A 115343-nucleotide genomic window follows, 5' to 3' on the forward strand; every position below is an offset into this window, starting at 1 on the left:
TTTTTAGTAATTTTAAGTGTACGTCATCCGTTTTTAGTGATTTTTTGTCTAATCATTTGAGCAACTTTTTTGGGATTTTCTGCTTCTGTCAGTAAAGAAATAACCGCAAGTCCGTCAAGTCCAATTGCTGACAATTCTGTCAGTGAATCTTGCGTGATTCCACCGATTCCTACAATTGGTAATTGATTTTCTAGAAGCATCAGTCTTAAGTCTTTAATGCCAATTGGCTTTGCCGCATCATTTTTACTGTTTGTTGGGTAAATTGGCCCAATTCCTAAATAATCAGCCCCACTGCTTTGTGCCATTTTTAATTCGTCAGCCTTAGTGACAGAAAGGCCCAACCACATTTCCTGCCCAACCTTCTCACGAACTTTACTGACCGGCTCATCTGTTTGTCCAATATGAATTCCATCAGCATTTAATTCACGCGCCAACTCCACATCATCATTGACAATAAAAGAAACGCCTGCTTCTTCGGACACTTTTTGTAATTTTTGAGCAATTGACAGACGCTGCTTCTGCTCTTTATAAATGGTTCCCTTATCTCGAAATTGATAAACAGTGACACCACTTTTTATAATTAAAGCAATCTTTTGCGTTGCTTCATCTAGTGAACATTCTGGAAAATTTTGTGGTCCGGCAATAAAATAAACACTTAAATCTAAAGTTTTCTTAGTCATTAATATTCACCCAATGATTCAATGGCCCATGACCATGCCCCACCATAATCGTTTTAGAAATTGCCTCACTAATAAAAGCTTTCGCATTAGGCATGATTTCTCTCAGACTTTCTCCCATTGCTAAATGAGCAATAATATAGGAAGAAAGTGTATCTCCAGTTCCATGTGTTCTTTCTGTCAGTAATCTTTTAGAGTCATAAGTACTGACAGAACCATCCGTCAGTAATAAATAATCTCTGACAAGTTCTCCTTGACCATGTCCACCCTTAATAAGAACATTTTTTGCTCCTAATTTTTGAATATCATGAAGCGAATTTAAAAGCGAATTTTCGTCAGTAATTTGATAGCCGGTCATGACCTCTGCTTCCTCCAAATTAGGAGTAACTAACTCTGCTAAGGGAAGTAACTCATCTTTTATCAAGTCAATCGCTTCCTTCGTTAAAAGAATAGCCCCACCTTTAGCCACCATTACTGGGTCAACCACCAAATGTTTTGGTTTGTATTTTTTTAATCCTTGAATCACCCCTTCAACTTGAGCAGTATCAAAAAGCGCTCCTGTTTTGGCTGCCGAAATTTCCAAATCAGAAAATACCGAGTCAAATTGAGCTAAAATAAAATCTTTATTTGTCGGTAAAATTTCTTGTACGCCATAAGTATTTTGTGCCGTCAATCCTGTTACAATCGTTGCTGAATAAACTTTTTGATTATGAAAAGTTTTCATGTCCGCATTAATTCCGGCACCACCAGAAGAATCAATTCCAGCAATTGTCACAACCTGTGGAATAGTAATCATTATAATACTCCTTTATTTTATTTCTTGTGTCGCTTGATAAAGTGTGTCCAGAAGACTATTGACAAAATTACCCGGTAAATTTTGCACTTGTTTGGTCGCTATCATTCCAGCTTCCCCGAAAAATTTTGTCGCTTCATAAGCAGCTGTAAACAAATCATCGGAAACAGCTGCAAAGGTGCCAACCACTGCTGTCAGCATGTCCCCACAACCAACATTAATTTTAAAGAGTGGGCTGTCAGTGTCAACATACATCTCTTCATGACCGTTAGAAATAATATCCACTTTACCTGTTTCTATAATCACTGCACCTGTTTTTTTAGCTGCAAGTCGCGCGTGTTCATTATCTATATTTGACTCAAGTGCATCAATTCCTTTATTTAAACTTTTTTTATCAGCAAACCAAGCAATTTCAGCCGAATTTCCGCGAATAATATTAAACTTTACTTCTTGACTCAACCTTTTAACTATGGATGCTCTGAAAGGAACATTGACCGCAACTGGGTCCAAAATTAATGGTTTTGCTTTTTGATTTGCCAAGCGACAAGCTTCTAAAAAGAGAGGATAAGTCGATTCTGATATTGTGCCAATATTGACTACCACAGCATCTGAAATTTCAACTAATGACTCGAGCTCAGCAATTTCTGACGTCATTAAAGGTGAGGCACCAATAAAACTGATAACGTCCGCGACTCTTTGAGGAGTTACAAAATTCGCCAAGTTCAAAATAAGCGGTTGTGTTCTTTGAATCTTACCTAAAATAGACATAAAAAAACTCCTTTATTTACACAAGGAGGGCTCAAGCATGACAAGAAAGTGAGAATTACAATTTTCTCAAAAGAAAATATGATAAAAACTCGGACACATTCTTACGCAGGTCTTAACCTGTTCAAGTTTGATGGTCTTTCTCAACCGATAATTTAAAATTATCAGTACCCATTGTGTATTAGATTTATTTTTGAAACTACAACCAGTTTAGCATATTTATAGCAAAAAAACTGATTTAATAAATTTAAGAAGAAAAAACCCACCGAAACGTTAGGGTTTTTACATTATTTTTTGTCTTCATTCAAATTTTTATCAATACTTTCCTCTTGACGATTTGTTTTCACCCAGTCATTTTTAGAGTTGAAAAACCGAATCGCTGACTGCGGATAGATTTGAGTCAAAATCAATAAGAATTTAGTTAAATTAGCCGTATCTTTCAGGACATCCCAAGCCTTCATTTTTTCATTGTTTTTCCCTCTATTATAAAGCAGAGCCCAAACAAAGTTGACAATGATAATGTAAATAGACATCACAATAAAAAGGATAACAACAATTTTAAGTGATTGAGTAATTCCCGTTAAAATCGCAGAATTGATAATCATAATCATAGTATAAATTACAATGATATACTCAATTCCCATTAACCAAGGTTTAAATAAAGTCATCAGTATCTCAAATTTTTGTTTCCAAACCAGATTTTTCGAACGAATCGTTGGTAAAATATATTTTGATGATTGAATATTACCCTGAGCCCAACGGACTCGTTGCTTGACCAAAGCTTCATTATCATTGATAATTCCCGTTTGTTCAATATAAATATCATCATATTGTGCATTTTTCACTTCAATATCTGAAAGAAAAAGACGTGTTGATAAATCAAAATCCTCCACAAGTGAATCCGTCCACAGGTCTTCATTTAAAGCTTGAAGAGTGCTCAATTTACAAAACTGCCCGTTCCCACCAAAAGCAACTGTATTAGTCAAAGTTCGAAACATTTGAGTGGCATTAATAATCTCGGAAAATTCAAGGTCTTGCGACGAATCCTTTAATAAATTGGCGACACGAACTTTTGATTGAAGACCAGTGAGCTTATCATCATAATTAAAAGCACGATTGACTTTTTCAAAATAATCAGTTTCAAGTTTTGTATCAGCATCAATAATTGCTATCAATACTTCCTCAGGAGCAATTCCTTTCGCTTGAATCTGTTCACTAATTTGATAATAGGCCCAATTAAGCGCGGTTCCTTTTCCTTTTTGCGCATTTGGTTTAATTCTCCTTAAAACATTTAAACGAGAATCATTAATTTCTGATATCTTTTCTAAACTTCGATCATCACTTGCATCATCAATAACTGTGACAACTAAATTTTTATAATTATTTTTCAAAATACTTCTTAAAGTTGTTTGAATGACCAACTCTTCATTCAGACATGGAATCAGGACATAAATGTGAAATTGCTTTTGAATCCCATCAGTTCGTAAGTCCAAAGCATTGACCCTTTGTCTTTTATTGTAAGAATACCATAGAATGATAACTTCTACTGTATAGTATAGGAAAACAAAAACCGAAAAGATAAAGAAAATGTAATTGATTCGGTCAAATATATCAATCACCAAATAACTCTGTTTCCAATAGTGATATCTTACAATATATAAATAAAGAAAAGGAAGACTTGAACCGATATATAACAATATTTTTGTTCGAGGTCTGATAAACTTTTTCAATCCAGTATAGATTGTCAAAAGCATAATGACACCAACTTCAAATACTTGCAATGCAAAATAGCTATTAAAGATTTTTTCATTAAATTGGATAAAATTACTTGGAGCATTGAGTAGAAAGATATAGGCATAAACTCCAAGTGCAACCAAGATCAAAACATAGATTGGTTTTAAAGAGAATATTTTTCTCTTTGATTTCTCCCCTTTATAGCCGATGACCAAAGCAAAAGCTATAATCGGTAGAACAAACTGAGAAACTACTGTTAAACCCTCTATCCAATGAGCTAGAAAAACACTATAGTTAAGTTCAATACTATTAAAGAAACCTTCTTGAGCAAAATTAAAAGTAATATTTATCTGAGTTCCCGAATAGACAACCAGAGCTACCAAATAAATTACCAAGAGAACATAGACGGTAGACTTGATATTTTTTCCTAATTGTTTGACATCAATTCCCGTAAATTTACAAAAACTTAAATACATAATCGGCATAAATGGAACAATCAAATAACGAATATCCATATTACTGACGATACTGAAATCAAAGCCTTGATGTTCAATTAATAATTTAAAGAGAAATTGAAAAATGATAATAGGGAGCGTAACAAACCACAAGGAAGCAATCAGTGTGGCTAGATTATAGATTAATCTTTTTTTGGTTGAAACATAATAAGCCAATCCACAACAAAGCAAAGTGAATAAGGCAATTAAAAAGCGAAAAGGAAAAAGTTGAGGAACAGCAAATTCTCCACCAATTAAATAAGTTAAAGATACGATTAACCGATTTGAGCCATAAATTAAGAAGCCAAAAACACCAATAATACTCAAATTTCTAACGGAATTTGATATCTTTTCACTGTCCGTGATGATGAAAAATGAGCTGAGCATTAATGGAGCCACAAAAAAGAAAATTGTGAAAAATTTTTCTCTTGATGTGAAATTTGAAAGTCGAAAGATAAACTCAAAGTTAAAAAGAAAGATAAAAATGAGACAGACGGATTGAAAGGATTTAAGTGAAATTTTTCTATTTTTCATTTAGGATATTAATAATCTGTAAGGAAGTGGTCCCATCACCATAAGGATTTTTACTTCCTGACATCCTTTCATATTTAGTCTTGTCTGTTAGTAAATCCCGAGTCTCATTTACAATATTTTCTTTTGAAGTCCCTACAAGTTTTAATGTTCCTGCCAACACTCCCTCTGGTCTTTCTGTTGTATCACGTAAAACAAGAACTGGAATTCCTAAGAAAGCAGCTTCTTCTTGAATCCCACCCGAATCCGTGAGAATTAGCTCTGCATGCCGCATCACATTATGAAAATTGATTGTATCCAATGGGTCGATAATTTTGATATTACTATGTTTTAATAATTTTTGTGCCTTTTGACGAATAATCGGATTCATATGTATTGGATAAATAATTTTATGAGTTTCTTTGAACTCATCAGCGATTTCGGAAATTCCATCAAAAATTTCTTCTAAATCATTCAAATTTTCTCGACGATGTGCCGTGACTAAAATCATCTTTTTATCCGCTTGCCAAGTCAAGGCTTCATTTTCATAATTATCTTTCAAAGTGTATTGAAACATATCAATGGCACTATTTCCAACAACAAACACTTGTTCTCTGTTTTTTCCCTCTTTTAAGAGATTGTCTCTTGTCATCTCAGTTGGGGTAAAATGATAATCTGCCAGTAATCCAACAATCTGCCGATTCATTTCTTCTGGAAATGGCGAAAACTTATTATAAGTTCTTAATCCAGCCTCAATATGCGCAAGCTTTATTTGATTAAAATAGGCGACCAAAGCTCCAGCCAATGTAGCAGCTGTATCTCCATGAACAAGAATAACATCTGGTTTTTCCTGTTTGACAATCGGTTCAAGACCGCTAAGTGTTCCTGATACGATTTCTGATAAACCGGAATAAGAATCCATAATCTTCAAGTCATAATCAACTTCAACTGAAAATTCATCAAGAAGTTCATTTAACATCTCCTTGTGTTGACCCGTATTAACCAAAACAATTGGATCCCCTTGCTTTTTGGCCTCTTGAATTACCGGATAAACTTTGATAAATTCTGGTCTTGTCCCAAAAATAAAGAGTAATTTTTTCATCTTCACCTCATTCTTATATTTTAAATAATAATTGTGCTTGCTATAAACAACTCCTTTAATAAATCAAAAACTTATTTACACATCTGCTATAGATTACATTTATTATGATTTTTAAAAATAAATACCAAATTTAGGTATTATAAAAGCATGGTACAACAGGATACCACACAATTATACAACGTAATCTTTTACGGACATTTCTTAATTTCATTCTAGCATAAGACCAGCTACTTAGTCAAAGTATTTGAATGCAATTTTTGGTTAAAAACAACAACTTTTTTATGGATTTCCCTCTCAAATAAATTACCTATCTTGTCCATATAAAAGCTACAAAAAAATAAGATATTTTTGACTTTGAATGCATGCTTGATTAAACAAATCCATTCTCAACTAATCAAAAAAAAGCGAACCGAAGTTCACTTTTTGGTGTCTAATTTCAACTCATTTTCAGGAGTGACCTTTATAGAGCAAACTGAATTTTTTACTAAAACCTTATTTTTAATAAGTTTAATCCTTGATTCCAAGTAACGTCTTCATTTGCGAAACCATGAGTTTTGCATAAGCATCTGGATTAGACGTTTTCAGCGCTGCCATTTGAGCTTGCTTTTTTTGTGCTGCTGCTGCAATCGCTTGTTTTTCTTGTGGCGTTTTTGCCGCTGCAATTTCAGCTTCTAATTGCGCTTTTTGTTTTGCTTCAAACTCAGGAGCTAATTTTTGCAATTGCTGTGCTTGTTCTGGTGTGAGGACAAGCCATGTTTCTTTTGGTACTTTTGCAGTAATCTCTTTTTGGATTAACTCGCCAGATTCCCCACCAATGCCAAACAAGAATTTCGCAAAATTGTTATCCCATTGATACGTTGTCGTTTTAGTGACTAATTTTGCATTTTTAGCATTCTCCACCAACTGATAATTGGCTTTCTTTTTTGATGATTCTACAACATTTTTTGACATTTCATCAGAAATCCAAGTTTTCATCATGCTTGTTGCAGCTTTATCTGATGTATTCATCATTTTGACGTTGCCAATAAAATTGACGGTTGTTTTACTGTCATCCGCTTGTGCTTTATACATTAAGATATAGTTTCCAGAATTAGTTCCAAAAGCTTGTGTCAATAACATTCCAAAAGGTTGAGTGCTCCCGGCAGCAGAATAAATCGTCGTTTGCGTCGTTTTAGTCACTTCTTTCATACCCCAGTGATTATTATCATGATAAATCAAACCAAACATGGACAAAAGTAAAAGAAGGGTAGCAATTCCGCCAAGGATATTTCCTGTGGAACCTTTGATGTAGAAGAAACCCACAATCATCAAAATAACAACTAATATAATAATGAAAAGTATCATGAATTTTGACCTCCATCTTCTATCACTTCTTGTTTATTAGCTTCTCGTACAGGAGCTGGTGCGACCTTTCCTTTATGCAAAAAGAGTGCTACGAAGATTCCTAATACAGCAAAGCCAAATGCGATTCCAAATGAAACATGAAATCCATTGAGTGATGCTTGAATCATCTTATCCGCATATTGAAGCGGATTCGTCGTTGACAGATGATGTGCGGGTTTCGTACTATTGATGACATTAGTTGTAACTGAAGCCAATATCGCAACAACAACAGAGGACGCGATCATCCGTACCGTATTGTTTGAAGCAGAACCCTGTGCTGATTTTTCAACTGGCAAAGCATTCATACCTGAAGTAATTAAAGGCATCATGATTAAACCAATCGCAACAAAACGCACCCAATAAGTAATGGTAATAAAAGCCTCTGGTGTTGTTGCCGTCAAGAAGAGATAAGGCAAAGTTCCGATGGCTAAGAGAATAAAACCAATAAAACTTAGTTTCTTTGCGCCAAATTTATCATAAATCCCCCCCGCGATAGGCGACATTAACGCCATCATGACCGAACCAGGTAAAAGTAATAATCCAGATTGTAAAGCAGTTAATCCGTGAACATTTTGGATGTAAGTTGGTAGCATCATCTCAACGCCCATCATTGCCATTGTATTAATCGCTGCTGCGATTGTAGTAACCGTAAATTGTTTGATTTTAAAGACGGACAAATCAAGGAAAGGATCCGTCATGTGAAGTTGACGACGAATAAAGAAAGCAATAATGACTAATCCAATAATAATTGGAGCAATAACGCTCTGAGCGTCTCCCCAGCCATCATTTCCGACATTAGTGAAACCGTATAAAAATAATCCAAATCCAAGTAGCGATTCTAGTAATGAAATAAAATCAAGTTTCATATTTCGATTAGGCAGGACATCCGCCATTAAAAATGGGGTCAAAACGGTCACAATAATCAGTAAAACAAAGGGAGCAAGAAAAAGTGTGCGCCAATCACCCAATTGTAAAATTCCTAAAAACTTTGTATTTCCAGATAAAATCCAGCCCCCATAAGTAGGACCAATCGCAGGAGCAAGTCCAATCACAAGTCCTCCCATTCCCATTGGAACTCCGATTTTTTCAGGTGGAAAGATGTTTGTGATAACAGTCATCATCAGTGGTAATGAAATTCCAGCGCCCATCGCCATCACTACACGACCTAAAAGGAAAATATTGTAGTTGGAAGTGGGTGCAATCATAGCAATCAACGTTCCAGCAGCTGTAAAGCCGTAGGCAATCATGAATAACCAACGAGTCGGAATTTTGGTCGTCAGATAAGCTGATACTGGAACCATAATTCCATTAGCAAGCAAGTACCATGTCGTTGCCCCTTGCGCTGTGGAGAGGCTGATGTTAAATTTGTCCATCAAGGTTGGGTAAGCTGTAGATAAAAACGTTTGTCCTAACATTCCAGCAAAGGTCCCAATCAAAATCATTGCAAACATGACATTTCTAAAATAATGATTGCCATGAATATCTTTTGAATAGTCTTTTCCCATTAGTTCAGGCATTTATTGTTCCTCCTTTTCTTGTTCTAAGATTGACATGCTCGTTTGTATAAAGAGCGCCCAAGCTTCAATGAAGTGTTGAGTCCTCTCTTCTCCCATCGCTTCAAAAACATTTGAGATGCGAGTAATGGTACGCGTACGCCGTTCTTTTGTTTCTTTTCGTCCTTTATCCGTCAGAAAAACTAATATTTTTCTACGATCTTCTCTTGAAATTTCTCTTGAAATCATTCCTTTTTCCTCAAGATTATTAAGAATATTTGCAACTCGTGCGGTGCTAGCTCCAATATATCTCGCAATGTCACTCGGGACAATTAAAGTGCCAGCATTTTTATAAAGATAAACCAAAACCAGAGGCTCGCCTTGAGCGTTCTCATTGAGTTTCAGCAAAACTTTTTTTGCGTTTTTTTGCTTCATACATGAGAAAAAGTCTTCTGCTGCTTTTGTATAATCCATACGTTTCCTTTCTGAAAAAAATCTTTTTTTGCTAACTATACTTCATTGCTAACGATATTAACATTTATAGGATATTCTTTTATTTGAAGATTGTCAATTATTTTATTTAATTTACTTATGTTTTATTTGTGTGTAATTTATAAATCTTTTATAACGCCAATTGTTTTTTTGGAATATCATAACGGTTCCTACTCTAAGAACGACTTTCTAAATTCCAAAGGGCTTTTCACTACGGCTAAACGAGAATGCCCAACTTAGAACAAAACATTTCAAGACCCTGATTTATCTTTTAAGCCTAATGGCCACGAACAACACGGTATTTACTAAGCGTCAGTTAAATGGATAAAATTTATGAATTTAAACTCTAAGAACATTTCATCAAAATATTACACAAACTGAATAGAATAAATTAAGAAGCAAATCTTACAAAAATAACCCCCAGTATTTCATAATACTGAGGGTTATTTTATTAAAAAAAAACAAAAAAACCACCAAATAACTTTGGCAGTTTTTTCAAATTGATAACAATTCTTATTTAAGAGTGATTGAAGCACCAGCTGCTTCAAGTTTTTCTTTGATTTCGTTAGCTTCTGATTCAGAAAGACCTTCTTTAACAACTGTTGGTGCACCATCAACGAGTTCTTTAGCTTCTTTAAGTCCAAGACCAGTGATTCCACGTACTTCTTTGATAACTGCAACTTTTTTGTCGCCAGCTGCTGTCAATTCAACGTCGAATGAATCTTTAGCTGCTGCTGCTTCACCAGCACCTGCTGCTGCTGCAACTGGAGCTGCTGCTGTTACGTCAAATTTTTCTTCGATTGCTTTTACAAGTTCAGAAAGTTCAAGGATTGTTGCGTTTTCAAGTTCAGCAACGATGTTTTCAATGTTCAATGCCATTTTAATATTCTCCTATTAATTTTTTAGTTTATTGCGTAAATCCGCCGATATAAGTGATGTTGCTTATAATTAAGCAGCTGATTCTTCTTTTTCTGCAACAGCTTTGACTGCAAGAGCCACGTTGCGGATAGGTGCTTGAAGCACTGAAAGAAGCATAGAAAGAAGTCCATCGCGGCTTGGAAGAGACGCAATAGCTTGGATTTCTTCTTTAGAAGAAACTTTACCTTCGATGACACCAGCTTTGATTTCAAGATTTTCAGCATCTTTTGCGAAATCAGCCAAAACTTTTGCAGGTGCTACAACATCTTCGTTAGAAAATGCTACTGCTGATGGGCCAGAGAAAGCTTCTGATAAACCTTCAAGACCAGCTTTTTCAGCTGCACGACGCAAGATTGAGTTTTTAACCACTTTAAATTCAACGCCTGCTTCACGAAGTTGTTTACGAAGTTGAGTATCTTCATCAACTGATAAACCACGTGAATCTGCAACAACGATAGATGCTGCTTCAGTCATTTTTTGTGCGTAAACATCAACCAATTCTGCTTTCTTAGCAATTGTTGCTTCATTTACTTTGTAATCGCTCATTTTTTTACCTCCATTTTATTTTGGTTGTAGAAACAAAAAATCTCTACACACAAAAGACATAGAGAGTTCAATTATCATTTTGATATTTGTCCTCGGTAGGAAGTTTATGACTTTCGTCCCCTACTGTCTTCGGTCAGTTCTTTTAGAACCGTAAATAAGTATATCAAAGTTTTTTTAGAAATGCAAGGATAAACTTACTTTGAAATCTATTTATCTTTTATTAATCTATATCTACTGAAAAATATCTTCTATATTTATTGCTTTCCTTTTGAGATTCTAGTATAAGCAAGACCGAAATAAAAAATAGAAAAGAATAAAGTCATCATGTCCAGCAGTAACCAAGGAACTGCCTGTGTAATCCAATTTCCAACTATCAACAAGATAAATGGATAAAAGCTAACGATATCAAAAGGCTTCCCAAAAAATGAGTCTCTGGTATGTTTGGCAAATTAAATGTAACTATCAATAGGAAGAAAATAGCAAATAACCATTGCCCTAATAATCCTAGACGAATAGTATTCTTACTCTTTGTCATGAAATTATATCCTTAAAATATTTTCTTCCTAAATCACATAATTTAATATTCCTAATGGATTTATTTTTAAAATATCTCAGCATACTTCAATGAATATTTTGCATTAAAAAACTATACCAAGTTATTTATAAAATCCACTATTATCTTTCATAAAAGCATTCAAAAAGATTATACCACTTTAATATTTATTTCAAAAGAAAAAGCCGAACCATTTCGACTTTTATTTTATTTTATTTTTTATCTCAGTTCATGCAATATTCTTCTGATTTTTTGAACCGTGAAAAAATTTCACGTTAATGATCTTTTTTTCCTTTTTTTCTTTCACTTTGTCGTCATTTTCTATCAATTTTTGTGAAAGCAATAGGACAAGTTCATAAACAACTACAAAGATTAATCCAATCCCCAGTATTGGCATAATTTCTCTTATCCAATTCATTTTAAGCCCTCATTTAATCTATAATTTGTGATTCTTCAATCTCTTCAAAATTATCAACCACTGGCCCAATAATGCGGAAATTATCTTCCTGTCCTAGATAAAAGTCCTTGTATTGTGGGTCTGGATTGAGTGAATGAATTCGGAAATTTCCGTCTTCTTCTTCAAATACTTGTTTAATATATAAGCGTTCTTCTCCCAAATCTCCTTCAGCAATGGCATAGACATCTCCACTCCGTCCAAAACCTGTGTGTAAGAATGTTGCAATAGAAAAATTTGGAAAATCTGGTTCCATGGATTCACCTTTAACTCTGGCAGCGCCATCATATCGTCCAAGATTTTCTGTTGTATATGCTCTATAATGTCCGCCTGTATTATTAGCTGTTTGACCAAAACCTGCTGAAAGCGCTTCGTCTTCAACAACAGCATACTGTAATGAAGAACGTCTATAAGTTTTCAAATCAATGAGATCTGCTTTATTCTGTTCTATGAGAAAATCAGTGAAATTAATGACAGATTCCTGTTGTTCTCCTGTCAGCGAACGATAATTTTCAATTAATTGTTTTTCTGCACCATTATCAGGATTCTTGATTAATTCTTGAATGGGTAAATCATATATATCTGCTAGCTTTTCTAATAATTCTAAAGTTGGATTAGTTGCCTTTTGTTCCCAAAGGACGTAAGCATTTTGTTTCATTCCTAGTTTATCTGCTAATTGACTTTGCGTAAGTTTAGCTTCTTTTCTGAGTTTTTTTAAATTCTGACCAAAATTCATAACTTCTCCTTTTCTATCACTTTATCAAACTTTCTTATATTATATCTCTTATTTCATTTTTTGTCAATCTTTTTATCAGATAAACTGATAAAAAGATAAAAACCACTGATAACAGTGGTTTCAAAGTTCTTTTTGTAATGTTTGAATTCGATACATGTCAGCATAGTATCCATTAAGCTCTAAGAGTTCATCATGATTTCCTCGTTCAATAATTTCTCCCTTATTTAAGACTAAAATCTGGTCAGCATCTTTGATTGTTGATAGGCGATGAGCAATCGCCATTGTCGTTCGATTTTGACGCATATTTGTCAACCCGTCTTGGATAAGCGCTTCTGTTTCAGTATCAATATTAGCCGTTGCTTCATCTAATAAGAGTATCTTTGGATTTCGGACGATTGTCCGAGCAAAGTTAATTAACTGACGCTCACCAGCTGAAAAAGCAGCCCCACCTTCAATCACTTTTGTTTCATAACCATTTTCTAAATCCTTGATGAAATGGTCAGCTTGAACAAATCTCGCAGCTTCTTTCGCAGCTTCGTCAGTAATGTGAGAATTCATCATTTTAATATTGTCAGTCACAGAGGCCACAAACATAAAGGAATCCTGTAAAACTAAACCAATTTTATGGCGAAGTTCTTCTTTAGTAAAGGTCCGAATATCTTGGTCATCAATCAAAACTTGGCCCTCTATAAATTCATAAAAACGCATAAAGACATTGATAATACTTGATTTACCAGAACCAGTGTGTCCGACAAAAGCAAGCGTCTCTCCAGGATTTACAATGAAAGAAATATTTTTCAAAACTTGATGTTCTCCGTCATAAGAAAAACTGACATTTCGAAATTCAATTTTTCCTTGCTCAATCAGTGGAGCTTGGCTGACAGAACTTTCATTTCCTTGTTTTGGGGCAAATTCCTGTTCTTCCATAATTGTTTTAATTCGACTAGAAGCCACTAAACCATTTGAAAAGTTTGACAAAGAATCCATTAGTCCTGAAATAGGATTAAAGTAAATTTGAACATTACTGATAAAGGCGTAAATTAATCCTGCTTCAACCACTGCATGTAAACTCCGATTAGAATACATCAGTAAGACTACTACAATAGAAATTGCCATCAAGAAGTTTACCAGAGGACTCAGCAAAATACCATTAATTTGAATGACTTTTTTTCTATAACCATAGTATTCATCATTTGTTTTTTCAAATTCATTTCCCAAACGACTTTCTTGACGAAACTGTTGAATGATCCTCATACCAGAAATGTATTCATTTAATTTCGTGTTTAACTCTGAACGTTTAGCAAGCATGGCTTGGTAAACTTTTGTACTCACTTTTTGATAAATGATAACTGCCAAAATCAATAATGGCAAAATCAACAACATTACCAGAGCAATTTTGTGGTCAATAACAAACAAAGCAACAAATGCAATGACAATCGAAAGAACACTTGTCAATGCATTAAATAAAGTCTGCCAGAAATCAAATAAATCAGTATCATTTGTAATTCTGGTTATCAGCCAGCCTGTTGGCTTCTGATCAAAATATCTCATACCTAGCTGATGAATTTTTCCATAAACTTTCTTACGAATGTATTGATTGACAAAAATTGAACCATTCTGAAGATAATTCCATTTGAAAAAGAAAGCAATTGAATTAATTATTGCTAGAAGCAGATAAAGTCCTGCAAAATAGAAAATAATCTGGTCATTTGCCTTCATTGGAGTCAAATAAGAATCCATAAAAACTGATAAAACAAAAGGCATCAGTGAAGCCAGAGCTGTTGTAATCACACTAAAAACAAAAGCCCAAATAAAATACCTTTTGAAAGGAAGTAAGAATTTAAAAATAAATTTAAAAACTTGCCAACTTTCTCTGACAGACATTTTGTCAGTAGATTTCTCCATTTTCTTCTCCTTCCCGATTTACTGACGAACCTGTCAGTAAATTTTCATCTTTATCAGTGGCTGTTAAATGACTTTCAATTTGTTGCATTTGCCACATTTGAGCATACCAGCCCCCTGTTTTCACCAAATCTTCATGCAGACCACGCTCAATAATTTTTCCTTCGTCTAAAACAAGAATTTCATTAGCTTCCATTACTGATGACAATCTGTGGCTGACAACCAGTGTTGAACTCTCATGACGCAGAGCCTTCAAGTTTGACAAAATCAACTGTTCGGTCTTGGCGTCAACCGCTGATAATGCATCATCTAAAATCAATAATTTAGGCTGAATAAGCAGTGCCCTCGCAATAGATAATCTTTGTTTTTGTCCACCAGAAAGCGAAACCCCACGCTCACCGACCAAAGTGTCATATCCTTCAGGAAAAGTAATAATATCATCATGAATTCCAGCCGTTTTGGCTGCAATTTCAACTTCTTCTTGACTCGCTGATATCTTGGCAAAGCGAATATTGTCTCTGACAGACATCGAAAATAGAAAATGTTCTTGTGGAACATAACCAATTGCTGGCAAATACTCATCTAACTGATAATTCTTTATATCCTGATCAGCAAAGGTGATTTGTCCTTTGTAATGGTCAAACTCTCGCATTAAAAGTTTAATGATTGTTGATTTACCTGCACCAGTCCGCCCAACCAAACCTAAAACTTGACCTTCTTTTAAATTAAATTGAACTTTCTCCAGATTTCGTCCTTCATTTTCATTCGGATAAGTAAAACTTTCAATATCAAAAGATAAATCACCTTCTTTGGGCATTTTTAAAGTCCCCTCAGAAATCTTAGATTCTGCTTTTTGAGCTAATAATTTATCTACTCGACTATAGGAAGCTCGTCCACGTTCAATAACATTAAAGAGGACACCAATTGCAAACATCGGCCAAACTAAATTTCCAATATAAGTCACAAAAGCAACCAGTTGACCAAGGGTTAAGACATGATGAACAACATAATATCCCCCTAAAAGAATTGTCAGAGTGTAAGATAATCCGACAATCAGAGTAATTAGAGGGTCATACATTGAATCAATCCAATTGACCCGAACAAAGGCTTTATCAATATTATCCAATTTATCTTGAAAATCAGCCATATCTTGTTCTTCTTCGCCAAAAGATTTGATTGCTTTCATTCCTGTGATTGATTCTTGAACTTTATCATTCATTTCCGAAAATGTTTCTTGAGCGTGTTCAAAACTCACATGAATTTTGTCTCCCAAAATTTTAGATACTAACGCTAACAAAGGTAAAGGAAGGACAGCAATAATCGTCAAACGCCAGTCGATAAATAAAAGCATGGCGATGATTGTCATCCCGCCCGTCATTAAAGAATCCGCCCAAGTCAAAACCCCAAGTCCAGCAACACTCTGTATCGCTTGCAAGTCATTCGTCGCATGGGCCATCAAATCGCCCGTTCGATTTCTTTGATAAAAAAGGGTGTCCATTCGCAAGAAATGTCTAAAAAGACGACTACGGATAATTTTTTCTAGTTTAAAAGCTTCGCCCCAAATATTTGTTGACCAAAGAAAACGAAAGCCATATTCAACAAAAGCCGTCAACAGTAAAATACCAGAAAAACTCAGAATTAAAGATAAAGTCAAGTTTCGCTTAACAATATGGTCAATGATTTTTCCAATAATTAAAGGTGGAATCAAGTGTGTCAAAGAGACAATAAAAAGGGCCAATAGACCAACGCCATAACCTTTTCTCTCTGCCTTAAAAAACCACCACAAATCTTTAAAAATTTTCATACAGTTTATTCCAATTTATTATATAATATTCTAAATATTAGTATACCATAAAGAAAGCGATTAAAACAGACTATTTAAACCATTATTGCCCATATTTTTAATAAAAAAAAGAAGTTTCAACAAAAAGTGAGACTTCTTTTTATAAGCTATTTACGCATTATAGAACTTAACTACTTTATTTTTTTTGAATACAGTAACAATCAAGCCGAAAACAAGGGCAAAAATGATATATTGCAAGGCATTGAAAGGTAAAACAACTGTTAAGAGGTAAGTTGGATTTAAAGTAACTGATAGCGAACCCATGTTAAAGAGATGTGTTGCTCCAGCAAAAATTTTGTCAACATCAAATCCTGCAGCCAGGCGATATAATGGTAGAGCATAGAAAACATTCAATACCATCATTACAAGGACTGAAGCAATAGTCGCTAAGACAATCCCAACTGTATAATTTTTAATTGAAAACTTCTTCTTTGTAAAGAACCAAACGATGGCCATGAAAATTCCTAGAGCAACAAAGTTCATTGGAACTCCAATCCATGTTGATGGGCCTTGATTAAATAGAAGATACCATAAGACAGAGCGAATAAAGAGGATAATAAATCCATCACCCAATCCTAAAGTAAAGACTCCTATAAGTACAGGAATGATTGAAAGTTCCACTTTCATAAAATCAATTCCAGGCAATAACGGAAACTGCAAAATTGGCAACAATAAAATTGTTGATAATGCAGCAAGCATGGCAATTAATACCATCCGACGTGTTTTAGACATAAAAAAACCTCCAAATATGAGAAAATAATTCTTCAAATTTCGAGGAAGTTGATAGACATTTTTGGTTTAGCTAAAAACAGTAAGCCGACCAAGGTCGATTACTCTGCAAAAATTGTTCATCTTCTTCCATCCAGACTTTACTGTCGCTAGCAGAGTTTCACTGCTTCAATCGCCGTAGCGAATCGCGGAGTCATAAGGTCAAAGCCTTATTTACCGCCGGTCCCGAATTACACGGTGCCCTGAAGATAATCTCATTATAGCACAAAAATAGTTTGCTTATCAAGAATAAGATTTGCTTAAGAAATAAAAAAACAACTCTTTACCAGAATTGTCTTTTATAATAATCAGCTTAATTTCCTTGCGCAGCATTAATCAATTGAGAAACTTCTTTTTTACTCAAACGACGGAATTGTCCTGTAGGCAGTCCATCCAATGTAAGTGTTCCATATTGAATACGACTTAATTTTTGTACTGGAAGTCCAGCAGCAGCAAACATCTTCTTAACTTGATGATTTTGACCTTCATGAATCGTCAAGCTAACAATTGAATGGTTTTTTGTTTTTTCTTGTTTGATAATTTCATAACGAGCCGGGCTAACTTTCTTACCTTCAATCGTCATTCCAAGTGTTAAGGGACGCAAGTTTTCTTTGTTCGCTTGTCCTTCAACCTTGGCCACATAAACTTTATCAACACCGTGACTTGGGTGAGTCATCATATTTGTGAATTCCCCATCGTTCGTGAGTAAAAGTAAGCCACTAGTATCCCAGTCCAAACGCCCTACTGGATAGATACGTTCTTTAACTTGAGGCATTAAATCCATCACCGTTTGACGTCCTTTATCATCACTGACAGAAGAAATATAACCTCTTGGTTTGTTCAATAGATAATAAACAGGTTCTTCATTATAAACTGCCACTCCATTAACTTCGACGACATCTCCAGTTGAAACTTGATAACCTAAATTTGTCATCGGGACATTATTAACTGTCACTTTTCCCGCCAAAATTAGTTCTTCTGCTTTACGTCTGCTTGCCACTCCTGCATGGGCCAAATATTTATTGATTCTCATTTTCTTCACTTTCGTTAAATAGGGTTTGTTGTTCTGCCACATATCTTGACTCATCAATTTCAGGTAATTCTTCTAAATTATTGATACCAATATAATCTAGGAAAAATTCAGTAGTCGCATAAAGGCTAGGACGTCCCGGTGCTTCAACTTGCCCTACTTTTTCAACTAAATCAAAAGCACGAAGCGTAGATAAAACACCTGACGAGTTAACTCCGCGTAATTGATCAATCTCAATACGCGTTAATGGTTGTTTGTAAGCAATTATTGAAAGAACTTCAAGAGCAGATTTTGACAAAGATTGGTTAAGTGGAGTTTTCGCATAATTTTTAAGAATCTCTGAAAAGTCTTCTTTTGTGGCCATACGATATTTTCCAGCCGTTTCAATAATTGTCAAAGCTGATTCTCTATCAGAATGATATTTTTCTTTCAAATAATCAATTTGTTGCTGACAAGCTTGTTTAGACATTTCTGTCAGTGATGACAACTCTGTCAATGTTAAACCAGCTTCTCCAGATACAAAAAGTAAAAGTTCACATGTCGCTGTCTTATTCACTAATTTCTTTTCTTTCTAAAATAATTTCTCCAAAGAGCTCTCCTTGAGAAAAAGAAACTTGCTGATTTTTAATCAATTCTAGAAGAGCCATAAATGTTGTGACGAGTTCATCTTTATTGGTTTTATCTGAAAATAAATCTGTAAATTTACATATTTTTTGTTCTGTAAATTTTTGATTTAATTCAAAAATTTTATCCGCAATCGTAAATTTTTCAGCTGCAATCATTGTATTATCATCTTCAATTTGTTGCCTTTGTAATTCCAAAATTTTACTAAAGGCTAAGAACAAATCCAATGCCGTTTTATCTTGCAATAAGACTGTCTCATCTGTGATGATTTCAGTTTTCGATTTAGAATAATAATGACTACGTTCTTGATGCAATTCGTCCAAATCCTCTGAAAGCATTTTATACTTCCGATATTCGTCGATTTGAGCTAATAAATCATATTCAAGCTGCTCGGTATCTTCTATAAAAGTTTCGGTCACCGTTGGCAAAAGTCTTCTTGATTTTATCAACATCAACTGACTTGCCATCAGCATATATTCACCAGCCAACTCCAACTCAAGTTCTTTCATCGTTTGGATATAGATAAGGTACTGTTCAATCACCGGTACTAAAGGGACTTCAAAGATGTCCATTTCGTACTGACTAACTAAATGTAAGAGAAGATCAAGCGGACCCTCAAAGTTTTTAATTTTTATATTGATTTCTTTGATCATAATTTACATAATTAAAATAGTGTAAAAATCCTATCTATAATATTTTTCTAAGGTAGTAATTGTACTTAAGCCAAGTAAGTTAGCCAACTCATATATTGTTTTTCCCGCTTTTACCTGATGCAAAATATACTGTTCCCTAATCTCTTTAGAAGAATAATTAGTGAATTTCTTTAATTCTGTATATAGGAATTGGCGAGATTTTGCAAATAATTCATCGGCATTTTTTATGGCCTTAACTCTGATGGCAAATTTTTCTCGAATGGGTAAGACTCGTTTTATTCCAGCTTTTTCGATTGTGAGATATTTAAAATTCCAATTAAAATTTTCCCATTTTAATTTTTGAATCTCTGCAAAATTAAGACCAAATTCTAATATCAATAAAGCTAAAAATTGCCCTGGACAACTTAGAGGTCCATAAAATTCTGGAAATTCTTTTATCATAGGATGATAACTCTCAGAACTTTGAGTTTTTTTCTGAACAACTTGCTTAATTTTGAAAAACTGGTTTATTTTTTTATTTTCATATAAAAATAGAAAATATTGGTTGGCACTCGAAATTTTTCGACGTTGTGCCGCGGGAGAGAGTTTACTAAGCTGGTGTTTGTAAAGCTCTAGTGCTTCTTCTGTGACAGACTTATCTTCAAAAAAAGCCTGCAAATAGACTAAGTCATAATAATAATTTGAGCGAGTATTTTCAGAAAAGTTTCTACTTACTAAATACTCCTCAATCTCGTTTGGTAATTTCATAATATTTTGTAAAGTCGTGAGCGAAGGCACTAAAAGCCTTCAATATTTCTTGACGAACTACGATTCCCATAAATTCCTGCCTTTTGACAACTGGTAGAAAGGGCTCCTTAATTAATTTGTGCATCATTTCTTCCAAAGTTACTGTGGGACCAACCGTTTGGACCTCTTTGTTAACAATTTCAGAAATAGATGTATTGTGTAACTTTTCAAAAAAGAAATTTTGTTCCATTTCAAATTCAACAATTTCTGTTAAACCTAAAACTCCCACATATTCTTTTCTTTCATTCAAAACTGGAACTCGTGAATATTTGTACTGGCTAAGCATAAGTTTCGCATGTGCGATATTATGCTCTGCGTAAAGTACAGCGACATTTGAGGCTGGAATCATAAAGGTTTCACTTTGATTCAAAATAAAATCCTCAATTTTTTTATCAATCATGTAAGTTACTCCTTAAAGAGCTTTGTAGACTCAGAGTCTAAATTGTAGTTCAGGAATAGGTTCATGTTGGAGATTTCGATAAGAAACTATATATTCATCTCCGTCAATTTCAATTATAGCATACATTTTGATATCATACTTCCCTCTAGGTTGTGCAACCGAACCGGGATTTACATAAAGAATATTATTTATTTTTTGCGCTACTGGTTGATGAATATGACCAAATAGGGCAATATCAGCCCCTTGTTCTTCAGCAAAATAAGAATACCGTTCTAGGCCCAAACCAACATAATAGAGATGACCATGTGTAATTAATACCTTTTTTCCCTCAACCGTTTGAGTAAGAAAATCATGATAGCCATCATCATAATCACAGTTCCCCGCAACAACAGTTATTCCATTCCAAATTTCATCAGAGCTCGGAAGTTCTGAATCCCCACAGTGAAATATTGCTGTTGCTTCGTTCAAATACTTAGATTTTATAGATTCAACCACTTCACGATCATAGTGTGAATCAGACATTACTACAAACATAAGCACCTCTCTTTTACATAATTAATTTTATGTTAATTTTATTTCTCTAACCATTCTGGAAGTTCTTGCATTAATTTTCTTAGTGCTTGACCTCGATGTGAAAGTTGATTTTTTTCTTTTTCTGATAATTCTGCAGCGGTTCTGAAAGCATCAACCATAAAAACAGGATCATAACCAAAGCCATTTTCCCCTTTAGGAGCAAGGGCGATATAGCCATTCCAATCAGCTTCAACAACCAAGCTGTCGTGATTAGGTCTTGCCGCTACTAAAGTAGTATGGAAATGAGCGCTTCTACGTTCTGGTGTAATTGCTGTCGGAGCAAGTTCATGCAAAAGTTTGGCAATATTTTTCTCATCAGTAGGGTCTGGTGCTGAAAAACGGTGTGACCAAATGCCTGGCAAACCACCTAGTACATCAACACATAGTCCTGAATCGTCTCCAATAACTACTTGTCCAGTCAACTCAGCAATTTGTTCTGCTTTTAAGCGAGCATTTTCTTCAAAAGTACTTCCTGTTTCTTCAATTTCAGGAAGTTCTGGGTAGTCTGATAAGTCTTTAATTTCATAACCAAAGTCAGCAAACAATTTTTTAAATTCTTTTGTTTTACCAGGATTTCTAGTCGCAATAATAAGTGTATTTTCCATTTATTTTTCCTTATTGAAATTCTCTATTTCGGCATGTTCAATATGAAGATGTCCTATATTTAACCATTTTTCTGCAATTTCTCGAAAAGAATTGACCCCTGCTGTTGTATAAAAACAGTGCTGAAATTCCTTGCGCTCATGAGCATTGATTTCGAAATAGTTCAACAAAACTGAAATATCTCGTACTGCTTCCGCACCTGAATCAATCAAACGAACTTCTTTCCCCATTGTTTCTTGAATCAAGGGCCGTAAAAGTGGGTAGTGTGTGCAGCCTAGAATTAATGTATCTATTTTTCCAACCAGTGGAGCCAAACTTTCTGAGACCACTCTTTTAGCAATTTCAGATTCCATTTCATTTGATTCAACAATTGAAACAAACTTAGGGCAGGCAAGACTTAAGACTTCAATAGCTGACGATTTGCGAGCAATTGTTTTATGATATTCATCTGAACGGATGGATGCTTGTGTGGCAATCACTCCAATTTTGTTTGTTTTTGTTTTTTGAATGGCTGAGCTTGCCCCAGGTAAGATAACCCCAATCACTGGAATATCCAATTCTTCTTTGACGATTTCCAAAGCCATCGCCGTAGCTGTATTACAGGCCATGACGATCATTTTTACATTTTTTGAAAGTAAAAAATTGACCATATCCCAAGTAAACGCAATGATTTGTTCACGACTGCGTGGGCCATAAGGAGCCCTTCTTGTATCTCCAATATAGACAATTTCTTCATTTGGGAGTTGCCTAAGGAGTTCGCGAGCAACAGTCAGTCCACCAACACCAGAATCCAAGAGGCCGATTGGTCGATTGTCCATTTTTCTTCTCCTTTTAAAATATCTAATTCAAAATTTTGAAATATCCAAAATCATTTTGGACTTTTTAATTTTCAAGCCAAGTCTTTTTTGGATAATTTTTTTACGATGATAAAAGCAAACGCTGAGAGAGTTTAGAACTTTGTTCTACTGCTTCGCTCAGCGTATTATAATAGCTTATTTTTTGTTTGTGTCTGATTGCTTTGCAGCAGCACGAATTTGACGAAGAACTTGTTGCACTTGAACTTCACTTGGTTTACGTCCCATTGATCCCATCATAAGACGAACGGCATCTTCGTTAAGGGGTGGGTTGTCCATAAGTAATTTTTTTGTTTGGCGTTGTGAGAACCATGTTCCCAAGAAAAAACCTGCCAAAAGGCATACAACCATAAGCAAAATAGCTAAGATTAAATTCATTTTGAATCTCCTAAATTTGGCGAAACGCTTTCGCCATTGATGACATCTTATTATATCAAATTTTAGTCTTTTTGTCAGCTCTTTATATTAGTGACAAAAGGACTGAGAAAAAGATAATTTACTGACAGAATCATCAGTAACTTTTATAAATCAATTGTTGAAATCAAATCCATCTAATGTCTCAAAATAATCAGCTGGCTTTTCTGCTCGACGAATCAAACGTGTTTTTCCATCTTCTTGAAGTAAAATTTCAGCACTTCTTAGCTTCGCATTATACTGATAACCCATCGAAAATCCATGTGCTCCTGTATCATGAATGACCAACAAATCTCCTACTTTGATTTCTGGAAAAGCACGTTCTTTAGCAAACTTATCATTATTTTCACACAAAGAACCCGTAATATCATAGGTTACAGTCGCCTCTTGCTTTTCCTTGCCAGCGACTGTGATGTGATGGTAAGCATCATAAAAAGCTGGTCGCATCAAGTTAACTGCTGATGCGTCAACCCCAACATATTTCCGGTAAGTTTCTTTTAAATGCAGGACTTTTGTAATCAAGTGACCATGAGGCGCAAGCATAAAACGACCTAATTCAGTGTAAATTTTTAGATTTTCAATGCCATTAGCAGTCAATACTTCTTCATAAGCCTTATGAACACCTTGGCCAATTTTTGCGATATCATTGGCTTCTTCATCAGGACGATAGTTTACACCGATTCCACCTGATAAATTAATAAAATCAAGGGTAATTCCTGTTTCTTGACGAATTTCTAATGCAAGTTCAAAGAGTTTGCGGGCGAGTTCTGGATAATAATCATTGGTCACAGTATTTGAAGCCAGAAAGCTGTGCATTCCAAATTCTTTGACTCCTAGTTTTTGTAAGTCTTTAATTCCTTGAATGAGTTGTGCTTTGGTCATACCAAATTTTGATTCTTCTGGATTGTCCATGATTTTTGTACCCATCGCAAAAACTCCACCTGGATTGTATCTCAAGCTCATTGTCTTTGGAAAGACAAAATCTGGCAGATTTTTCAAAAACTCAATGTGTTCATAGGCATCAAGATTGATTGTCGCGCCCAATTGATTAGCAAATTGAAACTCTTCTGCTGGAGTGTCATTGGATGAAAACATCATTTCAGTGCCATCAAAACCACATTTTTCTGAAAGCAATAGTTCGACATAAGAAGCACAATCGACTCCACAACCTTCTTCATGTAGTATCTTTAATATTGCTGGGGTTGGTGTAGCTTTAACAGCAAAGAATTCTTTAAATCCTTTATTCCAAGCAAAAGCTTTGTGAAGATCACGCGCTTTCTGACGAATTCCTTTCTCATCATAAAGATGAAAAGGAGTGGGGTATTCAGCTGTAATTTGTTCGAGTTGTTCTTTTGTTACGAATGGTGTTTTCATTTTTTCACCTCATTTTTAGATTATTTATAAGTATAGCATATCGTCAAAAACTTAAACACAAAAAAGTTCCCATCATTTTACTGACAGAAACTTTTTTACTGACAGAGTTATAAATTATGCCGTGGCTACTTTCAGTAGCTCTTCGTCAACAATTTCAGCGGTTTTACGGCCTTCTCTAATCGCCCAAATGACTAAAGAAGGACCGCGTCTAGCATCACCCGCGACAAGTACTTTATCATTGTTTGTTCGATAATCATCATAAATTTCTTGAACACCAAATTTATCAAGCAGGCCTGTGTCCGTACCCACAAATCCCATCGCAAGCAAGACTAAATCTGCTTCAATCAATTGCTCACTACCTTCAATTGCTCTGAAATCTGGACCGACTTTTGCCACTTGTAAGCCTTTTAGATGACCATTTTCATCAGCTTTAAAAGCTGTGGCTGTCATCTGATAAGTCGTCAAATCTGAATTTCCTACAAATTGAGCTTCTTGTTGCCCATAACCCTCTCTCAAGGTCATTGGCCATTCAGGCCAGGGATTGTTTTCTAAGCGATTAGTTGGTAGACTCGGTGTAATTTCAAGTTGTTGAACCGATTCGGCACCCAAGCGTACTGCCGTCCCAATACAGTCATTTCCTGTATCTCCACCTCCAATGACCACAACTTTTTTTCCTTTAAGAGATTGGGCAATATTTTTTTCGCCATGCTCCAACACTTTTTTAGTTGTCTCTGTCAAAAAATCCATCGCAAAACGAATACCTGACAATTCACGACCTGAAATTTTTAAATCACGAGGAATTCCTGCGCCAATCGCCAGAATAATTCGATCAAAATTTACTGACAGCTCTTCATAGCTGATTGTTTTTCCAATTTCACTATTTGTGACAAAAGTCACGCCAAGTTCTTTCATCAAATCAATCCGTTTTTGGACTACTTTTTTATCCAATTTCATATTTGGAATGCCGTACATCAATAAGCCACCCAAACGATCTGATTTTTCAAAAACAGTAACGCTATGTCCCAACTGATTAAGCCGCCAAGCAGCTGACAGACCCGCAGGTCCAGACCCAATAATCGCTACTTTATAGCCTGTTGGTTTTGCCGCTTTGCCAATCTCAGCAACCCAGCCTTCATCATTACCCAAATCACCTAAGAATCGCTCATTATCTTTAATGGTTACTCCTGCACCGTTTAAGGCCTCAGCACAGGATTTTTCACAAGGAGCCGGACAGACTCGTCCAGTGAATTCTGGAAATGGATTGGTTAAAATCAAGCGTTCATAAGCTTTTCTTTGCAGACCGCGATAAATCAAATCATTCCACTCTGGAATATGATTATCATTTGGACAGCCTGAGACAGCTCGTTTGCCCCCATAAAATATCCCTTGATGACAAAAAGGAACATCACAATGCATACAACGTGCCGCTTGTTTTTGTCGTTCTTCAGTAGATAAGGGAACTTGCAATTCAGCAAAATCTTTTATCCGCTCCGCTAATTCACGGTAAGGATTATCATTTCTTGGATAATTTAAAAATCCATTTGGATCAGCCATTAGCTCACCTCCGTTACTTTTTTAAAGGTTGTCATTGTAAGTGCTTCGCCTGACAATCCTGTTTTAGCCAAATCTTCTTCAATATTTTTAATGTGATGATACTCACTCGGGTAAACTTTAACAAATTTTTCACGTTCACTTTGCCAATGTTCTAAAATGTATTCGGCTTTAGCTGAATCGGTGTAAATCAGATGTTTTTTTAGTAATTCTTCTAATACTTCATCGCCTGATGTTTCATCTAAACGATAAAGATCAACCATTTCTCGATTGACTTTAGAAGCAAATGTACCATCGGCGTCATAAACATAAGCAAGACCCCCAGACATCCCAGCAGCAAAGTTACGCCCAGTTTTACCAAGAATAACTGCAAGACCACCAGTCATATATTCACAACCATGGTCCCCAACACCCTCAACGACAAAATGTGCCCCTGAATTTCTGACACCGCAACGCTCCCCAGCACGACCGCGGAAGTATGCTTCTCCACCAATCGCTCCAAATAAGGATACATTGCCCACAATTGAGGTATTTTCAATATCATAAGCCGCATCAAGAGGTGGCTTCACAATCAAGCGTCCACCTGATAAAGATTTACCAATATAGTCGTTGGCTTCACCAATCAAAGTGACTTCCATTCCGGCAGTTGCGTAAGAACCAAAGGATTGACCCGCAACCCCTTCGTATTCATAGGCAACCGAAGCATCTTTTAAGCCAAAATTGCCATAACGTTCAGCAATCCAACCAGCCATTCGGGCTGTCGTTGTCCGATTAGTATTTTGAATCTTGCCATGAACAGTGACTTGAGCACCATTGTCCAAAGTTGCTTGGGTAAATTGGTCTAGCTCTTGCCAAGCACGCGGATTAGCAAATGGATCACTATGTCGTGTGGCGATTGGTAAAGCATGACCGATGATACGACTAAAATCTAAACCACGCATTTTATCTGGCAAATCGTCTTTAGCTTGCAAAAGCTCCGCATGTCCAACGAGTTCATTAATGGTTCTAAAACCAAGTTCAGCCAGAAGTTCTCGAACTTCCTCAGCCATAAATTCCATTAAACGCACAATGTGTTCGGGTTTCCCAGCAAAATTGGCTCTTAATTTAGGATTTTGTGTGGCAATACCAACTGGGCAAGTGTTCAAATGACAATTTCTTGTCATGATACAACCAATCGCAACTAAGGCTAAACTTCCAAATGAATATTCTTCGGCTCCAAGCATTGCAGCAATAGCAACATCTCTTCCTGTCACGACTTTCCCATCAGTTTCCAAAATCATACGATCCCGCAATTTATTTAAACTAAGGGTTTGATGCGCTTCTGCTAAGCCCATTTCCCAAGGCAGTCCCGCGTCTCTCGTTGAATTTCGTGGACTTGCGCCCGTTCCACCATCATAACCAGAAATGACGACCTTGTCAGCGCCCGCTTTAACACAGCCTGTCGCAATTGTTCCAACGCCTGTTGAAGAAACCAATTTGACATTGATTTTTGCATAAGGATTGATTTGTTTCAAATCAAATATGAGCTGTGATAAATCTTCGATTGAATAAATATCATGATGAGGTGGTGGTGAAATTAAGCTCACCCCAGGAGTTGAATTTCTTACCTCAGCTACCCAAGGGAAAGCTTTCTTACCTGGCAATTGTCCACCTTCTCCCGGTTTAGCTCCCTGTGAAATCTTGATTTGGATTTCTTCAGCCGACATCAGATAAGCCGCTGACACACCAAATCGACCAGAGGCGACTTGTTTGATTTTCGAATTATTGATTGTGCCATAGCGTTTCGCATTTTCACCCCCTTCGCCAGAATTTGATTTTGCACCAATTGAATTCATCGCTTGTGCGATACATTCATGAGCTTCTTGGGAAAGTGAACCAAATGACATGGCGCCAATTTTAAAACGTTTGACGATTTCACTGACTGGTTCGACCTCACTCAACTGAATAGCCTTGCGATTAGATTTAATTTTCCATGTGTGACGTAAGCTTGTGGGTGTTTCCAAGGCAATATCATTTAAATACTGGCTATATTTTTTATACTTTTTAAAGTCGTTTTGACGCACAGCATTCTGGATTTGATAAATCATTGTTGGATCATAAATATGATGTTCACCTTCATCTGCTCGGTACTGGAAGGAACCACCTGTTTCCAACAAATCTTGTCCTCGGTGTCCGTATGCTTTTTCATAACGGAGGCGATACTCTGCCTCGATTTGAGCAAGAGAAAGTCCACCAATTCGTGTACTTGTTCCTGTGAAGTATTTATCGACAACTTCTTTAGATAAACCAATCGCTTCAAAAAGTTGCGCCCCTTTGTAACCAACAATGGTTGAAATTCCCATTCGGCTCATGACCTTAACAATTCCTTTTTCTGCCGCATGCCGGAAATTTTCGACTTGTTCAGCTGCGCCCATTCCCCAGTCCGAAAGCGTCGCATAAGCGCCATAAGGGTGAATCCCTGACGCGCCATAACCCACTAGTGCTGCAAATTGATGGACTTCATAAACCTCTGCAGTGTCAAGAATAATCGCAAACTTGGAAGCATTATGACGGCCAAGCATATAATGATAAAGTCCTGACAGAGCTAATAAAATTGGCATTGGTACTTTATTTTCGGCAAAAGCACGGTCTGATAAAACAATAATCGTTGCCCCTTGGTTAATCAATTCCTCTGCTTTATAAAAAAGTTTATTTAGAGCATTTTCTAATAAGTCATCTTTATCATAGAGGGTTGAAAGGACTTCTGTATGATAATGTTTTTCTTTCAAAGCAAGAATTTTTTCAAAATCGGCTGTCGAAAGCACCGGACTATCTAATTTTAACTTACGGACATTTTCGCCAGTGATTTTGGCGGGATTACCATCTTCGCCCAGATAAGTTTCTGTCCCAATAACAATTTGCTCGCGAATGGCGTCAATTGGTGGATTTGTCACTTGGGCAAATTGTTGTTTGAAAAAATTATAAAGGGATTGAGCTTGGTCAGATAAAACGGCCAATGGCGCATCAAAGCCCATGGAAATTGTGGGTTCGTTGGCGCTTTCTGCCATTGGCAAAAGGACCGTCCGAATCACTTCGTCAGTATATCCAAATAATTTCCATAATGTGTTCATATTTGCTGACGGAATTGAACTTGTCTTTTCACTTTCTGTCAGTGCTGACAGCTTTTTCAAACCTGCTGACAGAAATTCCTGATAGGGGTATTTATTAGCATAGTAACTTTTGACTTCTTCGTTACGAATAATCTTGCCTTCGTCAGTATTTACCAAGAGCATATTTCCGGGACCAAGAACTGATTTTTCAATGATTTCATTGGCAGGAATATCAACCACACCTGACTCACTTGATAAGATAATGAAATTATCTTTTGTGACCAGATAGCGACTTGGACGTAGACCGTTTCGATCCAACCTTGCTCCAACGGTTTTTCCGTCAGTAAAAACTAAAGCTGCCGGTCCATCCCAAGGAGCAATATGAGCCGTTGAATATTCATAGAAAGCTTTGAGTTCTGGACTTAGACCCGTCTGCTCGCCCCAAGCTTCTGGAATCATGGCCAGCAAACTTTCTGGCAATTCACGTCCATTGCGATAGAAATATTCCATGCAGTTTTCTAATTTTGCCGAATCCGAGTTTTCTTCATTATACATTTCAATATCGTTGACTTTCATCCAGTTTTCAGCGCCACGCAGGGTATTGATTTCGCCATTGTGCGCCAAAAAGCGAAAAGGCTGCGCCCGATTCCATGAGGGAAATGTATTTGTTGAAAAACGGCTGTGCGTCAGTGCAATATGACTTTTGAAATCTTTGTCAGACAAATCTGGATAAAAAAGTTTCACTTGATAAGCGTGAAGCATTCCTTTATAGACCACTGTTTGACTGGATAAAGAACAAATATATAATTCTTCTTCATCAAAACGTTTTTCTAAATTTCGTCTGATAATAAATAAATCATTTTCAAAATTAGAAATTTCGCTGACAGCTTTTTCAGATGATTTTTTCTCAATGAAAACTTGCACAAAAGACGGCATAATTCCTTGAGCCGTTGCTCCACATGCTTCAAAATTAAAAGGAACTGTGCGCGTGAATAGAATATCATATCCTTGAGCCTTAACAGCCGCTTTTATCGCTTCAAGAGCTTGATGTTTTTTGTTTTCTTTGCGCGACAAGAAAAATTGGCCAACAGCATAATTACCAATTGCTGGCAATTCTATCTCTTGCTCTGCTGCAATTTTACGAAAGAACTCATCAGGGAGGGCAAGTAAAATCCCTGCTCCATCCCCAGTTTCTGGTTCAGCACCTGTTCCTCCACGATGATTCATTCTTGTTAACATGGTCAGCGCTCTTTCAACTAAGAGATGACTAGCTTTTCCGTCAATTTGAGCAATAAAGCCCATTCCACAAGCATCTGATTCAAAATCAGGTTGCCAAAGTGTTGTTTTCATGGCTTGTTTAGCTTCTTTATTCATAACACAACCTCTTTTATTTTACAATTTGGTTCTTTTATTCTACTAAAATTTCGATGAAATATCAATATATTCTGATAATTATATATAAATGTAATTTTTAGTAGCTTTATCTAACAGATAAAAACCCTTACAATTGACAAAAAACATCTAAAATCATAAGATAAAAGAATGAATAAAGAACAAATTAAAACACTCATCAATTCTGGAAAAACCTATGATGACAATGACCTAGAACTCAGTGAGTATCGTAATCATGCCCTTTTTGAAACCCGACGTTACAATCAAAAAATCAACAATAATGAGGGTTATCAGCCAGAGATTTTAAGACAGCTCTTTGAACATTTGGGAGAAAATCCCTATATTGAATCCAATTTTCGCTGTGAATTTGGCTTTAATATAAAAATTGGGGATAATGTCCTCATTAATCATGATCTGATTATTTTAGATTGCAATCAGGTCACGATAGGTGATAATGTTTACTTTGGCCCTCGCTGTGGTTTATTTGCTGCCAATCATTCAGAAGACCCAGCAGTCAGAACAGCTGGTGGGGTCTATTCAAAGCCAATTACGGTTGGAAATCAAGTCTGGCTGGGAGCAAATGTCAGCCTTCTTCCAGGAGTAACGATTGGTGACAACTGCATTATTGGTGCAGGAAGTGTCGTTACCAAAGATATTCCAGCAAATGTTGTTGCCGCCGGAAATCCTTGCCAAGTAGTTCGGCCAATCCGAACCAAAGACCAAGAATGGGTTAAAAAGGATAAACTATTTATCCCAAAATAAAAAAGCTAAAGAATATTCTTTAGCTTTTTAAATTAATCAACTTTAACAATCCAGCCTTCCGGTGCTTCAACATCACCAAATTGAATGCCGACCAACTCATCATATAAACGTTTAACCGTTGGTCCCACTTCTGTTTCAGAATGGAAAATATAAGAATCTTCTCCATCGTCAATTCGTCCAATTGGGGAGATAATTGCTGCTGTCCCACAAGCTCCTGCTTCAACAAATTTACCTAAATCTTTAGCATAAACTTCACCTTCGATTGCTTTTAATCCCAAACGATGTTCAGCTAAATACAACAAAGAATATTTAGTAATTGAAGGTAAGATAGAAGGACTCAATGGTGTGATAAATTCATTATCAGCTGTAATTCCAAAGAAATTCGCTGCCCCAACTTCTTCAATTTTAGTATGTGTGCTTGGGTCAAGATAAATTGCATCTGCATAACCTGAGGCTTTGGCTCCAACTTCTGCTTGTAAAGAAGCTGCGTAATTCCCTCCAACTTTGGCACCACCTGTACCAAGAGGAGCCGCTCTATCATACTCTCTTGAAATAACAAATTTTGAAGGTGCTAACCCACCTTTAAAATAAGAACCAACAGGCATGGCAAAAACAGTGAAAATATATTCATCAGCAGGTTTAACCCCAATAACATCACCAACCCCAATCAAAAGTGGACGAAGATAGAGCGTGGCACCCGTTCCATAAGGAGGAACAAAATCTTCGTTGGCTTTAACGACTTGTTTAACTGCGTCAATAAACATTTCAGTTGAAACTTCTGCCATACAAAGACGGCGAGCCGTTTTTTGCAAACGAGCAGCATTTTGGTCTGGACGAAAAAGTTGGATTGACCCATCTTTTGTCCGATAAGCCTTCAATCCTTCAAAACCTTGTTGACCATAATGCAAAGCAGGTGAAGATTCACTAATCTGAAGCTGATTATCTCCTGTCAGCTCTCCAGCGCTCCATTTTCCATCTTTAAAACGAGCGATATAACGAAAAGGTAAGTTTCGATAACTAAAACCTAAATTTTCCCAGTCTAAATTAATTGCCATAACATCCTCCAAATTTTTTTGTTATAATAGATTATATTATTTTCTGTAACATAAAACAAGAAAATATTCATGAAATTCAGTAAAATTTCAAACAATTTTTTTCAAATATAGTCACTTTTTCTATAAATGAATTAGAAAATTACTGAACAAAGGAGCAAAAATGAACTTATTAAAAATAAACTGGGAAGACTTGGGCGCATTTTTACTAAACAAAGCAATTACAATTTTATTAGTCAGTGTTCTTTTTTTTATTCTCTACCAAGCAAGTTCTCGGATTGTTAACCGATTATTTAAAAATTATAGTGAGCAAAAATGGACAGATACTTCCAGAATTCTGACCCTTTCAAGACTGACCACAAGCGCTATTCATTATTTGACCGTTTTCCTTTATATCTACACTGTCTTAGGTGTAATGGGAATTCCTGTTGCAAATGTCCTAGCTGGCGCGGGTATCCTTGGAGTCGCTCTTGGTTTCGCCGGACGAGATTTAGTCGCTGATATCATTAACGGTTTCTTTATTATCGTTGAGCATCAAATCAATGTTGGGGATACGGTTGCCTTTGCTGGTCTTGATATTGAGGGAGTGGTGAAAACCGTAGGGATTCGTTCCATTACTGTTATCGGAGCCGACGGTGCGACTACTTTTATTCCAAACCGAAATATTGCGGCTCTCAAAAATTACTCTTATAAAGAAAGAACGGTCAACCTAGATGTGCCCGTGACAGACGAAAATATTAGTGAGAAAAAAGCCCAAATTATAGAAGTCAATGCTAACTACCCTCAAGTTAAATATCTGGGTATCATCAACATTGAAGATAAGCTCTTCCTAAGAACAAGTCTAACTGCCCCGCTATCTAAAATTACTCCTTTAAAAATGGAAATTTTGGATAAATATTATGAAAATTAATGACTGACAGCTCTGTCAGTATTTTTTTATCATAGTAATTGTTTAGATATCATTTCTTAAAAGATTAACATCATGATAAAATAATGATAATAAATTAAGAAAGGATAATTAATATGCTTGAACTAAAATTTGAAGGAATTCTACTTACAGTAAAGGATCTCAATCGAGCGCAAGATTTTTACGAAAATATACTTAATCAAACTCCACTTTATGATTATGAGGGTCAAATGATTACTTACGAAAGTGGTATCTCACTTGCTCCAGAAAGCGCCTATCGCAGTTGGTTTAAAGACGGGATGAGTCCTAATTTCAAAATTCATCACAAATCAAATAGCTCTCAACTATATTTTGAAGTTGAGGATTTAGATAGTTATCGTTTGGAACTAACTTCAAAAATTGTAGTTGATTGGATTCATAAACCTATTACTTCCAGCTATGGTGCACGAACCATGCGTTTTTATGATTATGATGGACATATTATCGAAGTAGCAGAGAGTATCAAAGTAGTTGCAACGCGCCTTCTGTCGCAGGGAATGACTGTTGAAGAAATTGCAGTACAATTTGGTGATTCGGTGGAGGTCATTGAGGAACTTCTTGATTATCACAACTTAAAAAAATAGTCATACAAAAAACGATCTAAAATAAGTCATTTGCAGACTCTATTCTAGTTCGTTTTTTAATTTAATTCTTATAAAATTCTTATCCTAATTCAACCATTGTTTTTATTGGTTCGTAAGATTTACGATGTATTCTCGTAATTCCGTACTTCTTCAGAGCCTCAAGATGTTTTGCTGTTCCATAACCTGCATTATGTTCAAAATCATATTCTGGAAATTCTAAAGCAAAATCCTTCATCATTTCGTCACGAGTCACTTTAGCTACAATTGATGCGGCCGCAATTGATGCTGAACGAGCATCTCCATGAATGATTTTCGTCTGAGCAATGGGCAAATCTAAAACCATCGCATCTATTAAGAGATGTTCAGGTTTAAGAGATAATTTTGATACTGCCTGAATCATTGCAATTTTTGTCGCCTCATAAATATTTACTTCATCAATTTTTTCGGCATCAACAATACCAATTCCAATCGCTAGCGCTTTTTCTTGAATTTCAGATAGAATAGCATGATGCTTTGATTTTGGCACTTTTTTACTATCATTCAAACCACGAATTTTACAATTCTTTGGCAAAATTACTGCCGCTGTGACCACAGGACCAGCAAGGGGACCACGTCCAACTTCATCAATCCCTGCAATTAGTTCAATTTCTTGACTATAAAGTTCTTTCTCAAATTCTAACATTTGTTCCAAACGTTCATCTTCTGCGCATTCTGCTAAAATTTGTTTTTTTCTACTTTTCAGAACTGCTTGAACTCCTGCACGTTCGTCTGTTTCAAATTCTAAAAATTCTTTTGCTGACAAATCTGTCAGTTCAGCTAACCGTGCCTTAATTTCTTTAATGGTCTGTCCCACTTTATTCACTAACCCTCAAAATTACTGACAACTTTCTTGTCAGTAATTTTACATAATATAATTTATGTCAATTACTGCTGGCAGGGCTAGCAGCAATTAAATATTTTTTTAATTAAAGTTCGTCAGTCCCAACTTCATCCAAGCAAAACAGTCCTAGTTTACCATCTCGGACATCTTTGACAAACATATTATAGAAACGGTCATAATCATCACGGAATCCAAATCTAGCAGTCAATTCCATTATCAAATCTGGAATTTCAAGTTCCAAATCTTTCTCCGTCATTCGATAACGTCTCATTGTCATAGAACGATAATTTTTCAAAAAATGATTTAAACCAAAAATAGTCACTTCATCCATTGGCAATAAGTCATCTTTGATTGCACCAGTCAAGGCCAATTTTAATCCGACAAGTTGGTCCTCAAATTTCGGCCACAAAATCCCCGGTGTATCCAATAATTCTAATTCTTTATTTGTTCGAATCCATTGCTGACCTTTAGTGACCCCTGGACGATTTCCTGTCACCGCAACTTTTTTACCTGCTAAACGGTTCATCAATGTTGATTTACCAGCATTTGGTATTCCAATAATCATCGTACGTAAAGTAGTATGAGCAATTCCACGTTCCTTATCATGAGCAACTTTGTCAGCCATCAATTTTTTAGCTGCGACGGTCAATCGTTTAGCCGTATATTCTTCCTTCGAATTGATAGCCAAAGTTACAAATCCTTGTCCATCAAAATATTCAATCCACTCAGCAACCTTGCTTGAATCGGCCAGGTCAGCCTTATTTAAAGCAATAATTCTTGGCTTATCCCCAATAATTTGCCCCAACATAGGATTACGTGAAGACATTGGCAAACGCGCATCAACCAATTCAATCACAAAATCAACATATTTTAAATTTTCTTGCACCTGACGACGAGCCTTGGACATATGTCCTGGAAACCATTGGATTGTTGCCATAACTTGTAACTCCTTATATATCAAGGCTTGACAGCTCTTGAAGTTCTATTATTTATATTTTAGGGGCAAAATAGGGGCAAATTTCAACTCTATGCTAGATTCCCATTTTTGATTCCCAATTTTTGAGCGAAGCGACTAATTGCTTCAACTGATTTTTCTTGGTCATGCCTCATCAAATGCGTATAACCGTTTGTAGTTTCCTCTTGAACGTGTCCGACACGCTCCTGAACCTCTTTGAGTGGCACAGACGGGTCATCTCTTAAAACTGAGATATGGACGTGACGGAAACTGTGAGGGATTGCGTTTTTCGTCCACTCAAAACCATATTTTTCTTGACAATGATTTGAGAGATAACGATTTACACGCATTAAAATTTCTCGAAAACTGTGTGAGGTAATTGGTGCACCATACTCAGTACGAAAAAGAAAATCGAACTTCCGAAAAGTGTCGTGAGGGGACTCATCACAATGTTTATCAAATGCCTTGTTTCGTTCAATCACGCGCTTTATCGCTGCAATTACAAAATCAGGTAGCTTTTCCACTCGTTCGCCTGCTTCGGTTTTAGTCGTATCCAGATAAAATTCATCAACCCTTAAATCATGGGCTTGCAAAGATTTTTCAATCGTCACAAGTTGATTTTCAAAATCAATGTCCTTTTCCGTCAGTGCTGAGGCTTCCCCAATTCGGCAACCAGTTCCAACCAAGAACAAAGCCAAATCATAATAATTCAGATTCCGCCGCCGTTTCAGCTCAGTAAGCAAAACACCAACCTCACGCTCATTCAAAAACTTCTTTTCAAGGCGGTCTTTCTTAGCGTGTTTTTCTCCGATTGTAGCGTTTAATTTAATCACACGCGAAGGGGAAAACGGAATTGCATTGTGTAAGACACCGTAATCAAAGATTTTATTGAACGTGCACTTGATGTGTTGCATAGTTGAGTGCGTTGATTGATACTTTTCACGGTAGTCATTTAGGACATTCTGAATCAGTAGTGGTGTGATTTTGGTTAGTAAAATGTCATCAGCAATGATTTCAGATAGTCTATCAATCACGAGCTTTTCCCGACGCACAGTTTGAGGTTTGACAGTTGTGAGCCATACATCAAACCAAGCCGTTTTCAAATCAAGAAACGTCCTCATGGATTGACCTGAAAACTGCCCTTGCCGTTTAGCAATAATTTTTTCAATCTTTTCGTCCAATTCACGAGCAGCCTGAGCACGTCCGCGACTGGTATTTGATTGAAAGGTTACAGCAGCCCGTTTAGGCTTTTCAGTTAACGGGTCAATATACCTTTCAATCGCTTTATAGTACACCTCGCCGTTTTTACGTTTTAATTTTTCAAAATACATATTTTATCCTTTCATGTCATGATATGAAAAATGATAAAATAGAATCTGATTAGCAATTCCATTTTACCATTTTTTCAGTTATTTTGCCTTAATCCTTGGATATCCGTGTTGTTTCCAATAAAGGAAATCTTGGAAGACTACAAAATTTATCCAGACAAGCTTGTGAGTTGGGTTTATTACGCCATCTCTGAATTGCTTGCTATTACGCATTTCTGAAAGCCAGCGGTTGAGAGTGTAAATATTAAGTCCTTCATATCGCTTTAGGATAGCTTCTTTGTTCCCCCATTGGGCACGACTATCAACAACAGGCACAAATTTGATTTTCATATTATGTACCTCGTAGATAATTACATCAAACAATGCTATAATTATCATACAAATCTATTATTGGAAGCTCTGATTGCCGTCAGAGCTTTTTTCTTGTTTTAGTTTATACAATGTTTCTGGTGGCTGTAATTGCATCATCTCCCCATCTTCAGTAATATCAATTTGATAGATTGAAACTTCTTTTTCAAATGGTTCTCCCAAAGACTCTTTTCTTCCTACCACGAAAGACGGAAGAAAGCTTTCAAAATACTCATCCGGTAAATCTTCGTAAGTAATTTCAGGCTGTTTGAGTCCTCTGCTCACAAAGTATCTGGGCTGATGGTAGGCTGAGGGTGTACGAATCAAATCTTTGGTAATGTATTTTGTTATGTATGAAGAAGCCTTTTCTCTATCCTGAATCATCGAAACAGTTGAAAAGCCATTTTTCCATTTTGGGGCATTATAAATTTGGATTCCGTTCTTCTTGATTAGACGTTTATTATTGGGGTACCGCGCTTCAATAAGCGGGGGACTGAATCCTTGAGTAACTCCATGGAAATGGATTCTACCAGATTTATGCAGCTCTGGAACAAACAAGAAACCAAACCTCCCATACGTCTCACGCATATATTTGAGCCATGATTGCAACCTTTTTCTTGAGTATTCATAATTCATAGCATTGACTTTTTTATCATTCAAGGTTAATGTCCAAAAGAGGTCAAAGTTGTTTGCTAAACAGTAATACTTGATTTTGCGCTTAATTCGATAAGCCTGTTCCATAGCTTGACGTTCTTTGTATTCTTCATCATCTATGTTCATCCTAGCATGATTGTTGCTCTCATCCTTTTCATTTGGCGCTCTTTGCATATTCCCACCGTATTTGATAATTTCGATACGATTATCAAATAGGATAACTTTTGAGTTGTAATTTTGCATTTTTAACCTCCTCTTTGGCAAAGAAATCAGCTCATCTTGCCTGTATGTCAAGTACAGGCAAGAACATTTTTTCAAGGTATATAGTATTGGGCAGACCGCTCTTGTGCACGGTCTGCCCAATTTTGTTATTGATAATACTGTTTGTGCATATATTTTTCTAACAGCCCCCTGACATCAACGTTTTTCCCTAATGTTGGCGTTAGTGCTAATTTGACCTTTCCAGCTTCCCCTTGTATGTACAACCAAAATTTCCCGTTTTCTGGTGGCATAGGGAGTCCCTTAAACGTATTGAAAAGCATAATCGCACCTTGTTCATCTGGTTCCTTGCCTACATCAGCAAGCAGGATTTTGCTCATAGTGGAACGGGTAACACCGCCACCAGGGAAGCTGCCAACGTCTGCCCTGATTGAAGTGCAAATCATGAAGACACCTAAAGCCCTGCCCATCGTCAAAATCCGCACAGTTAAATCGTTCAAGCTTTTATAGAGCTTAGAGCCTTCCGCCTTGGAACGTGTTAGCGTCTCAATCGTTTCGTCCCAAATTACCCAGTAGGGCTGCAAACCAAGGCTTCTGAAGTCTGTGTCCAATGGCAGGGATTTGTTATCAAACAGCTTAGTACGCTTTTGCATTTCTTCAACAGCATTTTTCAAAATTTTTTCTGCCTGTTCAGGTGTTGCTGCAAAATTCTCTTTCCCATCAAAGGGGAAAGAATGACGGAGCGAATAAATCAAATTTTGCTTAGAATCTATGACATTTAGTGACTTATAAGCCTCTAAATTGTCTGATTTATCGGCCTTTTTTGAAAGTTCTTTTGAAATTTCCAAAATTAACAAATACAAGAAAGTTGATTTTCCAGTCCCTGATACACCTTGAATCAAGTAATGGAAGTCGTTTAATTCTACTGTATCGCCTAGTTTAATTTTCATTTTCATAGTCCTCCAGATCTAAAATTGAACGGTTTGGCGTTTCTCCAAAAACTGTCAAAACATAGCCTGCCCCAATTTTTGTGTCTTTAATATATGTCCAACAGTCTTTATCACTGCCAAGACTTTCAGAGATTAGATAGTCTTGAATCAGTTCAGATAGCTGCTCTTTGAGCCCATCACGCACAAATCCAGTCGTAAAAACTTTTATGTAAGTATCTGTACTACTTCGCCAAAACTCGATAGGTACGCCATGAAAAGCTTCATCAGGAATCTTCTTCGATAGATTTGAAATTTCCGTAGTGAGGCCTTGTAATAGTCGTCGTAACCGATACATTGGGACAAAAGAGTGTTTTGAGAAAAGATACTCGAAGAATCCCCAAATTGATAATAAGAGTCCCAATCCACCTGAAATCATAAGAAATTTATTCCCTGTATGAAAGTGATATATGATAACCTTATCAGATAACCTAACTGTATTATCATGAGTAACAAACCACAGCGCTAGCGACAACATAAATGAAACTATTATCACCAAGAGAAAAGAGCTACGATTTTGAAAATGAGTACCCTTTTGAACCCTCTCTTTTATAAAATGATGAGTTTCGTTTTTAGGATTGAACTGCGTTAGTGTTTTCAGAAACATTTTTAGACCTCCAAATCATCAATTTTATCTTCAACAACATCAAGATATAGCTTGATAGTCGCAAGAATCTTTTTAGATTCGAAATCTTCAAGAATTTGAGCGAGATTGTAAATTTCATCTCCGATTTTATCAAGCTCATTGCCTATAAGTTTCATCGTGCGATAGTTTTTATCCAAAATCATAATTGTCCTTTCCTGATTTTATGCGAAGGGGTTATTTAGCCCCTTGATTTTGAGTTTGTACCACTTGGAGGCTTTCGAGAACAAGTTTCAAACCGCCCCAGCTGCCAGATTGTCCGCGACTAACCCAACGTAGCGCCACTTTAGCTGAACGTAAGTCAATCAATTTCCCCATCAATGTTTCTGGAGTATGTTGTTTTAACATGTTTTCAGGTGCGACTACATCGACAATAATCCGAGCAAGGTCTGAAATATCTCCACCCTCGCGAGCGATGGTTTGGTAAGTTTTAAAGTTAATGACTTCGAGAGCAATTTTAGCGACTGAACCACTGATAGGCTCGTTGTTTTCATCACGTTTAGCTGTCACGCGAGCCGAAACCACTTGCCCCACTTGTGGGACTGCGAATTGGTCTGCTGGAAAGCGGAGTTCGCCAAGTTTTGTTGAGTTAAGAGAAATTTTATCCATTTGATGTTCCTCACAGGTATCACGTGCTACCTGTTTTCTTTTATTATTTTGTCTCGGTAACGTCTTACCTTTTGACACTATTTAGTATAGCATGACGGTTATAGTGTGTTTTAATATATTTTGCGGTATAATATTTATGCAAAATACACTAAAGGAACAACAAAATGAAAACAGACTTCTCAAATACAATCTCTTTTATCTTTGAAATGGCTGCTAGCCGTATGAGTCAAAGAAAGAAATCTCTTAATTTAACAAATGAAGAGATAGCTGGGTGGAAAATAGGACAAGAAGTTATTCAAGAGCGTTACGTTGACCCAACGGGGCAAGGCGAAGATGAGCCAGAAATAACTAAAAAAGCTGTCTTTGAAAAAACTCAATTCACTCCACAGATGATTTCAAGAATCCTAAACGCAAACATTAAAGCCCCTAAAGGCCGAAATTCTCCCAATCCATACTTGTTCCCTACTGCAAAAAAAGGGAATAAAGGGTATTTAGAGCAAATCAAGGAGACATTAAAATTTACCTCCACAAGTGAAATAATGTGGGGCAATCATAACTCAAACGATGACTTTTATTTCGGACTTTTTTGCGCTTTAATTGCAGACTTAAAAGATACAGAGCATTTTTCAACAATACAAGAATGCTTGAAAGATTTTATCCCATACTCAAAATTTCTGGCATACAGTGAAACCACTGATACATCTGTACCCCTTGAATACCTAATAGGCTACTCAAAATTTGAGCTTGATTATCTTCTGAGTGATTCTGAAAAAATAGCCATCTATCGTTTATTTAAATCTATCGAATATTATTTTATTGACGACTTTCAGGAATTTATTTCTTCTCCAGTAAAAATCAAAAACTACCAAGACTGGACTTTTAAGTTTATTAAAAAATATCTTGAAAAATTTACTTCAAAATATTTTATTCCTCTCCTAGAAAAAATTGTCCCAGAGTCAACTTCTCTGGGATTGCGGGTGTATTCCATTGTAAAAGATGACATTGTTCAATCAGACTTTATTGAGTCGGCATCTCTGAGCCGTTCCCCTGAGTCAGCTGGTCATTGGTTGACGGCTGGGGAAAAAGACGATGTTAAAGTTTCTGATCTGCTGCTTTCGGCTAGTAATGAATATATTGATAAATTAGAAGAAATAGAAATTGATTTATTTGGCGATTTCGAAGAGCAGTACAAAAAAGCTTATCCAGAAAATCTTTTGATGGAGGACATAATCAGATTAGAAGATGAATTTCAAAAGGAACAACTTCAAAAAATGGAAGATGAGATTGAACTGCAAGAAGAAATTGACTATCAAGAAAATCAAGAGCTCGAATCTTTTTTGGAGCAACAAGCTGAGCAAGATAAGATGATTGAGGAGCTTGAAAAACAGTTATCTCAAGATGAAGATAGCAAAAGTCACGGAACTCAGTGATCCGTGACTTTTATTTTCTCATACTCAAATCTTTTGACCCATTACTTTTTCAAACAGCCAGCTCATGCTAATTATCAAACCACCGAAACTTGAATATTTTTTTCAACTCCTTTAGCTGCTGCTTATTTTCTGGATAATGCTCTACTTTTTGAAGGTCATCTGCAAAAATATATGAAAAATATTTATAAGGGTATCTAAACAAAGGACTCTTGACGTAGAATATCATTCTATATGTCGTGTCATCTCCATTTTCATCAATAAACTTAATGTTTTTATATGGAATAACCCCGACACAAAATATTTTTATTTTTCGCGGAAAACCTAAGTCAGCTTCATCAACTCCACAGATAACGTGGACATCATCAATTCCAGCACCTTGAAGTTCTCCTCCGTTTAGAGTGTAACCAAGTATAAAATTAGGCGTATTTTTATTGAGAGACCGATATGTACTATTGAAACGTCGTAAATTGTAAAACTCTATTTTCTGGTTACGGCTTTCTTTATTGTTCCGTTTGATGATTTCCTGTATTTCTGCCTGATGATTTTTAGTTTGTTCATACGATATATTAGATTGAAGTCCATAAATTAGAAAGACTATAATGGTACTTACAATAATTGAAACAATCCCTATCCAATTATCAAGAGTCATTTTGTTTTCTCCTGATAGAGTTCAATCAGCTTAGCTACGCGTTCGACTCGTTTTGGATTTTTAAGACCATAAAGTGAATCAACTAGTTTGTCATTTTCCTTGTGAGCTTTGCGCAACTTCTCTGGCATATACATTGGGTCATACATATCAGCTAACGAATCGCCTGTGGCAATAAACTCTTGTCTGACATCTAGGATATTTTGAGCACTTTGTCTGAGCTTAGTAATATCTGCATCTGTCAAATCAGGGAGTACAAAAGTGTTATAAACCAGTTGATTAGTGTAACTGTAATCGCCTTTCAGTCTCCCGCCGACAGTAGCAAGCCAATCCATGTGAAGTTTGGAGTGTATCAATGCAAACAATTCTAAAGTGGCGTCAATCACTTGAAATGCGGAGTCAGAAATAATAGTGTCTTTATCAAAAAATAGAACGGGCGCATATTCTCTACGCCCAGAAGAACGTAATGGGACAAGCAAAACATCAGACTCCCGATACATATCTTTTTGCCATTTGACAGGATTATCTTTCAGAACCAACATGTCTTTAGAGTCGAACTGTCCTCTGAAATCTTTTACTTGCTTTAAGCGTTCTGTGACAAGAGGGTTTTTCAGAATGGTGATTGGTGCTTTTGTTAAATACAAAATATAACGGTCTTCGTTATGCAGAGCTTCTCTTGAGCCCACAAATAGTTTGATAAAATCTTCCAGTTCTGGATATTTTTGTAAGGCTTCGTCCTTTTCATCTGGTGTCAAAACGAGAAAACGTCCATCTTTTGGAGATGAGCCAATCGTCATGGCAGGAACGTCAGAAAGTGGCTTAGTTTGTTTCTCCACAAAAATACTAGGTGCTGGCAATAAATATTGATTGATATTTTTTCCGTCAAATTTGACGGAATCGCCTTTGATGTCATCATAGACAAACAGATTTTTGACAGGTCTGTCAAATTTTGCAAAGCCAATAATGACCACAAATACAGAGGCTCCGTTATTGTCCCACATAAAGGTTTGGTGTGCAAAGTTGATTTTGATAGAAAATTGCTCAAATAAAGGTTTCCAAATATCATTCGCTTGGACACCTTGCACCACAGAGTTGGTCGATACCAGTGCGACTTGTAGTTTTGGGTTATCTTTTATCATCTCGCCAGCTTTGAAATACCAACCAGATACAAAGTCAATACGTTTTGATTTTGTATAGAGCTTCGTCAAATTTGACAGAACTTCCTTTTGGTCGGCAGACATGGTTTGAAAACCAATAAAAGGAGGATTACCGAGTATAAAATCAAAATGATTAGTTCTAACAAAATGAATATCATCAGACGCTTTTGAAAGTTCCGCCCAACGGTCATCATCTTTTTCAGAAAGATTCTCATAAACAATTTTTTGACTGTCGTTAAAAACTGTCAACCAATCAACTTTCAAAGCATCAGCATTGACGACATTCCCGCCATTGTGTAGAGGGAGGCGGGCATAGTAAGCGCCAAAGAGGCTGCTAGCTTCGAGGTTCATGATATGATCCATGAGCCATAAACCAAGCCTAGCCACAGATACCGCATAAGGGACAATTTCAATCCCATAGAACTGCGAAACTTCAACTTTTATCATATCTGAGATTTCAAAAAGCGACATGGTGCCTTGTGTTTCTTCAAAAATCACATCATGCTCTAACCGACGAAGTTCGCGATAAGCTACGATTAGAAAGTTCCCAGAGCCACAAGCAGGGTCAAGAAATTTGAGACTTGCGAGTTTTTCGTGGAATTTATCAAGTTCAGCCTGTTTATTTCGTTTGAGGGCTTTGATTTTGTCGAACTCTGCGCGCAAGTCATCAAGAAAAAGGCTATCAATAACTTTCATGATGTTTTTCTCGGAGGTGTAGTGTGCCCCAAGCGCGTGACGTTTGGTTTTGTCCATAGCACCTTCAAACATAGAGCCAAAGATGACAGGAGAAATTTTGCGCCAGTCAAGCTCTGAAATTTCAAGCAAATTATCTCGAATTTCTTGAGTCAGTGCGAGCCCTGAGAGTTGCTGCAAGCGAAAAAGTCCGCCGTTGATATAAGGAAACTCTGCGAGAATTCCTGTTTGAAATCGTTCGTTTTCCTTGGTATCAAGCACTTGAAAAAGTGTCGCCAGTTTGTCCACCAAATCAGAGCCGTCTTCAAGCGTATGGTTGGCGATATAGTCATAAAATAAGCCGTTTTTGAAAATCTGGGTATCATCTGAAAATAAGCAGAAAACTAGCCTAGTCATGAGCAAATCTGCATAATTCCGCGGATAATTTGCCTCAAGTAACTGCGTGTGGATTTTCTCCAAAAGAATGGCGGCTTTTTCATTGACTGGGTCAATATTGTCAGTCGTCAAGTGTGATTTTTTGCCAATCAAAAAGCTAAAATCATCAAGGTGTCTCATCAAGTCAACCGTTGCAAATTCTGTGTATTCATCATCTTTGGATAAATCATAAAGCCGCATACGCTCGAAATTGCAGACCATGATATATTTGGGTTTGTCTTTATTATTCAAATATTGATAATAGCGTTGTGCCTGACTGACGGGGCTGGTATAATGGTTAGGTTCAATCTCATCGAATGACTTAACCTTTGCCCCTTTCATCTCAATCAGAAATAAACCAGCCCAAAGATAGTCAATCCGTCTGGCTGACCCGTTGACATTGACTTTGAATTCATAGCCGACTTTAGCTTGCTGCTCGTTGAATATACCGATAAAATCCCGCAAAAATTGCTGAGACTGTTGTGTTTCGTCCTTGTCATCTTTATGCTCAGCAATAAATGCCAAAGCCTTATTTTTAATTTGTTCGTCCACTTGGAACCTCTCAGAAGTTGATACTTCTATTATAGCAGATATAGCGCTTTTCTGTCTGCTTTTTTCTAATGAACTGTATGATACAAATAATACCAATATCTGGTTTTTAGATAATATCTCTTGATTTCAAATGAAATTAGGACTATAATATAGAAAAATCCAATATTTGAAAGGAGCGCTATGAATATCGGGAATAAGCTAAAAAGATTGCGGCAAGACAATCATCTTTCTCAAGTTCAGGTCGCTAAAAAGCTTGGTATTTCTCAAGGAACATACGCCACATGGGAAAGTAAAACGACCAATGCAACGCTTGATTTACTAGAAAAAGTTGCCCAAATCTATGATATTTCGCTTTATGATGTCCTAGAGGAAGAAACTCAGCCGCAAGATATTATTGAACTCATCAATAATTACAAGCAGCTTCATCAGGCACAAAAAGAAACGGTTGTGGATTTAACTAAATTGATGGTTGAGAAAAACGCCAAATTCGCAGAAGTTCATGAGAAAGCACCAGTTTATGACATCAAGACTTATCTCAGAAGTGACCTCTATGAAGTCGAAGTTCAGGACGAACGGCTTTCTGCTGGTTTTGGTACAGGTGTAACGGACAATCATGAAAGTTATACCGTCTATACTGACACACCTGTTAGGCGCTATGATAGTGCGGCTAGAATCAAAGGCGAGTCCATGGAGCCAGATATTCCCAATGGTTCGATTGTGACTTTTGTAGATAATGGCTTTGATGTGAATGGCGATATTTATGTTATTTCAGAAGGTGGCTATGGCGAAGAAACGCTGTACTGCAAGCAGGTTTTTCATGATGAAGATGGCTTTCGTTGCCATTCACTCAATCCCGACCCACAATACAAAGATTTTTACCTAGGCGAAGATTCTCGTATTTTGGGAGCCGTAATTGATAGCTTCGAGGAAATTGACCCGAGCCTGATTGTAGACTGAGGTGTGAAAAATGAATAGTAGAAATCAAGTCAATCTGATTGGGAAAGTTGATGAAATTATTCAAGATATAAAAAATACACATGGAGAAAAACGTATATTAACGAGATTTTCCATGAAGAGAGTAGCCCAAACCGAGTATAATGATATTGACGAAGACAAGATTTGGGTGCTTTTTCCTCGCGAACAAGGAGAAAAATTTTCCGAGCAATTCAAGGGAAAAATGAAGAACAAAGAAATCTCTGTTTCTGGGGAGGTTCGTTCTGGTGGTACACTAAAAGGGGTTAGTTATCCTTTAGTCATCATCTTGGTTTCTTCGTTTGATTTTATAGATTGAGGTGGATATTATGGGCTATTTTGATTATTCTTTAGAGCCACGTCGAGCCATTCTTTTTGAAGATGTCAAATCCAACTATGCTTCAATCGAGTGTAATCAGCTTGGACTTGACCCGCTGACGACTTCGCTTTGTGTGATGAGCCGAGCAGATAACTCAAACGGCTTAATTTTGGCAGCCAGTCCGACTTTCAAAAAAGTTTTCGGACGGTCTAATGTTGGGCGTAGCTATGAATTACCATTTTATCCAGAAACTGGGAAATTTAATTATCGACGTTGGGACGAGACCCATCGTGATTTTTATGGTCAAGTAGAGCCGCCAAGTCCTGAGTATGTTCAAATTATCGAGGATTGGGCACGCAAAACTTACATTGTGCCCCCTCGCATGGGCTTATATATCAAATCAAACATCAAAGTTCTGAAAATCCTTGCCACTTTTACTTCAATGGCTGAGATACACCCGTATTCGATTGATGAATCTTTTCTTGACGTGACAGAATCACTGGACTTTTTCTTTCCTGATGAGTCGGATTACTACCAGAAAATGGATAAGATGGCGCAGATGATTCAGCGGACGGTTTATCATCAGACGGGGCTTTATATCACGATTGGCATGGGCGACAATCCTCTGCTTGCGAAACTCGCCATGGATAACTATGCCAAACATAATGACAACATGCGCGCACTCATTCGTTATGAAGACGTGGAAGAAAAAGTTTGGTCGATTGAAGAGATGACTGACTTCTGGGGAATTGGCGAGCGCATTAAGCGGAATTTTGCTAAAATCGGGATTCATTCGATCCGAGAGCTGGCAAATGCTGACCCTGACTTCATCAAGCGAGAGATGAAAACCATTGGTTTGCAGCAGTTTTTTCATGCCAATGGCATTGATGAAACTAGCATTTATGACCATTACAGCAAAGCTTCGACCAGTTTTGGAAATTCACAGATTTTACCGCGGGATTATACCAGACAGGAGGAGGTTGAAATTGTCCTGAAAGAAATGTGTGAGCAGGTTGCGGTCAGGCTGCGTAAAGCTAAGAAAGAATGTGTCAACATTAGTTTCTTTGTGGGCTTTTCCATGAAAGAACCACGTCCAACCATTAGCGCTTCACGAAAGATTGACCCGACTAACTCAACGGTTGAGCTGCAAAATACTGTCATTCGACTATTTAGAGAACGCTATGAGGGCGGTAGCGTGCGTAATATTGGAATTTCTGCCAATGGTTTGATTGACGCCCCATTTCATCTGATTTCTTTGTTTGAAAATGCCGACGATGACAAGGAAATTGAGTGGCAAAGGCAGGAAGAGAAAATTCAAGACGCGATTGACGCGATTCGGCAAAAACAGGGTTTCACGTCTATTCAAAAGGCTACTGTGCTCAAAGCTGGCTCTCGTGCGATTGCTAGAAGTAAATTGATTGGCGGACATTCTGCTGGCGGATTGGAAGGCTTGGAATGAGTATTATTGAGGGGACGAGGCGGGTTGACCGTTCTTATAGTAAATTTGAATCTATCCGTAATTACCAAGACCGTAGAAAAATGAAATGGAATCCCTTTGCCACGGCTGAGCTTGCGGCAGCACATCGAGAATATCGTAGAACCGCCGATTTAGATGAGCCAGACGCACTTTTAGAACCTGACGAGATTAGCTTTCGATTGCTATTTTCTCAAAGCTCTGGCGAGTCTATCGAACTTACCATTCGAGACGGATTTAATCAAAAGCAAGTTGAGGGATATGTTTATTCATGGAGCGAGGATAATCAGCCGATTATAAAAACCCCTGACGAGCATTATCAGGAGCTGGAATTGGACAATATACTAAATATCCTTTCGCTGAATGATTTAGAAGAATTTGACGGAAAGAAGGACGCAGATTATGGATAATGAACAATTAACTGAGCGCAAGGTGGTTAAACGCATTACTGACCCGCTTGAACGTCAGAAGGTTTTGGAAGAGATGTTGCAGCGGATTTCTGATAAATATGGCGATGACTTGATTATGAACGAGGCAGCCAAGGAAGAAATGCGTGTTCAAGCTCTACCGTCTGGGATTTTGTCGCTGGATATTGCCATGGGAATTGGTGGTTATCCCAGAGGACGCTTGATTGAAGTTTTTGGCGCGGAATCGAGCGGTAAAACAACTGTGGCTTTGCATGCGGTGGCTCAGGCTCAAAAGCTGGGCGGCATTGCGGCTTATATTGATGTCGAAAATTCGCTTGACCCAGACTACGCGCAGAATATCGGGGTAAATCTGGACGCTTTGATTTTCTCTCAACCAGATTCTGGTGAAAAAGCTTTTGACGCGCTTGAAGAACTGGTCAAGACAGGGGCTTTAGATTTAATTGTCGTGGACTCTGTGGCAGCTTTAACGCCACAAGCTGAGATTGACGGAGTTAATTTGCAGGGCGAGCTTGCCAAGATGATGTCCGAGCGTTTGAAACGGATTGTCTCGCTGGTTAATCGCACCAAGACCGTGGTTATTTTTATCAATCAAATCCGCGCTAGCATGTCTGGATTTCTAGGTAATGGAGAAACGACACCTGGCGGAAAGGCGCTGAAATTTTACTCATCTATTCGGGTTGAAGTCAAGACTTCTGAGAAAATCAAGCTGAATGACAACGTGATTGGTAAGAAAACCACTTTGACCACGGTTAAAAATAAAGTTGCTTCCCCTTTCAAAAAAGCCTATGTCGCAAATATTTGGGGCGAAGGTTTTTCTCAGGCGATTGATATAGTCAAAAATGCAGTCAAACTAGATATTGTTAAACAATCGGGCAAGTGGTATAGCTATGACGGACGGAAAATTGGCAATGGGATTTTTGATGTTAAAGATTACCTGACTCAAAATGTTCAACTGCTCTATGCCATTGAAAAAAATTCTCGGGAAAAACTGAAAATCGTAAAAAGTAGTGCTTAGCCGCATTGCTTTTTTTGTCAAAAATAGGGGCAGAATTAGGGGCAAATTTTGATTTTTATTGCTTATTATTGCTCAACTCACTGATATTTTTGTCGGTCTGAGAAACCGAAAATAAACAAAATTGCTTTTCAGAGAAATCGAAAAAGCCCTTGTATATCAAGGACTTTGGGCTAATCAAACTAATTTATTTTCATCAAATTTCATAAAAATTTCTTAAAGAGGTTTCAGAAAATGACATTCAACCATTGTATAACCATCTCTACTACTCCTTAAACCAACTGTAACAAGAGGTTACAGCTTCTATATTTATAATTTTCATTCCCAGATAATAAATGATTAATCCTCTGAATTCTTTTTATCATCCGAAGAAAATAAACTTCTAAATCTGATATTTGCCTTGTCTCCCACACCATTATAGAAAAGCACAGAAAAAAATGGACAAATATTACCTTATCCATTTTAGCATTTTTCCCATATTTTTGTTATTACCAATTTATGTTCATGATTCATATTTTTCAATTTGTGATAAATCAACACCAAAAGTCAGTTTTTTCAACACAGATTTAAAAGCATCAACCGAAAAAGAATCTGATGTTGACAAAGTCAAGAAAGTTTCTCCTCGGTCAGTAATTGTGTATTCCGTGTCATAGAAACCGTTTCTTTTATAAAAATTTAAACGTTTCACTCTCTGCTCATAATTTACCGCACTTGTATCCAAGCGTTCAATATTTAATGTAATATTTTTACCATTAAATTTTTCCTTCAAAGTTTTTAAAATCGCTGAACCATAACCCTTAGAATGAACTTGGTCATCAACAGCTAAATACAAAACAAAAATCATCTCTTCATGATGAACAAGATAGGATATGCCACAAAATTCTTCATTTTGATAATAAGCCCAGAACTTTACATCTTTCTTTAAATTCCAAAGTTTCAATAACCAGATGGGATATTGTTCTTCTTTAGGAAAAGCATTTTTCATTAAATTTATAATTCGACGATATTCCGGTAAAGCTTTAGATACATTTTTTATTTCTAACTTCATCACTTCTCCTCTACTTTAAAGGTAATATATTGATTATATCAAAATATTTTTAGAGGTCATAATGAAGTCCTAAAAAACTAATTTACTTTATCAAGCCAATCAATTAAAGTTTGAGAAATTTCTTCTTGTTGCTGATTATTGGAAATCTTAGCTTTTTTATCCCCTTTTTGTGAACCATAACTACCAAAGCCACCATGATTTCCACCTTCTATTGTGACATAACTTGTTTCTTTTGGAAGATATTGTTTTGCTTTTTTGTAAGATGACCAGTTTAAAATATTATCTTGTGTTCCCACTATTGATAATACCTCCCCCTTAAAATTATTTAAATTTCCTTTTTTATCAGGATAACTTGCCAAAAAGAAAATTCCTTTTAATGATGAATCAGTTTCGCTTTTTTTAGCAAACCGACTGGCAATCACTCCACCTAAAGAGTGACCACCAACCACATAATTTTTTAATTTGTTAGCTTTAATGACTGAAGAAGCTTGATTGGGATTCAATATAGCTAAATTAAAAGGCTCCTTCAATAGATAAACAGTATATCCATTGGAAGCTAGTTTACTTGCCCAAATACTATAACTTCTATTATCCACCAAAGCGCCTTGATAAAAGATTACACTTGTTTTTTCGGGATTCCCTTTGAAGACTAGAGTACTCCCCTGAGTTTCAGATTTTTGAGAAAATGATAAGGCCTTAGAGCTAGGCTGATAACTGTTCGTTTTGATATAAAAAAATGAAAGCCCTATTATTACTAGAAAGATAGCGCCTATATAAGATAAAATAATTTTTAACTTCTTTTTTTTCATTTTTAACTCTCTCCTGTTTTTCCAATTAAATGTATTATATCATGCCTATCCAATGCCTTAACAATCAGAGTGCTTAATACTACATTTGCATTATTTTGCAATTCGTATTTATTTAGAATTAAATGAATGCATTATGTTGCACAATCAAATAGTCTATGATATGATGATAAGTAAGAAAGGAGAGCGAATGTTATTAGAAGAAAGACTATCACAAATTAGCCAAATCGTTGATGAACAAGGCAGTGCCACAATTGATTTTTTAGCTCAAAAACTTGAAGTTTCAAAAGATACAATTAGAAGAGATTTAATGAAATTAGAATCCAGAAAAAAATTGCATCGAGTTCATGGTGGAGCAATTCCAATCGGTAAAGAGGCTGCAATTTTAAATTATGAAGAACGCTCAAATATTTCCAGTAATTTAAAGAAAAAAATAGCAAGTAAAATAAAAAATCTCATTAAAGAGCATAGCACTCTTATTTTTGATTCATCAACAACCGTCGAAGCTGCTATTAAACAACTTGATGACCTCTCTATCTCAACCATCACAAACTCCCTTACCAATGCAATATTACTTTCAAAGTATGAGAAGGCAACCGTACAACTTCTTCCAGGTAAATTAAACAAGAATCAACTATTCTTATATGGCGCGGAGACTGTTGAAAAGCTCTCTCAATACCAAGTGGATTTTACAATCTTAGGCGTTTTTGCTCTTTCTAATAATGGCTTATTTATTCATACGCAAGAGGAAGGCATTGTCAAAAGAAAAATGATTCAACAAGGTAAGCAAGTCATAGCACTAGCAGATCATACAAAACTTAATAAAGAAGGATTCTTTAAAATTTGTGATTTAAAAGAAATAAACTACCTCATTACTGATGAAAAAATTGAAGGTGAATTGATGAAAAATTTAAATGATAATAATGTGAAAGTAGTGACTATAAATGAATAAAGAAATTGTTTACGAAAGAATAAACGAACCAAAGCTCTTTAATAATGTTCCACCAGTTACACTAACGGACAAAACATTAGAGGAACGAAAAGAAAATCTTTTATCAATAATGGTTAAAGAACAATATGATGCACTAATCATCTATGCAGACAAAGAACATGGCAGTAATTTTGAATACTTTACTGGCTTTATTCCGCACTTTGAAGAAGGATTGCTCATTATTGATAAAAATGGTAAGGCCACGCTTGTTTTGGGTAATGAGAATTTAAAAATGTCTAAACACTCAAGAATTGAAGCTAATCTAATTCATTACCCTCAATTTTCTTTGCCAAATCAGCCCATGGATAACGAAAAAAGTTTAACTCAAATTTTTAAGGAGTTAGAACTTTATAAAAACAAAAAAATCGGCTTGATTGGTTGGAAGATGTTTACAACGCAAAATGAAGAACCTTCAGAATTATTTGATCTTCCCTATTTTATTGTAGATGCGCTAAAGAATTCATTCTCAACAGATACAATTGTCACTAACGCTGCCCACCTTCTCATCGGTCCAAAAGGAATTCGAACAATAAACAATGCAAATGAACTCGCACATTATGAATATGGAGCAAATCTAGCCTCTCGGTGCATTCTAAATGCCATGAATCAGCTAAAAATAGGAATGCGAGAAACAGAAATTGGAGCACTCCTCTCTAATGAAGGCCAAGCTCATTCTGTGATTACAATTGCAGCTGCAGGAGAAAGATTTGAAAATGCCAACTTTTATCCAACCTATAAAAAAATAAAATTTGGAGAAGCAATCTCTATGACGACAGGTTTCAAAGGAGGATTATCTAGTCGGACTGGATTTTTAATCAATGAAGAAAGAGAATTGCCTGAAAATCAAAAAGACTATCTTGAGCGTGTAGTCATTCCCTATTATAAAGCTATTGTGGCATGGTTAGAAAATATTTCGCTAGGAATGTTAGGCGGAGAACTCTATGAAATCATTGATAAAACCCTACCAAAAGCCTCTTATCATTGGCACTTAAATCCTGGTCACTTTGTGGCCGATGAAGAATGGATGTCCTCACCTTTATCTAAAAATTCTCAAAGACAGATAGCTAGTGGCATGATCTTTCAGATTGACATTATCCCATCTGTTGCTGGCCATACTGGTGTAAGCGCTGAAGAATGTGTAGCCATAGCTGATCAGTCTCTTCAAAATGAATTGAAAGCAAAATATCCTGAACTTTGGGAACGAATTACAACCAGAAGAAACTACATTATCAATGAATTAAAAATAGACTTAGGTCCTGATGTTCTTCCTTTATCAAATACAGTCGGATACTTACGACCCTTTCTACTAGAAAAAAATAAAGCTTTAAAAGTAAATTGAAGTCATATCCTTATCAAAAAAGAGACCTAGTTGCTAGAGCTCTTTTTTCATTATTAAAGTTAATTTATCAAGGAATTAAATCAGACAATAAATTTGAAAGTTCAAAACCTGTATTAATTTTTGAATAAATAGAACAAACCACAAAGAGCTTTTTATTTGAAAAGCTGACCATCTTTGATTGTCCTGATGATGCAGGGATATGATGATGACCATGAATTGCTCCAATAATATTAAATTTATCAAATAAATTCAATATTCCTCTATGAGCACATTTATAAGATTTATTATAGGATTTACTTTTTGGTGAAAGCATACTTAATTCATTAAATAATGGCGCATGAGAAATAATTACTGTTGGAATGTCTCTATCTTGAGCAAGTAGTCTTTCGATTTCAATAGCGATAAAATTTTGTAGTTCTTTCTTTCTCTTTGAAAGGGCCACTGGTATGGTTAATCCAATATAACGTATTCCCTCATAAATCACAGATTCATTATTTAATATCTTCATTTTGGGATAATTTTGAGCTAACTCATCTTTTATGAGCTCATAAAAAGAATTGTTCCCCACTGGTAATTTTGCCCATGCCTGATCTGGGTCAACAACTAGTTCTTTAAACCACTCTTTTTCTCTAAAAGCATCCCATTTACTCTTCTTAAAAATTATATTGTCTGAAAGAAGGTCTGAAAGCTCATGATTTCCAATAACATAAATGCCTTGCATTTCTGTATCTGAAACTACAGAATTGGAAACATTTCCTACCAAAATATTGAAGTTAAGATTAGAAAACGGGAGTTTTCCGTTCTGACTATCAATATCTGAAATGACATTAATTTTATTGTCATTATGAGTGGAATGAACATTTTCAAAATATTGCTCGAGTTCTTTCGGAGCTTGACTGTGTGCAACATAATTTTTTCTTAGAGCTTTCAATTGATTACCCACATTTGATTTCAGTAATGGTTTGGTCATCACTTGACTAATTGGCTCAGAAACTTTAAGATTTTCAATTTCTACTTTAAGAGTTGCTGGAAGATTTTCTAAGCCAACATTCAAATCTGATTGACTTGTCAGTGCTAAAGACTTGGGTTGGTCAAGATAATCTTTTTCGCTAGTTTGTTCATAAGCAGAATCAAGCAATTGGACATTTTTTCCATCGGTCGAAATCGGTAATGTCTGAGTCACTTCTACTACAAATTTCAAATACTCTGCTAAATAAGGAGAAATTCCGGTTTTTATATTCTCACTATATAAAAACTTACCTGCCAAATTAGCCGAAAGAGGTCCCGTTTCATCATGTTGCATTAATCTTCCTAACACTTGCATTTCAAATAAAGCGTCCTCAAAAATTTGTTGATAAGCCCGCTCAACTTCATTGGAATCAAGCGTAACTTTTCTTCCGCTTACTTGAAAAATGGATAAAGCCAGATATTTTTTTAGATTATTTTCATGACTTTCAATATATTTTCTTGTCTTTGTTGGATGCAAAATTGATTGAATCAGTGCTTTTTGTATATAATTTCTACCTGTATCATAAGGAATTGCAGAGTAAATTAAATCGCCTTTGCTCTCAATCGTCAGTGATTGGGAGTTTAAATTATAAACCAATTGAAAATACTGATTATGATAAATAACTTTATTGACAGAACGACGTCGGTTTTCTGGATAAAGTTCAAAACGGCTTTCTAATAAATTTTGACTGATTTCAAAATTATTTTGTTTAATTTCAATCGCAGTTTCCAAATTTTCTTTTTGCTCATTTAGCATGTCTTTAAAAATTTCATTTTTAGCCTTCAAGTCATCAAGTCCCTCTATATTTTTTATAACCTTAATAAATTTAACTCTTTGATATCATCAGAGCTTTGATAGACTTAAATTAACGATTATATCCTGTTTTATTCTAAATCTATTATATCAGATAAACATTTTAATAATACTTCTAAAATAAATCACTTAAGCAAAAATAGCTAATATCATCATATTAGCTATCTTTCTAAAATCACCGATAAATCTCCCGACCTTTATCATCTGGGATACCAGACATTCGATAAAAATAAGTATTAACTTGGTCTCGCCAATTTCTGGCATTTTCCAGTTGACGCTCTAAACGATCGGCAACATTATCATAAGTTGCTTCATCAACTTGCCCCTTCAAAGATTTCCAGCTTTTGATATAAGATTTAACGCGTTCAAAACCTTCAAAATGTTGATCATAAATAGTTTGAATCAATGTTTTTCCATTATGCAAAAGATGACCATATTCAACATAATGGAAAAAGAGTAGAATTTCATCCGGAGTTTTGCTTTTATCTTCAAAAACCTTGGCTACTTCTGGCGCGTAAAGACTAGCAAAGCCCGTTCCAGTCGCAGTCGTTCGGTCAATACCAAGACCGTTGCGGTCGGAAAAATGATAGGCTCCCCAACGATCATACTCATACCCATTGATGGAAGGCCCGTAGTGATAATGAGGAACCATCATTGAGCCCACAGCAAGCGGGGCGTTGTAGAGTTCATAAGTTTGATTAGAATCAATCAGGAGTTCATAAATCTCTTTTTGGACCTCTGCTTTTACCTCTGGAAAAGTCAATGCAAGCCATTCTTGCAAAATCTCAGCGGCAGACAAATCATTGTTCCAACACATGCAGCCAAAACCATAGAAATTGGCTTGGGCTAGTTTATTGCCGCACCAATTTTCGTCCATTCCCACATTGCCAATGGCAACAAAACCTGAATGAGTCGCGACTGGAGAATTAGCACTTATCGTGTCTTTTGGCTGACCATAGTTATCAAAATGAATCATTTCCAACCATTGAGGAAGAGCATAGTTCAGGTCAATTTGATGCCCAAGATATTCGGCTGTGATTTGAAATTCCATTATTTGATTAGTCTTTTTAAGTGCCCCAAACAAGGGCATCAAGGGTTCTCGCACTCCAAAATCAATGGGACCAAACTTAATCTGTAAAATCACATTGTCAGAAAAATCACCATCAAGAGGCATGAAGTTTTCATAAGATGCCTTAGCTCGGTCATTTTTACGATTCCGCCAATCAGTCTGAGAATTATATACAAAAGTTCGCCAAATGACAAGTCCATTATATTTTTCAAAAGCTTTCGCTAGCATATTGGCCCCGTTAGCATGATTTCGACCATATTGATAAGGACCAGGTTCGCCCTCAGAATCTGCCTTAACGACAAAACCACCAAAATCAGGAATAACTTCATAGATATGGTCAATGGTTTGTTGCCACCATGCACACACCTTTTCATCCAAGGGGTCTGACGTTTTTAGCTCACCAATCAATTTTGGTGCTGCCCAATTAATGGCTAAGAAAGTCTTTAGACCAAAAGTAGCAAAAAGTTTAGCAATTTCCCCTACTTTCTCGATGTAAGGTGAGACAATCAAACTTGTTCCTAGCCCTCGAACATTTACATTATTAAGCGAAATCGCATTAATTCCAATTGAAGCAAGAAAGCGAGCATACATTTTCAAGCGCGTGAAATCATTGCGAAAGATGTCTGTTCCAATGTCTTTGACAGCAAAAGAACCTGTGTCTGTATTGTCATTTGAACCAAAGCGACCAAAGAAAATAGACTCACCAGCATAGCCACGCTCAATAGTTCCATCCACTTGATCCCAATGATTAATCATTCGCAAAGATTGAGCAGGTGCTGATTTTTCAGATAAGTTGGCTCCTGACAGCTTTAAGCGCAAATAAGCATAAAATCCATAAAGCAAACCAACTGACGAAGCGCCAATAATCTCATTTTCTTTGACCTCATAAACTTCCAAGTTATCATCTAGCTTACTATTTACTGACAAGACCACTGTTGCTTCTGACTTTTCTCCTGTCAGCTGACAACCTAACCATTCACAGATTTCTGAGCGCAAGCGAATCGTAATTTTATCCTCATACTCCAGATTCACATAGAAAATCTCATTGGTCAGTCGTTTTTTCAGTATTGAAGACTGCAACCACATTTCATCTATCGCCATTTTTTAACCCTTTCCATTTGACCAATAAGTTCAACTTCCACCAAAACCTGTTTTCGCTCGCTTATCACGTGAATAATAAATATAAGCTTCATCATTAAGTTGAGCACCCAATAATTCGGGAATGGTCTTAAAAGTAAAATTTTCTTCCTCAAGATAATCTAAAATTTCTGGTAAAGCCAAAACATCTGCTTCTTGAAAATCATGCATCAAGACAATATCCCCATCTTTAGCTTTATGGATAGCTTCAATACATTTTGCTGAATTTCCATGGTCCCAACTCATCGTATCCAAAGACCAACAGATAAGCGGACGTTGAATGATGGCTAAGGTATGAGCCTCACAATCCCCAAAAGGCGGACGAACAAAGTCAAGTTTCTCCTCTGTCAGTTCATAAAAAAGGTCATCTGTTTTGTTAAGTTCTGACAAGATTTCTTTATCTGATAAGCCGGTCAAATGATGATGATGATAAGTATGATTCCCGAAAGCGAAAAGTTCATTTTCTGCCGCTACTTTTAGAATTTCAGGATATTCTGCCATATGCTCACCCCATATCCTGAAAGTTGCTGGAATTTTTCGATTAGTCAGTTCATCAACCACCCGAACTGTTCTTGTTCCCCAAGGTCCGTCATCAAAAGTTAAGGCAATTTCTTTTGTCATTATTTTCTCCATTTTTATGACCAATCTTTTTGATAATTTCCTGACAAAGCAAGAAGAGCAAAAAAGTAGAGGAGATTATCATAATAACGATACTTGCCTCTTCTAAGATTCAAATTCCAAAAATAGTTGAGATATTTCAAAGCTAAAGTGGAATCAAACTCATTGGTGACAAGTGAGGCTTGAGCTAAAGTTGACAAAAGACCAATCGGATGATGAACTTTTAGCGGTGGAAAGCCTTCCGCGGTCTGTTCTTCTTTCCTTAAAGGCTGACCATCAATTTTAAAAACAGGAATTTCTTCATCATTTTCAAGATAAGGCTCAAAGAATTTTTGAATATTTACGGCAATCTGACTTTGTCCAAACTCTTCGTGCTCCCAAAGCCAATCTAAACCAATATTAGCAACCGTCCGATAAGCATCGCTAAAGAAAGTCCAGTGACCATCAATATCATAGGGTTTTCCATCATAATCCGCATATTCTGGCGTAAGTCCAGTTTTAGCATTTGCTGATTTGAGCCAATACTTTCGTGCTTCTTTCTCAGCCTTCAGAAAAAAAGTTGAATCTTCTGGATTTCCATATTTGGCATAAAGCTGATAAAAATGTGGTAAATGATATGATGGATCAGTCATCCGGCGATTAGCAACAAACTTAATATAGGTGTTTTCTGGTTCAAACATGGGAAACCCATCCTGATTTTCCCCTTTATGAACCATGGCATGGAGTAAAGCTCTTGCTTCATCCCCGTATTCTTTGATTTTCCATCTCTTTTCAGCCAGCAATAGTGCTGCTGCAAAATATTCTTCACCATCTGGTGCTGGACCGTCACTATTGGGATGACCATCTAGTCCACAAGACCAGATAAAATAGCCTTCATTTTCATGTCCTGTGGGAAGCGTCATATAGCTTTTCACCCACTTCCATAACCTAGAAAACATTTCAGGTTTATCTAACTGTAAAGCAATCATCATCCCATAAGACATTCCTTCGGTTCTGACATCATCATTGCCTGTATCGACAATATAAGCCTTGTCTTCTTCTTCAAAATAGAGACGTTCAGGAGAATCTTGTCCAAAGAGAATTTCAAAGACTTTCTCTACTTTCTTGTCAATGGCTTCTTTTGAAGCGACTTTTAATAATAAGTTTTTCATCTTAACCTTTGACGCCTCCTGCTGTTCCTCCACCGACAATAAAACGAGAGAGAATCAGATAAACAATAATAATGGGTGCAATCGTAATCGAAAGACCAGAGTACACTGCTCCCCATTCAACCGTATGACCTCCAGCCCCTAAAGCTGTCATTGTTTGTACCATCATTGGTAAGGTATAGAGAGTTTTGTCAGAAATCAGCATCAAAGGCATTAAAAAGTTATTCCAACTAAAGACAAAACCAAAAATTGCCATTGTTGCTAGACCCGGTTTCATCATTGGCAACATTACAGAATGAAAAATCTTAAGCTCACTCGCCCCATCAAGTCGAGCCGAATCTGCATAATCCTTATTGTAGACTGTTCCCATATACTCTACTAAGAAAAATATCGAAGCAGGCGCACACATTCCCGGTAAAATCAAGGGAATATAATTATCCAAAAGATTAAGCTGAATCATAAATTGATAGAAACCGACCATTGAAACTTGACCAGGAATCATAATTAAAGCAATTACAAAAGCATAAACCAAGCGTTTTGCTTTAAAATCATAAGCGACTAAAGCATAAGCCGCCAGTGCCGAACAATAAACCGACAAGACCGTTGAAACCACAGCGATAAACGCCGAGTTAAACATTCCATGTCCTAAGTTAAAATCATAACTTAACAAAACTTTGATATTATGTCCTAACGAACTCCCCGGTAAGAGAGAAACTCCAGTATTAAGCTGAACTACCGAGCGTGTTGAATCTGCCAGCATGATTGCAAAAGGCAAGAGACTCAAAAGTGTCAAAATACCAAAACAGATATAAATCAAAGTACGTCTGGCTCTTAGAGAGCCTGTATAGCTTTTATTCATCAATCTTTACCTCCTACCAAATCCTTATTACTCGTCCGTTCACGGAAGAAACGGAAAAGAGCAATAGAAACAATCGCCGCGATAATCAATAGAATCACTGATGCTGCTGCCGCAATTCCATAATTTCGGTATTGAAAGGCTTGATTGTAGATAAACATAGCAAGCGTATAAGTTGAATTTTGTGGACCTCCTGAACCAGAAGACAAAAGATAAGGAATATCAAACACCTGTAAGCCACCAACAAAGCTGGTTACAAATGTGTACATGACAATCGGACGCAATAAAGGTAAGGTAATCTTTCTAAAAATCTGTCCGTCAGAAGCTCCATCAATCCGTGCCGCTTCAAACAAAGCATCATCAATCGAGGAAATCCCAGCGACAAGTACGATCGCCGTTGAACCATACCACATCCAAAATTGTAAGAAGATGATAATACTTCTTGTCCCCCAAATAGACTGGAAGAAATTGAATGGATGACTGATAATATGCAGATTTGTGAGCAAAAGATTGGCTGGACCATTTGGATAACCAAAAATCCCCAAAAAGAGCGCCGCAATAGAAGCTGCCATAATCATATTTGGTAGATAAAAAACTGTTTTCCAAAAGCTATTACCTTTTAAATTGAGCTTCCGATTGGTCCACCAAGCAGCAAGAATCAAAGCCATGAGAATTTGTGGTACAAAATTCATTCCCCACAACAGTAAAGTGTTTTGAATACTCGTGATAAACAAAGGAGTATTCTTTAAAAGTGTAGAAAAGTTTCCTAAACCTACATTTGTGGCCTCGGAAAAAGTTTGAAAACCATTCATACTCGTAAAGCTAATCGCAATCGAGTAAATAATTGGATAAAGTTGAAAGACGATAAATCCAACGAAAAAGGGAATTAAAAAGTAATAACCAAAACGGTTGTACCTTTCAAAAAGTTTTTTCTTGGATGACTTTTTTTTGGTGTTTTCCATATCACCCTCCTCTAAAAAATAAAAGGGAAATTGAATAATGTTATTCACTCATCAGAAACTTAATTCCATTAAAAAATGGTAATAGCTTCAACTTAAAGCGAATATCTTTATTTATTTCCCTTATGTTTTATAATTAGTCAACGCTCAAAGCTGGATAAGCTGACTTCACATCGTTTTTGAAGTTTTTTAAAGCCTTATCCTTTGTAATCTTACCATTGGCATAAGGGTTAACAACATCATTAATCCAGAGGGATTGGATGTTTTGGTCATATTGCGTTTGATTTTTACCGTTAATATTTTTAGCAACGTTAGAGAAGATTGGATAGGGATTTTGTCCACCAAGCAATGAAACAGAAGCGTCTTTACCCACTGTATCATTTACAGTTTTGACAGAAACAAAGTCATTTTGCGTTTTTGCTTCCCATGTTTGGAATGTTTTATCTGTACTCAAATAAACTGAAAGGGCAGAGGCTGCATCAGAATTTTTTGCTCCCTTAACACCAGCTAACCAAGTTCCACCCCAAGAGTAAGAAACTGGTCCAGCAGTCACGCGCCAATCTCCTGCAGTCCCTTTAGAGTAATCTTTCAACCAATAGAAAAGTCCCCAAGATGGCAAAGCGTAAGTTCCAACTGTGTTATTTGACATTCCTGCGAACCAATCGGCAGATTGAGCAGTTGTATTTTGAGTCAAACCTTTAGAAACGAAATCTTTCATCAGGTCCAGTGAATCCGTCATTGTACTGTCGATTTTCAATTTATTGTCTTTGACCCAACCCGTTTTACGCGCTCCAATAACTGGATTGTAAATTTCTTCAAGTGAGCTAAAGAGATAAGCTTTTCCACCTGATTTATCCTTGATTGTTTGAGCAGTTTTTTCGATTTGTGACCAACTTGAAAGTGCCGCTTGAGCTGCTTTTGTATCGCTTGGTGCAATTCCTAGATATTTTTGGAAAACATTGGTGTTGTAATAATAAGCTCCTGGAGCTGCTTGATAAGAAATAGCTACTTGTTGACCCTTAGCATTTTTCCCCATGTCTAGTGTATATTTATAGTTGTCTTTGGCAGCTGATGATACACCGTAAGATGCGAGGTCAGTTAATTTGCCAGACTCTACATATTTTTCAACGAAACCTGCATCAAGTGCAACCATGTCTGGTCCTTTACTTGTTCCGATAACTTGGTCAAGTTTAGTTTGAAAGTCGGCATAAGGAATGACAACTTGCTTGATTGTTAGATTTGGTTTAAGTTTCTTCAACTCATCAATCTGTGGTTGTTCAGTCGTGAATGTCCAAAGTGTGATTGTTTGCTTTTTGTTCAAATTAGCACTTGCATCACTTGATTTAGTTCCACTTGCAGATTTTCCACATGCCGCTAATGATACAACGGCAAGAGCGCCTGCGGCAACCAAAGCGAAGCTTTTCCAATTTTTTGCGAGATTCATTTTATTTTCTCCTATTATTATTTTGTTCAATTTTTAATTCAAAGGGGGAGGCTGGATATCCCTCCTCATTCCAAATAAAAGCTTGCGGAGCATTGCTCCAGTTATACCTGATTTTTGCATCAGCATTAATCGATAGGTTTTCAGGGACTTCTAAAATGATTTGTTCCCCAACCTGACGACAGTTTTTCAATTTATAACTATATCCTCCTTGAAAAAGTTCAAAAGCCTTATTCTTCTCAATACTAAATTCTTTTCCAAAAGTGTCAAATAAAAGGATAATAGCATTCTTCTGAGTTTGTACAGCGCCCTTGGCAAGCGGCCCTGTACAATAACCATTTGGGAATAATTCAACATTTTCATAAGCGTCTAATAGCTTATGAGCGATATCTTTTTTATTTAGTGGATGTAGGTCATCATCTTCTCCATCTCCGATTGTCACGACCATCGCTGTTCGTGATATCTTGAGCCCTTCTTTTTGTTCCTCACGAAGTCCCGCCCAATCTGCCTCTTTTTCAGTCTCACAGTTTGGCAATTGAACATAGAGAAAAGGTAAATTTGGTTGCTTAAAGAGTATTCGCCAACTTTCGATTAATTCACGAAAACGAGTCCCATAAGTCTTTGGCTGACCAGCATCACTTTCACCTTGATACCAGAGAATCGCTACAAACTTTAACTTTTGCAAAGGTGCAATCATGCCATTATATAAACCAGTTGGTTCATAATTAATAAAGTATGCCTTATGACGTTCGGGCAATGTACTGCTTCGCCTAATTTTCCAGCCATGATTTAAATCTAGATACTTCTCTCCAACTAAGAGAATATGAGGTTTGCTAGAAGTGATTCCACCAGGAGCATTATAAACTTTAAGGCGAATTGCAATCGTAAGATTTTTTGTTAGTTTAGATATTTTGTAATTCCTAGGTGGATACTTGTAATCCGTACTACCAACCTTCTTGCCATTGACATAGATAACATCAGCATCAGTCATTGTTCCAAGTCGTACTTCACCCTCCATTCCAACAAATTCTTCTGGAAGTTCAAGGTTTTTTCTCAACCATAGCACACCTGGAAAAATGTAGTCTGCTTTCCAAGTTTCACTCAAAGAAATTTCAGCCCAGTCACTATCATCTAAGCTTGGCTTTTGCCAAGATTGATAGAATCCTTTATCCGTTTCTTCGCAAAGCTTCTGATAATTATCTTGATAGAGCTTATCAAGCTTTTGAATTTCTTTTAGATATTCCCTGTTTTTCAAAGCATTGTAAGATAGTGGAAGAGAATTAAGTTTGGTTAAAGACTCTTCACTCAACCAAGCATTAAGTGGAGTCCCACCGACTGCTGTTGTAACCAAGCCAATTGGTACATTATCTTTTGAAAACTTTTCTTTAGCAAAAAAATATCCTATCCCTGACAAATTCTTCAAATCTTCGCCAATTGCTCTTTTCCATTTTCCCGATGATAATTCCGTTTGAATTTTATCAAAAGTTGGCTCTTCTGGCACCTCAAAATAACGAATCAAAGGATTGTTGGCTTGCTCTATTTCCTCAGGATAGCGCGTTTTAAGACGTTCCATCCATAGTTGCATATTGGATTGACCCCCAAGCAGGAAAACATCGCCAAAACAAATATCTTTAAGAACAATTTCTGCACCGTCTGTTGAAATTTTAATTTCAATACCCTCACTTGCTTCGTGTGCTGGAAGAATAAAATCAAAATAACCTTTCTCATCAGATCTAGTTTTTAATAGTATTTCTTCATAAAATAATGTGACTTCTTGACCTGAAATCGCATGACCCCAGAAATGGTTCTCTTGATTTCTTTGTAAGATTGAACCGTTCCTGAGAAGATATGGAATAAAGATAGATGATTTCATGGTTTATCTCTTTCATTTAATACAAAACTTAGACATGTGTTTTTATCTAATAGATAATATAGCGCTTTCATTATTTATTTTCTGATTTTTCTTGCGATTGGGAGTGGGAAATGTTGTGTTTGGAGTTTAATTATTTTGGAATTTTTATTGATTAATACAAACAATAATGTAAAAATAAACAAAAAGAGAGCAAATTAATTTTTGCTCTTTTTTAATCAAATATTTTATTGCTGATTTCCTATAGTAAATAGCTGAGTTATATAATAGTTTATTAAAAGCAACTATATTTTACAGTTTCAAAAAGGATATCAAGTGTTAGTTTTATGCTAAAATAAATTAAAACAACTCCTTTGTGAGGCTTCCTATGACCACTGCCTTAAAACGTATTCTTTCTGATAAAACTTTTTTATTTACTTTTGTTCTAGCACTTATTTCTTTAATTTTTGGGACGGTCAGAGCTTCTGATATTGATTTAAAAACCATTTTGGCTCTTTTGAGCTTGATTATTCTCATTTCTATTTTTAAAATTCTTGGTATTTTAAAATATTTTGCGGCCTTTATTATTGATAAATGTCAAAACTTGAGACAAGTAGCTTTAGTGGTGCTGCTCTTGTCTTTCTTTGGTTCAATGTTTTTTACGAATGATGTGGCAATTTTAACTTTAGTTCCGATTGTTTTTAATATTGACCGAAAGGTGAAGTTACCTAAAATTGGCTTGATTAGTTTGATGACAATTTATGCCAACTTAGGCAGTGCTATTACACCTATTGGAAATCCTCAAAATTTGTATTTGGTTTCTTATTACCACTTAAAACTTTTAGACTTTTTCAAACTGTCCTTACCTTTAGGATTGGTCAGCTTATTGACTTTATTTTTATGTGCCTTATTATTTTCAAAGAAAGCTGTCAGTCAGCTAGAAAACAAGGCTTTTTCCATCAAAAAACAAGAGCTTTACTTGTTAGGATTCACGACCCTAATTGTACTTTTTGGGGTTTTAGCTTTAATTCCTGTTTGGATTTCTTTAATCGCAAGCTTGTTCTGTGCTTGTCTTATTGATAAAAAAGTTTATAAGGAAATTGATTACGGAATCATCTTAACTTTTATTAACTTCTTTATTATCGTTGGTGCACTTGGGCGTATTCCTTTGATTCATGATTGGCTTCGTCAGTTGATGAGCACTGACATTTCTATTTTCTTTGCCTCACTCTTGTCTAGTCAGGTTATCAGCAATGTTCCTGCTGCTGTCTTATTGTCAAAATTTACTGGACAGCTTTCTCCTTTATACTTGGGAGTGACAATCGGTGGTTTAGGAACACTCGTGGCTTCTTTGGCTAACTTGCTAGCCTTAAGACAATATCAATTGAATGTTAAAGACCAATCTGCATTAAAATTTTTCGGCGTATTTACTCTTCTAAATGTTCTCTACCTATCGATTTTCATTGTGATTGGACTTTTATTTCTTAAATAAATTATAAAAAAATCAAACCATTTTCTGATTTGATTTTTTTTATTAATAGTGTGCCGTAGAGTTTAACAACTTTATTTTTGCTTTTTTATTTTCTACTTCTAAAATGCTCAATGATGTCGAGCTAAGATCCATCTCACCATAAAGTTCTTTGTTGCTTAATAAGAGAGAAATCAGCATTCTAATCGTTATTCGATGAGAAACAATTGCGATTTTGCCTGAACGCTCCCTGAGTCCTTCTTCTTTGATAAAAACTTTCAGTCTAGCTTCTAGTTGGGCAAATGATTCACCATCTTTAGATGGAAAGTAATTAAAGGGATGGTTAAAGAAATTATTCCATTCTAGAGGAGCAATCTTTTCAATTTCTTGATAGGTTTTTCCTTCCCATGCGCCCATAGCGATTTCACCTAGCAAATCTGATGAAGCTTTCTTTTCATTTCCAAATATTAGTTGAGAAGTTTCCAGAGCTCTCGGACTCGTACTTGAGTAAATATGATCAAAATAGTGATGACTTAACTCTTTTCCTAATGACACTGCTTGCTCAACTCCTTCAACTGTCAAATCAGAATTGAGCGATCCTTGCATCTTCTTTTCAAGATTCCACTTTGTTTGTCCATGTCGTATTAAATAAATTTCTAGCATTTTTTATTACCTCAAAAATTATTTTAGTAAAATAAATAGCTTTTTAAAAATACATTATAATTAAGTAGATATAAGTAAAGGTTATACATAAGGCTATCAAACGTATTCTGTTAAAAGACCTTCAAAAATAAAGCATTAAAAAAGCACAATAGACAGGCTCTATCATGATTTTTATCTGGACAATCTAAACTTACAATAATTTCATTTTTGTAAAATCATCAGCTTTTCAACTGTCTGAAGAACGCCACTCTCTTCATTTGATTTTGTAATAAAATCAGCTTTTTCTTTTACGATCTCAAAAGCATTATTTACGGCAAAACTACATCCAGCAGCCTCTAATAGTTCAATATCATTTAGTCCATCACCAAAGGCAATTGTTTCTTCTTTAGTTACCCCAAGAATCTTTTGTAATTCTTGAACAGTCGTTCCTTTGTGAACATTATAGTTGGAAATATCAATCCAAGCTGCTTCTGATGCTACGATATAGGCTTGACTTTCAAAGTTCGATAATTGTTTGACACTTTCAAAAGCTCTCAGTTTTTGATCAAAGACTGTAATTTTTACAAAGTCTTCTTCAATATCTTGTAAATTTGCTTGGGTCTTAACAAGAGCGTATGATTTTTTTACCTTTTGAGTATCCTCTTCTGACACTGTTGACTTGATATAAGCAGCTGTTGGCGTACAAGCAATAATAATGTGATCTGACGCTATTTCTTCTAGTTTTTCTACAATTTGAATACCTAATTTGTTTGGCAATAATGACTCATAAATATACTTTCCTTTGTGTTTAATACGTGTTGCACTATCACCCAATATCCAAATGTTATCAGAAATATCGGTATCAAATAGTTCTTCAACTCGCTCACATTGCTTACCAGTACAGGGAGCAAAAGCAATATTATTTTGGTCCATTATCGTCTTTATCTTTTCATAGTAAGTTTGGTCAAAACTGCCATTTTTATTTAAGAAAGTTCCGTCTAAATCTGTGAGTACAAGTTTAATCATATTATTATCCTTCTTTGACTTTTTACCTTGCTTTAATTATTAACACTTCTTTGTTCAAGTAATTACTCTGTGATAGATATTATATAAAATCTCTCCACTTCATTTTAAGACAGTAAATCAAGTAGAAAACTATTTTTATTTCTACTTAGATAATTATAATGTGATATCAGCTTGGTGAGGGCTCTATAATCATGCTTATATAGGAGGTCAAAATTACAGTCATTCATTATAATTTAAATCATTTACTCTTAATTTTACTGCCTTAGAATGAAGTGGTACTTCTCTAACTTACCACTCCAAAGATTTCTTTAACCCAATTTATCAATTAAAGAATTAATCGTAGAGATTACTCCGTTTTCGTCATTTGATGGAGCCTGATATTTTGCTACCAAAGTAGCTTGTTCTCCCGCATTTCCCATTGAATAACTATAGCCCGCTAGCTCTAACATTTCTAAGTCATTATTGCTATCACCAAAAGCAAGTAATTGCTCGGGTTTAATCTCCCATTGATTCAATAATTGACTAAGTGTATTCCCTTTATTTATATTGTTTGCAATTAAATCAACACTTTCGTGGCCACTATATACTGCTTTTAATTTAGAATCATTATTTGAGTTCATCATCTCAATAAGCGAAAAAGCATTTTTATCATCTAAATGAAGTGCAATTTTTACCCATTCATCGTCGGGAAGTTGCTGAAAAGAATCAATTTCTTTTAATTTAAAATAATATTTTGCTGCATTATCCTTAAACTCATCAGTTCCTGTTTTGAGTATGTATGCAGATTCTACTCCACATAGAATAATATCAACTCCATAAGATGTATTTTCTAAAACTCTCAATACCTCCTGAATAATTGAATTTCCAATGGTATTTTTAATTAATAAGTTTCCATTTTCAAAAACTAATCCACCATTCTCTGAGACAAATGTAATTTCTCGCCAAATTTCTGGAAAAAATGAGCTTATTTGGGCATATTGATTTCCACTTGCTACAACAAAATTTACACCTTTATTTTTTAATTTATTGAATAGTTCGAGAAATTCTTCTCTATTATAGTCGTTACTAGAGTTAAGGAATGTTCCATCCATGTCTACAGCGATTGTTTTAATCATATATTTTACCCATGATTTCTTCTATTAAATACATCTTTAGTCTTATTTTTCTTTTATTTTCAATTGATATTCTTGCTTTTTCTTGTTCCAATATTGCTTATCATCTTCATTGATAACTCGGATGAGTCGAGCGGGATTCCCTCCGACAATCGAATTAGATGGAACATCTTTGGTGACAACTGCACCCGCAGCAATGATTGAATTTCTACCCACGGTCACACCAGGAAGGATTGTAGCACTGCCGCCAATCCATACATTATCTTCAATAGTGATTGGTAAACCAAATTCAAGCTCTTCTATCCGAATTTCTGCATCTATTGGATGACCTGCCGTGTAAAAACTGACACGTGGCCCTACCATTACATTATCCCCAATAATTATTTTATTAACGTCTAGGAAAATACAATCCATATTTGCATAGAAATTATTGCCAATCTCCACATGTCTTCCATAATCGACTTGGAATGGTGGCGTCACATAGAGGTTATTTCCCGTTTTTCCGAAAACTTGTCGCTCTAATGCAACTATTGTTTCTGTTTGTTCAATAGGAGTATTATTGATTTTTTGGACTATTTTTTTTCCATGTATTGACTTGTTTTCTGGTAATATATTTCCGGCAATATATAAATCACCTGCTAGCATTTGTGTGTAGTCAAAATCTTCTTTCAAACAGAATCACCCCTCTCTATTATTTATAAGCTATTTTCATTTAGTGGAGTAGTCAGTTCAATCAAGTTTCCTTCAGGATCTTGTATTACGGCTTCATAATAACCATCTCCGGTAGTTCGAGGTCCATTGAGCAAAGGATATCCATCTTTTACAAACCTCTCAGCATATTTATCTACAGCTTGCTTATCACCAACTGCAATCGCAATATGAGCATATCCTAAGCTTTCAGCAATTCTATTTGATAAGAATTTCTTTGTTGTTACTTCCATTCGGCTACCAGACTCAAATGTTAAAAAGTATGACTTGAAACTTGTTTTTTTATTATGATATAAATCACTTGATGTCACATTAAAATACTTTTCATAAAAAGTTTTTATTTTTTCAATATCCTCGGCATAAATTGCTACATGTTCGATATACATTTTAATTCTCCATTTTCTATTTAATACTTATTTTTAACCAACTCGACTCAATTCAACAAATAATTTGCATTCCTCCACTTTCAGTCTAAATTGTGCTTAGATTTTCTATATTAATAGCACCAATAATCCTCTATATATTAAACGATTCATTTCATTCCCCTTTATATCGTAATTTATAAGTTGTATAGCACATCAAAAATAGTCCACAGAAAAATAATGACAGTATCATAATATACATAGGAACCAATACACTGCCTTCTTTAAAATCAATTATTTTTGAAAGATTGTTCCACACGATAGGTGCCGCATAAGAACTCAATATTGTGGTCATTGTTATTAATGAGTTAACTTTAGTTAACTGGTATTCTTCTACTTGTTGATTGACTTGTAGAACAATCGTTGGGCCAGTAAATGAATAAACAAAATTAAAAAGAACGGCGAAAATAAATATCATCATCCATGAGTATGAATTAATCATCCCAAATACACTTAAAGCAGCCAATAAAAATCCAATTGGTAGCAAAAATAGTTTAAATTTTTTATACATGAGTCCAAATGATAAGCCTGCTAACATTCCAGCAATATTCATTACTCCTAAAATCAAACCAGCTTTTTCTGACGATACTATTCCTCTTTCATAAAGAAATGTTGGTATCTTTAATTGAACTCCCCAGATAATAATAAAAGTCACAAAAGATAGTATCAGATATTTAATCGTTGAATGACTTAAACTTTTTGTTGATTTTTTATCTTTTATTTTATCTATGTGAACTTCAGGAACCAGTAGCCAGACTAATAAGGCAACAATCCCTAACCACAAGTATGTAAAGAAAGTATAATGCCAATTCATTTTAGCTAGCCATCCACTAAAGAATAATAGAATAGAGTTCCCAAATGCTCCAACCCCCATTTGTACTCCTAATAAATTTGCTCTTTCCGAACCTTTATACAGGATAGAAATTAAGGTTATCGCATGTGGTGAATACATCCCTACACCTAGTCCAAGTATAATGCGAGAGATAAAAAATACAAGATAATCATTATTGAAAAATGGGATAACTCCAGCTATCATCCCTATAACAAGTCCAGAGAGGATTGTTTTTTTTAGGCCAAATTTCTCTACAAGTTTATTATTAAATAGGATTGTTAACAAGGCACTAAGACTAGAAATTGTAACCAGCGTTTCAATTCTTGATATACTAATTCCTGGATAATGTTTTAAAATTAGTGGTATAATAGTTGTAATGGCGGTGATTGCTCCTGTTACTATCGATAATGAGAGCACGCCAATTTTTTAAACATACTTTATTAACAACCTTTCTTAAGTTGGTTATATTATATCCTTTTTATTAGAATTAGTAAAGCGTTTTTATTTTAAAAAAATATTGTAGAAGGAGAATTATGAAAGCCTATAAACCTAAAAATATCAAAGAACACAATAAAGAACTGATTTCAGACTATATTAAAAACTCTCAATTACCACTTACAATTCGTCAAATATCTGAGGGAACTCAACTCAGTGTTGTTACAATTAATAAACTTATTTTAGAACTTATTGAAAATAGTACTATTAAGGCACTTGAAAAACATGCTAAGACGGGAGGCCGTTTTGCAACGGCTTACGAATTTAATGCTACTAAAGAATTAATACTAATCATTCAATTTATTGAAAATGGTGATAATCTAGTCGTAAATTATCACATTGTTGACCTGCTTGGACAGGTTATCGAAGAAAAAATTCTAAGTACAAATAACTTAGAGGAGCTTCTCGATAATATTAATCATTTTAGAAGAGTTTATCCTCAGATTGTTTTAATTACTTGTGGTATTACAGGTGTTGAGATTGATGGTGAATTACGAATTATGGATTTTCTACCACTAAGGAATATTAATCTAGCACAAGAAATCAAAGATTCGACTCATATCGAAACAATTATCGAAAATGATATTAATGCTGCTACATTAGGCTACTCTTCAAATGATGATGAAGTTCTCTCAGGTATTTATTTCCCTGAAATATTCCCACCAGGTTCTTCTTTGATTATAAATCAGACAATCTTTAAGGGAAGTAATAATATCAGTGGAGAAATAAAATATCTTCCTAGTTTTAAGAATGTTAAATATCCTTTGAGTCAACAAGAAATTTCTTTAAAAGTATTCGATTCTATCCAAACGATTATCGCGATGTATGCCCCGCATAAATTGATAATATTCATTCCTAAAGTTTGGGAGAATATTTTGGATTTAGAAAAAATCAAAAATGAACTTAAAGAGATTTTCCCTAAGGGGACTCTCCCTCAAATTGAAATTTCCTCTGACTTCTCTAGTTTATATCTTGCTGGTTTAATCAAATTGTCCTTGAAAAATTATTAAAATATTGATGATGAAATTTTGAATTTGCTATATAAAAAAACATTAGGAAAATCCTAATGTTTTTACTTTTTATAAAATTATTGGACTTTGTCTATTTTACTTTTCATCATCCGTTGATATCTATTTATTTTGCTCAGCAAATAATTTACCCATTTGTTTCAGTAATTTTGGCGCATCTTCTTTTTCCAAAACTAGTTCTATCCAATACATTCTACTGACATCTGCTTGGGCTTCTTTCATGACAGACACAAATTCATTCTCTGTTCTAACAATTTTTGATACTACACGATCTTCTTTTGCTCCAAATGTTTCTGGTAATTTCGAGTAATTCCACATTGGAATGTCATTATAACTTTGAGTAGGTCCGTGGATTTCTCTTTCAACTGTATAACCATCGTTATTTATGATAAAACAAATTGGATTGAGTTTTTCTCTGATTGATAGTCCTAATTCTTGTACGGTAAGTTGAAGTGAACCATCACCAATAAATAAAAGGTGTCTGCTCTCTTTATCCGCAATTTGGCTTCCTAAAGCCGCTGGAAAAGTATATCCAATAGAACCCCATAAAGGTTGTCCAATAAAACGACTATTTGATTTTAAGAAAATTGTTGAAGCTCCAAAAAATGACGTTCCTTGTTCAGCAACAATTGTTTCATTGCTTTGAGTCAAACTTTCAACTGCCTGCCATAGACGGTCTTGTGATAAGGGAGCGCTTGATGGAACAAATTCTTCATATTGCTTATCAATATATTGTCCTTCATATTCTATTCCTTTTAATTCTGATAAAGAAGAAACCACTGCTCTAAAATCAAAATCTTCTACCACTTTATTGAAAATTATTCCTTCATCTATGTTTAGTGAAATCATTTTATTTTCATCTAAATGATGTGTGAATGCACCTGTTGAGGAGTCCGTAAGCTTCACTCCAAGCATTAGGATAAAGTCTGCGGACTCCACAAAATTTTTAAGACTGATTTCTGAAAGTTTCCCGTTATATATTCCTAAAAATGAGGGCAAAGATTCATCAACAGCACTTTTACCAAAATTTAGTGTCGTAATCGGTAGTTTTGTTTCTGAAACAAACTGAGTTACCGTTTTTTCTAAGCCAAAACTAATTACTTCGTGTCCTGCAATCACTACTGGTTTTTTGGCATTTTTCAAACTTTCTTCAATCTTACTCAAAATCACTTGTTCAGTTGTATTTGTTGTAGAGCTTTCTTTTTCTAAAGGTAATGCAGGCTTCTCTGCTTTTGCTGCAGCAACATCGACTGGTAAGTTAATATAGACTGGTTTTCCTTCTTTTAGTAATTGAGAAAGTACTCGGTCAATTTCAAATGTGGCATTTTCTGCTGTCAGTAAAGTCCGCGCTGCTGTAACAGGTTCATGCATCTTCATAAAGTGTTTAAAATCACCATCTGCTAGTGTATGATGAACAAATTTTCCGTCATTTTGAACTTTTGAAGTTGGTGAACCAACAATTTCTACTACTGGTAAATTTTCGGCATAACTTCCTGCCAGTCCATTGATTGCACTCAATTCGCCGACTCCAAATGTGGTGAGAAATGCGGCAGCTTTTTTAGTACGAGCATAACCATCAGCCATATAAGAAGCATTTAATTCATTAGCATTTCCAATCCATTTCATATCTTCGCGTGAAATAATTTGATCTAAAAATTGTAAGTTATAGTCACCAGGAACTCCAAAAATTTCTTCAATTCCCAACTCGTGTAATCGGTCTAACAGGTAATCTCCTACTGTATACATCACATTCCTCCATATTTTATATTTGATTTAGTCAACTAACTTGACATTTAAAGAATAACTCTTTCTTCTAAATAAGTCAACGATATTGACTTATTTAAATTATAAAGTATAATATATTAATAAAAGGAGTTAGCCATGACTAAAGAAAACCAAGAAATAGATGATGACTTAAATTTTACTAGAGATTTAGCTTTATTTTACTTCGGATACCGAGCATTTATAAAACAAGAGGATGACCTTGTACTTTCTTACGGAATTCGTCAGGTACATCGGCGAATTATCTTTTTTATCGGCAGACTTCCTGGTTTAACTGTTAATGAATTACTTGAAGTTCTTGATATTTCTAAGCAGGCTTTGAATGGTCCGATGAATGAACTTAAAGAAAAAGAATTAGTTTATGTCAAATCAAATGAAAATGATAAGAGAATCAAGCAGCTTTATCTGACTGAACAGGGCGCCATGTTAGATAAACGTATGAATGAAAATCAAATAAAAAAAATGAGGCAATATTTTGATGAATCTGGCGATAAAACTGGCGCTTTCTGGAGTAAAGTAATGGAATTATACGCCGATGAAATTGGTGAAAAATACGTCAATCGTTTATAAATTCTCAATCATCTGTCAGCTTCTTATTCAAAAGTTACTGACAGAAAATAGGTGCAGACATAGACTTTAAGATTTACAAGTAGCTCATCTTTGACTTCTGAAATTTCACAATTAAAAAAATAATTTTCAAAAATATAGGATATCAGAATTATTGAATTATAATCTTTTTTGCAAATACACTCCCCTGTTTATGAGAAATTGACTTATAAAGAGGAGATATTCATTTACTAATCACACCTGAAAGCCAGAAATAGGAATCCAATGAATACACATCAATTAGAAATTTTTTATCAGGTCGCCAAATTTCAATCAGTATCCAAAGCGGCGGAAGCTCTTTATATCAGTCAACCAGCTGTCAGTAGTCAAATTAAAAAGCTTGAGTCCGCCTATGGAGTTCATCTGATTGAAAAAAATGGTCAGGGAATTCAGCTAACAGCTCTAGGTCTTCAACTGTATGAAATTATTCGTTCTTTCTTTGAGAGTTCCATAGTTTCAGCGGAATCGCTCTTAAAGAATTCTGCTGTCCTTCGAGTTTCAGGAAATTTTTTAATGACACATTTTGTGATTCCGCAAATTTTTGAGCAGGAAAATGATGCAACTCATTTTGGTCAGCTGATTATCAAGAGTACTTCTTCTTTCAATGCTCTGACAGAATTAAAAAATGGTTATTGTGATTTAGCACTTATCAGTACTTCTAGTCGGCCAATCCTGTCAGCTGATATTTTGGTCAAAAAAATTTTTGATGATGAGATTATTTCTGTCAGTAAAAAGCCGATAGAAAGCAATGTCACTTCACTTATCATCAGTAAAAGTAAAATGGATGTTTACAAGATTTTAGAGAAAAATAATCCCTTGTTTTCCAATTTGCCTTATACTGCTGTTGAATCTACACAAGATGCAATCTCAAATATTGACATCAATAAAAATAGTGCAACTTTCATTTCTGCACGGTTTCTTAAATATTTTGAAAAAGATTATCAATACAGCTATACAGGTGTAAAAAATAGTATTTATGCCCTCTACAAGTCAAATAATTTTCATACTGATGAGATTTTAGAACTTATTGACGAGATGAAAACTCATACTAAGTAAATCAAATAAATAAAAAAAACAACCAATGCCAGCATTGGTTGTTTTTTTATGAGGAAAATGGTCATTTGCACGATTAGATATAACGTGTCAAGAAGTTCAAAATATTAGGCCAAACGTCATCAATATATGCTTCACCATGACGTGAGCCACTAAGAAGACAGGTTTCCACTGGAATTTGTTGATATCGTAGTAGTTCTGCTAACCTTTGATGTTCATAAGCAGGAACAATCTCATTCATTGAGTTACAAAGAAGTCCAGGACCACTTTTTTCGGTGACTTTAGAAAAAATAGAGGCCTTTTCCAAATTATCGTCATTTATCGAATCCAATAAATTTTCTATAATCCACTTATAGTAAGCATTATCAGCCCCCTCTTGGTCAATCTTCTGACTTGGTAATTTCGGGTCAATGATTAATTGCTTAGGAATCGTTTTCTCATGATTTTCATAAAATCCTTTTAAGTCTAAAAGTCCTGATAGGCTGACAAATGGTCGACCTTTTGTCAATCCCAAAAAACTAGCTAAATGTCCACCGGTAGACCCTCCGATAAAAGCGATATTATCTTCTTGGAAGGCTGGGATATTTTTAATAAGCCAAGTGTAGGCAGTTTCAACATCTTCATTTTGAGTAGGAAAAAGATTTTTAGATCGTAAGGCCAGCCGGTAATTCACGGCTGCAACCTGATAACCTTCCACAGTTAGTCGGTAGGCCACCTCTTTTTCTTTGCCCTTATCTCCTTGCCACCAGCCCCCACCATGAATCAACATCAGCGTTTTGCTATTCCATTCTTCTGGTTCATAGAGGTCAATGGCTTGTAAATTATCTTCTCCATAAGTAAAAGTTTTCATTTTTTCCTCCTGACTACATTTTCTTTCTCATCAACTATCATAAGACCGTCTCAAGGTTAGTTTGAGAAGGTCTATTTGTTTCATCAGTAATTTTGTAAATAGATTATTTGCTCAATTTGAAATACAAATCAGCAATATTACCTACAAATTCGTAAGGTTTTTCATCGATAATAACTTCAACTACTTTTGCGGAATCATCAATTGCCGGAATTTCAAGATTTTGTTGGCGGACAAAATCATTGGCATCAATAAATTCTTTGTTCAATGTGCGACCATCTAAAGTTTTAAATGTAATTTTCATTTTATAACCTCTTCCAAACTTAATTATAAATCAAAAACAGTATGGCGTCAATTAATTACGATACAATAATACAATATGAAAAATATTACACTACAGAAAATCTATTTAATTATCTATTATTTTTAAAATCAGCCTGAACTGCACCGATTTTGGCCTAAAGAGATTAGTTTGAAATAAAAACTAGGACCTTGTCCTAGTTTATTTTATTTAGCGGGTAATCTGAGGATTAGTGAAAATATCTGATGAATCATCACTTGGCGAAGAAAACTCAGAGATAATTGCCCCGTCCTCACCAGCTTGAAACCAGTGGAGCGTATTTGGAGCAATCGTATATTGTTCACCTTCTTTAAGAATGATTTCATGCCTTGCGCTGTACCATTCTTTATTTTTTTCTGGAAGTTCGGCACTGATTCCATCTACATTTGGTTCTCCTGTCACATAAAGATAAACCAGTCCTTTTCGGACACGGAAAGTTTCTTCTTTTCCTTCTATCTCTTGATTTCTTCCACGACGTGGATGTTGATGTTCAGGACAAGTTTGTCCTGCCAAAAGAACCATTTCCTTGGCGCAATAACGGTCATTATTAATATAGATAATCAGATTTAAACCTTCTTCTTTAATATTATTTAAACCAAAATCGGCGTATTCTATATTATCTAGTTCTTCTCTTGTAAAAGTTATATTTGAATCTTGAAAAGCTTTTCTAACACTTTCTTCGTATTTCATCTTTTCTCCTTAAGAAATTTTGAGGTCTTTAAAATCAATTTCCTCTTCTTCTTTCTCTTCAAATTCAACCATTTCATTCGGATTAACTGGTTTCATGATAATAATAAAAGTAAGAGCTTGAACGACAGAACCGATGACAAGGGCAAGAATAAAAAGTAGGCCATGATTTCCCGTCATGGTTGGGACCGCAAACATTCCCGAAGCAGGAATGTGGCTATCACATCCCCAAAACATGGATAATGCTCCAAAGACTCCACCACCAATCCCTGTTGCAATCATATTTTTCAACCAATTTTTGAATACAATCGGAAAACAACCTTCAGTAATTTGACAAAATCCCATAGGTATAGCCGATTTTAAAGTTTCAATATCTTGTTTGTCAAAAACATTCTTTTTGAATATTTTTTGAAGAATTAAAGTAAATCCATAGCCAAATGGCGTAATCATTGAAGCACCTATCAGCACGGTGAGAGGCCCATAAATTCCTTCAGAAAACATGGTAAAGACGACGGCAAATACTGTTTTATTGATTGGACCACCGTAATCAATAGATGATAGTACGCCAATAATTAAACCGTAGATTAAAAGTTGTGAAGAATCAAGATTCATCAAATAACTTGTTAAAATTTTGACCAAGTAATTGATTGGCGTTCCAAGAATATAATACATCACCATTCCGCCAAGAAAAGAGGAAACAAAAGGTACAATTAGTGTAGGCATCAAGCCTTCCATCCATTTTGGTACTTTGACATTTTGGTAAAAAAGTAAGGTAATGATCCCGACCACAAAACCTGAAGCAATCCCTCCAATGAAACCTGTATTGATTCCGTGAGCAACAAAACCGACAATCAAACCAGGAGCAATCCCCGGCTTATCAGCAATTGAATAAGCAATTGCTGTTGAGACAATCATGGGTAGAAAGCCAAGACCATATCCTCCCATCGTTGACATGGTATCAGCAAAAGTAAAGGCCTTTGAAAAATCGCTAATGCTTTCGCCTCCCATGATATTACCAATGGCCAATAGAAAACCAGCTGCACAAATAACAGGCAGAAAAAAGGAAATGGCTGTCATTAAATGCCTTTTAAAACCTAGTGTTTTTAAAGCGTCCATCTTTAAGCTCCTTGATTTATTTCTTCTAATTTTTCAATTAACTTATTTGGTGATTTTACAACTAAACTTGTTGGTACTTCAACTACTTTTTTACCTTTAAATCGTTCACGACCACTTATTTTGATGTCAGCTGCGATAATTACAACATCTGATTCCGCAATTTCTTTAGGGTCAAGTTTATTTTGAACACCAGCCAACCCTTGTGTTTCAATATGAATTTCATGCCCATGGTCAATTCCTGATTGAGTCAATTTTTCTTTGGCAATATAGGTATGCGCAATACCGGCTGTGCAGGCTGCAATTCCAACGATTTTCATAATAGAATCCTCACTTTCAATAAGTAATCGCTTACTTTTGTCGTTTTTAGTTTTCCCTTTGATAGATTTTACCAAAGGGAATTTTTTTGATTTGACAGATTGATAATAATTTATTGGAAATAATATTTGGCTTTATCAACTGCTCCGAAGAGCTTGTTTTTGTGATGGACAACTTTTTCAGTTTCTCTCATAGGTTCTGGGAAAAGAACATTTGGTTCACGTTTTTCAGAATTTCCATCATTTAATTCTTCTCTTAACTTTTCAGCAAAGACAATTTTAATATCAGATGAAATATTTACTTTATTTATTCCATGTGTCACCGCCGCTTTAATTTCAGAATCTAAATTATTTGATGCACCATGCAGTACTAAAGGAATTCCAGTTTCTTTAACGATTTCTTCCAAAACGTCAATAGCCAATTTTGGTTGTAATCCTTTTGGATAAAGACCATGAGAGGTACCAATTCCTACCGCTAATGAATCGCAGCCAGTGCGCTCAACAAATTCCTTGGCCTGCTCAGGAGCGGTGTAGATTCCTTCTTGATTCCCTCCTTCAACATTGTTACCCGTGTTTCCAATTGTCCCCAGTTCTGCTTCGACCGAGACCCCTACAGCGTGTGCTGCTTCGACAACTTTTTTGGTAATTGCAATATTTTCTTCAAATGGGGCCAATGATTTATCAATCATGACAGAGGTCATTCCGAGTTGAATTGAGTGAATCACTTGCTCATAGCTTCCTCCATGATCCAAATGAATAGCAATTGGTAATTTAGTCTTATTTGCTGCATCAATACATGAAGCAACAAAATTATCTTCCAAAAAACTTAACTCATCTGGATGAATTGCAATGATAAAAGGGCTTTGATCTTCCTCACATGCTTTTAAAGTCGCATTTAACAGCGGACCTGAGCCACAATTATAGGCTGGAATTGCGAAATTCTTTTCTTTTGCGACTGCGAGTAATTCTTTTCCTGTTACTAAAACCATTTGGGTCTCCTTTATAAAAATATATTTTAAGGCAAAATTGCCTAGTGCACTTAGTTGCTTCTTGTCAGTAACTGATACAAGTTATCGACCGTTTTTACTTTTCCTAGCTCATAAAGAAAGTCATCATGGGCGAGTAATTGAGCGACTTGCTGTAATAATAAGATGTGTGTAGTCGTAGCATCTGTGTCCTTAACAGCGAACATAATGACAACTTTTACTGGTTGCTCATCTAGAGTCTCCCACTCAATATCATTTTCTAAGACGGCAACGGTAATCGTTGTGTCTTTGACAGACAATGACTTACCGTGCGGGATTGCAACACCTTGCCCAATCCCTGTCACTCCCTCGGTTTCTCTTAGATAAACATCCTTGATAAATTCTTGAGCATTGCTAACATAACCCTTACTGACAAGTAAATTTCCTAGTTCTTGAATGACTTCAGATTTACTTTTAGATTTTGACGGAACAATTAGTAAATTTTTATGAACTACTTTTTTCAAATCGATTTCTGTCATTTTTTTCCCCTCCTTTTTCTAAAATATACTTTATTTTTTGGACATCATTTTCAGTCAACAATGGACTAATAATCATGATTGGAATATTGCCAATTTCTTCAATCGGGGTGTCAATTGTTGTCAGGATTAAATCAGTGTTTCCAGCAATATAATCTTGACTTTTTCGAGCTTGTCGATTGCTCATTGTCCCGATAATATTTAAATTGGGAACTTTTTGCTGAATCCTAACTTTTAACAGTTCACTTGTTCCAATTCCTGTTGAACAAACCAATAGAACTCTTTTGTTTGTTGTAATTTCTAAATAATATTTTTCAAAGTAAAGAGTAATATAGCCAATTTCAGAATCATCAATCTTAGTTTCAAAAGCCAGTTCTTGATTGATTGAATCTATTATTTTTGATAATTTTCCAAAAGAGCCACTATATTTTAATTTAACTTCATCTAATAAATTATTTTCAATATGGATACCTAGTCGCAATCGTGAAAGCATGGGTAAGATATGATGATATAAATCTTCATGAAGTCTATGACTCTGCTGTAAGGTCGCAGCTTCCCTTATTTCAAAAAACTTGAGTATCAAGCACTTCGTTAGTTCATCTGCCAATTGTTCATCGATTTTCAAGCTCTCTTGCCTGCTTAAATTAATCGCGTACAAGGTTTGAAATAATAGAAGTTGCTCCACTTCATCTAAAGAAAAATTAAGGTAATTTGACAAGTTTTTGATAACTTTTATGGATAAATTTGCTAAGAGTTCATTTTTGGACATTAGTTCTGCTTCTCTGTCAGTAATTTTATTGATAGAACGCGTAATATTTCCTTCTCGTACACGTTTTACAAGAACTGACAGATGAAGTTTAACCGTCCAATCATAAGGATAACTGAGATATTGCTGCAGCTCTTCTTCAATTAATTCAACTTGACGGTCAATAAATTGACTATCTCCTGAAAATAAACGAAGGCCAATTTTATTAAAAGTTTTATTTTTATTAATCAACATAATTAATCGATTGATTGCTTTTCTGATTTGACTTTCTTCACCTTCAATCCAAACATAATGCTGTTCGGCTTTAAAAATAAGGGAATATTCTTTAAAACTTTCTTTGATTTTCTTCAATTTGCTAGTCTTAGCACTAGCAGATAGATAATCACTTTCTAAAACATCTTCTCTTCTTTTATAAGGGTGACTAAATAAAATCGTCAACATAATTCGATACAAATCATTCTCTTCGTGTTCGTTCTCTATAAACTCTGTATAAATATCTTTGTCCCGAAAATAATCTGACAGTTTGAATCCTTTACCAGCCTGAGAAATGATTAATGGATTATCATAATGTTCTAGGTAACCCTCGTTGATTTTATTTATTATTCTTCTAATCGTTTTGTCAGATACAAGTAATTGTTTTGCTAAACCTGTGGCTGCAACATAATTTTCAAAATTTAGAAGACTCATCACCTGTCTTTCGTTTGTATTTAAAAACATGGTTCGTCCTTTCTATACTTTATTTTCTTGCTCTTACTTTACAATCTTATTTTACCTTACTTTTAGAATGCTTTTGACTTTTATTTGTCCAGAACTCTGGACAATTTTTAATTCGTTCAGTTTCAAATAGAAAATTAGTAAAAAAGCTCTACCAAAGTACAGAATTTTAATTTTTAGGAATTGCATATTATAAAATACAACAAAAATCATATTGAATATCGTATCCAAACTTTTGAAAAGGCATACAATTCATGATAGAATATAATAAAAAAGTCAACAGGAGGAATTTTGATGGTCAGAGCGCAATCTAAAGATGAACTGCTTGCATATTCTCAAAATCATTGGGAAAAACTATGGAATTTAATTGACGAATTAGACGAAAGAACAAAAAATGCGCACTTTAAATTTAATTTAGCTGAGAAAAAGGAAAAACATTGGGCAAGAGATAAAAATATTCGTGATGTTATCGCACATTTGTATGAGTGGCACTTACTTTTATTAAATTTTGTCGAAAAAAATAGCAAAGGAGAAAGAATCCCTTTTCTCCCTCACCCTTACAACTGGAAAAATTATGGGGAAATGAATGACCAGTTTCAAATAAAACATCAAAATACTTCTCTGACTGATTTGAAAAAAGAAATTTTTCAAACTCATCAGCAATTAATGACACTTATTAAAAGTTTTTCAAATGAGGAGCTTTACACGAAAAAATATTTTAATTGGACAGGAACAACAAGCTTAGGTCAATATTTCCAATCCTCACTTTCTTCGCACTATGACTGGGCTTTTAAGAAAATAAAAGAACATAAAAAGACATCAATTGCCTGATGTCTTTTTTATTTTTTTATTTGTCAGTGAAAATAGTTCTTTAGTATTTTATAAAATACAGTTAATTTCTGTCAGTAACTTTTATCAAAAATAATGCTATTGATGACAAGAACAATCCTGACAACCTTCTTCACAAGCAATATTTTGAAAACTCAAACCAGTGATTTCTGTCAAATCTTCCACACTTGGATAGTAACCAATAAGTGTAATTTCTCCATCAACAAGTGTCAGTGGCAAAGCATCTTCTTTGGCCATCATTTGTAGCACTTGCGGATAAAGCTGAAACATTTCTGGCTGATTCTTCAAATTATAACGTGCCATTTGCACTTCTTCACCACTTTTAAATGCAGCAAAAACTTGTGTTAATGTCATCATTTCATTACTGAATTCGGGAATTTCTCTCTCAAAAAGTTCTATTTTCATCTTTATATCCTGTCTTTTATCAATAAAAATATTATATCAAAAGAGGTCTTCAAAATCATTAACGAAGGCGCCAAGGAATAAAAGTACGAATATCTTCATTATTGTAGCCAATGAGTAAGCGACGGTCATCAAATGTAATTGGTGAACGTAAAAGCTGTTGATTTTTCAAAATAAATTGAATCATTTGCTCAGTTGAAATTTGGTCTAAATCGCAAGAACTTCTCAATTCTGAATAAAGTTTTGGTGCTTTTGATTCCGAAACAATAATTTCATCAAAGCCTTTATTTGAAAGCTCCAAAACTCTGACAATATCTTCTTTGCATAAAGAAGATTTAGAGATAACAACATAAGGAATATTTCGCTTTTTGAACCAACTGGTTACGCGCTCAGCTGACTGATTTGAACTTGATTTTTGGTAGATTTTAATCATCTTCACGCTCCTCTCACTTATATCCTCTATTATAACTCGATTTTTTGATTAAAAATTCAGACTTGAGATGTATTTATTAATTTTAAATAATTTTTATCAGTGAATTTTTAGAATTCATTTACTGACAAAGTCTGTCAGTAATTTATGGACAAAAAAGAGCCTTGGTCAGTAAAACCAAGGCTTTATAATTAAGAAATACCATCGATTTCAATTTCAACTAGTCCTCTAACTGCATTAGTCATATAAAAAGCATCATAAGATTTCAAATCAGAAATGGCAATATCCTTATAAATCAATGAATAATTTTTCCCGAACCAATCCAAATAAGTACCCTTCAATGCATTTTTAGCTGGTGTCTCATAAATATCTCCTCTTTTTGCCAGAAAATTACCTATTGATAATTCGCTGACAAAACCATTAATATGAAATAAAACATCCTGATAACCTTCTTTTTTAGCTTCAAGTACTTCCTGACGAAATACTTTTTGAAAATCAGGACCTGAAAGTTTAAATTTAGCTAAAAGACTGGCTTTGTCATTAAATGATGACAATTTAACTCGGTAAAGTTCATTAGAATTTGGTAAGGGACGAATCTCACTTGCCAATGCATCCCCATCTGTACTAACCCGTAAAACACCGTCAGTAACATTTTGAGCAAAAACCTTTAACTTTTCTTCTAAGTCCTGATGATGATACTGCTTTTGCAATCTTGCAACATGGCCTTCCCGATTTAATAATGTTCCATCTTTGACAAGACCAGTTGTAAACAAGGGACTTGGGACTTCTTTAATGCCAAAAAGTTGAAGAAATGGTTTTGCTTTTAGTAAAATTTCTTCAAATTCTACTTCTGGGTCACTTTCAAAAGTGATTCCGCCACCCACGCCAAGTTGATAGGTTTCCCCATCATGGACCAAAGTACGGATTACAATGTTCATATCCAAATCCATCTCACGATTTAGCCAACCTTGCATCCCCGTATAAGCTCCTCTTGGGCCTTTTTCAACTTCTTTAATAATTTCAAGTGCTCTTTTTTTGGGCGTTCCTGTGATAGAGCCTCCCGGAAATAGAGCTGTCATAAATGTTGAAAAGGTCAAATCTTTTTTCACTTTGCTTGTAATTGAAGTGACCAGCTGATGCACATGTGAAAAAGTTTCAATTTCTGCAAATTTAGGAACTGACAGAGTAAAAGGCTCACTAATCCGCGCAATATCATTACGTAATAAGTCGGTCACCATTAATAATTCAGACCGTTCTTTTTCATTTTCAGAAAGTCTTTTCTTTTGTAATTCATCAGCTAACGGATTTTCACCCCTAGCAATGGTTCCTTTTATCGGTTTTGAAACCAAAGCTCCATCACGAATGGTTACAAACCGCTCAACAGAGCTAGAAATTTGAGTCAGTTTCCATTCAGGATATTGTAAAAAAGAGGAAAAAGGAGCCGGAATTTTTTCCTTAGTCTTTTTAAAAATATCAAATGGTTTTTCATCAGACCAAATCTCAAATTGTTGAGTTAAATTAGCAACATAGATATCTCCAGCGACCATATAATCTTGTAATTTTTTGATAGAAGCTATGTATTCGTCATGGCTTTGTTCAATAAAAACAGCTGCTGCTCCTTGTTTTTCCTTAAATTCTTCAGGATTAAAAGTTTCGTCATCAATTGTTTCCGACAACCAATAATCTCCATCAGTTTTTCCAAATTGTGCAACATGCAATATGTTAGTTTTATGATTAAAAAGTAAGAGTTCATCATAAGCAGCAAAGCAAGCAGGATCTTGTTCATAACTCACAAATCCTAATATTTCAGGATTTATCGGCCAATCTTTTGGCTTTTCATCCAAACTACTTCTCAATAAATCTACCGATTCTGGGAAACTAATATTCTGCTTTAAACCATCAACGAAAAGCTCCCCTTGGTATTTTGAAACTTTTTTGTAGGGCTTATGAGCTAAAATACTATAATACTCATTTTCGTTCACTTGACTAGTATGTAAAAAAACAATTTCTTCATCCGAACGATAATATTTTAGAAAAATTTTCCAGATATCAATATTTTTTTTAATAAATTCTTTCAAAAGACTACACCTGCTTCAAAAAATTCTTTAACATTTCATGCCCATGTTCAGTAATCAAACTTTCCGGGTGAAATTGTAACGCCCATAAATTTAGTTTTTGATGATGAAAAGCTTGGATAACACCATCTTCGCTCAATGCATCAACTATAAAGCCCTCAGGTAATTGACTGACGACTAATGAATGATAACGGGCTACCCTAAAATTTTGAGAAAGTCCGGCAAAAATCCCTTGACCACTATGAGTAATTTTAGAAATTTTACCATGCATCGGTTTTTCACCTCGAATAACCTGACCTCCAAAACATTCGGCAATCACTTGCTGTCCTAAACAAATTCCTAATAGTGGAAGTTTTCCAGCATAAATTTGAACGACTTCACGACTAAATAACGCTTCTTTAGGCGTTTTGGGTCCTGGTGAAATGATTATTGCATCATAAATCTGGCAAATTAAATCAGGAGAAGTTCGAATCACTTGACTCAAGTTTTCACTTTCAGTTACAACTGTCAAATCACATGCCAGTTCTTCAAAATACTGTACAAGTAAATAAGTGAATGAGTCATAATTATCAATTAAAAGTAATCGCATTTTATCCTCCTCAAATAATTATACTAAAAATAATATCTCAAGACAGCAACTAGTTTTAAGAATATTTCATCTGATAAAAAAATTGTCTCCCTATAATTTTCATCTATAGATTATGTTTCTCTATGTTATAATAGTTAATTGACTCCTATGACACTGAAGGTCTATAAGTTTCAATAAAAAGGGCTTTTATAAATTTTTACCTTTTAGACTGTCAATAAGGGTCAATGAGCTATACTCAAAACGTAGTTAAAAACGTAACTAAATATTTTTGTCAGGCAAGGGGCTGTGTATCTACGATATACAGTTTTTTATTCTTCCTTATTGCTTCACATGTTTTTTAAACTTCATATCTTTGCTATAAAAATAACCTCCAAAAGTTAGTCTTTGACCTAGCTTTTGGAGGTTATTTTTATTTTAAGTTATATCAACGTTTATTTTTTATTTTATATCTTCCTAAAAATATTCCAAGAGATAAAATTATTGATAATACTCCAAACAGTGTGATTCCGATTGGAACTTTTTCTGCTCCCGTTTCTGGTAACTCATTTTTGTTAGATTTATTTATAGATAATTTTTGGTCATCGTTCTCATTACTAAACTCATTTCCATTATCCATTTTATTTTTGATTGTTACTTTAGCTACACTGCTTACATCATCATAAGTATAGGTCACATCATAAACACCAGCTTTACTTGTATCCACTTTAGAATCATCAACTGTTAGCTGACTGAAATCAACCTTGTTCCCATCTTTATCAAGGGCAGAATCAAAGTTATCTTCGGATTTCCAAGTATCTCCAACATAAAGACTTGAGTCATGAACATTTACTGCAGTTTGTTTATCTTTAACTGTGATTTTAGCTACACTACTTACACCATCATAAGTATAAGTCACGTCATAAACACCAGCTTTACTTGTATCCACTTTAGAATCATCAACTGTTAGCTGACTGAAATCAACCTTGTTGCCATCTTTATCAAGGGCAGAATCAAAGTTATCTTCGGATTTCCAAGTATCTCCAACATAAAGACTTGAGTCATGAACATTTACTGCAGTTTGTTTATCTTTAACTGTGATTTTAGCTACACTGATTACACCATCATAAGTATAGGTCACGTCATAAACACCAGCTCTGCTTGTATCCACTTTAGAATCATCAACTGTTAGCTGACTGAAATCAACTTTATTCCCATCAACATCGGTAGCAGAAACAAAATTATCTTGAGGCTTCCATTTATCTCCTGTATAAATGGTTGAATCTTTTACATCAAGCGTCGATTGGTCAACTTTATAGATGTAGGTAACTGTTTGTTCACTATTTGTAAATGTTCCGGTAGCATTGTTTGGAAGCTTAGTATCATCCAGTACATATCCAGTTATTGGGATTTTATATTCATTACTTGTTACATCGTATGGAGCATTTAGAGTATCAATTAACATCTTATCTGGTGCAATGGATGTTTGATTTTCATCCATATACTTTACCATTACTGGTTCACTATCCAACGTTGCATCCAAACTATGAACGATAACTGAATGTTGATTGTTGAAATTCCCTGTACCTGCACTAATTATTAATGATATATGATCACTCGAAAACGTTGTTCCTATATTATACGACCAGAATTTTCCATCATAATTGACCGAGATGTTTTTAGTATTTGCATCGTAAGAGAATGTCAGCTCACGGTATTTACCGTCAGGAGCACTTATTTCTTGAGATAAACCATCTATTGTTGTAAGCGTATTACTTTCATTTTTTATAAAACCTGCAAATGCACCATCCTTATGCAATAAATCCTCAAATTCAATAGGATCTGCTGCAACATCAGAATTTCCTGCATTATTGTATACTGTATCAAGTTTAAAGCCAAATGCTTGATTTAATCCTCCAATACCAAAACCGTTCCCACCAAAACCAACTTTCCCAGGAGTATCATTATACAATCCAATTGCTAAACCATCTCCTCCACTTTGAGATTGTGGTTTTGTTCCTAAATTAACAGACATACTTATTGAAAAGTTTTTAGTGATATCAATTTGTGTTTTTGAGGTTGCTGAGCCGGCTTGCCAAACTGAATCAGGAGTTAAAATTAATTCTCCGGATTGCTTATCATAATTTGCTGAACCATTGATAGTAAAGTATTTATCAAAATTACTTTTATCTATTGTTACTCCGCTTTGAGTTTGTACATTATTTTGTACCAATAACTCTTCAGCATTCACTTTTTTTATAGACCATAAGACGTTTGGAACATTTATCGTACCTAGTATAATCGTACCTAATAAAAAATATTTACTAAATTTCATATTCATCTTTATATTGTAACATTTAAAGTACGTTTTTTTTACGTTAAATTGTATGCCATACAATTTAATATTAGCATCTAAATCATATTATCATTGGTTTAATCAGAATTGAAAAATGACTGTTTTAGTTTTCCTAAATCTTTTTTATTTTTTAATATATTTGTAATTTTATCTTCTGCTAAAAAGTCTTCCTTACATTAATTTGCTGTTGTATTACTTTCTCCACTCAAAATCATTTCTATCTTCAGACTCTATAACTAATGGAGTTATATTATAAAGGTAGACACAAATCAGTGTGTTATAATCTGTCTAAGAAGACATAAAATGAAAGGACTTTTATGTCAGGCTTTAAACATTACGATATTATTCTCTTGAAAGATTTAAATCCAAAAGAAATTCAACATAGACTTGGTCATTCGGATTATGGAATTACTATGAATACTTATAGCCACCTTGCAAAAAATAAAGAAAAAGATACTGCGAGAAATTTCGGAGATATCTTAAATGCATTATAAAATTTATTCGAACGTAGTTAAAATCGTAGTTAGCTAAAATAATCTATGGCTGATTCCCTTTAAAAGGCGTTTTCATTTACTTATTATATGTTATAATATTTAATATAGAATAACAGAGGGAAAAATAATACGTGTCAGTAAATAGCTATAAAAATAATCCACTATCTTGGCAACCAGACAAAACTTTGTTAAAAAGTCCTATTTATAAGTCTTTGGTTGATTTACTTCAAGAAGATATTTTATCTAATCAACTTATTCAAGATACGAAATTACCTTCACAGCGTGAGCTTGCTGACTTTTTAGATTTAAATTTTACTACTGTCGGTCAAGCTTATCAATATGCAATAAAAAAAGGCCTCTTATATACTAACGTTGGAAGTGGAACCTACGTCTCACCAAATGCTTATCACTCGGCTACAATTTCTACTCATAATGTTGAAAAAAATATCATTGATTTTGGTCTTGTAAGTTCATTTGAAGAATGTAATTCTTTAGTGGTCCCTTTTATTCAGTCAGTCACTACCAGTCCTGACTTAATTAAATTATTGGATTATCAGAACCCAATGGGCTCTAATTTTCAAATTGAAACTGCCTCAAAATGGCTTGAAACTCAAGGGGTTATTCCTTATAAAAACCAAGTTGCCATTGTTTCCGGAGTTCAAAACGGACTTGCCATTACACTGTCAGCAATGTTTGCTCCGGGAGATCGAATCGCGGTGGACCGCTACACCTACTCTAATTTTATCGAATTAGCACATCTCTATCATTTAGAAATCGTTCCAATTGATTTTGATGATGACGGAATGTCTCCAGCTGCTTTAAAAAGCGAATGTCTTAAGAAAAAAATAAAAGGTATTTTTATAATGCCTTCTTGTAATAATCCGATTGGTTTTCAGATTTCTGAAGAACGCCGACATGAACTTGCAAAAATCATTAAAGAAATGGGCTTGATCGTAATCGAAGACGATATTCACTCTTTTATGACCACCTATTTTCAAGATAAAGTGCTTCCCCCTTTCCAACAGCTTCTTCCCAATCAAACCATTTATTTAGCTGGTATGACAAAATATATTAGTTCAGGTTTAAGAATCGCCTATTTGGTTTACCCACAAAATTTCAAATCAGCAATTGAAAAAGCCTTATTCAATATTAATGTGAAAACCTCAGGTTTAGATGCTGAAATTATTACTCAAGTAATACAATCACCAACAGCAACAAAGATTCTTGAAACAAAGTTTGATAAATTAAAAGAAGCTAATCAACTTTTTGATAATATTTTTAAAAATCTTAAACCTAAGCGACCAACTAATAATTATCCCTTTTACCGCATTATTCGTTTAAAAGATCAACTTATTCATGAAAAACAAGATACAATCGAAAACCATCTTCTGAAGCAAGGAGTTCGTGTTTTTCATTCGGACCGCTTTTCTACTCAAACTCAACCTGACCCTTTCATTCGGATTTCCCTAACTTCAAATACTATTGAACGATTAGACAAAGGTTTAAAAATAATAAAAAAAGAAAATAATAAATACAATCAATAGTCCTTTAATAAATAATAACATCAAAAAGCCAGACTTAAATTAAGTCTGGCTTTTATTAATGTCAAAGAAATCAAAGAAAAATTTCTCCTTTGGCAAAAAGAACTGCTTTTCCACCAATGCTTACGCGATTTTCTTTTAGTTCACATTTCAAATAACCCCCACGTGCTGAGGCTTGATAGGCCGTTAAGACTTTTTTGTCCAATTTTTCAGCCCAATAAGGAATAAGATTAGAATGTGCCGACCCACAAACAGGGTCTTCATTTATTGTTAATTTAGGAAAGAAAGTACGAGAAACAAAATCTTCTTCTTTCCCCTCAGAAGTAACAATAACTCCAATTACTAGTTCAAATTTTTCTACTGCTGTAAAATTAGGCCCTAAGTTACGAACCGTTGCTTCATCCTCTAAAACAAAAAATAAATCTCTTGCCAAGTAAGCTTCCTTAATTTTTGTTCCCAAAGCTTCTTCATATTCTGGTAAAATATCAACCTTTTTAGGTAGGATAGACGGGAAATCCATATAGTAGGCATCTCCATTTTTTGTAACAAATAAATCACCACTTTGGCTTGTAAAACGCAAGGTCGGTCCACTTTCGCCATAATAATTAAAAAGGACAAAAGCCGTTGCTAAGGTTGCATGACCACAAAGATCAATTTCACGGTCAGGAGTAAACCATCTCAATTCAAAATAATCATCTTTTTTTACTGTAAATGCTGTCTCAGATAAATTATTTTCAATCGCGATTTTTTGCATAATTTCTGCTGACAGCCACTCATCAAGAACATAAACAGCAGCTGGATTCCCTTTAAAAATTTCGTCAGCAAAAGCATCAACGACATAATAATTCAAACTCATAAAACATCTCCTATTTTAATTTTTTGTAAATATATTCTGCACAACATAAATCTTCAACAGCCAAACCTACTGCATCGAATATCGTAATTTCTTCAATATTTGCTCGACCAGCTACTTTATCTGTAACCAATTCTCCTAAAGAGCCAACGATATTTTCTTCTTTCATCAGCCCTTCGGCAATTGGAATTAATAAATCTCCGCTCTCTTTTAAAGCTGCTTCATAATCATCAACATAAACCTTCCCTTTGACCATCAACTCACTCTTAAGTTCCCGTGTAGTTGGAGTGAAAGTTCCAATAGCGTTAATATGTGTCCCTTCCGAAATAAAGTCAGCTTCCAAAAAGGCTTCCTTACTTGGTGTTAATGTACATACAATATCTGAATGTTCTACTGCTTCTCTAAGATTGTTAGAATTGATAAATTCCAACTCAGGATGATTCGCCTGCATACGTTCAATAAATGCTGCAGCTGCTTTTTGATTGAGGTCATAGACACGCACTACTTTGATTGGACGCACACATAAAATAGCTTCTAAATGTGAGCTGGCCTGTTGCCCAGTTCCAAGAAGAGTAAGGATTGATGAGTCTTCTTTTGCCAAAAAATTTGTTGCTAGAGCTGAAACTGCAGCAGTCCGAATCCAAGTAATCGCATTTGCATTAATAAGCGCAACTGGAAGACCATTTTGTGAGTCAAATAGCATAACTTCTCCTACGTGAGAAGGAAGATTTAAGCTATGATTATCAGGAAAGGCCGTAATAATTTTAGCACCAAAATAGCGTTTTTCACCAAGGTAAGCTGGCATTAAAGCAAAAACATTTTTATCTTTTCCATCAGGTAATATTTCAACCATTCGCTCTCTTTGAGCGATTGTTCCATTTTCATGATCATTAAAACAATCTTTCATTACTTGAATTGATTCTTTAAAGCTCAATTGCTCAATGACTTCATCATAACTTACTTGTTTCATACTACTCTCTCTTACTAAGATTTATTTTGTTCTGTTAATATTATATCTCTACTGTAAACGAGATACAATATTAATATTGTATGGCATACGCATTATTAAAGGTCCTAACCCTAAATTATGATAAATCTTTTTTGGGATTAAAAAAGATTTTTAAATTTTTTTAATTGGCTTGTCCATTCGATTACCTTATTAAACTCATACTCTTTTTACAATATTTTTCTCTTCAAAAAATAAAATTAGTTTAATGCTCAAAAATATCTATTTTGAAAGTCCATCATAGATTTTGTTTATATTCCATTCCATCATGCGATAATAACTGTCGCCATTCTCTCCACTTTTCGCTACTGAATCAGTAAAGATTGTTGAGTAGATTGGAATATTGGTATCTTTCGCAACTGTTTTCATTGGACGTTTATCAACACTACTCTCCACAAATAAAGATTTTAGATCCGAGGCTCGTAGTTTTCTCACTAACGTTTTTATTTGTTCTGGGCTTCCTTCTTCTTCGGTATTAATTTCCCAAATATAAGCAGAAGGGATATCATAAGCTTTAGAAAAATATTTGAAGCAGCCTTCGCTTGTCACAATCATTTTTTTATTTTCTGGAATTGAAGCAAATTTTGCTTTAGCTTCCTTATCTAGCTTAGTTAGTTTGTTTATATACTTATTCAAGTTGTTTTGATAAAAATCTTTCTGGTCAGGATCTTTTTTTGATAATTCTTTTTCAATGTTTTGGGCATAGATTATCCCATTTTCTAAATTAAGCCAGGCGTGTGGATCTTCTTTTCCCTCAGTGCTCTTTCCTTCAAGATAGATGACATCAACCCCTTTACTGACTGGAAAGTAGTCTACATTTTCTTTTTTATTTGCATTTTTGACTAATTTTGTAAACCAAGCATTTCCGCCGGTCTCCAAGTTTATTCCATTATAGAAAATTAAATCAGCTCTAGAAGTTTTTTGAACATCATCTGGCAAAGGTTCATATTCATGAGGGTCTTTCCCGACAGGAACAATACTGTGCAAGTTAATTTTATCTTTGGCAATATTTTTAGTCATGTCTGCCAGAATAGAATTAGTGACGACTACATTTAATTTGTCATCCGCTTTTTTTATAGACTGATTTGTATTTTTAGAACAAGCCACTAAAGAAATAGCTGTCATAATTAGCACAATAGCAAGTAGAAACTTCTTATGTTTATTTAGCATTAAACTTTAACCCTCTTTCTTATAAATTTCTGTTTTGGTGAAATTAAAAAACTTACTGTAAATATAATGGCTGAGGTAATCACAATGCTTGAACCGGCCGCAATATTGAAAGTATAACCAATAAATAATCCTAGAACAGATGAGATTGCTCCAATTGAAGATGAAAGAATTAGCATTTTTTTCAAACTATTGGTATATAAGTAAGCCGTTGCTGCTGGTGTAATCAACATAGCCACAATTAAAATGGTCCCCACACTTTGCATTGCTGTAACAGAAACTAAAGTCAGCAAAACCATCAAAAGATAATGATAAAAATTAACTTTCATACCTATAGCTTTTGCCATTAATGGGTCAAATGAGGTAATTAAAAGTTGCTTAAAGAAAAGAACAATCACGATTAATACAAAAATGGATACACCGATTGTTAACCATTTTTCTATATCTTGTACTGCTAAGATATTCCCAAAAAGAATATGGAATAAGTCTGTTGAACTATTAGCCACTCCTATCAAAATGATACCTAAAGCCAAAAATGAGCTAAACGTAATTCCAATTGCGGTATCCCCTTTAATTAGACTATTATTTTTGATATAAGTAATTATAAGTGATGACAAAAGTCCAAAAGCAATCGCTCCAATAAAGAAATTTATACCTAAAATATAAGAAATGGCCACCCCTGGGAGGACCGCATGAGAGATTGCATCTCCCATCAGTGACATCCCTCTTAAAATAATAAAGCAACCAACTGCTCCCGAAACAATTCCTATCACAACCGCTGTAATCAAGGCATTTTGCAAAAAATGAAACTCGTATAAGCCATTTATAAAATTTTGTATCATCTCAATTTAATCTCCTATAAAAATATTATCCCCATATGCTTTTTTTAAATTTTCGTGAGTAAAGCTCTCTTTAACCTTCCCGTAAGCAATTATTTCCTTATTAAGAATAATCAGTTCATCAAAATAGACTTTCACCTTGCTTAAATCATGATGTACAATTAAAATCAATTTCCCTTGTTCTTTCAAATCTTGAAGAATATCCATAATGATTTTTTCACTTACCGAGTCAATTCCCACAAAGGGTTCATCTAAAAATATATAATCAGCTTCTTGAACCAGACATCTCGCTAATAAAACCCGTTGAAACTGTCCACCAGATAATTCCCCTATTTGTCGATTTGCATATTCTGACAAATTTACTTTTTCAAGCGCTTGGGCAACTCGCAGCCACTCTTTACTTCCAACTTTTTGAAAGAGTTTCAAGCCTGTATAAGTCCCTAAAGAAACACATTCTTTGACTGTGATTGGAAAAGTAAGATCAATATTACTTTTTTGCTCCACATAAGCAATATTTTTTAAGAATTTTTTACGTTCCTTTCCTTCAATCAGTATTCTCCCTGAATAAGGAATGATATTTAAAATTGCTTTTATTAAGGTTGATTTTCCCGCACCATTTGGGCCAATCATACCGATAATTCCACCAGATTCAAGTTTTAGTTGAACATCTGTCAGTGCTTTATTTTCGCTATAGAATACATTTAAGTGTTCAATTTTTATCATTTAATTCCTTTCATTATATAAATGACCAAGATCTAAATCTTTAGTCTAGTAAAGTCAAAATATTTCATAAAACAATTGTAGCATACGCTAAAAATATAATCAATATATATTGCCTGCGCTATTTTTTAGAACAAATAAAATAATAAGTCATTAATATAGTATCCCTTGTCTGTATTTGATATACTTCATATAAGGATATAATTGTTAAGGAGAGTTTGTGAGGACAAACCCTCTCATTTATAATGACAGTCACAATATTTTGCATATTACCAAACAAGGAGGGTCTATCTATGACGACTATGGTTTTTGTTAACTTTCCGGTAACGGATGTTCAAGCTTCAACAACTTTTTATGAAAAAATTGGTTTCAAAAAAAATCCAAATTTCTCAGATAATCTTGTCAGCTGTATGGTTTGGGATGAAAAATTTTTCATCATGCTTCTTTCTCACGAACGCTATCAAAGTTTTATTGGGGAAAGGAAAATTGCTGATACAAGAACAACAAGCGCTGCGCTGATTTCATTTACATTGCCTAATGCTGATGCAGTTAAAAATTTTGGTAAACTTGCCAGCGAAAATGGTGGAAAATCGATTCATTTGGATGATGGTATCCCTGAAGAAATGATGTATGGTTTAGAAGTGCATGATTTAGATGGAAATTGCTTAGAACCTGTTTGGATGAATCCAGAGATGAATAATAATTAGTTTATCCAACCTTTTGATTTCTAAATAAAAATATAAAAAAACAAGAAGTTATCTCTTCTTGTTTTTTGTTAGTTATTTTTAATTATCGAAAAATCCCATTTGAAAAATATAAACAATTTCTTCTCGATTGAAATAATAAAGTCTCTGATCATTTTTGTAGCCATCTGGAAATAGAACAGCCGAATAATCAAATTCACGTTTAGTTTCTATTTCTATTTGCTTGTGACCAATAATCATTAATCGCTCTTCTCCACCTGCAAGTAAAACAACACTCCCAAGCGGTAAAAATTCCTTTAACATTTTTTTCATCTGTTTTTTCCTATTTGATTCAATTTTTCGTGCAATATCATGAATCTTCTACCCAAATTGGGGCTTTTCAAATCCCAGTTGATTTATTACATTTTTTGCGAAACATTAAATTAATTATACCATTTAGGCACATATAAATCTACAAATTACAATTATAATAAAAAACAAATAAAATAAAATTATTATTTTCTCTAACTCAATTCTTTTTAAAATATTTTATAAGAATTATTTGATGATAGATTTAACTTCACTTCTTCCATCACCCACTTTTTTAATGATAATTTGCTGACCAATTGTCGATTTCATCTCTTCTACGTGACTTATGACACCAACCAATCTATTTTTCCCGATTTGTTCAAGAGCTTGCATTGCTTTTTGCAAAGTTTCTTGGTCAAGGGAACCAAAGCCCTCATCGATAAATAAGGCTTCAATCTGAACACCATTTGCAGTATTTTGTACTACCTCACTTAAAGCAAGCGCAATAGATAAAGCCGTAATAAATGTCTCACCGCCAGATAAGGTATCAGCTGAACGAGAGGCACCCGTTTCATTATCATAGATGTTAATGTCTAATCCATGATCCATGCGCCGGTTATTTCCTTCTTCGGCAAGTTCAAAGCGATAACGGTTATTTGAGAGTTGATTGATAAAGTGAATATTAGCATAATCAAGAATTTTTTCTAAATAATTTTGCACCACAAAAGTTTCTAGTCTTAATTTATCTTCAGACAATTTTCCTGAAATCGCACCATAAAGTTGGCCAATGGCTTTTCTTTTTTCAAATTGTTTCTCTTGACCTTTCATTAGTTTTCTCACATCAGAAAGAATTACGATTGCTTGTTGTTCAGCTGTTTCATCAGCTGCTAATTTCTTCTGTAAAGAAAGGTAGAGGTCTGTTTCTTGTTTTTTGCGATTCTCAATCTCTTCAAGATTCGGACGACCTTTATTTAGAAGTTTTTTATGCAGGCTATTAATCTCTTGTTCTAATCTTGATTTTTCTGACTTGTATTGTTCGACTTTTTGAGATAGTTCAAGCCACTTATCGTCATTAGCCCATTCCCATAATACCTGGAAATCTGTAGTCAAGGCCTCAGGTTGAAGCAATGTCTTGTCAATCTTATCCTGATTATTTTTTATTCGTTCACTTAAATCTATCAACTGAATATTTAAAGATTTAAGATTGGCTTTTTTAGTAGCAACTGATATTTTTATCTCCGAAATATTAGATGTTAGATCAGCTAAACGCTTTTCAAATAATGCAATTTCCTCTTTGAGTTTATTGCGCTTATCTTGTAAATATTCACTGGTTTGAGTCACAGCTGAATCTCTTATTTCTGTCAGCAAATTTTCTATTTGAGTAGAAAACTCAAGGTAGGTATTTTCAAGTTTTTTTACTTCTTCTTGTAATCCTAAATATTTTTCTTCCAAATCAGTTAAATTTATTTTTAACTGATTATTTTCTCCTTCCTCTTTAATCAAAGCACTTTCCAAATTTTGAATAAGCCCTTCAATGGCGGATTCATCAAATGCTGACGGAAAAATATCTGAGTAATTAGAAATAAATTCACGATAGAGAAGCGAGAAATTCTTAATGACTTGTTCTTTTTCGGCTGATTTCAAGGCAAGGTTATTAGTGATTTCAGTCGTTAATTGGTTTAGCTGCTTATTTTTTTCTAGTAAAGTTGCTAGTAACTTTTGAGATTCATCTATTTCTTTTAGTAAAATTCCTAATTTTTCATAAGAAATATTTTCAATTTCATCTACTGACGGATGCTCTAAGGCACCACAAACAGGACAAGGTTCATTTTCTTCTAATTCCGTTTGAAGTTGAGCAATCATCAAACGTCGTCTTCCCTTTATTTTTTCTTCATGTGCCATTTGAACATCATTTAGATGCTTTTTATTTTCAGAGAGTTCCTTCTTTGTACTCTCTAACTTATTACTTAAATCAAGATTTTCCTTTTCTAACCATGAAATCCTTTGAAAATCAGGAAGTAATTTTCCCTGGAAAGTGAGTTTTAATTGATTTATTTCCTCTTTCTTCTCAGAAAAATATGAATCAGAAATGATATTTTCTCTTAGCCTTAATATTTCTTGATTAAATTCAATTAAAACATCTTTTGAATTTTTCAATGATTGTTGAGTCTCTGATTGCTTATTTCTTAGATCAACAATCTTGGCTTGCTTTTTCTCAGCTTCAAAAGCCTGTTGAATTTGTGTAATTAAACTTTCAGACTCACTTTTCTGATCATTGATCCTTTGTTGCTGTTCACTTAAATGTTCATTTTCTGTCAGTAAATTTTGCAACAATTTTTCTTCTGTCAATGTTTTAGTAGTCAGGTCAGTAATTTTCATCTCTAAATCTTTAGATGTTTTTTTATCTTGTTCGAGTTCATGAAGGCTCTGTTTAAGAGGTTGGGCCCAAGTTAATTCCTCAAAATGTTTCAGATTTTTATTGTAGCTTTGAGACTGTTCAATAATTTTTTCTTGATAATCACTTTCTAATTTACTTAAATTTTCAAAGTCATTATATAAATTTAGTGCAATTTTATATGAATCTTCTAATAAAGTTACTTTTTCTTTTTGTTCTAAGTTTTTGGATATTGTTTCTTCTTTTACTTTCGTCCGTTCTTCTTTAAGAAAAAGCATTTCATTAAATTTTTCATGTTCAGGAGCTACTTCTAATCTTTCTAATTCAAAAGAGCTCCAAATTTGAGATTCATAATAACTTTGTAATTTGCGTTCATACTCTGCAAAAATTGCATTTATTTCTGAGTTTTGTAATTTTATGGCATTACTAAAAGCTGTAAATATTGATGTTCCGAATATTTTCTTTAAAATTGATTCTTTTTCTGGAGTTGAAGACTTTAAAAATCTTGAAAAATCATTTTGCGGAAGCAGGATAATTTTTTTGAACTGTTCAGCATTCAAATGTAAGAGTCGCGTTATTTCCTCTCCAACATTTTTGGGGATTGTAGCAATATTTGCTTTTTCAATTCCTGCCACTCTATCAACAACTGCTAATTTGGCAGTTGCTTTAAAAATTGTTGTCCCACTACCTCTTTTTTTAGCAATATTTTGCTCGGGTTTTCGTTCAATTTTATATAATAAGTCCCCCTGTTTAAAATAGAATACAACACTTGTCAAATTATCAGGAGTGGCGAACTGACTTCTCATTTCCTTAGCATCTCTATCTCCTGTTGTTGTGCCAAACAATGCATAGGTCATCGCATCAAATATAGTTGATTTTCCTGCTCCCGTATCACCACTAATTAGAAAAATAGGCGATTCATCTAATAGACGGAAATCAACAATCGATTTCTCATGAGGACCAAAATAATTCATTTCTAAATATATAGGTTTCATTATTATTTTTCTCCTTCTATTTGTTTGAACGTGTTCTCAATAATTTCTTGCTGCAAGCCACTTAAAGTCTCACCAGTTGTAACTTCATAAAAATTTGAAAGTATCCCAATATTATCCAAGCTTTCAATATTTTGAGTTTTACTTTTTACTGACGAAATATTTTTAAATTTATAATCCAATTCCACTATGGTTCCATATACTTTTTGAAGTTGGGCACGTAAATTTCGTCCTGCAAGTTTTGCTCTATCAAAGTTTTTTATGGTGATAGCGAACCAAGCTTGATGAATTGGCTGATTTTCGTAAAACTCTCGACTGATTAAGGTGTCCCACTCTTCTTCAATAACAACTAAATCCGTTTGGATTTGTAAAGGAATAAACTCAGAGCTGACGGAATCTTGCTGTGTTTCTACAATAAAAACTCCCTTTTGAGTTTTTGCTTCTTTTGTGTTAAATTTTACAGGACTTCCAGAATACTGTACCTTCTCACTGGGTGAAGCAAATCTAGTGTGGATGTGTCCTAAGGCCACATAATCAAACGCTTCGAATTGAATAACATTTAAAGTTGCTAAACCACCCACTTTTGAGGTAGTTTCACTTGTTAAGTTAATCTCTTCTTTATGAGGACTTACCGCAAAATGTGTCACTAAAATTTGCTTTTTGTTTTTATCAAAATGTGTTTGCATTTCAGAAATAACTAAGGTCATTGCTTCATCAATAGTTTTGATCTCTTTTGCTTTTTCCTCGTCCAGACCCTGACTTGAAAAGTATATCCTTGCATCCATCGGATCAAAAAAAGGTAATAAAAATAATTGAACTTGCTCAGTTTCAATTGGAATAAAAGCTTCCTCTAAAGAAGTCCGTAAATGTAATTGATTAAAATCCAACCATTCTTTGGCATAATTTAATCTCTTGGCCCCATCATGATTTCCTGAAATTGCATAAATTGGAAATTTTTCGATGATGTTCATTTCTCTTAACATTTGATTAAAAGTAATAACAGAATCTGCACTTGGAACCGCTCGGTCATACAAATCTCCAGCAATAATTATTCCATCAACTTCATATTCTTTTGCCAGAGAAAGAATTTGTTTAAAGGCATATTTTTGCTCTTCTAATAATGAAAAACCATTTATCGTTCTCCCAATGTGCCAATCTGACGTATGTAAAAACTTCATATTTATCTCCCCAAGTGAATTTAATTATTATTATAACATTATCAAAAAAACTTTAGTTTGTTTGCTACCAGATTGTTATCCTCATCCCTAAAGAAAACAAAAAAGGCTAATTATAGACTAGCCTTTTTCAGAAACTAAAATTATTTTATTTCGCCTTTAATAACTCTTCTTTACTATGAACTAATTGAGTCAAAAAGTCACAGTAAGGAGTAGCTATCTGATATTTTTTCCCTTTACGTGAAACTGCACCATTAATATAATCTATCTCTGTCAAGCGATTATTATTTATCAAATCTTGATACATTGAAGGATAATGTAAGCCAATAGTTTCAGGGTCAAAACATGTCTCAACATGTTCTACGACCTCATCTATATCAAGATTCACATCCTCATGTTTTGCAACTGCCGCAAATTCTTTGACAATTGTAACAACCATATCGTGAGCAGGTTTTGTTGCTCCCAATCCAGCCATATTAGTATCCAAAATAGTGCAGAGTCCATTCATTGTCCCATTAACGCACGCTTTTCGGTAAATTGAATAATGGATGTTATCAGAATAGTTAGCATTTAATCCTGAAGCAGATAAAATGTTTGCTAGTTTTTTAGCCGTTTCTTCTTCGCCAGGAATGAAATTTTGAAGTTCAACAGAACCATTTCCAAATAGTTTTGCTTTTCCTGGTCCTTCTAAACCTGCAGTCCACATGGTATTCCCAATAAAAATATTATTTTTAGAAACATATTTTTCAATAATATCTTCATGACCAATCCCATTAAGTAAGCAAAGAACTTTTGTATGCTCAGCAATTAAAGGTTTAATGTCCTGAAGCATTTTATCTAACTGCATTGCTTTCGTAAATAAAATAATTAAATCTGTTTTTTCTTCTGATGAAATATTAGATTGTAATTCTACTGATAGATGAGCAGTGATTTCTTCACCATTAAAATTTGCTTGTAGGCCATGTTCTTTAATTGCAGTCACATGTTCAAGCCAACCATCTACAAGGGTCACTTCGTTGCCCCCTCTATGAAGCATAAGCCCAAAACGGCTTCCCATCGCTCCTGCACCGGCAATTGTGATTCTCATTTTATTCTCTCAATCTATATATTTTTCCCCATAAAATAACTGAATTCGTAATTTTAAAACGAGTTCAGTTTAGTAATTTATAGATAACAAATTATTTATAGTCAAAATTGTAGCTTTTTATGAGATAAAAATCAAAGATTCGCTTTAATAATCCTGTGAGAGAATATTCAGAATTTTTTCATTTTTTGAACTATCTACTATTTTGCTTGATCCCAAAGTCGAACATTCTCGATTGCTTCCATCAGTCCTAATTGACGAACTTTACGAGGAAGAAATTTACGAATATCGTCTTCATTATATCCAACTTGTAGACGATAATCATCAATAACTAAAGGACGTCGAAGTAATTTTTCATTTTTTACAATTAAGTCTACAAGCTCATTTAAAGTAAGAGAATCAAAATCAAGAATTTTTGATAATTTTTTATAGGCACTACTTCTTTTGGAAATAATTTCCTCTACTCCACTTTCAGTTAATGAGAGTATTCTTAAAATATCATTTTTAAATAAGCTATTTTCTAAAATACTTACTTCTGTAAATTCTAATTTATTTGCAATTAACCACTGTCTCATTTTTTTACTAGAACTGCAATTCGTTGAAGAAAATAATTTAATCATGGCTTTACTTCCTTTTTTTGTTTTGTTATTTTTTTCTCATTTGTACTCATATTATATTAAATCAAATTATTTTTGTCAATATATATTATTATTTCTTTTTCATTTTTTTATTATTTATTTGTTTTTATTTTATTAAACAGAAAAAGCCATCATAAATGATGACTTTATTTTAATTTTATTATTTTCTTTCTCCAGAAGTTAATGTCTTAAACTTGTGCTTCCATTCATTTTGGAACCATCGATTTTCAAAGGTGTCCGCAAGGAGAGTGTTTCTCTCTGTTTGCTGTTTACTATTTTTGACCACTTTTACTGATATTTTTTTAGACAATTGATTTCCTCCCGTTAGAGATCATAGACGATCATACCGAACTGGTTTCTTCCTACAACTACTTTATAGCTTAAAAAATCTAAAGTTTTAAGAGAATCATTTCATTCTCTTAACACCATTATACCAAAAAAATAACAGCTTATGAAGAAAAAAGCTCCGATTTTCGTTATATTTAATTTATATATCCTTCAAAAATTTGTTTATCAATTAATTTTTTTCAATAAAAGTAAAAAAGCCAGCCCTAAGGCTGACTCAATGTTTGTAATTTGAAAAGAATTTCAGAGATGTCAAAGTTGGATAGGCTTTGACTCTCTAATTTTACCGTATTTTAAAGACTTTAACCAATAATTTGTTTGAAAATTTTTATTCATTAATTAATGTTTATCTTCTTTATTTTTCTTACGCCAGAAGAATATTGCTCCAAATAGAGAGAGAAGAACAGTTCCAACCATACTCAACCAACCTGCATTTGTTTCACCTGTTGCTGGTAAATCAGCTGTTGAAAAATGTTTTCCACCTATATTTGTACTCATATTTCCATTCATCATCCCTCCATTCATTGTTGTTGGCGGTGTAGTAAAGGACGTTGGTTCGCTGGTATTTCCAGATGCATCTGTTGCAGTAACAGAAAGCTGTGTTCCTGGGTTAATTCCAAGAGGAAGTTTAATTGTATAACTTCCATCCACTCCCGCTACAGCAGTGCCTAAAACTTCGCCTGTTGTCGGATTTTTAACAGTAATAGTGGAACCAGGTTCACCTTTACCATTTACCGTATATCCACTACCAGAATCCCCGGTTACACTATCTACAGTTGGAGCGCTTGGAGCCGTCGTATCAGTGTTAGACGATGGATCACTGACTGTCAAGGGTTGGGTCACATTTTCATATTCCTCTGCTGAATAAGTGACTTTATAGGTACCTGCGGAGAGTTTGCCATTCGCTACTACCATTCCTGTTGAGTTGGTAATTACATGGGTAACCGAAACAGTTTTTCCAGTACTATCTTTAAGTGTACTTGGTAGGGTAGCTGTTGCGTCCGCTACACCTTTTTTAGAAGTGGTTGCTGTTAAATTTCCTGTTGGGGCTACTAAAACTGGACTAACTGGATCTGCAGGTGTTGTCGCTGAGGTTGGGTCACTGACATTGCCTGAACCATCTGTTGCAGTGATTGTCAATGGAGCATTAGGACCAACTGAGCCTGGGAGAGTCACTGTATAGTTTCCGCTGCCATCTGTCGTTCCAGTCCCAACTGTATCTCCGTTATTATCTTTAATTGTAATAGTCGAATTAGGTTCGGCAGTCCCTGTAACGGTGTAACCGTTGGTGCTATTGCCTGTGATACTTCCGACTACTGGAGAATCGGGAGCAGTTGTATCTGAATCTGCCGGTGTTGTCGCTGTAGCGGGATCACTGACATTACCTGAACTATCTGTCGCTGTGACATTTAGTGGAGCGTTAGGACCAACTGAGCCTGGGAGAGTCACTGTATAGTTTCCACTTCCGTCTGTCGTTCCGGTTCCAACTGTATCTCCGTTATTATCTTTAATTGTGATGGTTGAATTAGGTTCGGCAGTCCCTGTAACCATGTAGCCGTTGGTGCTATTGCCTGTGACACTTCCAACCGTTGGAGCATCTGGGGCAGTTGTATCTGCTGGGTCAGAAACCACTAGCGTTTGGGTCACATCTTCATAGCCTGCGGCCGTATAAGTGACGGTGTAGGTACCCGCTGACAAGTTGCCATTGGTCATTGCAGTTCCTGAAGGATTGGTAATCACTGAAGTGACTGGAATGTCAGCTCCTGTACTGTCTTTGAGACTCGCTGGAAGAGTAGTCATCGCATCTGCGGCACCCACAGTTGAGGTTGTCGCTGTCAAGTTACCTGTTGGAGCTACTAAAACTGGACTAACTGGATCTGCTGGGGTTGTCGCTGAGGTTGGGGCACTGACATTGCCTGAACCATCTGTTGCAGTGATTGCCAATGGAGCATTAGGACCAACTGAGCCTGGGAGAGTCACTGTATAGTTTCCGCTGCCATCTGTCGTTCCGGTCCCAACTGTATCGCCATTATTATCTTTAATTGTGATGGTTGAATTAGGTTCGGCAGTCCCCGTAACGGTGTAACCATTGGTGCTATTGCCTGTGACACTTCCAACCGTTGGAGCATCTGGGGCAGTTGTATCTGCTGGGTCAGTAACCACTAAAGTTTGCGTTACATTTGCATAGCCTGCGGCTGAATAGGTGACAGTGTAAGTACCCGCTGATAATTGACCGTTGGTCACTGGAGTCCCCGAGGAATTAGTAATGACTGAGGTGACTGGAATATCAGTACCTGCACTATTTTTTAAGGTAGTTGGAATCGTCGCAGTTGCATTACTTGCACCAACTGCTGAGGTCTTTGCTGTTAGATTTCCTGTTGGAGCAACCAACGTTAGATTAACATCTCCAGCTAAATATACGTAAGAAACTCCATCAGCACCACTTAGAACATTAACGTCTAATAAATTGGTTTGAACAGCAGAACCTACAAAACGTGCATCGAGGTTACTTTGAATACTTGGTGGGGCAGTGATTTTTGTAGGAATGGTAATTCTTGTATCCCCAAGTGCCGAAGCATTTAAAAGAAGATCTAAAATTCCACCTGTTCCATTTACTAATGGAACTAAAACATTATCTATGGATGTTATCAGTGCAGGCTTGATCAAAGCAAGGGCAGTATTAGCGGCAGGTGCTGCTATTCCTGTTGCAGAAAGATTACTAACTGCTGTTCGTAAATTTTCTAGAATAGTTCTGACGTTTTGAGCTAAAATTGCTCCCATCCCATCATTTAAAGGCGCACTCAGCACTGAATTACCATTAAGGGTCGTGGCTGATGTAAAAGTTCCACCGCCAATATTTTGAATTCCCTTTAATAGATTAAGCTGAGTCGTCACCTCTGTTAAATTAATACTGGCTAAAGGATTATTACCTAAAATTGTGGCTACTCCCGCAACAAAAGTATCTCCAGCACTAACAATTGCATTGATGAGTGCAACTTTATTAAAGTCAATCGTGATATTCGTTGTAACCGAAGTATTCCCATTAGCCGCAACATAGCCACGAAGCTCTTGCGGAATTGTCAAAACAGCATAACGAGGGCCTGAAAGGAGGGCAACATTAGCCAATGCACCTCCGGCAATTGTAAAATCAACGTTTCGAGTTCCTGAACCACTAGCCCAGCGATTGCTTGTAGTTGTCCCGCTATTATTGCTTGAAGTAATATTTTGCAAGAGATCAATATTTAAAGCCGCAGCTTTTGCAGTGATCTGATTTGATAGCAAACTATAAGTCGTTGGGATAATTACTGAAGTCATCAATAATGTCCCAGACATGGTCGCTGATAGGACTTTACGCTTGGTTATTACTTTACCTTTTTTACGTGGTGCCTTTTTTTTCTGCATTTCCATTTTTTCCAATCCTCCTAAATCATGTTGGCAATATCTTATGATGATCAGACACAAGAAATTGTTTGGTAATTTCCATAAAGTAATCTATTGTATACACCATTTGTTTATAAAAAAACATAAAAATACTTTGGTTTTTACTTGACCATTCCTGACTTTAACAAGAGCTTGTGTCAAAAGAAGAAAGTTCATAAAAAGCCTTTGTTTAGCTTTTCAAAGCTTCTAGTCGCTTGTTTTAAACAACAAAAAAAATCGCCAATGTTAGCGATTTCTCTTTTTGTCAATATTTTTATTAAGATTGCATTTTTATTCAGACCCCAAAATAGTTTTAAAGTTTATTTATTTGTATTTTCTTCCAGTATTTTCATTCTTCGCAAAAGTTGATGTTCTCCAAATAAAATCAAGAGTAAAACCAGACTCCAACCTCCAATTAATCCTGCAGAATCGATTAGTGGTCGCCCTGTCCTTGAAATGAAAATTCGTGTCGGATGATCCTGAGCAACATAAACTGTAATTTTATCGCCTTCATCACCTAATCTTCTAAAATAAACATCCAAGGGACGTTTTTGATATTCTTTTCCGTCGTATTTATAGGATACTTCATGAATTGCTTTCACATCTGTACCATAAACAATTTTTCCAGAAACAGCTGTTTTTTCTAAACTTTTATTTGTCTGATGGATACCAAGTAAAAACAGAGCCCCGAAAAGCATTGCCACTGCAACAATAAACATGACAATTCGCAAAATTCGCTGAAATATACTAACTATTTTATTCATTTAACATCCTATATTTCTAATTTAATAACTTTCCTGAGTTTAATCCTCTTTTCATTTTAACATTTTTTATTGATAAAAGTCGATATGCTAATTAAGCTACATTCTTAGCTTTTTATGAAATCATAAACAATAACTTGAAAAATACAAGAAAAATTAACGTTTTTTTGGTAAAATTGGCTTAGAAATAGTTATTAATTTTCTCATATTTTACTGACAGGCCTTTGTCAGTAAATTGAAAAATAAAAGGCTCCTAAATAAACAGTGAAAGCTGTTTTTATAATCTATAAAACGAAAGAGGCACATAATGTCCTTTGATGGTATTTTTTTACACCACATGACGGCTGAATTGCAACCGCTTGTTGGTGGACGTATTCAAAAAATTAATCAACCTTTTGACCAAGAACTTGTTTTAACCATTCGGTCAGCTGGTAAATCTCATAAACTTCTACTTTCAGCTCACCCTGTATTTGGACGGGTCCAACTGACGAAAACTGATTTTCAAAATCCTCAAAACCCCAATAACTTTGTGATGATTTTACGGAAATATTTAGCGGGGGCTTTCCTTGAAAAAATCGAACAAGTTGAAAATGACCGCCAAATTATTTTTCACATTTCTACTAAAGATGAGATTGGTGACAGCCTAAAAATTGCTTTAATCGCTGAAATTATGGGGAAACACAGCAATATTATTTTGCTTGAAAAAACCTCACAAAAAATCATTGAATCAATCAAACATATTGGCTTTTCGCAAAATCAATATCGGACGATTTTGCCTGGCTCAACCTATATCGCACCGCCTGCTTCTAATGCTACTGACCCCTTTAAAGCTACTGATGAAGAAATTTTTGATGCGTTACAAACTGAAAAATTACAACAAAAATTCCAAGGGATTGGGCGCGATTCTAAAATCGCATTGACTGGTCTGTCAGTAAAAGAATTCAAAGAAAAATTACTGACGGTTAAACCATCAATTTATCCTACTGACAATTTTTCTAGTATTCAACTTGCTGATGATTTTGTAAGCTTCGATAGCTTATCTGAAATGCTCGATGTTTATTATGCTGACAAAGCTGAACGTGACCGTGTCAAACAAGTTGCTGCTTCTGTCATTAAAAAAATCCAAAATGAATTAAAGAAAAATCGTGATAAATTAAAGAAACAAGAACGAGAATTATTGGCTACTGACAATGCTGAAATTTTCCGTCAAAAAGGTGAGTTGCTTAACACTTTCTTAAATCAAGTCCCAAACGATAAAACAAGTGTGACCTTAGAAAATTACTATACAAACGAACCCTTAGACATCGCTTTAAACCCCGCACTAAGCCCCGCTCAAAATGCTCAACGCTATTTCCACCGTTATCAAAAGTTGAAACAAGCTGTCAAATTTTTGGGAGAACAAATCGCCAAAACTAAAGAAACAATCCATTATTTAGAGTCCGTTGAGTCCAATCTTGAAAATGCTGATGTTCCTGAAATTGCTGATATTCGTGAAGAATTAATTCAAACTGGCTATATCAAACAAAAATATCGCAATAAGAAACAAAAAATGCTGCCACCAGAAAAATATCAAGCTGAAGATGGAACAATTATTTTGGTCGGAAAAAACAATTTACAAAATGAACAAGTCAGTTTCAAACTTTCTCGTCGAGGCGATCTTTGGTTTCACGTTAAGGATATTCCAGGAAGTCATGTTTTGATTACTGGAAATCCAAACCCTTCTGACGAAACAATTACTTTCGCCGGAGAATTAGCCGCCTATTTCAGTAAGGCCCGTTATTCAAATCTTGTTCAAGTAGACGTTTTGGATGTCAAAAAATTACACAAGCCGACCGGAACAGCTCCAGGATTTGTGACCTATGATCGTGAAAAAACGATTCGTGTCACTCCTGATGAAGCTGTCATTAAATCACGTAAGATCAGTAAGTAAAGTTTACTGACGAAAATTAATTTTAAAAATTTGGAGAATCCATGTCTGAAATTATAAAATGTCCTGTTTGCAATCATTTACTTACAAAAGAAGGAAATACTTTTAAATGTGAGAATAATCATACTTTTGATTTGGCTAAAGAAGGCTATCTTAACCTTCTTTTAAATGCCAAAAAAACTTCTGGCGACTCAAAAGAAATGATGGCAGCCAGACGTGATTTTCTCGCAAAAGGTTATTATGAAAAATTATCCGACCGAGTCAATCAACGCTTAAACAATTTGTCTTCAATCAACCAAACCATTGTCGACATTGGTTGTGGGGAAGGTTACTATCTTTCACGTTTCCAAAAAGAAATGGCAGCAGAATCTGCTAAGCTTTATGGAATGGATATTTCTAAGCTCGGGATTCGCATGGCTGCTAAAAAAAACACAACGATTCAATGGTTAGTAGCCAATTTTGCCAATCTCCCTTTTACTGACAAGTCTGTCAGTACTGTTTTGTCCATGTTCGCAGAATATTCTGTCCCAGAAATTGACCGAATTCTTACTGACGAAGGAAATATTATCATCGTCAGAGCCGCTAGTGACCACCTCATTGAATTAAAAAATATTATCTACCCTGAAATTCATGAAAAAGTTAAAGCCTCTTCTATTAAGACTTTCCCTGGATTTTTAGTTGAGCAAGAAAATTATTCTTATCAAGTGACGATTCAAACCACAGAAGATTTATTAAGTTTACTCCTGATGACTCCCCATTATTGGAAAATCAAACCAGAGGGAATTGAAAATCTCAAAAAGTTTGAAGCTTTGGAAGTAACAATCAGTATTGAAATTGATGTATTAAAGCGACAAAAATAAATTTTTTTAATCGAAAAATAATCAACTTTTAAGTAATCATTTTCAAAAAGCATTCTTAGGGAAAAGCCTCGAGTTTATTGCTATGACGGGGCTTTCATATCTTAGACAAATTTGGTATAATTAAATTTGTAATTTTTACAATTTACATTATTATTATAATATTTTATAAGAAGGAGCCACTATGGCAAATGAAACTGTCATTCAAATGATTGATGTCACCAAACGTTTTGGTGATTTTGTCGCAAACGACAAGGTCAATCTTGAGTTGAAGAAAGGTGAGATTCATGCATTGCTCGGCGAAAATGGAGCCGGTAAGTCAACCTTGATGAACATCCTCTCAGGACTCCTCGAGCCTAGCGAAGGCGAAGTCCACGTCAAGGGAAAGCTCGAAAGCATCGATTCCCCCTCTAAAGCAGCAAACCTCGGTATCGGAATGGTTCACCAACACTTCATGTTAGTTGACGCCTTCACAGTTACTGAAAACATCATCCTTGGTAATGAAGTTACTAAAGGAATCAACCTCGATTTAAAGACTGCTAAGAAAAAAATTCTTGAACTTTCTGAGCGTTATGGTCTTTCTGTTGAACCTGATGCGCTCATTCGTGATATTTCTGTTGGTCAGCAACAACGTGTCGAGATTTTAAAAACACTTTATCGCGGGGCAGATATCTTAATTTTTGATGAACCAACTGCCGTTTTGACTCCTGCTGAAATTACAGAATTGATGCAAATCATGAAAAACTTGATTAAAGAAGGTAAGTCAATCATTCTGATCACCCATAAGTTGGATGAAATTCGTGCCGTAGCTGACCGTATCACAGTCATTCGTCGTGGTAAATCTATTGATACCGTTGAGCTTGGCGACAAAACCAATCAAGAGCTTGCAGAACTCATGGTCGGACGCTCTGTCTCATTTATTACTGAAAAAGCTGCTGCCCAACCTAAAGATGTCGTCTTAGAAATTAAAGACCTTAATATCAAAGAAAGTCGTGGCTCCCTAAAAGTAAAAGGATTATCACTTGATGTTCGTGCTGGTGAAATCGTAGGAGTAGCCGGAATTGATGGTAATGGACAGACAGAATTAGTAAAAGCAATCACTGGTTTAACAAAAGTGGATTCAGGTTCTATCAAGCTTCACAATAAGGACATTACTAATCAACGCCCTCGAAAAATAACTGAGCAATCAGTTGGACACGTTCCAGAGGACAGACATCGTGACGGACTCGTTTTGGAAATGACAGTCGCTGAAAATATTGCCTTGCAAACCTACTACAAACCACCAATGAGCAAATATGGTTTTCTAGATTACAATAAAATCAACAGTCATGCTCGTGAACTTATGGAAGAATTTGACGTCCGTGGAGCTGGTGAATGGGTTTCTGCCTCATCTCTTTCTGGTGGTAATCAGCAAAAAGCAATTATCGCCCGAGAAATCGACCGTAATCCCGACTTACTTATCGTTTCCCAACCCACACGTGGTCTTGACGTTGGAGCGATTGAATATATTCATAAACGTTTAATCCAAGCTCGTGATGAAGGAAAAGCAGTCCTTGTTATTTCTTTTGAACTTGATGAAATTCTTAATGTCTCTGACCGAATCGCTGTAATTCACGATGGACAAATTCAGGGAATTGTAAGCCCTGAAACAACCACAAAACAAGAACTCGGTATTTTAATGGTTGGAGGTAACATTAATGAATAATAAAACAAGAAAAGTCCTCGTTCCTCTCATTGCCATTGTTTTTGGTTTCCTGTTAGGTGCGATTATCATGCTAGCCTTTGGCTATAACCCGATTTGGGGTTACGAAGATCTTTTTATTTCTGCTTTAGGAAGTGCAAGATCCATTGGTGAAACCCTACAAACTATGGGACCTTTGATTTTGACTGCTCTATCCTTTGCCGTTGCCATGAAAGTCGGCCTCTTCAATATCGGTATGTCAGGTCAAGCATTAGCTGGTTGGATTAGTTCCATGTGGTTTGCTTTAAGTTTCCCAGATATCCCCCGCTTACTGATGATTCCTTTAGTTGTAATTATCGGAATGGTCTTTGGAGCATTTATGGGATTCATACCCGGTATTCTTCGAGCTCTACTTGGCACCTCCGAAGTTATCACAACGATTATGTTGAATTATATTATGTTGTTCTTCTCAACATTTATGATACACAGTATGTTCCAAAAAAACATTTTGATGGACAATACTACTGACCAAACAAAATTAATTAGTGCAAATGCTTCATTTAGAACCAATTGGATGTCCTCATTAACTGATAATTCAACCTTGAATATCGGACTAATCATTGCATTAATTGCCCTTGTGATTATGGCCATTATCTTCACTAAGACAACTCTTGGGTTTGAAATTAAAGCAGTTGGTTTAAATCCTGACGCTTCAGAATATGCTGGTATCTCAGCAAAACGTACCCTTATCTTATCTATGGTTGTTGCCGGTGCCCTCGCTGGTCTTGGTGGTGTTGTTTATGGGTTTGGATACATGCAAAACTTTGTCTCTCAATCGGCATCCCTTGATATCGGATTTAATGGGATGGCTGTTGCCCTTCTTGGCGGTAATAGTCCTATCGGTATTCTCTTTGCCGCTCTTCTTTTCTCTATTCTTCAAACAGGTGCACCTGGTATGACAAACGATGGTATTCCACCAGAAATCGTTAAAGTTGTCACTGCTGCAATTATATTCTTCATCGCAGTGAAATTCATTATCGAAGTCATGCTACCAAAAGCTAAGGCAATCAAAGCTTCAGAAGCCGCTAAGAAGAAAGGAGAAAAAGCATGAACGTCGTAAACACTTTACAGATTATTGTCGCTAATATGCTCATCTATTCAACACCTCTAATCTTTACAAGTATTGGTGGTGTCTTCTCCGAACGAGGCGGAATCGTCAATGTCGGTCTCGAAGGAATAATGACTATCGGTGCCTTTAGTTCCGTTGTCTTCAACTTAACTACTGCCGGGATGTTTGGAAGCATGACCCCTTGGCTCTCAATCCTCTTTGGAGCTTTAATCGGTGCGCTCTTCTCTTCTCTTCACGCGGTTGCTACCGTCAACCTTAGAGCAGACCATATCGTATCTGGGACCGTACTTAACTTGATGGCTCCAGCACTTGGAGTATTCCTACTTCAAGTTTTCTACCAACAAGGTCAAATTAATATCAATGAACAAATTGGTTATTGGAACGTTCCTTTACTTTCTAATATTCCTGTCATTGGTAAAATCTTCTTTACTCAAACTTCACTCCCAGGTTTCCTTGCAATAGTTGTTGCAATTCTCGCTTGGTACGTCCTATTTAAAACTCGCTTTGGTCTTCGCCTTCGTTCTGTTGGTGAAAATCCTCAAGCAGCTGACACCCTTGGGATTAACGTTTATGCCTATCGTTGGGCTGGGGTACTTCTCTCTGGTGTTCTCGGAGGAGTTGGTGGAGCAATCTATGCTCAAGCAATTTCTGGTAACTTCTCAGTTTCAACTATTGCAGGACAAGGTTTCATTTCGCTTGCAGCCATGATTTTTGGTAAATGGAATCCAATTGGAGCAATGCTATCATCACTTCTCTTTGGACTCTTTACTTCACTGGCCGTTGTCGGTGGTCAAATCCCAGGAATCAAAGAAATCCCTTCTTCATTCCTACAAATGGCACCTTATGTCTTTACAATTATTGTCTTGGCACTCTTCCTTGGAAAAGCAATTGCGCCTAAAGCTGACGGGGTAAACTATATCAAATCCAAATAAATTTCTAAAAATAAAAAAGCCTGTCGATGAACAGACTTTTTTATTATAGTTTAAAGCAAACTTTTAAATATAAAAAAAGAGTTAGTTGAAATTCTCTACTAACTCTTTTTTATTTTTAGTTTTTAACTGCAGAAGCAAATTCTTCTTTAGCAAAAGCTTCATCGATGATAGCTTTCAATTGAGCTCCAGAAGCTTCCATTTTTTGCATTTCAGCATCGTTCAATGGAATGTGAATTGGGTTAACGACACCTTCAGCACCAACTACAGCTGGTTGGCCAAGGTAGCAATCATTTACTCCATATTGTCCATCTTGGAATACTGATACAGGAAGTACTGCATGTTCATCATCAAGAATTGCTTTAGTAATACGAGCAAGGGCTACAGCAACACCGTAGAATGTTGCACCTTTTTTAGCGATGATTGAGTAAGCAGCATCACGTACAGATTCAAACAATTCAACTATTTCTGCTTCGTTAAGGTAGTCATTTTCTTGGAACCATTGTTCCAATTTAACACCAGCAACGTTAGCGTGTGACCAAACAGCAAATTCTGAGTCACCATGTTCACCCATGATGTATGCGTGGATTGAACGAGCATCAACGTCAACTTTTTCAGCCAATGCTTGACGGAAACGTGCAGTATCAAGCGAAGTACCTGAACCTACAACACGGTTTTTAGGGAAACCAGAGAATTTCCAAGTTGCGTATGTCAAGATGTCAACTGGGTTAGCAGCAACGAGGAAGATTCCTTTGAATCCTGAAGCAACAATTTTAGTTACAACATCTTTAGTAATACGAAGATTTTTTTCAACAAGGTCAAGACGAGTTTCACCTGGTTTTTGTGGAGCACCAGAAGTCAAGACAACGAGGTCAGCGTCGCTTGCATCAGAGTAGTCTGCAGAGTAAATCTTTTTAGGTGATGTAAATGCCAAGGCATGAGAAAGGTCTTCTGCATCTCCTTGAGTTTTTTCTTTAAAAAGGTCAACAATACCTAATTCTTGTGCAATTCCTTGGTTAACAAGGGCAAAAGCGTATGATGAACCTACAGCACCGTCACCAACAAGGATAACTTTCTTACGTTGTTTATCAGCCATGATTTTCTTTAATTCCTTTCAAATTATAAACGAGTATTTTTATATAAGTTAATCTAATCAACAATAGGGCCTGTCGATAGCGGCAGGCTGTATTGTTTTAGATCATTAATTGACAAATTATTTAACAGTGCGGATACGCATTGTATTAGTGCGACCAGTACCAACTGGAACACCAGCAACGATGATGATATTGTCGCCAGCTTCAACCAAACCAGAAGCCAATGCAACTTTTTCAGCAACTTCAAACATGTCATCAGTAGATGCAGGTTTTTCAGTCATCATTGGGATAACACCCCAGTTGATCATCAATCCACGTTCAACTTTTTCGTCAAATGTGATAGCCAAGATATCAGCATCTGGACGGTGTTTAGAAATCAAACGAGCTGTGTTACCAGATTCAGTCAAAGCAACGATCAATTTAACATCCATAGCTTCTGCAGCATTTTTAACTGATGCAGCAACAACTTCTGTTACAGTTGATTTGTCGTAACGTTCTGGGTGAAGACGTCCGTAT

Annotated in this window: 105 protein-coding genes, 2 pseudogenes, 2 riboswitches and 1 other annotated feature (1 of these 110 only partly in view); of the genes and pseudogenes, 24 read left to right on the forward strand and 83 right to left on the reverse strand. The window is 35.3% G+C overall.

Going from position 1 to position 115343, the window contains the following annotated elements; genetic code table 11:
* Positions 1–23: 23 nt before the first annotated feature.
* From thiE to gltB, 27 genes and pseudogenes are all read right to left on the reverse strand, one after another.
* A complete protein-coding gene (gene thiE / locus RSC39_RS06130; RefSeq protein WP_332535863.1) occupies positions 24–680 on the reverse strand; it encodes a thiamine phosphate synthase in 657 nt (218 codons plus the stop codon).
* A complete protein-coding gene (gene thiD, locus RSC39_RS06135) occupies positions 673–1473 on the reverse strand; it encodes a bifunctional hydroxymethylpyrimidine kinase/phosphomethylpyrimidine kinase (RefSeq protein ID WP_332535865.1) in 801 nt (266 codons plus the stop codon). Before thiD ends, thiE begins: the two co-directional genes overlap by 8 nt.
* Positions 1474–1485: 12 nt before the next feature.
* Positions 1486–2238, reverse strand: a complete 753-nt coding sequence (gene thiM, locus RSC39_RS06140; protein ID WP_021212172.1) for a hydroxyethylthiazole kinase — start codon at positions 2236–2238, stop codon at positions 1486–1488.
* Between the two features lie 81 nt (positions 2239–2319).
* Positions 2320–2420: riboswitch (TPP riboswitch) on the reverse strand.
* Positions 2421–2522: 102 nt separating this feature from the next.
* Positions 2523–4997, reverse strand: coding sequence for a glycosyltransferase (locus RSC39_RS06145; protein WP_332535867.1), 2475 nt, complete (start codon positions 4995–4997; stop codon positions 2523–2525).
* Positions 4987–6075: a UDP-N-acetylglucosamine 2-epimerase (non-hydrolyzing) gene (wecB, locus tag RSC39_RS06150; protein WP_332535869.1), complete on the reverse strand. Its 1089-nt coding sequence runs from the start codon at positions 6073–6075 to the stop codon at positions 4987–4989. Before wecB ends, RSC39_RS06145 begins: the two co-directional genes overlap by 11 nt.
* Positions 6076–6582: 507 nt before the next feature.
* Positions 6583–7419, reverse strand: coding sequence for a DUF4811 domain-containing protein (locus tag RSC39_RS06155; RefSeq protein ID WP_332535871.1), 837 nt, complete (start codon positions 7417–7419; stop codon positions 6583–6585).
* On the reverse strand, positions 7416–8975 hold the full coding sequence (locus RSC39_RS06160) for an MDR family MFS transporter (protein WP_332535873.1): 1560 nt from the start codon (positions 8973–8975) through the stop codon (positions 7416–7418). Before RSC39_RS06160 ends, RSC39_RS06155 begins: the two co-directional genes overlap by 4 nt.
* Positions 8976–9425, reverse strand: coding sequence for a MarR family transcriptional regulator (locus RSC39_RS06165; RefSeq protein WP_021037295.1), 450 nt, complete (start codon positions 9423–9425; stop codon positions 8976–8978).
* 531 nt (positions 9426–9956) lie between these two features.
* Complete coding sequence (gene rplL / locus RSC39_RS06170; protein ID WP_011676194.1) at positions 9957–10322, reverse strand: 50S ribosomal protein L7/L12; 366 nt, start codon at positions 10320–10322, stop codon at positions 9957–9959.
* A 69-nt stretch (positions 10323–10391) separates the two neighbouring features.
* Positions 10392–10907 carry a 50S ribosomal protein L10 gene (gene rplJ, locus RSC39_RS06175; protein WP_011676195.1) on the reverse strand — a complete coding sequence of 172 codons (516 nt, stop codon included), beginning with the start codon at positions 10905–10907 and terminating at the stop codon, positions 10392–10394.
* Positions 10908–10932: 25 nt separating this feature from the next.
* Positions 10933–11058: a sequence feature (ribosomal protein L10 leader region), on the reverse strand.
* Positions 11059–11689: 631 nt separating this feature from the next.
* Positions 11690–11878: a hypothetical protein gene (locus RSC39_RS06180; protein ID WP_332535877.1), complete on the reverse strand. Its 189-nt coding sequence runs from the start codon at positions 11876–11878 to the stop codon at positions 11690–11692.
* A 13-nt stretch (positions 11879–11891) separates the two neighbouring features.
* Positions 11892–12650, reverse strand: a complete 759-nt coding sequence (locus RSC39_RS06185; protein ID WP_063280952.1) for an XRE family transcriptional regulator — start codon at positions 12648–12650, stop codon at positions 11892–11894.
* Between the two features lie 120 nt (positions 12651–12770).
* Positions 12771–14555 (reverse strand): ABC transporter ATP-binding protein, encoded by a 1785-nt coding sequence (locus RSC39_RS06190; RefSeq protein ID WP_332535879.1) that lies wholly within the window; start codon positions 14553–14555, stop codon positions 12771–12773.
* Positions 14539–16356 (reverse strand): ABC transporter transmembrane domain-containing protein, encoded by a 1818-nt coding sequence (locus RSC39_RS06195; protein ID WP_332535881.1) that lies wholly within the window; start codon positions 16354–16356, stop codon positions 14539–14541. The genes RSC39_RS06190 and RSC39_RS06195 overlap by 17 nt, the downstream gene beginning before the upstream one ends.
* A 150-nt stretch (positions 16357–16506) precedes the next feature.
* Complete coding sequence (locus RSC39_RS06200) at positions 16507–17127, reverse strand: ECF transporter S component (protein WP_011835093.1); 621 nt, start codon at positions 17125–17127, stop codon at positions 16507–16509.
* 114 nt (positions 17128–17241) lie between these two features.
* A riboswitch (FMN riboswitch) is annotated at positions 17242–17378 on the reverse strand.
* A gap of 98 nt (positions 17379–17476) precedes the next feature.
* Positions 17477–18196: a pseudouridine synthase gene (locus RSC39_RS06205; protein WP_332535883.1), complete on the reverse strand. Its 720-nt coding sequence runs from the start codon at positions 18194–18196 to the stop codon at positions 17477–17479.
* Entirely contained in the window at positions 18183–18749 is a 567-nt protein-coding gene (gene scpB / locus RSC39_RS06210; RefSeq protein WP_011676203.1) for an SMC-Scp complex subunit ScpB, read from the reverse strand. Before scpB ends, RSC39_RS06205 begins: the two co-directional genes overlap by 14 nt.
* Positions 18742–19470, reverse strand: coding sequence for a segregation/condensation protein A (locus tag RSC39_RS06215; protein ID WP_011835091.1), 729 nt, complete (start codon positions 19468–19470; stop codon positions 18742–18744). The genes scpB and RSC39_RS06215 overlap by 8 nt, the downstream gene beginning before the upstream one ends.
* Positions 19471–19500: 30 nt before the next feature.
* On the reverse strand, positions 19501–20217 hold the full coding sequence (xerD, locus tag RSC39_RS06220; RefSeq protein WP_011835090.1) for a site-specific tyrosine recombinase XerD: 717 nt from the start codon (positions 20215–20217) through the stop codon (positions 19501–19503).
* Positions 20195–20656, reverse strand: coding sequence for a cyclic-di-AMP-binding protein CbpB (cbpB, locus tag RSC39_RS06225; RefSeq protein ID WP_011835089.1), 462 nt, complete (start codon positions 20654–20656; stop codon positions 20195–20197). Before cbpB ends, xerD begins: the two co-directional genes overlap by 23 nt.
* A gap of 30 nt (positions 20657–20686) precedes the next feature.
* Complete coding sequence (locus RSC39_RS06230) at positions 20687–21190, reverse strand: metallophosphoesterase (protein ID WP_332535886.1); 504 nt, start codon at positions 21188–21190, stop codon at positions 20687–20689.
* Between the two features lie 38 nt (positions 21191–21228).
* Positions 21229–21828, reverse strand: a pseudogene (locus RSC39_RS06235) (nucleoside-triphosphate diphosphatase); the annotation flags it as partial.
* Between the two features lie 6 nt (positions 21829–21834).
* On the reverse strand, positions 21835–22650 hold the full coding sequence (racE, locus tag RSC39_RS06240; RefSeq protein ID WP_011835087.1) for a glutamate racemase: 816 nt from the start codon (positions 22648–22650) through the stop codon (positions 21835–21837).
* Between the two features lie 174 nt (positions 22651–22824).
* The gene (locus tag RSC39_RS06245; RefSeq protein ID WP_003130191.1) at positions 22825–23064 is read right to left on the reverse strand and encodes a YneF family protein; all 240 of its coding nucleotides are present in this window, start codon (positions 23062–23064) and stop codon (positions 22825–22827) included.
* A gap of 150 nt (positions 23065–23214) precedes the next feature.
* On the reverse strand, positions 23215–24474 hold the full coding sequence (gene lysA, locus RSC39_RS06250; protein WP_332535888.1) for a diaminopimelate decarboxylase: 1260 nt from the start codon (positions 24472–24474) through the stop codon (positions 23215–23217).
* Between the two features lie 114 nt (positions 24475–24588).
* Positions 24589–26028: a glutamate synthase subunit beta gene (locus RSC39_RS06255; protein WP_332535890.1), complete on the reverse strand. Its 1440-nt coding sequence runs from the start codon at positions 26026–26028 to the stop codon at positions 24589–24591.
* Positions 26028–30488, reverse strand: a complete 4461-nt coding sequence (gltB, locus tag RSC39_RS06260) for a glutamate synthase large subunit (RefSeq protein WP_332535893.1) — start codon at positions 30486–30488, stop codon at positions 26028–26030. Before gltB ends, RSC39_RS06255 begins: the two co-directional genes overlap by 1 nt.
* 168 nt (positions 30489–30656) lie before the next feature.
* On the opposite strand from gltB, the gene RSC39_RS06265 reads away from it, so the two are divergent.
* On the forward strand, positions 30657–31268 hold the full coding sequence (locus RSC39_RS06265) for a sugar O-acetyltransferase (protein WP_332535895.1): 612 nt from the start codon (positions 30657–30659) through the stop codon (positions 31266–31268).
* A gap of 32 nt (positions 31269–31300) precedes the next feature.
* Here RSC39_RS06265 and RSC39_RS06270 read toward each other — a convergent pair whose 3' ends face one another.
* Positions 31301–32323, reverse strand: coding sequence for a branched-chain amino acid aminotransferase (locus RSC39_RS06270; RefSeq protein WP_063280963.1), 1023 nt, complete (start codon positions 32321–32323; stop codon positions 31301–31303).
* A 160-nt stretch (positions 32324–32483) separates the two neighbouring features.
* Here RSC39_RS06270 and RSC39_RS06275 point away from each other — a divergent pair, with 160 nt between their 5' ends.
* Positions 32484–33230, forward strand: a complete 747-nt coding sequence (locus RSC39_RS06275) for a mechanosensitive ion channel domain-containing protein (RefSeq protein ID WP_063280964.1) — start codon at positions 32484–32486, stop codon at positions 33228–33230.
* A gap of 113 nt (positions 33231–33343) precedes the next feature.
* Complete coding sequence (locus RSC39_RS06280; RefSeq protein ID WP_063280965.1) at positions 33344–33850, forward strand: VOC family protein; 507 nt, start codon at positions 33344–33346, stop codon at positions 33848–33850.
* 79 nt (positions 33851–33929) lie between these two features.
* Here RSC39_RS06280 and RSC39_RS06285 read toward each other — a convergent pair whose 3' ends face one another.
* The 9 genes from RSC39_RS06285 to RSC39_RS06325 form a co-directional block, all read right to left on the reverse strand.
* On the reverse strand, positions 33930–34703 hold the full coding sequence (locus RSC39_RS06285; protein WP_063281004.1) for a ribonuclease HII: 774 nt from the start codon (positions 34701–34703) through the stop codon (positions 33930–33932).
* 112 nt (positions 34704–34815) lie between these two features.
* A complete protein-coding gene (ylqF, locus tag RSC39_RS06290) occupies positions 34816–35667 on the reverse strand; it encodes a ribosome biogenesis GTPase YlqF (RefSeq protein WP_332535899.1) in 852 nt (283 codons plus the stop codon).
* 89 nt (positions 35668–35756) lie between these two features.
* Positions 35757–37016 carry a site-specific integrase gene (locus RSC39_RS06295; protein WP_332535901.1) on the reverse strand — a complete coding sequence of 420 codons (1260 nt, stop codon included), beginning with the start codon at positions 37014–37016 and terminating at the stop codon, positions 35757–35759.
* Between the two features lie 78 nt (positions 37017–37094).
* The gene (locus RSC39_RS06300) at positions 37095–37343 is read right to left on the reverse strand and encodes a DNA-binding protein (protein WP_138491699.1); all 249 of its coding nucleotides are present in this window, start codon (positions 37341–37343) and stop codon (positions 37095–37097) included.
* A gap of 57 nt (positions 37344–37400) precedes the next feature.
* Complete coding sequence (locus tag RSC39_RS06305) at positions 37401–38258, reverse strand: hypothetical protein (RefSeq protein WP_153924910.1); 858 nt, start codon at positions 38256–38258, stop codon at positions 37401–37403.
* 125 nt (positions 38259–38383) lie between these two features.
* Positions 38384–39184: a hypothetical protein gene (locus tag RSC39_RS06310; RefSeq protein ID WP_332535909.1), complete on the reverse strand. Its 801-nt coding sequence runs from the start codon at positions 39182–39184 to the stop codon at positions 38384–38386.
* Complete coding sequence (locus tag RSC39_RS06315) at positions 39174–39599, reverse strand: hypothetical protein (RefSeq protein ID WP_332535911.1); 426 nt, start codon at positions 39597–39599, stop codon at positions 39174–39176. The genes RSC39_RS06310 and RSC39_RS06315 overlap by 11 nt, the downstream gene beginning before the upstream one ends.
* Before the next feature lie 230 nt (positions 39600–39829).
* Entirely contained in the window at positions 39830–40009 is a 180-nt protein-coding gene (locus tag RSC39_RS06320; RefSeq protein ID WP_205272366.1) for a hypothetical protein, read from the reverse strand.
* A gap of 31 nt (positions 40010–40040) precedes the next feature.
* Positions 40041–40472 (reverse strand): hypothetical protein, encoded by a 432-nt coding sequence (locus tag RSC39_RS06325; protein WP_205272365.1) that lies wholly within the window; start codon positions 40470–40472, stop codon positions 40041–40043.
* A 164-nt stretch (positions 40473–40636) separates the two neighbouring features.
* On the opposite strand from RSC39_RS06325, the gene RSC39_RS06330 reads away from it, so the two are divergent.
* Positions 40637–41902 carry a hypothetical protein gene (locus RSC39_RS06330; RefSeq protein WP_332535917.1) on the forward strand — a complete coding sequence of 422 codons (1266 nt, stop codon included), beginning with the start codon at positions 40637–40639 and terminating at the stop codon, positions 41900–41902.
* 67 nt (positions 41903–41969) lie between these two features.
* Here RSC39_RS06330 and RSC39_RS06335 read toward each other — a convergent pair whose 3' ends face one another.
* A complete protein-coding gene (locus RSC39_RS06335) occupies positions 41970–42551 on the reverse strand; it encodes a hypothetical protein (protein WP_332535919.1) in 582 nt (193 codons plus the stop codon).
* On the reverse strand, positions 42548–45364 hold the full coding sequence (locus RSC39_RS06340) for a DNA methyltransferase (protein WP_332535921.1): 2817 nt from the start codon (positions 45362–45364) through the stop codon (positions 42548–42550). Before RSC39_RS06340 ends, RSC39_RS06335 begins: the two co-directional genes overlap by 4 nt.
* Positions 45365–45544: 180 nt before the next feature.
* On the opposite strand from RSC39_RS06340, the gene RSC39_RS06345 reads away from it, so the two are divergent.
* The 5 genes from RSC39_RS06345 to recA are packed head-to-tail and all read left to right on the forward strand — an operon-like array spanning position 45545 to position 49572.
* Positions 45545–46321 (forward strand): XRE family transcriptional regulator, encoded by a 777-nt coding sequence (locus tag RSC39_RS06345; protein WP_332535923.1) that lies wholly within the window; start codon positions 45545–45547, stop codon positions 46319–46321.
* A 10-nt stretch (positions 46322–46331) separates the two neighbouring features.
* Positions 46332–46655, forward strand: coding sequence for a hypothetical protein (locus RSC39_RS06350; RefSeq protein WP_332535925.1), 324 nt, complete (start codon positions 46332–46334; stop codon positions 46653–46655).
* A 10-nt stretch (positions 46656–46665) separates the two neighbouring features.
* Positions 46666–48114: a Y-family DNA polymerase gene (locus tag RSC39_RS06355; RefSeq protein WP_332535927.1), complete on the forward strand. Its 1449-nt coding sequence runs from the start codon at positions 46666–46668 to the stop codon at positions 48112–48114.
* Positions 48111–48539, forward strand: coding sequence for a hypothetical protein (locus RSC39_RS06360; RefSeq protein ID WP_332535929.1), 429 nt, complete (start codon positions 48111–48113; stop codon positions 48537–48539). The genes RSC39_RS06355 and RSC39_RS06360 overlap by 4 nt, the downstream gene beginning before the upstream one ends.
* Positions 48532–49572, forward strand: a complete 1041-nt coding sequence (gene recA / locus RSC39_RS06365) for a recombinase RecA (RefSeq protein WP_332535931.1) — start codon at positions 48532–48534, stop codon at positions 49570–49572. The genes RSC39_RS06360 and recA overlap by 8 nt, the downstream gene beginning before the upstream one ends.
* 499 nt (positions 49573–50071) lie before the next feature.
* Here the strand turns inward: recA and RSC39_RS06370 are convergent, their stop codons facing one another.
* Positions 50072–50617, reverse strand: coding sequence for a GNAT family N-acetyltransferase (locus tag RSC39_RS06370; protein ID WP_332535933.1), 546 nt, complete (start codon positions 50615–50617; stop codon positions 50072–50074).
* Between the two features lie 77 nt (positions 50618–50694).
* Positions 50695–51426 carry an alpha/beta hydrolase gene (locus RSC39_RS06375; RefSeq protein WP_332535935.1) on the reverse strand — a complete coding sequence of 244 codons (732 nt, stop codon included), beginning with the start codon at positions 51424–51426 and terminating at the stop codon, positions 50695–50697.
* Positions 51427–51613: 187 nt separating this feature from the next.
* Here RSC39_RS06375 and RSC39_RS06380 point away from each other — a divergent pair, with 187 nt between their 5' ends.
* A complete protein-coding gene (locus RSC39_RS06380; protein WP_332535937.1) occupies positions 51614–52375 on the forward strand; it encodes a DeoR/GlpR family DNA-binding transcription regulator in 762 nt (253 codons plus the stop codon).
* Positions 52368–53753, forward strand: coding sequence for an aminopeptidase P family protein (locus RSC39_RS06385; protein ID WP_332535939.1), 1386 nt, complete (start codon positions 52368–52370; stop codon positions 53751–53753). Before RSC39_RS06380 ends, RSC39_RS06385 begins: the two co-directional genes overlap by 8 nt.
* Positions 53754–53820: 67 nt before the next feature.
* On the opposite strand, the gene RSC39_RS06390 is transcribed toward RSC39_RS06385, so the two are convergent.
* The 8 genes from RSC39_RS06390 to RSC39_RS06425 all read right to left on the reverse strand — a co-directional run bounded on the left by RSC39_RS06390 (position 53821) and on the right by RSC39_RS06425 (position 64676).
* Positions 53821–55548, reverse strand: coding sequence for a metallophosphoesterase (locus RSC39_RS06390; RefSeq protein WP_332535941.1), 1728 nt, complete (start codon positions 55546–55548; stop codon positions 53821–53823).
* Between the two features lie 202 nt (positions 55549–55750).
* Positions 55751–57745 (reverse strand): alpha-glucuronidase, encoded by a 1995-nt coding sequence (locus tag RSC39_RS06395; RefSeq protein WP_332535943.1) that lies wholly within the window; start codon positions 57743–57745, stop codon positions 55751–55753.
* Positions 57746–57775: 30 nt separating this feature from the next.
* Complete coding sequence (locus tag RSC39_RS06400) at positions 57776–58402, reverse strand: polysaccharide deacetylase family protein (protein WP_332535945.1); 627 nt, start codon at positions 58400–58402, stop codon at positions 57776–57778.
* Between the two features lie 14 nt (positions 58403–58416).
* Positions 58417–59550 (reverse strand): glycosyl hydrolase family 8, encoded by a 1134-nt coding sequence (locus RSC39_RS06405; protein WP_332535947.1) that lies wholly within the window; start codon positions 59548–59550, stop codon positions 58417–58419.
* Between the two features lies 1 nt (position 59551).
* Positions 59552–60406, reverse strand: a complete 855-nt coding sequence (locus RSC39_RS06410; RefSeq protein ID WP_332535949.1) for a carbohydrate ABC transporter permease — start codon at positions 60404–60406, stop codon at positions 59552–59554.
* Positions 60406–61365: a sugar ABC transporter permease gene (locus RSC39_RS06415; RefSeq protein ID WP_046124878.1), complete on the reverse strand. Its 960-nt coding sequence runs from the start codon at positions 61363–61365 to the stop codon at positions 60406–60408. Before RSC39_RS06415 ends, RSC39_RS06410 begins: the two co-directional genes overlap by 1 nt.
* Before the next feature lie 133 nt (positions 61366–61498).
* Positions 61499–62806, reverse strand: a complete 1308-nt coding sequence (locus RSC39_RS06420; RefSeq protein ID WP_332535951.1) for an extracellular solute-binding protein — start codon at positions 62804–62806, stop codon at positions 61499–61501.
* Between the two features lies 1 nt (position 62807).
* Positions 62808–64676: a sialate O-acetylesterase gene (locus tag RSC39_RS06425; protein ID WP_332535953.1), complete on the reverse strand. Its 1869-nt coding sequence runs from the start codon at positions 64674–64676 to the stop codon at positions 62808–62810.
* Between the two features lie 364 nt (positions 64677–65040).
* On the opposite strand from RSC39_RS06425, the gene RSC39_RS06430 reads away from it, so the two are divergent.
* The gene (locus RSC39_RS06430) at positions 65041–66144 is read left to right on the forward strand and encodes an SLC13 family permease (protein ID WP_332535955.1); all 1104 of its coding nucleotides are present in this window, start codon (positions 65041–65043) and stop codon (positions 66142–66144) included.
* Positions 66145–66186: 42 nt separating this feature from the next.
* Here the strand turns inward: RSC39_RS06430 and RSC39_RS06435 are convergent, their stop codons facing one another.
* From RSC39_RS06435 to RSC39_RS06460, 6 genes are all read right to left on the reverse strand, one after another.
* Positions 66187–66783, reverse strand: coding sequence for a histidine phosphatase family protein (locus tag RSC39_RS06435; protein WP_332535957.1), 597 nt, complete (start codon positions 66781–66783; stop codon positions 66187–66189).
* Between the two features lie 201 nt (positions 66784–66984).
* Positions 66985–67788 carry an HAD family hydrolase gene (locus tag RSC39_RS06440; RefSeq protein ID WP_332535959.1) on the reverse strand — a complete coding sequence of 268 codons (804 nt, stop codon included), beginning with the start codon at positions 67786–67788 and terminating at the stop codon, positions 66985–66987.
* Between the two features lie 308 nt (positions 67789–68096).
* Positions 68097–68903 carry a Cof-type HAD-IIB family hydrolase gene (locus RSC39_RS06445; protein WP_332535961.1) on the reverse strand — a complete coding sequence of 269 codons (807 nt, stop codon included), beginning with the start codon at positions 68901–68903 and terminating at the stop codon, positions 68097–68099.
* A 42-nt stretch (positions 68904–68945) separates the two neighbouring features.
* Positions 68946–69572 (reverse strand): sugar O-acetyltransferase, encoded by a 627-nt coding sequence (locus RSC39_RS06450; RefSeq protein ID WP_332535963.1) that lies wholly within the window; start codon positions 69570–69572, stop codon positions 68946–68948.
* Positions 69573–69595: 23 nt separating this feature from the next.
* Positions 69596–69994 (reverse strand): VOC family protein, encoded by a 399-nt coding sequence (locus RSC39_RS06455; protein ID WP_332535966.1) that lies wholly within the window; start codon positions 69992–69994, stop codon positions 69596–69598.
* Between the two features lie 151 nt (positions 69995–70145).
* Positions 70146–71279 carry an MFS transporter gene (locus RSC39_RS06460; protein WP_332535968.1) on the reverse strand — a complete coding sequence of 378 codons (1134 nt, stop codon included), beginning with the start codon at positions 71277–71279 and terminating at the stop codon, positions 70146–70148.
* A gap of 116 nt (positions 71280–71395) precedes the next feature.
* On the opposite strand from RSC39_RS06460, the gene RSC39_RS06465 reads away from it, so the two are divergent.
* Entirely contained in the window at positions 71396–72367 is a 972-nt protein-coding gene (locus RSC39_RS06465) for an ROK family protein (protein WP_332535970.1), read from the forward strand.
* A 120-nt stretch (positions 72368–72487) separates the two neighbouring features.
* Here RSC39_RS06465 and RSC39_RS06470 read toward each other — a convergent pair whose 3' ends face one another.
* Complete coding sequence (locus RSC39_RS06470; protein ID WP_332535972.1) at positions 72488–74131, reverse strand: alpha-keto acid decarboxylase family protein; 1644 nt, start codon at positions 74129–74131, stop codon at positions 72488–72490.
* Between the two features lie 135 nt (positions 74132–74266).
* On the opposite strand from RSC39_RS06470, the gene RSC39_RS06475 reads away from it, so the two are divergent.
* Together RSC39_RS06475 and RSC39_RS06480 are read left to right on the forward strand one after the other, a co-directional pair.
* Positions 74267–74737: a helix-turn-helix domain-containing protein gene (locus RSC39_RS06475; protein ID WP_332535974.1), complete on the forward strand. Its 471-nt coding sequence runs from the start codon at positions 74267–74269 to the stop codon at positions 74735–74737.
* Positions 74738–74998: 261 nt separating this feature from the next.
* Positions 74999–75829, forward strand: a complete 831-nt coding sequence (locus RSC39_RS06480) for a LysR family transcriptional regulator (RefSeq protein WP_332535976.1) — start codon at positions 74999–75001, stop codon at positions 75827–75829.
* Positions 75830–75902: 73 nt separating this feature from the next.
* Here the strand turns inward: RSC39_RS06480 and RSC39_RS06485 are convergent, their stop codons facing one another.
* The 8 genes from RSC39_RS06485 to RSC39_RS06520 form a co-directional block, all read right to left on the reverse strand.
* Positions 75903–76676 (reverse strand): alpha/beta hydrolase, encoded by a 774-nt coding sequence (locus RSC39_RS06485; RefSeq protein ID WP_332535978.1) that lies wholly within the window; start codon positions 76674–76676, stop codon positions 75903–75905.
* Between the two features lie 103 nt (positions 76677–76779).
* Complete coding sequence (locus RSC39_RS06490; RefSeq protein WP_021037340.1) at positions 76780–76977, reverse strand: hypothetical protein; 198 nt, start codon at positions 76975–76977, stop codon at positions 76780–76782.
* 207 nt (positions 76978–77184) lie between these two features.
* Complete coding sequence (locus RSC39_RS06495; protein WP_332535980.1) at positions 77185–77703, reverse strand: D-lyxose/D-mannose family sugar isomerase; 519 nt, start codon at positions 77701–77703, stop codon at positions 77185–77187.
* 9 nt (positions 77704–77712) lie between these two features.
* On the reverse strand, positions 77713–78816 hold the full coding sequence (locus RSC39_RS06500; RefSeq protein ID WP_332535982.1) for a PTS fructose transporter subunit IIC: 1104 nt from the start codon (positions 78814–78816) through the stop codon (positions 77713–77715).
* Between the two features lie 2 nt (positions 78817–78818).
* Complete coding sequence (locus RSC39_RS06505) at positions 78819–79133, reverse strand: fructose PTS transporter subunit IIB (protein ID WP_021037343.1); 315 nt, start codon at positions 79131–79133, stop codon at positions 78819–78821.
* 110 nt (positions 79134–79243) lie between these two features.
* On the reverse strand, positions 79244–80119 hold the full coding sequence (locus RSC39_RS06510) for a ketose-bisphosphate aldolase (RefSeq protein ID WP_063280998.1): 876 nt from the start codon (positions 80117–80119) through the stop codon (positions 79244–79246).
* 50 nt (positions 80120–80169) lie between these two features.
* Positions 80170–80634, reverse strand: coding sequence for a fructose PTS transporter subunit IIA (locus tag RSC39_RS06515; protein ID WP_021037345.1), 465 nt, complete (start codon positions 80632–80634; stop codon positions 80170–80172).
* A complete protein-coding gene (locus RSC39_RS06520) occupies positions 80600–82114 on the reverse strand; it encodes a PRD domain-containing protein (RefSeq protein WP_046124864.1) in 1515 nt (504 codons plus the stop codon). Before RSC39_RS06520 ends, RSC39_RS06515 begins: the two co-directional genes overlap by 35 nt.
* 291 nt (positions 82115–82405) lie before the next feature.
* Here RSC39_RS06520 and RSC39_RS06525 point away from each other — a divergent pair, with 291 nt between their 5' ends.
* On the forward strand, positions 82406–82942 hold the full coding sequence (locus tag RSC39_RS06525) for a ClbS/DfsB family four-helix bundle protein (protein WP_332535986.1): 537 nt from the start codon (positions 82406–82408) through the stop codon (positions 82940–82942).
* 96 nt (positions 82943–83038) lie between these two features.
* Here RSC39_RS06525 and RSC39_RS06530 read toward each other — a convergent pair whose 3' ends face one another.
* The 5 genes from RSC39_RS06530 to RSC39_RS06550 form a co-directional block, all read right to left on the reverse strand.
* Positions 83039–83365 (reverse strand): arsenic metallochaperone ArsD family protein, encoded by a 327-nt coding sequence (locus RSC39_RS06530; RefSeq protein WP_332535988.1) that lies wholly within the window; start codon positions 83363–83365, stop codon positions 83039–83041.
* Between the two features lie 58 nt (positions 83366–83423).
* On the reverse strand, positions 83424–83795 hold the full coding sequence (locus RSC39_RS06535; protein WP_011835057.1) for an ArsC/Spx/MgsR family protein: 372 nt from the start codon (positions 83793–83795) through the stop codon (positions 83424–83426).
* Positions 83796–83983: 188 nt separating this feature from the next.
* Positions 83984–85870 (reverse strand): aminodeoxychorismate synthase component I, encoded by a 1887-nt coding sequence (gene pabB, locus RSC39_RS06540; RefSeq protein ID WP_332535990.1) that lies wholly within the window; start codon positions 85868–85870, stop codon positions 83984–83986.
* Positions 85871–85874: 4 nt separating this feature from the next.
* Complete coding sequence (locus tag RSC39_RS06545) at positions 85875–86456, reverse strand: aminodeoxychorismate/anthranilate synthase component II (RefSeq protein WP_332535992.1); 582 nt, start codon at positions 86454–86456, stop codon at positions 85875–85877.
* Between the two features lie 424 nt (positions 86457–86880).
* On the reverse strand, positions 86881–88773 hold the full coding sequence (locus tag RSC39_RS06550; protein WP_332535994.1) for a bacterial Ig-like domain-containing protein: 1893 nt from the start codon (positions 88771–88773) through the stop codon (positions 86881–86883).
* Between the two features lie 371 nt (positions 88774–89144).
* Between RSC39_RS06550 and RSC39_RS06555 the strand changes: the two are divergent.
* Positions 89145–89282 (forward strand): annotated as a pseudogene (locus RSC39_RS06555) (site-specific integrase); the annotation flags it as partial.
* Between the two features lie 131 nt (positions 89283–89413).
* Positions 89414–90826 (forward strand): PLP-dependent aminotransferase family protein, encoded by a 1413-nt coding sequence (locus RSC39_RS06560; protein WP_332535996.1) that lies wholly within the window; start codon positions 89414–89416, stop codon positions 90824–90826.
* 70 nt (positions 90827–90896) lie between these two features.
* On the opposite strand, the gene RSC39_RS06565 is transcribed toward RSC39_RS06560, so the two are convergent.
* From RSC39_RS06565 to RSC39_RS06585, 5 genes are all read right to left on the reverse strand, one after another.
* Complete coding sequence (locus RSC39_RS06565; RefSeq protein ID WP_332535998.1) at positions 90897–91679, reverse strand: PhzF family phenazine biosynthesis protein; 783 nt, start codon at positions 91677–91679, stop codon at positions 90897–90899.
* 10 nt (positions 91680–91689) lie between these two features.
* A complete protein-coding gene (locus RSC39_RS06570; protein WP_332536000.1) occupies positions 91690–92646 on the reverse strand; it encodes an ornithine cyclodeaminase family protein in 957 nt (318 codons plus the stop codon).
* A gap of 258 nt (positions 92647–92904) precedes the next feature.
* Positions 92905–93852 (reverse strand): metal ABC transporter substrate-binding protein, encoded by a 948-nt coding sequence (locus RSC39_RS06575; protein ID WP_332536002.1) that lies wholly within the window; start codon positions 93850–93852, stop codon positions 92905–92907.
* On the reverse strand, positions 93852–94691 hold the full coding sequence (locus RSC39_RS06580) for a metal ABC transporter permease (protein WP_332536004.1): 840 nt from the start codon (positions 94689–94691) through the stop codon (positions 93852–93854). The genes RSC39_RS06575 and RSC39_RS06580 overlap by 1 nt, the downstream gene beginning before the upstream one ends.
* A 6-nt stretch (positions 94692–94697) precedes the next feature.
* Positions 94698–95411 (reverse strand): metal ABC transporter ATP-binding protein, encoded by a 714-nt coding sequence (locus RSC39_RS06585; protein WP_332536006.1) that lies wholly within the window; start codon positions 95409–95411, stop codon positions 94698–94700.
* A gap of 290 nt (positions 95412–95701) precedes the next feature.
* Between RSC39_RS06585 and RSC39_RS06590 the strand changes: the two genes are divergently transcribed.
* On the forward strand, positions 95702–96115 hold the full coding sequence (locus RSC39_RS06590; RefSeq protein ID WP_332536008.1) for a VOC family protein: 414 nt from the start codon (positions 95702–95704) through the stop codon (positions 96113–96115).
* A 78-nt stretch (positions 96116–96193) separates the two neighbouring features.
* Here RSC39_RS06590 and RSC39_RS06595 read toward each other — a convergent pair whose 3' ends face one another.
* From RSC39_RS06595 to RSC39_RS06625, 7 genes are all read right to left on the reverse strand, one after another.
* Entirely contained in the window at positions 96194–96424 is a 231-nt protein-coding gene (locus tag RSC39_RS06595; protein WP_063281292.1) for a DUF4176 domain-containing protein, read from the reverse strand.
* Positions 96425–96649: 225 nt separating this feature from the next.
* Complete coding sequence (locus RSC39_RS06600) at positions 96650–99790, reverse strand: SMC family ATPase (RefSeq protein WP_332536010.1); 3141 nt, start codon at positions 99788–99790, stop codon at positions 96650–96652.
* Between the two features lie 2 nt (positions 99791–99792).
* Positions 99793–100965 carry an exonuclease SbcCD subunit D gene (locus RSC39_RS06605; protein ID WP_332536012.1) on the reverse strand — a complete coding sequence of 391 codons (1173 nt, stop codon included), beginning with the start codon at positions 100963–100965 and terminating at the stop codon, positions 99793–99795.
* A 145-nt stretch (positions 100966–101110) separates the two neighbouring features.
* The gene (locus RSC39_RS06610) at positions 101111–102049 is read right to left on the reverse strand and encodes a 2-dehydropantoate 2-reductase (RefSeq protein WP_096815655.1); all 939 of its coding nucleotides are present in this window, start codon (positions 102047–102049) and stop codon (positions 101111–101113) included.
* A 197-nt stretch (positions 102050–102246) separates the two neighbouring features.
* Complete coding sequence (locus RSC39_RS06615) at positions 102247–102666, reverse strand: Spx/MgsR family RNA polymerase-binding regulatory protein (RefSeq protein WP_021037365.1); 420 nt, start codon at positions 102664–102666, stop codon at positions 102247–102249.
* 702 nt (positions 102667–103368) lie between these two features.
* On the reverse strand, positions 103369–106437 hold the full coding sequence (locus RSC39_RS06620; RefSeq protein WP_332536017.1) for an adhesive domain-containing protein: 3069 nt from the start codon (positions 106435–106437) through the stop codon (positions 103369–103371).
* 332 nt (positions 106438–106769) lie between these two features.
* Positions 106770–107213, reverse strand: a complete 444-nt coding sequence (locus RSC39_RS06625; protein WP_063282348.1) for a hypothetical protein — start codon at positions 107211–107213, stop codon at positions 106770–106772.
* Positions 107214–107517: 304 nt separating this feature from the next.
* On the opposite strand from RSC39_RS06625, the gene RSC39_RS06630 reads away from it, so the two are divergent.
* The 5 genes from RSC39_RS06630 (at position 107518) to RSC39_RS06650 (ending at position 113736) form a co-directional block, all read left to right on the forward strand.
* Positions 107518–109140, forward strand: a complete 1623-nt coding sequence (locus RSC39_RS06630) for an NFACT RNA binding domain-containing protein (RefSeq protein WP_332536020.1) — start codon at positions 107518–107520, stop codon at positions 109138–109140.
* Positions 109141–109181: 41 nt separating this feature from the next.
* Positions 109182–109997 carry a methyltransferase domain-containing protein gene (locus RSC39_RS06635; protein ID WP_063282350.1) on the forward strand — a complete coding sequence of 272 codons (816 nt, stop codon included), beginning with the start codon at positions 109182–109184 and terminating at the stop codon, positions 109995–109997.
* A 181-nt stretch (positions 109998–110178) separates the two neighbouring features.
* Positions 110179–111699: an ABC transporter ATP-binding protein gene (locus tag RSC39_RS06640; protein WP_332536023.1), complete on the forward strand. Its 1521-nt coding sequence runs from the start codon at positions 110179–110181 to the stop codon at positions 111697–111699.
* Entirely contained in the window at positions 111692–112786 is a 1095-nt protein-coding gene (locus RSC39_RS06645) for an ABC transporter permease (protein WP_332536025.1), read from the forward strand. Before RSC39_RS06640 ends, RSC39_RS06645 begins: the two co-directional genes overlap by 8 nt.
* Complete coding sequence (locus RSC39_RS06650) at positions 112783–113736, forward strand: ABC transporter permease (RefSeq protein WP_011676327.1); 954 nt, start codon at positions 112783–112785, stop codon at positions 113734–113736. Before RSC39_RS06645 ends, RSC39_RS06650 begins: the two co-directional genes overlap by 4 nt.
* Positions 113737–113851: 115 nt before the next feature.
* Here RSC39_RS06650 and RSC39_RS06655 read toward each other — a convergent pair whose 3' ends face one another.
* Together RSC39_RS06655 and pyk are read right to left on the reverse strand one after the other, a co-directional pair.
* Positions 113852–114829, reverse strand: a complete 978-nt coding sequence (locus tag RSC39_RS06655) for an L-lactate dehydrogenase (protein ID WP_332536027.1) — start codon at positions 114827–114829, stop codon at positions 113852–113854.
* A 117-nt stretch (positions 114830–114946) separates the two neighbouring features.
* Positions 114947–115343, reverse strand: partial view of a pyruvate kinase gene (pyk, locus tag RSC39_RS06660; RefSeq protein WP_021037372.1) — the 3' end only. The gene runs 1112 nt beyond the window's last position; 397 of the gene's 1509 nt are visible here — the last part of the coding sequence; the start codon falls outside the window, past its right edge; its stop codon occupies positions 114947–114949.

This window comes from Lactococcus sp., from assembly GCF_036648155.1.
GTDB classification, from domain to species: Bacteria; Bacillota; Bacilli; order Lactobacillales; family Streptococcaceae; genus Lactococcus; species Lactococcus cremoris.

Excerpts from the sequence above, each read along its gene's own strand:
- RSC39_RS06425 (WP_332535953.1), bottom strand. The coding sequence starts at position 64,676 with ATGAAATCATCTATCTTTATTCCATATCTTCTCAGGAACGGTTCAATC.
- cbpB (WP_011835089.1), bottom strand. The coding sequence starts at position 20,656 with ATGATTGATAAAAAAATTGAGGATTTTATTTTGAATCAAAGTGAAACC.
- RSC39_RS06645 (WP_332536025.1), top strand. The coding sequence starts at position 111,692 with ATGAATAATAAAACAAGAAAAGTCCTCGTTCCTCTCATTGCCATTGTT.
- RSC39_RS06160 (WP_332535873.1), bottom strand. The coding sequence starts at position 8,975 with ATGCCTGAACTAATGGGAAAAGACTATTCAAAAGATATTCATGGCAAT.
- RSC39_RS06490 (WP_021037340.1), bottom strand. The coding sequence starts at position 76,977 with ATGAAAATTACATTTAAAACTTTAGATGGTCGCACATTGAACAAAGAA.
- RSC39_RS06535 (WP_011835057.1), bottom strand. The coding sequence starts at position 83,795 with ATGATTAAAATCTACCAAAAATCAAGTTCAAATCAGTCAGCTGAGCGC.
- RSC39_RS06375 (WP_332535935.1), bottom strand. The coding sequence starts at position 51,426 with ATGAAAAAAAAGAAGTTAAAAATTATTTTATCTTATATAGGCGCTATC.
- RSC39_RS06610 (WP_096815655.1), bottom strand. The coding sequence starts at position 102,049 with ATGAGAATCACAATTGCCGGTGCAGGAGCGATGGGAAGCCGTTTTGGG.
- RSC39_RS06410 (WP_332535949.1), bottom strand. The coding sequence starts at position 60,406 with ATGAATAAAAGCTATACAGGCTCTCTAAGAGCCAGACGTACTTTGATT.
- RSC39_RS06350 (WP_332535925.1), top strand. The coding sequence starts at position 46,332 with ATGAATAGTAGAAATCAAGTCAATCTGATTGGGAAAGTTGATGAAATT.
- RSC39_RS06195 (WP_332535881.1), bottom strand. The coding sequence starts at position 16,356 with ATGAAAATTTTTAAAGATTTGTGGTGGTTTTTTAAGGCAGAGAGAAAA.
- racE (WP_011835087.1), bottom strand. The coding sequence starts at position 22,650 with ATGGACAATCGACCAATCGGCCTCTTGGATTCTGGTGTTGGTGGACTG.
- recA (WP_332535931.1), top strand. The coding sequence starts at position 48,532 with ATGGATAATGAACAATTAACTGAGCGCAAGGTGGTTAAACGCATTACT.
- rplJ (WP_011676195.1), bottom strand. The coding sequence starts at position 10,907 with ATGAGCGATTACAAAGTAAATGAAGCAACAATTGCTAAGAAAGCAGAA.
- RSC39_RS06385 (WP_332535939.1), top strand. The coding sequence starts at position 52,368 with ATGAATAAAGAAATTGTTTACGAAAGAATAAACGAACCAAAGCTCTTT.
- RSC39_RS06335 (WP_332535919.1), bottom strand. The coding sequence starts at position 42,551 with ATGACTCTTGATAATTGGATAGGGATTGTTTCAATTATTGTAAGTACC.
- RSC39_RS06605 (WP_332536012.1), bottom strand. The coding sequence starts at position 100,965 with ATGAAGTTTTTACATACGTCAGATTGGCACATTGGGAGAACGATAAAT.
- RSC39_RS06215 (WP_011835091.1), bottom strand. The coding sequence starts at position 19,470 with ATGATCAAAGAAATCAATATAAAAATTAAAAACTTTGAGGGTCCGCTT.
- RSC39_RS06655 (WP_332536027.1), bottom strand. The coding sequence starts at position 114,829 with ATGGCTGATAAACAACGTAAGAAAGTTATCCTTGTTGGTGACGGTGCT.
- RSC39_RS06620 (WP_332536017.1), bottom strand. The coding sequence starts at position 106,437 with ATGGAAATGCAGAAAAAAAAGGCACCACGTAAAAAAGGTAAAGTAATA.
- RSC39_RS06370 (WP_332535933.1), bottom strand. The coding sequence starts at position 50,617 with ATGAAGTTAGAAATAAAAAATGTATCTAAAGCTTTACCGGAATATCGT.
- RSC39_RS06525 (WP_332535986.1), top strand. The coding sequence starts at position 82,406 with ATGGTCAGAGCGCAATCTAAAGATGAACTGCTTGCATATTCTCAAAAT.
- RSC39_RS06395 (WP_332535943.1), bottom strand. The coding sequence starts at position 57,745 with ATGGCGATAGATGAAATGTGGTTGCAGTCTTCAATACTGAAAAAACGA.
- RSC39_RS06345 (WP_332535923.1), top strand. The coding sequence starts at position 45,545 with ATGAATATCGGGAATAAGCTAAAAAGATTGCGGCAAGACAATCATCTT.
- RSC39_RS06155 (WP_332535871.1), bottom strand. The coding sequence starts at position 7,419 with ATGATACTTTTCATTATTATATTAGTTGTTATTTTGATGATTGTGGGT.
- RSC39_RS06515 (WP_021037345.1), bottom strand. The coding sequence starts at position 80,634 with ATGACAGAAATCGATTTGAAAAAAGTAGTTCATAAAAATTTACTAATT.
- RSC39_RS06230 (WP_332535886.1), bottom strand. The coding sequence starts at position 21,190 with ATGTTTGTAGTAATGTCTGATTCACACTATGATCGTGAAGTGGTTGAA.
- RSC39_RS06465 (WP_332535970.1), top strand. The coding sequence starts at position 71,396 with ATGAAAGCCTATAAACCTAAAAATATCAAAGAACACAATAAAGAACTG.
- RSC39_RS06470 (WP_332535972.1), bottom strand. The coding sequence starts at position 74,131 with ATGTATACAGTAGGAGATTACCTGTTAGACCGATTACACGAGTTGGGA.
- RSC39_RS06265 (WP_332535895.1), top strand. The coding sequence starts at position 30,657 with ATGAATAAAGAACAAATTAAAACACTCATCAATTCTGGAAAAACCTAT.
- RSC39_RS06615 (WP_021037365.1), bottom strand. The coding sequence starts at position 102,666 with ATGATTAAATTATTTTCTTCAACGAATTGCAGTTCTAGTAAAAAAATG.
- RSC39_RS06295 (WP_332535901.1), bottom strand. The coding sequence starts at position 37,016 with ATGTATTTTGAAAAATTAAAACGTAAAAACGGCGAGGTGTACTATAAA.
- RSC39_RS06280 (WP_063280965.1), top strand. The coding sequence starts at position 33,344 with ATGCTTGAACTAAAATTTGAAGGAATTCTACTTACAGTAAAGGATCTC.
- RSC39_RS06545 (WP_332535992.1), bottom strand. The coding sequence starts at position 86,456 with ATGCGATTACTTTTAATTGATAATTATGACTCATTCACTTATTTACTT.
- RSC39_RS06590 (WP_332536008.1), top strand. The coding sequence starts at position 95,702 with ATGACGACTATGGTTTTTGTTAACTTTCCGGTAACGGATGTTCAAGCT.
- RSC39_RS06355 (WP_332535927.1), top strand. The coding sequence starts at position 46,666 with ATGGGCTATTTTGATTATTCTTTAGAGCCACGTCGAGCCATTCTTTTT.
- wecB (WP_332535869.1), bottom strand. The coding sequence starts at position 6,075 with ATGAAAAAATTACTCTTTATTTTTGGGACAAGACCAGAATTTATCAAA.
- RSC39_RS06565 (WP_332535998.1), bottom strand. The coding sequence starts at position 91,679 with ATGAGTTTGAATTATTATGTCGTTGATGCTTTTGCTGACGAAATTTTT.
- lysA (WP_332535888.1), bottom strand. The coding sequence starts at position 24,474 with ATGAAAACACCATTCGTAACAAAAGAACAACTCGAACAAATTACAGCT.
- thiD (WP_332535865.1), bottom strand. The coding sequence starts at position 1,473 with ATGATTACTATTCCACAGGTTGTGACAATTGCTGGAATTGATTCTTCT.
- RSC39_RS06580 (WP_332536004.1), bottom strand. The coding sequence starts at position 94,691 with ATGATACAAAATTTTATAAATGGCTTATACGAGTTTCATTTTTTGCAA.
- RSC39_RS06310 (WP_332535909.1), bottom strand. The coding sequence starts at position 39,184 with ATGAAAATTAAACTAGGCGATACAGTAGAATTAAACGACTTCCATTAC.
- RSC39_RS06180 (WP_332535877.1), bottom strand. The coding sequence starts at position 11,878 with ATGAATTGGATAAGAGAAATTATGCCAATACTGGGGATTGGATTAATC.
- RSC39_RS06360 (WP_332535929.1), top strand. The coding sequence starts at position 48,111 with ATGAGTATTATTGAGGGGACGAGGCGGGTTGACCGTTCTTATAGTAAA.
- RSC39_RS06185 (WP_063280952.1), bottom strand. The coding sequence starts at position 12,650 with ATGAATTTTGGTCAGAATTTAAAAAAACTCAGAAAAGAAGCTAAACTT.
- RSC39_RS06145 (WP_332535867.1), bottom strand. The coding sequence starts at position 4,997 with ATGAAAAATAGAAAAATTTCACTTAAATCCTTTCAATCCGTCTGTCTC.
- xerD (WP_011835090.1), bottom strand. The coding sequence starts at position 20,217 with ATGAAATTACCAAACGAGATTGAGGAGTATTTAGTAAGTAGAAACTTT.
- RSC39_RS06600 (WP_332536010.1), bottom strand. The coding sequence starts at position 99,790 with ATGAAACCTATATATTTAGAAATGAATTATTTTGGTCCTCATGAGAAA.
- RSC39_RS06420 (WP_332535951.1), bottom strand. The coding sequence starts at position 62,806 with ATGAATCTCGCAAAAAATTGGAAAAGCTTCGCTTTGGTTGCCGCAGGC.
- RSC39_RS06530 (WP_332535988.1), bottom strand. The coding sequence starts at position 83,365 with ATGAAAATAGAACTTTTTGAGAGAGAAATTCCCGAATTCAGTAATGAA.
- thiE (WP_332535863.1), bottom strand. The coding sequence starts at position 680 with ATGACTAAGAAAACTTTAGATTTAAGTGTTTATTTTATTGCCGGACCA.
- RSC39_RS06305 (WP_153924910.1), bottom strand. The coding sequence starts at position 38,258 with ATGCAAAATTACAACTCAAAAGTTATCCTATTTGATAATCGTATCGAA.
- RSC39_RS06575 (WP_332536002.1), bottom strand. The coding sequence starts at position 93,852 with ATGCTAAATAAACATAAGAAGTTTCTACTTGCTATTGTGCTAATTATG.
- RSC39_RS06300 (WP_138491699.1), bottom strand. The coding sequence starts at position 37,343 with ATGAAAATCAAATTTGTGCCTGTTGTTGATAGTCGTGCCCAATGGGGG.
- RSC39_RS06570 (WP_332536000.1), bottom strand. The coding sequence starts at position 92,646 with ATGAAACAAGTAAGTTATGATGAAGTCATTGAGCAATTGAGCTTTAAA.
- RSC39_RS06455 (WP_332535966.1), bottom strand. The coding sequence starts at position 69,994 with ATGTATATCGAACATGTAGCAATTTATGCCGAGGATATTGAAAAAATA.
- RSC39_RS06495 (WP_332535980.1), bottom strand. The coding sequence starts at position 77,703 with ATGAAATACGAAGAAAGTGTTAGAAAAGCTTTTCAAGATTCAAATATA.
- RSC39_RS06405 (WP_332535947.1), bottom strand. The coding sequence starts at position 59,550 with ATGAAAAACTTATTATTAAAAGTCGCTTCAAAAGAAGCCATTGACAAG.
- RSC39_RS06245 (WP_003130191.1), bottom strand. The coding sequence starts at position 23,064 with ATGAATTTAATCTTAGCTATTTTGCTTATGGTTGTATGCCTTTTGGCA.
- RSC39_RS06475 (WP_332535974.1), top strand. The coding sequence starts at position 74,267 with ATGACTAAAGAAAACCAAGAAATAGATGATGACTTAAATTTTACTAGA.
- RSC39_RS06165 (WP_021037295.1), bottom strand. The coding sequence starts at position 9,425 with ATGGATTATACAAAAGCAGCAGAAGACTTTTTCTCATGTATGAAGCAA.
- gltB (WP_332535893.1), bottom strand. The coding sequence starts at position 30,488 with ATGAATAAAGAAGCTAAACAAGCCATGAAAACAACACTTTGGCAACCT.
- RSC39_RS06320 (WP_205272366.1), bottom strand. The coding sequence starts at position 40,009 with ATGATTTTGGATAAAAACTATCGCACGATGAAACTTATAGGCAATGAG.
- RSC39_RS06510 (WP_063280998.1), bottom strand. The coding sequence starts at position 80,119 with ATGGTTTTAGTAACAGGAAAAGAATTACTCGCAGTCGCAAAAGAAAAG.
- RSC39_RS06635 (WP_063282350.1), top strand. The coding sequence starts at position 109,182 with ATGTCTGAAATTATAAAATGTCCTGTTTGCAATCATTTACTTACAAAA.
- RSC39_RS06205 (WP_332535883.1), bottom strand. The coding sequence starts at position 18,196 with ATGAGAATCAATAAATATTTGGCCCATGCAGGAGTGGCAAGCAGACGT.
- RSC39_RS06435 (WP_332535957.1), bottom strand. The coding sequence starts at position 66,783 with ATGCTAGAAATTTATTTAATACGACATGGACAAACAAAGTGGAATCTT.
- RSC39_RS06650 (WP_011676327.1), top strand. The coding sequence starts at position 112,783 with ATGAACGTCGTAAACACTTTACAGATTATTGTCGCTAATATGCTCATC.
- thiM (WP_021212172.1), bottom strand. The coding sequence starts at position 2,238 with ATGTCTATTTTAGGTAAGATTCAAAGAACACAACCGCTTATTTTGAAC.
- RSC39_RS06415 (WP_046124878.1), bottom strand. The coding sequence starts at position 61,365 with ATGGAAAACACCAAAAAAAAGTCATCCAAGAAAAAACTTTTTGAAAGG.
- RSC39_RS06550 (WP_332535994.1), bottom strand. The coding sequence starts at position 88,773 with ATGAATATGAAATTTAGTAAATATTTTTTATTAGGTACGATTATACTA.
- RSC39_RS06330 (WP_332535917.1), top strand. The coding sequence starts at position 40,637 with ATGAAAACAGACTTCTCAAATACAATCTCTTTTATCTTTGAAATGGCT.
- RSC39_RS06585 (WP_332536006.1), bottom strand. The coding sequence starts at position 95,411 with ATGATAAAAATTGAACACTTAAATGTATTCTATAGCGAAAATAAAGCA.
- RSC39_RS06595 (WP_063281292.1), bottom strand. The coding sequence starts at position 96,424 with ATGAAAAAAATGTTAAAGGAATTTTTACCGCTTGGGAGTGTTGTTTTA.
- RSC39_RS06505 (WP_021037343.1), bottom strand. The coding sequence starts at position 79,133 with ATGAAAATCGTTGGAATTGCAGCCTGCACAGCCGGTATTGCGCATACC.
- RSC39_RS06480 (WP_332535976.1), top strand. The coding sequence starts at position 74,999 with ATGAATACACATCAATTAGAAATTTTTTATCAGGTCGCCAAATTTCAA.
- RSC39_RS06200 (WP_011835093.1), bottom strand. The coding sequence starts at position 17,127 with ATGTCTAAAACACGTCGGATGGTATTAATTGCCATGCTTGCTGCATTA.
- RSC39_RS06380 (WP_332535937.1), top strand. The coding sequence starts at position 51,614 with ATGTTATTAGAAGAAAGACTATCACAAATTAGCCAAATCGTTGATGAA.
- RSC39_RS06255 (WP_332535890.1), bottom strand. The coding sequence starts at position 26,028 with ATGGCTGATCCAAATGGATTTTTAAATTATCCAAGAAATGATAATCCT.
- RSC39_RS06400 (WP_332535945.1), bottom strand. The coding sequence starts at position 58,402 with ATGACAAAAGAAATTGCCTTAACTTTTGATGACGGACCTTGGGGAACA.
- RSC39_RS06190 (WP_332535879.1), bottom strand. The coding sequence starts at position 14,555 with ATGGAGAAATCTACTGACAAAATGTCTGTCAGAGAAAGTTGGCAAGTT.
- RSC39_RS06500 (WP_332535982.1), bottom strand. The coding sequence starts at position 78,816 with ATGGACGCTTTAAAAACACTAGGTTTTAAAAGGCATTTAATGACAGCC.
- RSC39_RS06430 (WP_332535955.1), top strand. The coding sequence starts at position 65,041 with ATGACCACTGCCTTAAAACGTATTCTTTCTGATAAAACTTTTTTATTT.
- RSC39_RS06445 (WP_332535961.1), bottom strand. The coding sequence starts at position 68,903 with ATGATTAAAACAATCGCTGTAGACATGGATGGAACATTCCTTAACTCT.
- RSC39_RS06485 (WP_332535978.1), bottom strand. The coding sequence starts at position 76,676 with ATGAAAACTTTTACTTATGGAGAAGATAATTTACAAGCCATTGACCTC.
- RSC39_RS06315 (WP_332535911.1), bottom strand. The coding sequence starts at position 39,599 with ATGATTTCAGGTGGATTGGGACTCTTATTATCAATTTGGGGATTCTTC.
- ylqF (WP_332535899.1), bottom strand. The coding sequence starts at position 35,667 with ATGGCAACAATCCAATGGTTTCCAGGACATATGTCCAAGGCTCGTCGT.
- RSC39_RS06625 (WP_063282348.1), bottom strand. The coding sequence starts at position 107,213 with ATGAATAAAATAGTTAGTATATTTCAGCGAATTTTGCGAATTGTCATG.
- RSC39_RS06325 (WP_205272365.1), bottom strand. The coding sequence starts at position 40,472 with ATGGATAAAATTTCTCTTAACTCAACAAAACTTGGCGAACTCCGCTTT.
- RSC39_RS06440 (WP_332535959.1), bottom strand. The coding sequence starts at position 67,788 with ATGATTAAACTTGTACTCACAGATTTAGACGGAACTTTCTTAAATAAA.
- RSC39_RS06275 (WP_063280964.1), top strand. The coding sequence starts at position 32,484 with ATGAACTTATTAAAAATAAACTGGGAAGACTTGGGCGCATTTTTACTA.
- RSC39_RS06520 (WP_046124864.1), bottom strand. The coding sequence starts at position 82,114 with ATGTTTTTAAATACAAACGAAAGACAGGTGATGAGTCTTCTAAATTTT.
- RSC39_RS06630 (WP_332536020.1), top strand. The coding sequence starts at position 107,518 with ATGTCCTTTGATGGTATTTTTTTACACCACATGACGGCTGAATTGCAA.
- RSC39_RS06640 (WP_332536023.1), top strand. The coding sequence starts at position 110,179 with ATGGCAAATGAAACTGTCATTCAAATGATTGATGTCACCAAACGTTTT.
- rplL (WP_011676194.1), bottom strand. The coding sequence starts at position 10,322 with ATGGCATTGAACATTGAAAACATCGTTGCTGAACTTGAAAACGCAACA.
- RSC39_RS06270 (WP_063280963.1), bottom strand. The coding sequence starts at position 32,323 with ATGGCAATTAATTTAGACTGGGAAAATTTAGGTTTTAGTTATCGAAAC.